The following is a 95,248-nucleotide window of genomic DNA, read 5'->3' as shown; positions in this document are numbered from 1 at the left end:
GTTAGTTCAACAGGCGCCTTCTCTTTCCATGTACATTATGCTCGAACTGTTCATCACTTTTTTCTTATCATGTAAATCCATCATCCCATCACTCTGTGTTGAGGCACAAAAGATACAATTATTATCCAATGTTTTAGGTACATTCCTCTGGAAATATATTTTCTATAATATACGACATTTTTCCGCTAATTTAAGGGTATTGGTATTGAATAAAGGTCCTCCCCCTAAAAAAAAGAGGTGATAACTATCGATTCTAAAAATTTAGAAATACTTTCTGACCATGAGCTCCATTGTATGTATGAAAGCTCGAGGAGTTTTTTGGAAGTTTATAATGAAAGAGAACATAGTAAGTTGAAAGACTTTTTATTGTTTTTGGAAGTTGAAATTCACAACCGAAATATTGATAAAGAATAATATTACATTTTGGAAGGGATTTTATCTATTCGAATTACTAATATCTTTATCAAACTCGTAAAGGTAGCAATTAATTCTCCTTCAAGTATCGGTCAAATCCACCATAAAAGTGAGTTGGTTTTTATCATTCTTGTTCCACTAAGGTGCGCATGTTCAATAAGAAGAACGGAATCCTTTGTGGAAGGATTCTCCCCGTTTCTTTAAGTACTCCTTTTCACAAGCTCATTATTCTCTATAATATAATTTTAAGATATAATGACAAAACCTTTTTTCCATTATTCTACAAGTAAATTCACATCATGTTTAGCATCCATTATAACGTGCTTATTAGCGATGTTATCAGAGTTATGACAATATTTATTGTCATGCAGTGAATACACATGTTAATTAGGTTGCTAATTAACTGTTAAATAACGTTATTTTATTGACTTAACAATAAATAGAAGACGACTAAAAGCATAGTGATTTAGTCGTCTAATTAGATTGCTATTTTCAATTTTCTTCCGAAAACCGAACCCCTTACTATGCGAATCAGGTGCTTTTCTTATTATTACTTTCTATTTGATTTTAATGGTCTTTAAGATCTTTGATGTTAGAGCTTTTTTTGAATTATATCTTCAAAAACAAAAGTCTTTAATATAAAAGTAACTGTTGAACTTTAATTTATTCCTCCACCGTCGCAGCTACCGATTCTTCATTTGAGAAACCATCACTAGTATCGGCGACTATTAAATCCGAGTATCCTATTTCCTCACCGTTTGGAAGTGAAACTGTTGTTGGTCTTTGGTAAAACACATTTGATAGCAATTGTTTAGCTGCTTCAGAATACCAACGATCAGCACTCGGTCTATTTCTTCCTATATTCATATCAATATGATATTTATTTTGATCACTTCGAATGTCGTATCCTGTCATTTCAGCTATTTCTTCAAGTATTTTAACGCCCGCACTATAATGTTTACCCCATTCTTCAGTTATGTCGGTCAAACGATATTGATAAATGGATGTAAGTGATGACGGGTTTAGGTTCTGAACACTCATTACGTTGAATAAATGATCCTCATCAGAGAAAGCATTTAATGTTGCAACATTAACTTTCAATTGGGTAGTTTTACTTCGCACAATGTTATAAACACTTCTGGAAAGGTTTCTAAGTAATTTCATATTTACTTTTTCAACAACAACGCTTTCACCTAATGTTTTGTAGAGTTTAGAATAGGAATTGACTACAATTAAATTGACACGTAGAGAGCGATTATTCCCTAGATCAATTAGTTTTTCCTTCGGAGGTTGTTTTGTTTCATCGATATCCCCTTGCCATTCCACTAGCCAAATGTTTGGTAATAGTGTGTTGACGTCATCAAGCATTTCAGCAATATCAGATAGAATACTTTTAATATTTTCATCCTGAACAGAATACCCCAAAATTACCAGGGGATGTTCAATAAAATAGGTCAGCATTTGCGCCGATAAATACTTTTTTTTCTGCTTAAACTTATCATAATCGTCCTGAGATAAAACAATGCTAGTAGGCTCCAGTGTTGTTCCGTGGATTTTTAATATTTCTCCGACATGAGTGTACATCGATCTTCTAATAATTTGCTGACCAACAATAACTTCATAATTAGGAAAAATCACTTCAAGCATCTCGTCGTAATTTGTTGTGATAATAGCGTGAGGATCTACATCACTTAATAAGGATAACTCTTCCATGTAGTCATGTTGTTCATCTGAAAATTTTCTAATAAATTCTTTATGAGAACGCTCAATAATAGAAACAGCTTTACATTTTATATAGATGTCCTTTTCTAAATCTCCAGAGTACACTTGCTCAGGAAATATGCCATCCTCCCTAGTCTTTGCTAACCAAGCAAATTTAAAATAATCATCAACTAAATGCTTTGCTACCTCGGGTAAATTTTCTTTCCCGTTTATTCGTGTATTCATAATGTAGTATTCAAGAGGGCTATCAATTAGTGGATTCTCATCAACAATTTGTTGTAACAGTCCCTTCCAAGAAGGTGCTTCCATGTATCTTCTAGATAAACCCGAACCCACAAATAAAATAGGACGACATTGCATTTTCTTTATACAGTCAAGTAACTCATCCATTGATTCTTCGAGATACACATTATAATAATCCATAACCTTCCTCCCTCTTCTTTTTATGTACTTAATAACCATTATACATTTTCCAATCTTTTCCGACTATCTTACCATAAGAAAAACGGCATATCGTCTTTTATTAAATACAGCGTCAGCTTCCGCCGCTATCTTTTAAGTAATAAGGGTGGTGTTCCCTTGATACGTGTGGCGTGAAGGTAGCTGCTAATTTTCTTTCTTATCTTTGAACATAACGTAAGGTATCCACAATTCAAAAATCTATAGTTTCCTAAACAAAAAACAGAAGCTAATTTACTTCGACTTCTTGGGAACTAGCCCTTGCAAGTGGACATTACGTTTCTGAAAACCGCAACTTACAAATCAAAAAATGCAAGTAAATCTCATATGGAAGACTTTTACTCAGAATTTGATCGTATTAAGCACCGCAAGTTTGACGGAATGATTATTACAGGGGCTCCTATTGAGCACTTCCAGTTTGAAAAAGTCGAATATTGGGAAGAGATCACTATTATTATGGATTGGGCGGAGGAAAATGTAACGTCTATCCTTCATATATGCTGGGGTGCTCAAGCAGCACTTTATCATCATTATGGTACGATAAATTTGCCCTTGAGGAAAAATGCTCTGGTATTTTTCACCATAGAATCTTTAATGGTCACGGAGACATTAAGCTCTTGCGAGGATTTGACGATGAGTTTATCGCTCCCCCCACTCACGACATACAAATGTCTCATCAGAGGAGATAAATGCAGCGGAAGGGTTAGAGCTGTTAGCTACTTCAAAAGAGGCAGGCCCATTTCTCATGATGTCCAAGGATGGTAAACACATTATGGCTACTGGACATTTGGAATACGATACGGAGACCCTTAAGGAAGAATATGAGCGCGATTTAGACAGAGGGTTAAGTGTAAAATTACCCGCGCATTATTTTCCAAATAATGACCCTCACGAACCTCATTGAATCGGTGGCGTTCTCACGCTCATTTATTATTTTCAAATTGGCTCAATTATTATGTGTATCAGGAGACGCCATATGAGTGGAAATGAGAGACACAGAAATTAGTGAAATGAGGAAGATACCATGGAGCGTAATCACACGATGATGCAATTTTTTGAATGGCACTTGGCAAACGACGGTGACCACTGGAATCGTCTAGTCCTGCTAGCAGGTGAATTAAAAGAGCATGGCATCGATGCTTTATGGATCCCCCCCGCAACAAAGGGTATAAGCCAGGAAGATAATGGCTACGGAATATATGATGGTTACGACTTAGGCGAGTTTGATCAAAAGGGTTCAGTCCGAACGAAATACGGAACGAAGCAAGAACTCTTAGAAGGCATTGTCGCTTGTAAAAATGTAGGAATTCAAGTTTACTCAGATGTTGTCATGAATCACAAAGCTGGTGCCGATGATACGGAGCGCTTTGAAGTGATCGAAGTAGATCCTAATGATCGATATAAAGTTGTCTCTGAGCCCTTTGAAATCGATGGATGGACAAAGTTTTCATTCCCTGCACGAAATGGCAAACACTCCTCCTTTAAATGGTCCTATCACCATTTTAACGGCACGGACTATGATGCCAACGAAGATAGAATTGGTATCTATCAAATATTAGGAGACAATAAACGCTGGAATAGTCATGTCGATAATGAATTTGGAAACTATGATTATCTCATGTTCGCTAACATTGATTACCATCATCCAGCCGTACAAGCAGAAATGCTTTATTGGGGTGAATGGTTCATTAACACAACTACATGCGATGGTTTACGGATAGATGCAATTAAACATATTAATTATAAATTCATCTCTGTGTTTGTTCACGCCATGCGTTTGAAATTTGGAAAAGATTTTTATTTTGTCGGTGAGTTTTGGAACCCCGACCTGGAAGCGTGTCAAAACTTTCTAAACTATGTAGATTACGAAATTGATTTATTTGATGTCGCTCTTCATTATCACTTTCACGAAGCTTCGCTGGTTGGTCGTAATTATGATTTAAGTAAGATTTTTGAAGACACCCTTGTTGGTACTCATCCAACGAACGCAGTGACATTTGTTGATAATCATGATTCTCAGCCTCAAGAAGCCTTGGAGTCCTGGGTGGAAGACTGGTTCAAACCTTTGGCATATGCCCTCATCCTCCTTCGTAAAGATGGTTATCCATGCGTGTTTTACGGAGACTATATTGGTATAAATGGTGAAAATCCGATCCAAGGTAAAAAAGATATGATTGATCCGATCTTAGATGCAAGATATCATTACGCATACGGTGACCAAAAAGACTATTTTGATCATGGAAATACGATTGGCTGGGTAAGAAAAGGCGTCTCGAACATACCAGGGTCAGGGTGTGCCGTAGTCATGACTAATGGTGATGATGGAAATAAACGCATGTATGTCGGAAAAAAACTCGCTGGACAAATCTGGATAGACCTAACAGGAAACCATCCCTCACGCGTAAAATTACAAAGGACGGCTTCGGTCAGTTCCGTGTGAAAAGTGCCACCGTCTCTATATACGTTAAAGAGAATGCATGAGAAGAACAAAAGCGCTAACGCGCCTTATCCACGTCCCAAGCATCGATTAGTCTCTTGGGGCGTCTTTCGCTATTTGCATCGTGCCATCACAAAAAGGACACACCACTTCCACTTGTTCTCCTTTTTCTTTATCATAAGCAAAATCATCGACAACAAAATCTGGAACATCATCGGTTTTATGGCAGTCAACACATTTAAACATGATCGTCTCTATTTCTTCCTTTATTCCAAAAGTATCTTCTTTGTCATCTAACCATCTTAGTGGATCTTCTTTATCCCGCCCGTCGTGGCATCCATCTCCCTCCTCCTCTTTATTTCTGTTTTATAAATTCTCATATCTTCCATATAGTGATAAAGATAACCATAGTCTGCGATTCATATCATCGTAAGCTCCATTTCTCTCTGACAATGAGAACACTGATAAGGATCACGTTCAAACTCTTCGATCATCCGTTGCCGATAGGTTTTCTTTTTCTTAGACGTTTCTAACAATTAAGAAATCTTTCTTACCCTTACAAGTATATAGCTTTAAAATTTCATTCACTTGTTTATGAAACCGACGACTATATAGACCAAAACGCCCCACTACTCGAAAATGTTTTGGTGGGATGTGCTGAAGAAGTTCAAAAATAAATTTATAAACGGGCCATACCACATCTTTTCGATGTCCTGTACGATGATCTTCATACCAAAACCTAACGGTTTGTCCGTCATAAGATGTTATTCGATATTCAGCAATAGCTGGTCTCGCTAAGTAACGCCCAATATACTTGGCAGCTCCTTTAGCATTTTTCATTTTTGTCTCTGCATTCACATAGAAACCATGCGGATACCTTTGATACAACTCATTAATGAGCTGGTCAGCCCTGTCGTTTTGAGGAAACCACTTCTTCAGGAGATCAAGCACAAGCTTCTGCCAAGACTTTCTTAAGTAATTATAAGATATGTACTCACTAGGAACCCACTCTTTGTGACGATCTAGAGCTCCCTCTGTCACCAGAACATGAATATGAGGGTTAAATTTGAGATCACGACCAAATGTATGAATTACCGTGATCACGCTTACTTCCATCCGACGCTTTTTACTTTTGTGATAGAAGTAATACTTAAACACCTCCGCCACTTCTTTACTCAATTCATTCAATTTATAACGATCCTGAAAAAAGACATCTCTTAATTCTTTAGGAATCGTAAACACCATATGGCGATGTGGAACATCGAAGATCATCTCTTCTTGTTTATCCGACCATTCATCCGCCGCACTTCATAGCTTTATCAACCGTTTCATAAATATCGTTTCGATAATCCTTAGGAAAACGATTATCGTGCATTACCCAAAAGCCAGCAAAATGATCCCATAAAATTTTCTTAATCACACCGCCATTTTTGCCCACTTACGACACCTCCAACTACCACTATCTTAACCAAAACTTATCCACAACTCAAAAATCTATAGTTTTCTAAACGACAAAAAAAGCAAATCGTTTTTCACGATTTGCCTGATAATAGAAATAAAATTATAAAATTTTATAAGTCCGATATAAAAATGTATTCTTCTATTAGTCCTCTTTCAATGATGTCGTTCATTTCTGCGGTCAAGTTATGATTTCTGATGCCCGATTTCGCTATTATCTTTGACCACGTTAATAATTCATTGTCTTCCTTCATTCTTCTTAGAACCCATTTAAGCCTTCGAACGCGAAATGCTTCTACACTTTCCAATAGAGGAGTAAGACACTCTCTTGTTTTAGGAAGGCGATCGATATTCTTTCTTAGAAAATTTTTGTTTCTCAACCTATCACTTACCGCTGTTATTGTGACTCTATTTGGTTTACCATTACGATAAGAAACGGCTTCAACAATCCCTTTCAATTGAGGATAAGTCTCTTTGTCGATCCTATTCCAATAGTTATAATCTAAGCCTTTTCGTGAATATCTAGGAACACTACGAATTAATTGTGGGGAATGTTTATTCAGCCATTGTTTATCGTTACGATATAACCACTCATAAGTCGCTCTGGCTATGTTCCTCATATCTGATACAGTTTTTCCATTATACTGAGATAAAGTACTATACCAAGCTTCCCGATGCTTCTTTCTGTCCAAATGAAAACGATCGTCTGTTGGACTCTCTTGATTAACCAATCTCTTATATTGTTTTGTTATCGTTTTTCGACAACTCCTCAATTCTTTTGCAGTTTGTCTCAATGATTTGGAATCAACTACTTTTTGTTCCCAAACAGAACCATAAGAAACAATATAGCTATGATTGTATTTATCTGTTGGTGATCTATCTGGTCCGATTCGTTTATAAACAAATCCGCAAGAACACTTAAACGTAGCATACGGTTTCCCAGTAGTATCTTGACGTTGGATAAAACACTCTTCAATGACTGGTTCATGAAAATGAGACGCTGCCCTATTAAGACACGGCCAAGGTCCTTCTCCAAATGGGGCATAGTTTTTGGGATTTAAACTAAAATAATCTGTAGGCGCCGTGTTTAAAGCTAACATAAGAACCAAATGTTTTATGGGATGAACCGCCTTCACATAATCTTTAAAAATTCCTCGTAGCCAGCTGCTTCTTTGTGTGGGAGACAAGGAACTTTGCATGTCTTGTAAAAACTCTTCCCCCAACGTATCAATGATGTTAGGAATTAAACTTTTAAAACGAATCTTCTCGCTATACGTTAGAAATGTAGAATCATGGAGCAGGAATTTGTATCTTTTTTTAAATTCCTCTAATCCTAATGTGGGAGGTGAATGACATAAAATCCAATGAACACTTTGTGCTATCGAGAAGTAAAACGGATTTTTCTGTTTCGAATGATACACATTTTTTCCTTCCTTCATGACAGCTTTGTTTAGGGGATTTAAGTTTTCTGACGAATGGAGAACCATACTTTCAATCAGCCATACGTTGTGGATAGGGCACACTTTCACGCCAAACACTTGATGTGTCCGATGCCAATATGCTTCACCTAAACGGAGCACCTCTTCTTGAAAACAGGCAGGACAATAAAACAAATACTTATTTTTTTTATCTAAATGTCCGATCATCATTTGAATATGTGTATTATTATTTGCTTCACCACGCATAAAGGCCGTGATGCGATTTACGCGTTCTTCCTCGATGAATGGACGGTAAAATGGAAATAGGGTGGTGTTATCAATAAAATACTGGCATGTTAATTTTTCATGATCTAATTGTTCAACTAATACAGAAAGCCTTGAAGGGAAACTAGCTACGGGAGAAATACTCGAATCCCTAAACAAATCCTTCATCGTTTCTTCTTTTGTTTGATTTCGACTCCATAGATGATACCTAACAAGAACACTGTAAAACAATTCATCAGGATATGGTGTTGGAAAACTTGGAATCACTGCTCTCACATCCCTTATTGATTATTTAGATAATCTTCACTTTTCTCTTTATCTTCATTCAACAACTGTTTAATCTCTTCATTACGAATCTTTTCTTTTTTAGGGAAAGTCTTTTCTTCTCGACTTTTCTCCTCTACTTGAATTTTTGTTTGATAGATTTCCTCCATCTTTTTCGCTTCCTCAGACGCAAAGTGCAAGGCTTCTATGAAATCGTGTTTACTGTTCATTTTCGACGCGGCGTGTTCCGCACATTCTTTTGCTATTTCAACATTTTCTATGCCACTTTCTAGTAGCATGTTGATAATTTTAATTGCTGAAGACATTTCCACATCTTCTTTTTGAGACGCTACAGTTTCCTCACTTCTTAATGCCGTTTTCTGAACAGACTGTTGAAAGGCTTTTTTAATGTCAGGAGTAGGTATATCTCTAACATTTCTAAGTTTTTCCAACTGATTATTTTTAATGGCCGTTAATATTGGTTTCGATAATCTAAAATTCTCATTAAAAACCTCTCGAATGAGCCCTGCCGTGATTTTTTCACTATCTTCACCAATAAGCCGCCATTGGGTTAACATGTATAGTTTTACAGCAAAATCAGGTATTCCCTGTGTACAGTCGTAAATAGCTTTTTCAATAGCTGGGGTTAACTTAGAGGTAACATTCGTCCATTGGTATTTCCAAAGAGCCTCAATAAAATTATCCCAAACGTCATCTTTAGAATAATTCAACCAAAGCTCGGAGCCAAATCCCTCATTTCGTCGAGTGGTTGCCAAATCATCAAATATAAACTGCACTTTAGGTGTTCCTACTAAAATGACGGGAAGCCCAATGTTATTGATCAATTTAACAAAAAAATTCATCATCATTTTTGCACCACCTGCTTTTGCTTCACTTAACCTTTGAATCTCATCAATGACAAGGATACCTATTCCATAAATAGCAGCTATATGACCCATCTCTGTCACTAAAACATCATTGTTTATGTTCCTTTTATTAAACTGTTTGTAAAGTGTCGTCGTACCTAAAATGCAATCGATTTTATAGAAATAATTTAGACATAGCCCTTTAATCGAACCGTTAAAAGGACATTCTATTTTCAGCCAAACAAGTTGAGATCGTTTTAATATTGTGCCGTTATACTCTTTATGTTCAATGACCTGTGGGTATAATCCTAGGACACTTTCAATCGCAGTCGATTTACCAATACCACTTAATCCTATAAGCGCAAATCCAGTTGCGGTTGATCGAATCAAAGGTTCATACTCTTCATTTGTCCAATCAATATTCTCAAATGATTCTCTCATTTGACGTATCCATTCTGCTTTTATCGGGTTTCGGGCTTTATATCCTTGGCGAATGGCAATTGAAATACTTTGTTCCAATGTAATATGCTTTGGTATAGTCTTGATAAAATCTGACATACTCCAAATGGAATGAATACGATAGGGATCTGGTAAGAGACGTTCCTTTGAATCATAAGTTGGCTTTCTGCTGATACGTGAAGCGGCTCCTTTCACATCATATATTTCAGGTAACGCTTCGATATAAGGATTGTGTTTATACGATGCAATGTCTTGTTCTTTGTATCGTGCTTGTATTATTTGACCTGTTAGCACCAGTTGTCCTGACAATGTCATCCCACCCTTTATAAATCTTCTTTTAATTGATGAAAAAGAGATTTTTCTTTTGATAAAAATTTCTTTGGTTCCTCTTCGATCCATGGTTGTTGTTCATTTTTTTCTGCTTCTAGAACATGATCCCCGCGGATGATTTTTTGAACGAATTTTGCTTCTTCTTTGTTTTCTTGTGCTCTTTCTACTTTGCTGTTTTCTTCGATATCTTTCGTACGTAATTTATTAGGTACACCATTTGACTCATTTAACTTGTTCCTATTTGAAACGAAATCATTCATTACCGAAACAGGTTTTTCTTTTGATTGTAACAATTGTAATTCATCATCATGCTTTTCTTGTTTTTCTTTTAAAGATAAATCATGTATTTCATCAAATGTATAATTGGCATAAAGTTGCCTATTTCTCTCTAAAAGCATCGCTACTTCTATTTGTTTACCGTTCTCTAAGATGATATAAATTTGACTCGCATTTCTCGGATCATAGGCAATCGGTACTTTCCAACTATTATTTGCTCTAGCTTTTTCATACCATTGCTCCTCATCCACCACGTCACAAGAATAACTCATATCTTTAAAATCAATCCCGCTTTTTTTAACTTGAGCCTCTCCTCTAGGCAACAAATTGATCATCGCATTTCTTTTAGATATCTCCTTTAAATCCCCCCCTCTATTTTGAATTCCCCACTTCCAAAGTTCCATTGGGTTTCGCTTAACCCCATCCTTTGTCATATCTTCAGCTAGTTGATACTCGTCCATCCGTTTATCAAAATTATGTTGTTTAATAACGCTATTGAGGATAACTCTAAATTCATCAATATCTAACAAGGCACTTTGTCTGTGATCAACTTCTCCTCGTTCTTTGTACCCTTTTTTCACACCACCTGGTAAATTTCTTATTGCATGCTTTACTAACCCAATAGTACTTTCAACAATTCCTTTCAAATCCGCTCGATAAGGAGGTGCATTTCTATGAATAATATCTAAACTCGATCCAGACAAAGCATCTGATGTGATACTAATGAATTCAGAACCATTATCGGCTACTAGGATTTTTGGCGTTAGACAAGTATCTGCACCCTCCTCAAAACCTTCGAGAACGCTATAGAGTTTACTATTAGTAAAAGCATCAAATAGTGCTAATTGTGTCCCCTGCCAACTCGGTGGATTGATTCCTACATGAACACCCACAATTACTCGTGACATGACATCTTGAACAATATATATCGTTGGTTTTTTTAGCAACCTTTCACGATCGTACCGATTAACTATATAAACGTTTGATACAGCGGCATCAATTTGGAAGACGGATCCTGGACCCATTTGGTCATTAAGGGAACTTTTCAACACAGTCCTACTCTCCAAATTAAAACGCTTTTCACCTTTTCGTTTAATAATTGTTTGTCTTAGATCCTGATCTTTATAGAGATGGTATTTAAATGCTTCCAAAGTTGGAAAACGGCCTTTCGGATCAATTTGAGGTGTTCTGACACCATCTATCATTTTTTCACCAACAGAAAAGTAATTTCTCAGCATATATTGATAAGTTTCTCGTAATGTAGTCTTTTGTGTTGTTGCATAACATTTTGCGACGGATTTCCTTATGATTTCTAATATATCTTCATCTATATTCACACCAACTTTTCTAGAGCTCTTTACTCCCCTCTTAGGAATCTCTCTCCCTTCTTCTTTGGCCTTCGCTTTCATCTCTGCCGTAATAATTCGTCGTTTTCCTTTTCCTCCACAATTATCATATAAGGGAAGAAGAGCATTGATGGTTTGCCCTCCTTTCCAAAACTGTTTTAAGTCGTTATAATACGTACGTGTCGAAACCTTTGTTTCTGTCGAGAGTGCTTGAATAGATGCATTTCTTAGTCTAGGATTATAAATATCTGGCTTATCATTTACCAAATCTTTAATTCGTTCCCATCTCTTATCTCTTTTCTTTACATGCTTTTCAAAAAATACGGATTTTGGATCAATAATTCGATCGAACGGATCCACTGTTCGTTTAACGACGCCACCCTCGAGTGACTCTTCGAATTCGGAAAGTGTCCTATATTCTGGTAGATATAACTTCTTTTTTTCTTCCGTCATACGCACAACAATCACTGTGTTTTGAGGACGATCGAACCATAACACTCTTTCATAAATTGTTTCATCTTTGAATTCATTCTGATAAACAGAATTTACAGTCACATTCATCCAATCAACCCTTTTTTAGATAAAGCTATAGTTTTGTTCTTCGTTGAAATTGCAGTGGCTGCCCTGTCGTCAATATCACTTTTAAATCAACCTCCCAGTAACGGTGGAAGATAAAATGCTTGACAAACTGTATTGATGTGCCAGGTTTTATTTCAAGTTTTTTATCTCCTAACAGACATGCTTTTGCTAAAGGGAGCAAAGAATCTTTTAAAATATCACTCAAAACCTCTTCTACAACCAATAATTCTTTCAAGTCACGAATCGGTAAATACTCAATATCCTTTGCTCTCCAAAGCCAATCTATGTTATTTGCCAACTTCTTGGGGATATCACTTTCTGTTATTACTGAAAATGCAATCCCTTGATTTTGCCAAAACATCCTTTCAACCATCGTCTTCCTTAAGACACTCGTACCTGATAATCCATTATCTGTCATCACGGAATACGCCTTAAAGAAGGTTTCATTCTGAAATTCATGTTCAACTAAGAAATCCGTACACATCACAATATGTTCCTGCTTTTTCCGATCAAAAGGATGCTTCACCCCTAATTCATCAGCTATTTGAATCGTTTCTTCAACAGGTAATAATGGATATCGCTCCCTTATATCAAGAACATTTGGCATCGACTCCAGCCAAAATAAAAATGATAATTCTAAATTGGAAAATAGGTGATGGGTTCTGTTTGTCTTCCATCCATTGATCCTGTTTTTAAATCCTCTCGATTTAACATTACGAATTGTTAACCACGGTTTGTAATCCTCACCAAATCCTTGACCGCGGCCTTGCTTCTTGATTTTTTCAATTTTTGAAACAGTTATTGAATTATGTCTAGACACAGCTATGCCCCTCCTGTAATCTTAAATTATGCTTCATCTCATTAATTACCAGTTTCTTCTTTCTTTATTCCCCGTTTCGGTAAAATAATCTGAAAATTTATTTACCATGTCCTATACAAGAGGAGGAAATTTATGTCTTTTGGTAGCAATGTTCGGTACTATCGAGTAAAAAGCGGCTACACATTAAAAGACCTTTCTAACGAATTACAAGTTTCTGTTAATTACCTCAGCACACTCGAACAAAACAACGCAAAAATAAAACCAGAATTTTTACCAGCACTCTGTACTGCATTGAGTATAACTCTCTCAGACCTCTATGAAGAAAACGCTGATAACGTATTTAATGAGTAAAAGGAAACCTGCTGATTAACTCGTCTCGTTCGCTTGCAAGTCTTACTCTAAAGCAATGCAAGTAGATATTCGATACGCAAATAATTCCTAGTATTATTTCGAGAAATTAGCTTTTTAGGTTTTTTATTTTAAAAAAACAGCCCTAAATTATTTATTTTGAGAAGAATTTATTTCCATCATATATTTTTACGGGGGTGCTTACGACACCCATAAAACGAAAAAAAGGTGGCCTAGTGGCCACCTTTTTTTTCGTTCTCTAATTTAATTTGTAAAAACTGATTAAACAAATTCAAATTCTTCACAAATTCATCTTTTTTTGCATGATGACAGAAATTTGTTGTATTCTTAAATGTTTTGATGGTCTCATCTACAACTAATTTATCATCAAAATGGTTTTCGATTTCTTCAGGCCACCTATAAGCTCTTATAAAGGTACACCATTTATCTTTCCAACTTATTTGATTAGTAGCCCCTTTCCCCTTCAAGACCGTTAGTGCTCCTTCACTAGAAAAATTATCTAAAGCCAGAAGCAAAGATTCTAACGATTCGGCAACAATATTCTTTCTAGCTATGAAACGATCTAACATCTTCTCTGCTTCCTTATATTTAACTGTATCCTTTCGTTTTAATCGCATGATTTTTTGCAATTCTTTTATATATATACGTTTATTATTCTCATCAAAACTTTTTAACACTTTTCTTACTCTATCAAGATACATTTCTCTCTCTCCATTCCGTTACTATTACAGTGTTTTCCATAATAATCCATTATTAAAAATGGCAAAAAATTGAATATATATTACCGAAACAGGTAATGATGCATTTACGCAACTCTTCTATGAAAGATAACTATAAAAAGGAGATGAAGTGATTGAAAGTGAGCCTTTCACAGTTGATGGAACTAGATCCGTACAGGAACAATGGGATCTTATTACTGAAAAAGGAATTACAAGGATATAAGAAAAAGGGCGTGGTTTTTTTTCAGGATTCCATCCTAACCTTATCCCCGACACAATCTTTTCAGTTGTATTACTCTATACACGCTAATGAAACGTCCATCAGGGGTCCTTTTCCCATTCCAACAAGCGAATGGTCAATCCTTTGCCAATGGAAGAAACAAGAGAAGGGGCTGGGGCATCTAAAGAACTACTTTTATGATTATTATGGGACATACGTTGCCACCTCTGTTCTAAGGGATTATTTACGGAACACACCATACGTAGGCGAGGAATTTACGTGGTATTACACAAATAAGGAGTACCAATAGATGAGAGAATGGAAAAAAACGACGATTCAAACGATACAAGACGAGCATTTGATCCATTATCTTGCCAGGCAATTTAATATCGATCCCATAGTGATGAAGGTGCTTTGCGCAAAAGGGTTAAAAAATGAAGAGGTGATCAGTGAGTTTTTTTATCCTTCGATTGAAAATTTACACGACCCCTTTTTATTAAACGACATGAGAAAAGCTGTCTGTCGGATCATTCAAGGTATGAAGCGGAAGGAAAAAATTATGATATTTGGAGATTATGATGCGGATGGTATTACATCATCTGTGGTCCTCTACAGAGGATTACGTTTTTTCGGGGCGAACGTGAATGTCCAATTACCTTTAAGATCAGAGGGATATGGTTTGTCGGCTGAAGCGGTGAAACGTCTTTCGCATGACGGTGTAACGCTATTAATTACAGTGGATAACGGAACAAGTGCTCATGAGGCCATGGAACAAGCAAAACAAGAAGGGATAGAAGTGATTGTCACCGATCATCATGAAGTGTTAGGAAAACACCCTACATGTCATGCCTTTATCAATCCTAAAAGAAGTGATAATACCTATCCCTTTCCTCATTTAGCTGGTGTTGGTGTGGCTTTTAAAGTGGTCCATGCCCTCTTCTTAGCGGCAAAACTGAATTGGGAAAAACACCTTTGGAAATTTATCGAACTGACAGCCTTAGGAACGGTTGCTGATATGATGCCCCTCATTGGAGAAAATCGAATCATGGCCAAGTCTGGGATTTATAAAATGGATACGGGACCAGAGCCAATGTTGAAGAAACTGTTTCACTGTTTAAAGCTATCCCGTATCGACAGTACAACCCTTTCTTTTCAAATTGCACCGATTTTGAATTCTTGCGGCCGCATTGATAATCCCAATGTTGCCGCTCAGCTTTTTATACAGGAAAACACCAAAACAGTAGAAATTTACGCTTTAATTGAGTTAAACAAAAAGCGCAAGGCGATGGTAGAAGAACAGTTTATGAAGGCGGATTCCATGGTGAAAGATCACTATCTTTTTTTAGATGAACTTATTGTTGTATGGGGTGATTTTCATGAGGGATTAATCGGTATCCTTGCAGCAAGAATTACGGAAAACTATCATAAACCCGCTATTGTTATATCACTTAACGGGAAAGGATCGGCTAGAAGCGTGCAAAACTCCGAATTTTCTATTGTGAATACGATCCAACGATGTTCAACTTATTTGAAAAGTTATGGTGGCCACCAAGCGGCTGCTGGATTAAATATCGACATGGATAAAGTAAGAAAATTTTCAATAGCCATTCAATTATCAGCAGTTAAGGAGACACTCATTAAATCAATTATTAATTATGAACATCAGTTTTCCATTGCGAGGTTTCCGAAGAATCTATTTGATGACCTAGCTATACTAGAACCATTTGGAATGGGGAACCCCATGCCCATCTTTCATAGTGGGGAAATTTCCATCAAAGACTATCGAACCTTCGGCCGCTATCATGACCACGTCTCCTTTACTATTGGTAAAAAAGAAGCCATTGCTTTTCGCCAAGCATCACAATTTCAATCATTTCACGGGAACTTGGAGTTTCTTTACACGCCAAATTTAAATGAAACGTCGAAGTTTTTAGTCTGTGATTTACGATCAGTATAGAAGCAACTCCGAACAAATACTTTTTATTCACTTTCACTCTTCTGTTGACTATTAAGAATGACCCCGCTCTCCTTTTTCACCCCATAGCAAATATCCTTGAACAAAATATTGAATTATCCAATAACCTACCAAGGGGATGTTATGCAGTTCGACTTTTAGCTTTCAAGCATCGTACTTCCATTTATCCAGATTAATCTACAATTAAGATTATGTTTATCTATCTACATTTAATTATATAAAGACATTCAGGAGTGTAAAAATGGCAAATTGCTTTTATAAACAAAATTTTCATTTGTGGCTACTATAAGGTGTTAGTTTTTTGGAACTTGCTCACTATTCGTTTGTTAGCAAGATATTCATATAACGTGTGAGACGCCCAAAGAAAAGTGGTACCAAAGAATTTTTTCGACTTTCTCAACTAATTCTATTGGACATTCTATGACTAAAAATATTTCTAATTCCCTACTTTTTAATGCTTTCTTCTGCTTAAGGATTACTTTATAATAAATGAAATTAACGATAAAAACCAAGAGAAATCCAGTTTATTGCCCTAATAAGCCCCGAAAAATAGGACCCCAATATAAGCAAAACCTATACTAGCTCCAATGACAGAAAAGCATGTTCCTAATACTGCACCCGTATCAATTAAACTCACACCGTCAGACCCATGAAGAGACAAACTGAATCATAATATGTTCACACTAGAAATCACAATTAATTCACAAAAGAAACGAGCTTGGGATTCCAAGCTCGTTTTATCTTTTATTGTTTTAGGCTTCTTCAACTAACGCTGTCCCGTTTGTTTATGTACATATTTTCACAAACTATGTAACAGCGAGATTGCATAACCAGCTTTAAGGATTTTGTGATTGACATTCTTATCGATAACGTTTTTTAATCAATACCCCACAACAGAAGCGAGAGCTTGTTGAGCTATCGAATGCTCAGTTGAACAAGAATATGATTTTATAATATCTTATCTCCTTTGATAGACACCGCTACTCTAAAAGATATTCAGAGAAGATAAATTATCCTCTCTGAACATTAAGTACGACGATTCGTATCAAAAAGCCAACCAGTAATCCAGGAGCCATGGCGAGTATCGGAAGCCATAGAGCTCCGAGTAACACACCAAATATCGTTACTTTTGAAGAATAAATCAAGCCAACCGTGACAAAATAAACCGCAAACACAAACGGAAGAAAAGAATATTCCTCTTTTTCTCCTCCTGCATCTTTAAACGCATCCCACATGGCAAAAAAATAGAGACATGGATAAAACAATAACCATTGATAATTGGTTCTCTCTATCGCTGTTTGAATATCCCCTAGAAAACTTAACACAATCACTTCGTTAAAATTAGCTTGGACATTCACAAGAAACTCTAAAAAAATAAACAGAAATCCTTTCACATAGTTTTTATTGAGCAATTGAGCAAACCCTGGAAGAGCAATACTCCATAACAAGGCTTCTGATTTTTTCTCCAAATGAATCCCTACTTCTTTGTCAATTGATCACGGTCTGGTGCTTGTGGAGGTTCTTCCATCCAGGCATTTTTGATCATCAAATTTGCTCCATCCTCGGCATAAAACGAGATTTCCATCAGTAATCGACCATATTTTAATCCAATATCTTTTCTTGGACTTCCTGCCATCGCAACTCCGTAATTTCCAATTCCAGCAGCAATCATAGATATTACATGAAACAACATCAGTTTATCTGAGAAAGGAGCAACCGTTGAATCTGTAACCGCCGTATCCCAGGGACTTGGTACGGGAATGTCGTTAGATTGGAGAATTTTACCGAAAATTGAAATATGTTTCTCGGCTATTGCTTTTCCTCTCAGAATATATTGTCTTACCTCAGCCAAATCACACGTTTGTGCAAAAGCGGTCATTAAACTCTTTCCAATGGCGTTCGTTTGAACGTTAATAAAAACATGGGTCATTTCTATGGTGTTAATCGTTCTTTGTTTTCCAAACATATTGCCTAAATAATCTTGATCTGTCACAAATGACACTTCTTTTGGCATTGGAATATACGGAGGACGATTATGGATTCCTTTTTCTAACGTCAATTTTTTAATGAAACAATGTAAGTTCATCGCATCCATGAGTATTTTTTGAAAAAACTCAACAATATCTGTTCGACTATTTGTACTAATGGCAAGCGAACCCGCTCCCATCCCCAGGATCGACATATGGTTAAGGTAGAACAAGTAATAAGTATCAGTGAACAACCGTGGTGCTCCTACATTCACATCCTTATCCGTAAAACCAACAGGTATCGGAAACCCCTCATTCTCAAATAAACCCACAAGAAAATCAAGATGATTCTCAGCAGCTTCTAAAGCCTTTTTTAAAACCAAACGAACATCTTCATCCTCAACATGACTTAAAAAATAAGTCAATATCTGCTTAGAAGCCGTATCATTTGTGTATTGGGTCCAAAGACTTGTCATCTCAGCAGATGTTAACCTCGTATCATGTGTATTATTCATTATAAAAACCTCCATTCTTCATATATTATCCCCAAAAATAAAAGATAAATTATAAAAGTTGGAGGTTTGAAATAGTTCAATAACCTTACTATACTCCCCCATAGCGCCTTAACAGGAATGATGGTTCTTGCGCTAACGCACCAGTTAGATGAAGAAGAAAAAGAGACGCTCATTAAACAATCGCGCCCGATTACGGGAACGAAATAATTTTTTTTGCCTAGAGACGTCTTACAATAACAAATTAAATATAAAAGGGACTCTATATCCCAGTAATATTAGATAAGAAAAACCTAGCATGGGAAAACCGCCCGAGCTAGGTTTTTCTTATCTAATAAATTTTATATCCTGCCCAAAAGAGCAGGTAAATCCTCATTATTCATCATCCACTTTGCTGTGGTGTAATGGTGGTGGAATTAACCAACCTTTTTCTTTGTTTAACTTCAAAAATTTGGAGCCTAGTGCTGCTTTATCTGTATGAAACTGACCAAACATCATCGCAATATCTTCTCTGATGGATTGCCCCATAATTTGGCTACAAATAACTAGACCTAGAGCTATTTCAGCTGATGTTGCGGCAGAGACAGCCGCATCTTGAAATCGAGCACCTGCTGGAATATCATTGAGATCAGCTTTGGGAGGTACTGGAGTCGCAGGAGGTAACGCCACCCCATTTTCTTTAGGAGGAAGTCATGGCAACTCAAGAGAAACCTATGGATAAGTTAGAATATAAAATCAAGTTACCGTAGCCGCATGATAAATACTGGTCATTTAAGGGGTCTCACTCACCCACTATTAAATGTAGCCAAGAACTTGATATTTACTTGAATAAATACGATAAAATAAAATCACTTAGCTAGTTAATTCTACTTTTTTCAACTCCACATTATGAACCAAATGCAACACAAAATTTTAATGGATTTCCATCTCTCTTTTTTTCAAATAAGAGCAGCAACAGCTTACATCTTTAAACCTCTCCCTTATTGCAAGAGGAAGATAGAAAGACTATTTGGAGAAACGGATATTAAATGTCGTTCCTTCAGGACTCGATGTATAATCGATTTTGGCATTATTTCTCTTGGCAATGGAAAAACAAATGGGTATTCCTAAACCTGTTCCTTTATCTTTAGTAGTAACAAAAGGGGTTGCAATATCCTCTATGATGTCAGAGGGTATTCCTTTTCCTTCATCCATAATGGATAAAACCATCTTATTATTCTCTTCATACGTCATAATTCGAACTTTTTTTCCTGCATTCATGGCATCTAAGGAGTTATTAATCAAGTTCAAAAGAAGCTGTCGAATTTCGTTTTTGTCAATAAGTAAGTCTGCGATATTACTCAAATGTAAGTCAACCAATTTACCTTCTTTTAGAGCTCTTGTTTCTAGCAATGGAAGGACGGATTTTATTAATTCATTTAAATTACACTCCTCCAATTTTTCAGGTTTATCCTTCGCTATATCAAGAAATTCAGTAAGGATATCGTTCACACGGTTGACCTCATCAATCATCAAATCAAATATAGGTTTTTGTTTTTCAAGTTCTTCGTTTTCAGCCATCAACTGCAAAAAACCTTTAACACTAGTCATTGGATTCCTTACTTCATGGGCAACACCTGCTGCCATTACTCCGATAAGATTTAATTTTTCATAGCGTTGCTTTTGCTTTTCACGTTCTTTCCTATCTGTGATGTCACTAAAAGTGACAAATATCCCGTTTATATTAGGAAACAGTTTTACTTCGAACCAACGTTTTGAAAATTCAGATATTATCTCAAATACTTGGGGTTTTTGTTCTTCATATGCTTTATGGTAAATGGTGTACATTTCTGTATCTATGTATTTAGATGAAACATCCCAAACACTTGTCCCAATAAGTTCTTCTTTTGTCCTTTCAAAAAATAGTTCTTCTACCTTTAAATACGGTTCAGCTGCCTTATTAATAAATTCAAATTCCCAATCGGAATTTAAAAAATAACAAGCTTCAGACATATTTTCTAATATTTGGATCATATCTAATTTATTTTCAAGCGACTTTGACGGCATTTACGTACCTCCCATTTGTAGCTTCGTGGATCTCATCACCTCTATAGCATCATCGAATGTTTTTAAAATAAATTCTCTTATCTATACATTTCTACAAAAAATATCATTTCTCTTCATAATCAATCAATTCTTGAAGAAGGTAGCCATAAAATTGAGTACATAACCTGCCTCCGCTTCCCTTTCATTGTGAAAGTCTGTTACAGATAATAGGACTTAGTTCAAATTGTAAGGGAGAGTTACAGGAAGACATCAGCTTTTAGTTCCTATCGAGCTTTTATTCATTGTTTATTGGAAATAAAAAACGGAAGGCTGAATTACTTCACTAAACCTTCGTCTCGCTATTGTAATTTTCATATAAGAAACAGCAACTATTTTATAATTACAATTACAATTTCATTAAATTTAACCTTTCCAAGTCTTCTGCCAAGACGATTATACCCCTCTATACTTTTCTTATAAAGTAATCTGTAGTTGTTTCATTATTTACAACTTCATCAATTACCATTGATTCAAGGCAATCTTCAATACCAATATCACTTATTAATGCCCTTATTTTTTGTGACAGCACAACTATTCTTGAAATTACTTCAATTTGGTTCCTACTTACTTTTTCTATAAGTTTAATATTTTTAGCCACGAGATCCCCCCACTGTCTATTGTTTTACTTTATAGGACTTTGTTTATTGTTGAAAGTCACTTTAAAACCAGAATAAATTACTTTAGTCCTTTTTCCTCATACTTTTCTTATTACCTTTTACCCATATTTAAATAACATTAAACGCTTATATCTCAAAATCTCATTCTTTTTATAAAAAAAACCGAGAAGACATACCAATGGCACGTTCCCGATTCTAATTCTAGCATTACATAAACCCTACATATATTATTCTCCGCCTGTCTTTACTGAATTCTATTTTTAACGGTGCAAAAAATTTCTACACAGTGAAAAGAAGAATGTCAGAAAGAAATCTATTCGCCAGTTTTATTGAAATAAGAATAGCGATTATTCCCATTATTTTTCGAGTAATACATAGCATGGTCCGCCTGTTCTACCAATTGTTCAATATTCCTGTTTTTACTTGCTTCTATACTAATACCAATACTTACGGATAATGCTATTTCGTCACCTTTAACTATGAAAGGTTTGCCAAACTGATTAATAATCGATTCTGAAAGAGATTGAGAATATTGGGTATTATCATCGCCTTGTGATAATATGACGAATTCATCTCCACCGTATCGACAGAGTATATCTTGTGATCTAACACACTCATTTATCCGCTCGGCAATCTGAATCAAAACACTATCGCCGTCTTTATGTCCATAGGTATCATTAACTGATTTAAAACCATCTACATCTATAAATAGAATGGTAACTTCGGTTTCCATTGGTAATGTATTTATATATTGCGTTATAAATTCCCTATTATTTAAACCTGTTAATTGATCTTGATGTGCAATGATATCTAATTCAATTGTATAAACCAAAAATATAGCCATCGTTTTTAAAAATCTTGTTTCCTTTTCTGTAAATGTATAGGGTTCAGTATCCATAGCACATAAATTCCCAAATACTGTTCCATTACTTAGAACAATTGGAACGCCTAAAAAGCTCTTAATACCCAAGCTTTGTGTAGGAATGAGATTACATGCTATCGGGTGATAACTTGTATCATTTATGATAAGTGGATCACGTCCACTTTGAAGGATAATATTTCAGTAAGCATCTTCGAGAAATAAAGTGGTTCCTGCATCGAATAAAACTTTATTTCGATTGAATACATGGGTCAGAATAGAATGATGCTTGTCGGTTATTTGTGTTACACAAAAGGTATTTGTGCCAATATACTCACTAACTAATTCAAGCATACTTTTAGAAGCCTCATTTAACCTTTCATAACTTTGTCCCATTAAAGAATTCATTTGCTCACCTCCACCTTAACGTTCTCTATTGATTTAAAAAACGACCTAAAGAGGTTGGGATATATTAAATCATATCCGTCTTCCTTCTGCGGTAACTCGGCTACCATAGCTTATTTGCCTTTAGGCCCATAGTTTTGCGTCCCTACCTTTCGATAGTTTTGCTATTATCCGAAGTTATACTTTATGGGAATATTTACCCGTTTATCATTATAGCCATTCCAATATAAGAAGACAACTTATTTATTTTAAACACTAAACCCCCATGTCTTTTAGTTGTTTCAACTTACGAATGGCGACATCGGTTTTTTCCATAATTTTCAAGGATTAAATAATGTGGATCCAACTCTGTTTCCCTTAATATTTGGGTAACCTTGGATACTAAATTACCTTGATAAAATTGCTGAACAAACAGATTCACGGAAACTGTTTTTAGTGGATATCCTTCACTTAACCATTGTTTTTGTTGTTTACAAGCCTCCCTTAACACCCATTGGTAAATTGGAATGATTAAGCCTGTTTCTTCAGCAATGGGAATAAAGTCGGCTGGAGAAACTATTCCTAAATCTCCCCTATTCCAGCGGGCTGGCATGACCTTATGGTTTTAGCTCCTCTAGTTTTGCGTCCACCCATTTCTGAATGTTTGCCTTTTTCATTTTACATTTTTTAATCACCTTACTAAAGACCTGATACAAAAGTTTTTAATAATATTTATTTTATTATAATATGACAAATTTCGGAATTTAATGATTTACCAATAAATTAAAATAATTCCTTTTACGTAAAATCCCCCGCGAGCAAAAAGAAATTTCAGATTATAGGGACTGTGGTTATCCTTTTTTAGTGAAAGAAAACGCAATAAAAAACAGGAAACCAATCAGATGGAATACTTATCGATATCGGACAAGCTATTCGTTCCTAGGATCGTATTGTCAAAAATTATATAGATCAAGAATTACCCAAGATATTCTTTTTAACTTGAAACAGGATTTACGTAGATGAGGAGTTACATCATTTTCCTACAAACCAGTTGACAGGCTGTAGCTGCTAGCCCTTCACCTAAAAGCATTTCTTTTATCGTTTCGTTTCATCACCAAGATAAACATAAGCCAGCATTCTGTCATAGTTGTCTCTTTCTTCAGTACCTGCAGCGAGCAAGGTGTCATCCTATTTGCTATTCCTTTGATGAGCGGCAGACCAAGTATATTTCATCTCTTTTTCAGGCGTTACAGCACCCTATTGCACTTTCTTTCGTTGACGTATAAAAGAGACCCTCACTTAATTTGGATTAAAACCTTGTTTAGTAAATAGTAATAGAAAGTATCATTCCTAATCTGACCATTAATAGGTAAGTCACATACCTCTTTTATAGCTTGAGCTAGCCGAGGAAAATTTTTAGAGTATAATCTCTAAGTTTACGGTCTCGAGATTTAAGAATCTGTCTCGCTCGTTCTGGTGTTACTCCTATTATTTCACCTAGTACTTTTAAAGTCACTTTTCTTTCATCAAATTTTACACTATAAAGTTTAATATATCTTGGGTCTAACTTGCATGGTTCTAGATGAGAGTTCGTGGAGAGCCATTTATCAAAAACAACAATCTCATTATCTGGTGATCCATGGTCATAATAGATTTGCTCTCTTAAGTACTTATCAAGTTTCACCATTCGCTCAAAGAGGTATCGTAAAGTCCATCTCGTTGCCCCATGATTTTTTTCTAACTCAGTTAAATCGCGGGGTAAAACACCATAGGTTTTAATTCCCCGAGTAAATAACCTAGTTATTCCTGAATTATTGATACTTCCTAGTTAAACCATAATTTTAACCGAAGTTATACATTTTTCCAGTTCCATTGAGAATAACCATGTTGATTCCGCTATTTTGACGTGCTTAAAACAGATCTTTAAAAATAGGTGAGTTTTTGGACAGACTACTCCCTTGGTCTGAGACTGAATTTTTAAATACTGGTATCAAGATGTTTCACTCTAGATTTAGGTCTTGGATTCGCCGAAGTACTTTCCAAAAGAAATCTTGATAAACGAAACTCGAAGATAATTTAAAGTAAAGCGATCGTCCAGACTTCACTAATTTGCTGGCCACTTTAATGAGCCTTGTTCGGATGGCATCAACTTGCATGGTCTTTTGTTCTTCTGGAAAACAAAGCGTACGTAGCCAATTCGTTAGGTTATACGCTAACAGGCTTAACATCATCTTCGCCTCATTGACTTGGAAAGAATGGCTATTCATTTTATCTAAACCAAAGCCGTTCTTAGCTTCCTTGATGTAGTTCACCATCGTCCCTCTTTTTTGGTAAGTAAGGACAATATCCTTGGGAGAAAAGGCATCTAAATTAGTCACTAGGAACGCATGGTTAAACAACAATTCGCCTGCGAGACGTACGGATTTTATAATCACTTTTCTAGGCTTAGACCATGATTTTGCTTGATAAACCGTTTCTTCAAAATAGCACTCCGTCTTCGTCACGTCGGAAGGGAGAGATGAAGGATGTAGTAAGGAAATTTTTGTGGCGTGGTACAAAAATTTATACTAAACACATTGAGGTTTTTGAATCCATTTTATCTTTAGAAGACCTTATCCAAAATCAGATGATGCTGAAATTAGTAATTCAACCGTTGCACCGTTTTCTGACCGACTAATGATGTACCATAAATCACTTTTTGGCTCAACGTCTATCGGTTTTTATGGGGTTGCAATTGGTACTTCACAACGGGCAGAATTGGTCATGCATTTCTCTCGACTATCTGTTGAACTGCGGAAATATATGGAAGATGGTACAAATATAATGATTAAAAATAAATGGATGGAGCAACCACCTGGAACTATGGATAAAGTAAAGTTAACACAACAAAAGAAGCAAAATTAAGGTATGTTTAGTAATCTAAACAAAAGGAAAGGCCTGTAAAATATCCCATTATGTTTGTATTCTCTTAAGTGATGAGTTTCTTCCTTCTGAAAGTTTATGGAATACTTTACCCACCGCATCCACATCCCCTACTTTTTCCGATAAATTGATGATGTTCTATCTTCTAACATTAAATGGTATAGGAATTGGAAATTATGGTAGGAATTTTAGTGCCAGTCCAAGACGTGATATAGGGCTATATTACACTAGGCTTATGTCAGAAGCGAGTCTCTTAGCAGAAGATGGTGCCAATATAATGATTGAGAACGGATGGTTAGAACAACGCCGCAGACACCTGACAGGGATCAATTAGCAAATGAAAAAAAGTAAGATTAAAGTATTCAAACAGCAAACAATGTAAAGAAGAGTTGATACTATTCAACTCTCTCCTTCATATTTCCCACTGAAAACGAGAGCGCTACAATTATTCACTCTTCTATTAAACAATAATTGCTTATTAATTAGTAATCTCCGACTATAAACATAAACCTTATACGATGGTATAAATTCAAGACAAAAAGCACCACAAAAATGCAGTACTTTTAACTATGACTAATTAGACTATTATTGAAATACGACTCTCTATTTGCTTCTTAAGAGTTAATAATTCATCCAACTAATTCACATTTAGTGTTTAAAACAGAACATAATTCACTGATATCGTTGCGAATTGCTCCTTTTAATGAGTAATCAGTGGCTTTTTCCAGTTCAACGTTCATTTTGTCGATTTCATTTAGAATTATTTGTTTCTCGACACTTGAAAGCAAGAAAACACCCCTTTCCATTTTTATACAAGTCTATTTAAATGTAATATACCACAATTCCATGAAATTAAAACTTAATATATATTTAATCTATTTAAACAAATTGTTACAATTTGCTTTGCAACGTTCTTCATTTGCACTAGATGTTTAAATGATTGAAGTATTACATCTAGTTTATCACCCAATAACCTTTTATCTATCTGTTCAAATTTGTCTTTCATCTGAAAAATAATAGTGAAAGTTAATTCCTGCTTCTTTTAATATACATCCCTGTCTCTTAAACAAATTTTCGAGTTGATTGAGTTTCATTCACAAAAAAAGCGCTACAATAGCTCGGTGTTCATCATGTTTGTTATTTCTATTATCAATCTATTAGAAGATTGTATTGGAACAGTAGAATACGAAAAATGAACTTATACAAGAGATATAAATGCCGAGTAACAAGGAACAGGAAAGGTTAATATGGATGTGAAGGCATTTATGCCTTCACATCCATTCGTTTGATACTTCAACATTTTAAGACTGTTTAATCGGTAAAATCACCTCAACAGTTGTTCCTTTATCGACGGTACTTTCAATATTGAATGTTCCCCCATGTTCTTGGATGATCTTGTGACTAATCATTAACCCCAGTCCCGTTCCTTTTTCTTTTGTACTATAGAATGGTTCACCAATATTTTTAATTCGATCATCAGAGATGCCACACCCTTGATCAATAAACCTAAAGATAATTTTATCTGAACCGTACCAATTCGTTTGTATTTTGATTACCCCTCCGCTGGACATAGCTTCTAATCCATTTTGAAGAATGTTGATAAATACTTGTTTGATCTGATGGTTATCACAAGTGAGAAAAGGCAGTTCAGCATCAGTCTCTTGTATAATTTCAATATTGTTCATTATGGCTTGTGTACTAATTAATGTAACTATATGTTCTAACAGATCATATATATCCGTCAGTGTCATTTTACTTGCTTGTGGCTTAGCAAGGGACAGGAACTCACTTACAATCTCTTCTAACTGATCGATCTCGGATAACATAATAGTCGTATAGTTAGGTTGATCTAACTCCTTCTGCATGATTTGAAGAAATCCCTTTATCGAAGTCAAAGGGTTCCTAATTTCGTGTGCAACGCCTGCTGCCAATTGTCCTACGGCGGATAACTTTTCCGTTTTTCGTATATATTCATCTATTTTCTTTCTCTCTGTTATATCACGACCTACAAATACAAAATCTTCTATTTCATCCCCACCATCAAATACAGGGGTTCCCTGAACTTCTAATTGAACCCATTCGCCATTAACATGCTCACATCGAAACTCAGTTTGAATGGGTCTTTTAGTTGAAATCATTTGGTAAAAACTTTCTTTCATATATAAACAATCTTCAGGGTGAACCAAATCAAAAATTGATTTCCCTTCATACTCTTTTGGTGACTTTCCTAATAGGACCTCATGAGAAGGCGAAGCATATTTAACTGTTCCGTCTAAAGTGCATACACCTACTAAATCCAACATATTATCGGTAATAAGACGGTACTTGGACTCACTCAATTTAAGCGCCTCTTCTACCTCTTTCCTTTCTGTAATATCAGCACATGAACCAATGACCTCGACAACCTTCCCACCTCTCCTAATAGGGCGTAAAATGCAAATGTAATGGATTCCATTCACTTCACCTTCGTAAGTGACATTATCTTCACCATTCCATGCTCTCCGATAATGTTGATTTACCTTTTCGGAAAAGTGGGCGGACAGAAAATCACTTGATTCCCTTCCAATTATCTGTTCAGGAATAAGATCCATTCGATAAAGTAACTCGCCATCACATAAAGTATGAATAAATATACCATTTTGTTCAATAAACTTAAAGATCATCCCTTGTTGCTGTCTAACGGTGTCCGACAATTCTTGACGGGCTATTTTTACGGCCTCTTCTAACCATTTTTGTTTAGATAACTCTTGTGGAATTCCATGTTGATCTATAATTTGCTCGATTTCCACAAAGTTTTGTACAAGATCCTTTGGAGGTAAAGGTTTACTAAATAAAAACCCTTGAGCCTCATCACAAAGATTCCGTTGAAGAATAACCAATTGATCTTTTAATTCGACTCCCTCAGCAACAACGTCAAGTTTTAACTCATGAGCCATTGCAATGATTGTTTTGACAATGGTGGCATCATTCGAATCTTTCGTACAATTACGAACAAATGATTGATCAATTTTAAGTTTAGTAATTGGTAGTTCCTTCAAGTAAAGAAGAGAACTATATCCTGTTCCGAAGTCGTCTAAACTTATTTGTACACCTATACTTTTTAATTCATTTAAGACTTTGAAACCTTGCTTAATATCCATCAACATACTTTCCGTAATTTCAATTTCGAGGCATTCAGGCTCTGCAAGGGGAATAAATTCTCCAGGAGGAATTAAACCCTTCTCCGAGTGTTGCCAACGAATTAATGCCTCAACTCCTACTATTTTGCCTGTAGTTAGATTGATTTTAGGCTGATAATAAAGACAAAACTCATTTTTTTTCAGTGCTTTTCGAAGGTCTGTCTCTATTTCAAATTTTTCAAAGTTATGTTCCATTTGATTAGAACGATATAATTGAAAATTGTTTTTCCCTCTATGTTTTACCAGATTCATAGCTGCATTTGCCTTTTTAATTAACGTCTCGGCATCTTCTCTATCGTATGGATAAAAGCTAATACCAATACTGGCTGTAGTATATATTTCATACTGATCTATATGGAAAGGCTCTGAAAAACTATCAAGAATACGTTCCGCAACAACATATACTTCCTGTATATTCTTATTTAATTGAGAAACAAGAAATTCATCTCCACCATGTCTTGCTAAGATCTCCTTGTCATGAAAGCAATGCTTTAATCTCTTTGAAACTTCTTGTAATAGACGATCTCCAACTCCTTGCCCTAACGATTCATTAATTAAATTAAAGCGGTCTAAATTAAAGAAGAGAACTGCCAAACTCTTAGTCGTTTCTTCAGATAAAATCGTTTGGAGATAGTTATGGAAATGACATCGATTGAATAACCCTGTTAAAGGATCATGGTAAGCCAAATATTCAATCGTTTCCTCCGCCTTTTTCCGAGCAGTTATATCAATTAGCGTTTCATTTATCGCAGGTTCATTTTGAAAAAAAGTTTTAGAACTATGTGCTTCCATATGAATAATTGTCTGATCTTTTTTTATAAGCCTATATTGATAAGGTTCGCTCGAAAGGCTGCCTTGAAGACGTTTATTTATCTTTTTGGCTACCAGTAACCGATCTTCAGGATAAACTATATCTAAGACATTCATACCTATGATTTCTTCTACTCTATAACCTATCATTTCAACTGCTTTACGATTTACATATGTGATCATTTTGTCTTGAATAGTATAAATGCCCACCAAAGAATCTTCTGCCAAATGACGGTATTTCGATTCAGCTTCTGTTAACGCCTCTTGTGTATTTTTAAGTTCAGTGATATCTTTGAGAATTCCATACACCCCAACGATTTGTTTATTTATAATAATGGGTACGCTAGTCATATTAAGTTCTATACGTTCCCCTTTTTTACTATAAATAGCCGTTTCAAAGATTTTTGGTTCGCCTTTTTTTGTTAAATCAAAGTGTTGATTTGTCTTTTCTAATTGATCTCGAACGATATAAGAAACGAAAGATTGATGCAGTAATTCTTCTTCTGAATAACCATAAAGGTTTACTGTTTTATTCACACTTAAAAGTTTTCCTTCTAGATCAAAAGTTAATACTATATCAGGGTTGTGGTAGTATAGGGACTGATAATACTGTTCATTGGTTTGTAACTTTAATGATTGAGCGGTCATCTTCTCTACAATGCGAGACCCAAATAATACTAAAAGTAGTATTATCAATGTTGCAATTCCAACACCAATTGCCAACATCGTACTATCTATCATAAAAGTATGTGTATTATCGTTGATATTGTGTTCTGAAATTGGCATAGCAGAAGCTGGCATAGCCAAATAATGAATCACAGATACCGCAAAGCCCATTAGAACCCCACACATTAATTTTTTATGAAAAGGAATGATGTTTTTTTGTTTTATTGAACTTATCTTACGCAATGAGATGTAAATTCCAATCACCCCAACTGAAATAGCGCCCCAATTGTAGCTCAATGCCACATTTTCATGCAGAGCTCCCATCCCTATATAGTGCATGGTACTAAGACTCATACTTAACAATATACTGCTAGGTATGACATTATTTTTTATAATGAAAATTTTTAATGAAATATAGGACCCTAAAATAGCAATAACTAAGGACGCCCACACATACAATGAGTCTAAATTATGTTGATTAATAGGTTCATGGGCAAGCATTCCTGTAAAATGCATACACCAAACTCCTATCCCTAAAGACAAGGCACTCATAAGTAACCATTTATCAAGGAAATGTCCAGTGTCGTGAACCCTTCGTAAACAAAGATCAAATGCCGAATAAGATGCAATAATAGCAATCATGATTGAAAAAATCACAAGAATTACATTATATTGACCTATCATGAGTTCCATATTCCCGACCTCCAGTAGAATAAATTTGCAAATTGCAACCTTGTGGGCTTGGTTCCGAACAAGATTTTTAAATGAATATGGGCTTAGCTCACTTTGGATTGAAGAATGCTTCGAATCACCGTGTTTCAGTTGGACAAATAGTCATAAGCTTCATATCTCACTTTTCTTGGTACAAATAAAGAACACACCCGAATAGGTGTGTCCTCCTCAAACGGCACCTGGCTGGCATGACCTTATGGTTTTAGCCCCTCTAGTTTTGCGTGCCCCCATTTCTAAATGTTTGCCTTTAATATTTTTCATAAAACTAAAGACTTGATACAAAAGGCCTCATAATAATATTAATTATATCATAATATGACAATTTTTAGAATACAATAAAGATATATGGATCTTATTTAAAAGAGTATGACCTATATAGTCCTATGACATTAGATTCAGAAGTGACAAATTCTACCACATACACATTTTCTGACAGACGTGATACTCGTGTTCGTAGCCAACCGATGCCAGAGCTCGATACGAATGATAGACATCACTGCTTATGATAGAGCCTGGTAAGATACGTTTCTCTGCAAAATCTATCAGGGTTTTCCCTTTGATATTCGGTACAACTTCCATTTTTACATAAAGAGGATGTCCTTGTGCCTACTAGCACTTTGGTCTTTTCTGTGCTCGACCACGTTCCCCCTTCAGAAAGGATACCAAAGAAAGCGTCGTCCAGTTCTACAATACCAGCTAGTGTATAATCTGCATCTCGTTTTCTCATCGCTTGCCGAATTTTGTGAAGCATGTGACTTAAATTTCTTCAGAGAGCTTATGTGCCGATATGCCATTCTTGTCATGAGCCATCAAATAGTTGGTCAGAAACCACTTGGTTAAGTCCGTTCGAGTCTTCTCCATGACGGTTCCTACCGTCACCGTCGATTGATAGCGGCATGACTTGCATTCAAAAAGACGATGCTTACGGGTCTTGGTCTCAAAATAATCATCATAACCACATTTTTCACAACAAAATCCATCCGACCACTTCTAATGAGAAGAGGTGGTTATGACAAGCTTCTTCCGTAGAAAACTGTTTATGAAATGAAATTAAACATATTTTTGATATTAATGTTATGGTTAAATGGTAGGAATTTTAAAAGGAGAGGATAATTTTGAACAGAAACAATACTGTACGTTTAGAAATATTGACCAATAATGACAAGCTTTTTCAAAGATTTGAACATGCATTTCTTTCGATTGCAAAAAAATATATAGAATGTACTCCTATTGATGTATCTAATATAAACTTCGAAAAGACAAAAAATCATATTATCGTATTGTACGATTATAATAGTTTGGAATTAAAATATGCTTTTGAATGTGAAGAAGGCTCTGTACAACAAAAAGCTTCGCTTCCTAACGGTGAAATAGTAGATTCTTACATGGAGTTCTGGATAAAATGGGTAGTGGAAGGCTTTTTTTTAGACGAATTAGAAGTTGAATCAAAACACACTGAAATAACCTTTAGTAACAAGGATGTCATGAAAACGATTTAAAGATTAAAATGATTATGTCATTAGCTCAGAATAATTAAATATAGTGTTAATAGGGATAAATACTCGCAAAGTTAGTTTAATAATAAAATATACCTCCCTTATTAAAGGAAACTTTCCATTAACGTCATAACAGAAACTACACCTTTACTACAATAAAAGTTTTTCATATTCAGTAGGTTTTAGTCTTCATCTTTTTTAAAAACCTTCTTTATTCCTGAAGCACTAAGTACGCCTATAAGACCGCATATTAGTCCTCCTGTCTTTCTCCTAGCCCTTGGTGCTGATGAAATCCAGTGCCCCACTGCAACATTTTAATATGTTCTATCAGACGAATTCCTTTTCTTCGGTAATGTATGCTGGGGAATCTTTCGTATTAGCAATTGGATTCCTTTCTCTAAAAGCATAATCGTCTCGTTTAATTCTTCACGGTTATTTTGATCAGCAAGATATATTTCTTTGATACATAAAGATATAAGATCCCTTCGTTGTTGTAGGTACTTTTCCCTATTCTTCATTTTTCCTCCTTAATCAATTAAGTTATAAAAAGTAAGCTTATAAAATGTAAGCTTCAGTTGTAAAAAAAATATACAGAATATTTTGAATAATTAATAATGTACAGGGTTGTATATTATGTTTTTGCTTGGGTATTTTATATAGGCTCTCGTAGTAATGTATCTTCTGTTATTCAAATAAGCAATCATCATGGGATGTTTAATCCGTAATCTCTTAAATAATTCAAAGTTCAGTTGCACTGATGGCGCAGGTGGTCTTATTTTGACTTCGCCTACTTTCACATTCGCCGCACTTATTTTTTACATGACACTAATTTTAGAATTCAATTCCTAAAATGATAAAGGTTCATCCCCTTCATTTCTAAGAAAGAAATTATAAATTTTCTAAAGTAGCCAGCCACCAGGTTACATACTTAAGAAAAATACGGGTAATGATAAATATGTGAGGTGATATTGGTGAATAAAATTACATTGAATGAACTTTGCTATGCAGGTGAATACAAAAATCTATTAAGTTTGAAGTCTAATTTAATCAATTATAAAAGGAAAGGGCACCTATTTTTTAGAGAAAGGGTCTTTAACCTTAATCCATTTGAAAAGTTTGAACTTTATTATTACATGACTAAGGGAAACATTGATTATAGGAACGCCTTTCCTATACCAAAAAGTAGTTATGATTGTTTTCGTTTACGAAAAGATTCCCTAGATTCACTAAAAGACTTCTACTGCTCATATTACAGAGTTGAAGATATTTCCGATGATTATTTTATGGGCCTACATAGATTTGTAGGAGAAGATTATGTGTGGTTTTACAATAAAACGTAATATCTATATGGCTTAAAATCTATTTAATATCAGTTTCTACCCCCGAAACCATATAGAACCTTTAAAATTTCTATAGGAAGTATCTTATGATTTATTTTTATACCACCTTCATATTTGTAACAAACTTAGTAATAAAAGGAGTACGTATGAATGAAAGAATGGCAAAAAGCAACAATTCAAACATCTCAAGACCAACATTTGATCCATTATCTATCCAGGAAATTTAATATCGATCCCATAGTGATGAAGGTCCTATGCAGGAAGAGATTAAAAAATGAAGATGTGATCAGTGAGTTTTTTTATCCTTCGATTGAAGATTTACATGACCCCTTTTTATTAAACGACATGAGAAAAGCTGTCGGTCGGATCATTCAAGGAATGAAGCGGAAGGAAAAAATTATGATATTTGGAGATTATGATGCGGATGGAATTACGTCATCTGTGGTGCTCTATAGAGGATTACGTTTTTTTGGAGCAAACGTGGATATCCAACTACCTTCAAGGGCAGAGGGATATGGTTTGTCGGCTGAAGCGGTGAAGCGTCTTTCTTATGAGGGTGTAACGCTATTAATTACGGTGGATAACGGAACAAGTGCACATGATGCCATGAAACAAGCAAAACAAGAAGGGATCGAAGTGATTGTCACCGATCATCATGAAGTGTTGGGAAAACACCCAACGTGTCATGCCTTTATCAATCCTAAAAGAAGTGATAATACCTACCCCTTCCCTCATTTAGCTGGGGTTGGCGTAGCTTTTAAAGTGGTACATGCCCTCTTTTTAGCGGCAAAATGGAACTTTGGAAAACATCTTTGGAGATTTATTGAAATGACTGCTTTAGGGACGGTTGCTGATATGATGCCTCTCATTGGGGAAAATCGAATCATCGTTAAATCTGGGATCTATAAAATGGATACGGGTCCAGAGCCTACATTGAAGAAACTGTTTAACTGTTTAAAGCTATCCCGTATCGACAGTACAACCCTTTCTTTTCAAGTTGCACCGATTTTGAATTCTTGCGGCCGCATTGATAATCCCAATGTTGCCGCTCAGCTTTTTATGAAGGAAAACACCAAAACAGTAGAAATTTACGCTTTAATTGAGTTAAACAAAAAGCGCAAGGCTATGGTAGAAGAACAGTTTATGATTGCGGATTCTCTGGTGAAAGATCACTATCTTTTTTTAGATGAGCTTATTGTTGTATGGGGTGATTTTCATGAAGGTTTAATCGGTATTCTTGCAGCAAGAATAACGGAAAATTATCATAAACCCGCTATTGTTATATCACTTAACGGGAAAGGGTCGGCTAGAAGCGTGCAAAACTCCAAATTTTCTATTGTGAAAACGATCCAACGATGTTCAACTTATTTGAAAAGTTATGGTGGCCATCAAGCGGCTGCTGGATTAAATATTAATATGGATAAAGTAAAAGAATTTTCAATAGCCATTCAATTATCAGCAGTTAAGGAGACACTCATAAAATCAATCATTCATTATGAACATCAGTTTGCCATTACGAAGTTTCCAAAGAATTTATTTGATGATCTTGCTATGCTCGAACCATTTGGAATGGGGAACCCCATGCCCATCTTTCATAGTGGAGAAATTTCTATCAAAGACTACCGAACCTTTGGTCGTTATCACGATCACGTTTCCTTTACTTTTGGTAAAAATGAAGCTATTGCCTTTCGTCAAGTACAACAATTAAAATCATTTCGGAGGAATATGGAGTTTCTCTATACGCCAAATTTAAATGAAAAATCGAAGTTTTTAGTCCGTGATATACGTAACGTGTAACGAATTATATTTGATACTTAATAAAAAGAAAAGCACCTGTATGTGAAGGTACTTTTGAACAAAAAGGGTAATAATCCTTTAATTTTTAGATTGAAATGTCTAGTCCGCCATTTGTTTCCATGGAGTATGTGCACCATCAAAACTTCTAAAGTTCGATTAAAATGGAGTAACAATAAAAATACTTAACAGTTCCTTGATCAATAGTTCTGTTGAAGTCAATTAAAGAGAGAAAGTGGTCATAACGGCTATATTATTCTTGTACAATTAGCATTTGACAAAAGGAACATTTGTTCTTATCCTTGATATAAGGTGGGCTGATTGTGATCGATATTGAAAGGAAGATTTACCGAATCGTTTGGAATATTAATCTAACACAAAAGCGTTATACGAAATATCAGGAATTACTAAGAAAAACGGGGCGAGATGAGAAGGGGCTGAATGAAGCATTGCAAAGTCTCGTTGATCAGGAGGTTATCTGGTGGGATCAGACTAAATCAAAAGATGTGGCATTTAGGAAAGAGCCTTACTATTCTTTACTCGGCCATTGAAGTGGAATGAATAAATCATGTCTTCAATATGAGATTGGCTCAACTTTATCTTGTATGAATTTTGATTTTGAAACTTATCTGTCCAACTAACAGATCTTCAAAAGGTAAAGGGCAACCACTATATATAGATAATTTCATTTCTCTTACTTCACCAGTTCGAAATGCTGTTGCAATTTCTTCAAAAAAACTAATATTGCTTTACCATTCATTAGTCGTTTCAATGTTATTTACGTTCAAATTTAAGTGCCTATAATATACACAAGTGAAGAAATATCAAGAAAAAAATGACTACAAATTGCTGGACAATTTAGTAGCCATTTTACGGTTATATTTTATGTTGCAATTGCTCACGGAACCCGTACAGTTATTGTATATCTATTGCAAAGAATCACAAGCTATTCCGTCTGTATCTCTATTTAGGTCATGAGGGTCATTTTCAGGACCTCCTGCAGCCTCAAAGAAAGCTTGAGCTGCAGCATGATCACCGTTAAAGTCACCACAGTTTCTATCTGGTCCATTGGGGTCAAACATTAAATTTGAATTATTTTGTTCAGGCTCAGATTCAGGCTCAGGCTCAGACACAGGTTCTTCTTCCTCTTCATAGTGATAGCCATGGTCATGATCCACGTGAGCATAACCAGGTATCGACCATACACCGATTCCAGCATCTATGGCGGGTTGTTGTGCCGCATGAAATTCTTCAAGCATAGTTAGGTCGTTGTAAAGATAGGCTGTAGTTGCTAGCCCTTCACCTAAAAGCATTTCTTGTATAGTTTCATCACCAAGATAAACATAAGCCAGCATTCGGTCATAGTTGTCTCTTTCTTCAGAACCAACTTTAACACGAACTTTTTCCCCTTCCAATTTATCCTTTACAAACTGAGAAGCTTCAGGGCCATATGGTTCAACACCTTTTTGAGGATGTACTGTTTCTGGTGTGTCAATTAGTAGTAAACGGATATCTTCAGTCTTTCCATTCATTGAAACTTCAATAGTGTCACCGTCAATGACACGTGTAACTGTAGCATTCGTTTCATTTTTCTTTTTCTCGGCCTCTGCTATAGCTTTGGCTTCAATTTCTTTCTCAGCTTCCTTTTGTTTTGCTTCTTCTTCAGCTTTTTTAGCTTCTTCTTCTTCTTCCTCTTGTGCCTTTTCATTTGCTAGTGACTTTTCTAGTATTTCTTCTTTCTCTTTCTCGATCTCTGCTTTAGCTTTGGCTTCCATTTCTTCCTCAGCTTCTTTTTGTTTTGCTTTTTCTTCAGCTTTTTCAGCTTCTTCCTCTTGTGCTTTTTCATTTGTTAGTGACTTATGATCATTAGATTCTTCAGAAGATACTTGTTCTTCATTAACTACTTCTGTAATTTCAGATGTAGTTGGTGCGTCATCACCAGCCCCTTGGGCTCCAAAACCGACTATAATTATGAATAACCCTGTCAATGCAATACTCAATGGTTTTTTGGACTTAGCACCTAGTTCTTTGTTTATGGATAATTCTGTGAAGCCCCATATTGCTATACCTATACCAATTACTAATCCAAGGGTTGCCAGAGGAAAATTAATAAGAAAAACAATAAAAATAATTATACCTATTAATGCGAAGCAACCTGCCATTATTCCACCTCCTCAACAAACTTAAATCCTTTGGTTTTTAAGAACTTCATATTATGGTGGAATGATTCAATCGTATCTGAGCAGTCAATATTATCGAAATTGGTAGCTTTAATATCATCTCTCGACATCTTTACAGATAAAATACAGCCGTAATCTTCTGAATTATCAACAAATGAGTCATCATAAACATTTACTTGAACAAGTTGAATAGGTAGTAATGCAAAAAATTCACGTGCAATTCTTAAGACGCAACTACAAACATAATCCTGATACAACTGAAAATATTTACCTTTTGGAATAGCCCTTTTCGAAAGTTTCCCTGTTTTAGTGAGAGACAAGGTTGTCTCGGGAATTGCCTCTTTATTTTGAACTTGTAATTTGATAACAGCCTTATCACCAGTTTTATGAATTCCGAAATTTATAGAACTACCTAGTTGAAATATTTCTTCAAACGGATTAATATTTTCTAGGGCTTCTTCCATTGCTATTACATCACCAAGTACTATTTTTTTTGCAATAAGGATGTCTTTATCCCAGTCATCAATTAATTCTTGGTCCTTTTCTTGCGCTTGAGGAATACTTTCCTTCCATTTCCTAATTCGAGCCTCCGCTCGGTTAAAAAAGTTATCCCGCCAAGTTGCCTTGTATTCCTCTATGAATCGATTAATTTCAGTGACATGTGGGCCGTGTTCCTTTACATCGAAGGGACGAGGTGAATGAACAATTTCATTCCAATTTAAATCATCACTAACCTCTTTATGAACACTTATTAGCATTTCTATGTGAGCCTCATGCTTTTCTACTTCAAACTTTGCCTGTTCATGTTTATTTTCCTTAGTCATCTGTTTATCTTCTTGTTGTTTAATAAGATCGTAATTAATCCGTTGGGGGCGCTTGTTTCTAGATCCAGCTATTCTCTGATTATATGAGAGTCCTGCCTCGGAAATTGATGATCCCACAGATCGTTCTCTGGAGCTAGCTTTCGTTGTATCTTCTTTTCCTCCAATGGGTGGGTTTACCCCATTTCCCTTAAAATTAAGACTCAAAAAGTCCACCCCTCATTTTTATCCATAGAATAATAAATCGATAATATATAAGTTTTGTTAATAATTTGCATATGTTCTGTCATCTATGACCTATTTTCTCTTTAAGTTATATCATTAGACAAAGTAGGCAGGAATTCCTTTCTTTTGTCGTAATTAGTTCTTTTTGTACTCACAATAAATATGTGCTGCAATTAGATATAAAGAACTCACATGTTACGGACTTCTCTTTTATCACGTACCAATACCAAATGGAATAGTATGGTAATTAGCTGTAAATTTCCCTTTGCTAGTTACCAAAATTTATCTCGAACTAATTATCAAGTTATTACTTTAATCGACACTTGATTATATAACGGCATTTAGCAAGTATATCAAACTCTATTTCGCTGATATAAATCATATGGGCCACTTTATTTCTAATTTTAGTTAAATGGGATAAGGTTTCAATTTCTGCGGGAGTAAAACATGAAGTTAAAGGCGGATACTTCTCGAAGTAACTAATTAGCTCATTAAAATTTGATCTTACTAACGGTTTTTTTTCACCAAATTTGTATTGCCATTGTAGGCCGTAATCTTTCATTAGTGTCCAGTTAATATAGTTCCTCAATTTTATTTCAATTTCGAACAACAGGCTATATGCTTCTGTCATGGTGTCGGATTGTGGTTTTATTGGTTCTCTTATCATTGTGATGATGCTCCTTTCGGGGAATTAGTTGGGGTTTTAATTTATATTACTATAAATCTAATAGAAATTGTAGAATTTTCTGAAAAAAACAGAAAAATATTGATCAAATCATTGTTTCGATTCTCACTATAAATTGCAGTTCACTTCACCTTAAAGCCCTAGAAAGTATTTATCTAATCGTAATTCTGTTTAATACGAACTCATCTACTTCAATACTAGTTGTCTTTCTTGCTAAAGTGTAAATTATCTTGTGAAGACAACCTTATGTTTATTTATGCATCAAACCTGATTTAAAATTCAAATATTGTAAGACTTTATTCATCATAGTACAATTTTATTTAACATGTAGTTCTTTAATTACCATGGAAACACTATTTTTATCAAATACATTTGGTAAAACGATCAATAGTAATATTGAAATAATTACTAACACAATCATCATTTCAATAAGAGTAAAAGCACTTTCTGATTTTAAAGTTCGGATAATTTTTTTCATCTTATGCACATCCTTTATATTGTTTGTAAAGATATCGAAAATAATATCGAAATTTTCTATTAATTATTTTACAGTTCGGGTATAATTCGTAGATAGGATTCATATACGTGAGTTAATTGATATAGGGAGGTATTTTTTTGTCAGCACTGTCTAAACACATAGCCGAGGCTCACACAAAAACAATAACGTTAGAATTAGGAAGATTGTTAACACAAAAGGAAAAGGATTTCATAAACTGGTTCAGTAAAAAACAGTCTTTAGAGGATTTTCAAAAAGCGAACAGAGAAACATGAGGCCTTGCATTTGCAGGGTTTTTTTTGCTGTACTTTAGATAATTTTACGTGGATTGTAAATAGAACTTTATATTTTCTCACCAACCTTCAAGAATTGAAAAAATAGGTAACATCATAGACAGGAATAAGAATAGGATCATAACCCCGATCACACATAAGAATATTGGTTGAAAATAACCTATATAACGGAACATTTTCTCATGCATGTGTTGAAATAAAAATGTGGAAAAGCGCTCTAATTCGTCTCCTAATCGTCCTTTCGATTCTCCAAGCGCAATAACGGAGGATAATTGATCTAGATAGACATTCTTTTTCTGTATCAACTCTGGGAATGATTCACCAGCTTGAAGACCAAAAGAGATTGCTTGAGCATCAAATCTAAAAAAATCTAAATAAGAATCTTTTTCTATCATTCTCAAAGCATCGTGTAATGAAAGACCATTCTTTAACATCGGCGCTAATTGGGAAGTTAAATAATATGTTAAGAGGTGTCTCAAGTAATTATTAAGCAAGGGGACTTTAAGAAGAGTTTGAACTTGTTCTAGTAGAGGTTTACGTCGTAGCCAATAGATTAATAAAAATATACCCAGAGCTATTACCAGAATCAGCGGTATTTTTACCCATTCGGAAAAAATTAATAATACTTTAGTCATTAATGGTAGCTCTTGATCCATTGTTTCAAAAAAAGTTTGAAATCTGGGCAGCACACCTTCTATCATCAAGGATCCTAACATAACAAAACCCATAAATAGAAAACAAGGATAATGTAAGATTTTTTTCGTCTTTTGTTTTAAATCATGGCGTTTCTTTAAAATAACAGATGCTTGCAATAATCCTTTTTGGAAATCCCCAAAACGTTCAATAAACAACAAATAACTGACTAGTTCTTTTGAAAATGATGCATCTAAAAGTTGGTCAGAAAAACTTTCTCCGACTATCAACTGGCCATATAGTCCTTCCAGCCATTCTTTTTTACTTCCTGCTGTAAAAGCAGTATATAATTGAATTGTTTCAGAGAGTGCATAACCTTCCTTTAACAAAGCTGATAGTTGAAATAAAAAGTCTCCACGCTCACCATCATGACGAAATGCTTTTTTCACGTTTCATATCCACCTTTCCCTCGCCGCGTCCATTCGGCAGCAGGAAGATATCCCAGAGATATTCCTTTTCTTAGCCAACTATTTAATTTTAATCGCGGTACAGTCAATTCCCCTTCAGTGCCTAATATTCTCATCGCTGTTTTCAGTTCATCTTCAATAAGTAATTCATAAATCGCCCCCCTTCGTCGTTTTCGTCTTATACGGCAATAAATTTGACATTCCTCTCCACAATATGGACACATCAAATCCACTAGTCGTTGTGCCACAATTCCATGGAGTGTTTCCTCTAAATCTGTAAGACTGACTCCTAAATCCAATAGCCTCTTTAAAGCCCCCGTCGTCGAACTGCTATGTAATGTTGTTACCACTAAATGTCTAGTAAGAATAATAGGCACATACAAAATTAACCTAAAAAATAATACCGAGTATCAGCATGAAAACAAAAACGACCGCGGTATCAATTACTGCATTCGACCACACTTCTCTTCTTTCCAAAGTAGTCGGTTTATCTCGCTGTGGAAGATACTTGATTTCCGTTAACTCTGACTCCAATTCCTTTTGGATTTCCGTAGTTTTGGGTAAAGGTTTTCGGTGGCTCAGGAACCTCCCGTTCTCGTCTCTCACTACTGGCTGCATTTCGGACGTCCGACTCTCTTTCGGGTTCTCCTGGCTCCACGTTTCTAACACTTTCAATAACAATTTCTGTTCCTTCTTGCTCAGATTCTGCATAGACGTCTACCCCTTTCTCTTCTCGTTTCCACTCTTTCCACCGCCACGGACCACCGTCTGAAAGTCTATCCCACGGCGGGGGAGACAACGAGACGTCTGTTTCAGACGCCTTTTGTAACTGTGCTGTAAACACTGCCGAAAAGGGTGCGCTGAATATTGCAAGCCTAATCAACTGATTTACATTAAATCCTGTTTCTTTTGCAACTTGCTCTAACCATTCTTTAAAAGCATCATCCATTCTGATCGTTGGTCGGTACATAAATCCTCCTTTAAAATTGTTGGGACGTCCATAAAATATACGGGAGTTTCATCTGTAATATGCTATAAAATTCTGAATATTAACTTTCCACCGTTGTAAATTAATGGTACCTTTAGGACAGGAATTATTATATCTAAGGAGGAATACATAAAATGGGATTATGGGATAAGATGAAAGAAGGGGCTAAAAACTCCATTAAAGAGGAACAAGAAAAACAAGCAGCTGCTAAAGCAAGAATAGAGAAAATGGATGCAGAAGGAATTCCTTATTGTCCGAAATGTAAATCCGAATCACTTTCCACGGAGAAACGTGGTTTTAAATTAGGGAGAGCTTTAATATTTGCTCCGGCCGGATTCATTGGAAGAAAGAAAATTGAGTTGCATTGTTTAAAGTGTGGGAATAAATTTAAGGCAGCACTGAAATAAAAAGGATGATAACATGAGTTTAAAAAGTAGAATATATAAGTTTTTACGTATCTGGAATGACGCTTCAGCCGTTAGGAAGGGTAAGGTAGGTAAGAGGATCGGAAGGCGCGTGACTGGAAGGATTACTGGTAAGGGCATAGGAAAATTTTTTAAGTAGGAGAATGAAGGGTGAATTTCAAAGATTTTAAAAGCGTTAATGGGATGCCGAAGAATGATTTCAAATTAGATGCAAGAGAGCCTAATTATGAAGACTGGATTTCTGAGTCTGTTAATCACATGAGAAACCAAACGGAAAAAATGATAAGTGATCTTATACAACATCTGAATATTTCTTTTGAAGATTTAGGTGATAGAGTGGAGATTCAAGAAGAAAAAGGGGTAAAAAATTATTATGCAGACGGTAAACTTGTCATAACTGAATACCCTGTCCATATAGAAGGGACGAAAGATGGTGTTACTAAAGCGACAAAACGAATAAGAGAATGGTATAAACAATAGCCCCCACTCGCAATGAGTGAGGGTCTTTTTGTGACTAAAATCAGGAGTGTATTTATAGCATGTCCAATAATTAATTAAATATCACATAAAACACTTTATGGTACCAAAGCGTTTTCCTATTTAAATAACATCTGAAATGTTTGTGGGCCAGCAATACCATCTTTAGCAAGGTTCTTTGTACTTTGGAAATTACGTACTGCATTACGAGTTCGAGTGCCGAATACTCCGTCAATCTTGCCTAGTTTAAATCCTCTGCAATGAAGAATAGCTTGGAGAATCCACGTGATGTTACCTCTTGCACCTTCTTTTAAGTTGATACAAGCCTTACGAGTGTTGGGTCCAAACTTACCATCAACGACTAAACGTGCTGACGTCTGTCTATTCAATTCTGTTTGTAATCCACGGACGAGAGCACCTTTTGTTTCGTCACCATAGATATTATCTACAGAAATCTTTAATCTGTAGCGACTGTTTAGAGTTGATTGGATGGTTGCCGTTGTACCAGTAACTGTCTTTGGTTTGCTTTGTTTGACTGGTGTAGGTTTTGAAACTTTAACTTTCCCCAGGCTGATAACTTGTCCAATCTTTAACTTACTAGGATCCACACCTTTATTATATTCGATCACTTCATCAACACTTATACCCTCGATTTCATTCGCGATTGACCAGAAGGTATCTCCTTCTTGGATTGTGTACGTGTCCGGTAGATCCGTAGCTTTTACAGCTGCAATCTCTTTATTATTAGCAATGATCGACCGATAGTCAATTTCAGGGCAAGCCTTCCATGCATAATCAGGAAATTCATTGTGCCCCCGTGTTCTCTTGTAATTAGGCATATCAACTTTTAATGCACGAACTAGAGCAGCCAATGATTCTTTTTGCTCTTTAGTCGGTTCCTCTGTTCGGAAGTCACCAGATAAACATATCCCGATTGCAAAGCGATTACTATTACCTACGTGATATGTTCTCAATCCTATATCATGACACCACTTGATTGTTCCATCTGTTTCGATTACAAAAGGATAAGCGACCCCTGGCCAAAATAAATTGAATACATGATATTTTGCGTAACCCTCAGCATTAGAGCCGGATTGACCTTGTTTAGTGAGTGAATGGTGAACGGCAATGTCTGTTTTAACTCGGATACCATCATCTTTATATCTTAAGCTACTATGCCTTGCGAGCGAATTACGGACGTCTTTGAGTTTTGCTAGTTTTTTAAATTCCATTATTCTTCATCCCCTTTTTGATCTTGCTTATCTTGGTAATAACTTTTTGACTGGAACACTTCTATTGCTTTTTCGAGAGGAGTGGGAACCTTCATCCCCATTTTCCCTAGATTTTCTGTGATACTAATAAACTCGTTTACTAGATAATAAAGGATTGTTGCCCCCATCACGGATACATTTAAATCTCCAATTGCAATTGATGATCCCATGAGCTCTAGGTAAACCATATCGATCTGATAAGATATTGCTACTAAACCGAAAATCATAATCTTTTTTGGGATACCCCAGAACCCAACTTGAGCATTGAGCTTCCCTTTATAAGCAGCTGCTGTAACTCCACTTACATAATCAAAACTGACGAAAAAAATAAGCGTTCCTAGTAGGACGCTCCATTCACCAAATAAGTATGAGAGCACAAACGCCCCTCCTGCTGTTATTACCTTTGCATAGTTGATTAAATCCATATTTAGCCTCCTTTATCATAATAAAAAGCACCCCGGGTGGAGGTGCTTAATAAATCATTCTATTCCCATGTGTTTCCTTGCTTGCATTTTTAAATATTCTTTCAGAACATCTATTGGAACACTTCCTATCTGCATTCCTTTTTCCTTTAGTGTTTCTTTTGATTTTTCCCAAATAGTACTATTTTCGGCAACTTCTAAAAAATCATGTCCAGAAGAAGTGATTCTTAATTTAAAATAGATTGGCGGCTCTCCACCTAGAAAAGCTTTCCTATCTGATTCAATAAGACCTTTTTCCGTTAATAAGTACATGTGGTAATCTTCTTTTTCAGAGCTAGGAGATATTTGGGCTCCCGGGTTATACTTGTCTTTAAATTGAATTAACAAATCCCTTATCATTTCATTGTCTCTTTCCATACTCATTTGCCATCCCCCCCTATCTACACATTACGACAGTTAGGGCATAAATTTCTAGTTTTTTCGCTCGCCAATTACCGACAAATTATCATAAGCCAGTGGGTTAAACATACATTAATACTTCTATTGATCTCTTCCTTTTACCTTTCTGTTGGTTGCTGCCTCCCTTCTTTTGTTATTTTTTTCTCTATCGTTAGGCGTCTTTATAACACGCCTTTTCACACCTTTCTCGACTACTTCGGTTTCAACTCGTTTCTTTCTGGTATACCAAACGTTTTCCATTATACAACCTCTCCCTCTAAGTTTTCGTAATCGTTCATATCAGCGTAAAACGCACCTTCGTGACCTATTCTTTCACCGACAAATCTAATATCAGCCACACCTTCACCTTCTATAATGATAAAGTTTGCACCCTTTTCGACTACTTTTCCGTTGTTAGGAAAGGCTGCGAATTTAACGACTGTCTTTAAATACGTTGCATCCAGGTAAATCTTAGTTCCAGCAACATCTATCGGCATGTCAAACTCGATATATTCCAGTAAAACTTGCGGACTATCAATCGGAGACATACCTAGATTTTCACCGTCAATTTCAATAGAACCGCCGGACTTCGTACCATTCGGATAGAAAGAGTGTCTGAAAGCGCCATTCTGATAAAAACTAACTTCGTCAGTTGCCGGATTGATAATCATACTACCGTTATGATTCCCTTTTTTACTTCGTACTCTTATCCGATCATCAAAAGTTATTTCTCCGGATGCCGTACTACCACCGCTAAACTCCATCGAATAGTTTGTTTTAATAGGAGCGCTGAGATCGATTAAGCTAGTGTTTATAAGTCCTAAGAATAAAGTACCTGAACTAGCACTAATCCCAACATTTCCATTACCGTAATCTCTTAGCATTAAATTACCGGATGCACTAGTGACACCTGTCGTTTGAATCCATTTATTTATTACTAGAACATCGCTTGAATTTAACCTAATCGTTCCGTGATCGTGTCCTAGTCGTGTAATTTCAATCGAATCACCGTATACTGCATCTGCAATTACAGCTTGTGAATCTAAAATACCTCCAGGGATCGCTAAAATAGCGCTACCACCAGTTTCAGTCGTAAAATTTAGCTGATTATCAATCCCGGACTCTTGTTTAAATCGAAAGTAACCTGCATGAACAAGAGGATTAAAACCTAACCGCATAATATCTAGTGCTACTAGATTAGAACTTGAAATAGTAGGACTTTCTATCTTTACCGATTGAGACAATAATTTACCACTAAACGTACCACTTGCACCACTTAAATTGCCTGCAAAACTTACATTTCCATTTGCATCAACTTTAAATTGTCCGTTACCTATATCTAATCCATTCAAAGATTTAATATGTTCAGTTGAAATAGAAGCAGCAATTATATGTGTTGCAGTAACTGTATTTGCTCTTAAATTAGCTCCGTCAATTTCTAAGGTATCAGCATGCCTCCAAAGATCTTGAATGTTTTTAGATTTGTTAGCTTCTAATACACTTATGTCAACCTCTTTGACAACAGGTAAAGCATTCCAAACAGTTTTAGGAGCAGTTGAACTATTCGACCAGTTTAAGAATCGAATTAAAAGTTGTTTAGTATTGCCTGTAAATTGAAAGTTGTAATTATTATTCTCACCTAAATTTCTAGTAAGGTTAGTATCACTAATATCCATACCAGCCGGAAGAATATAGAAAGTATGTTTCCTCCATGTTGTTGTTGGTCCATAACCAGATACACCATAGGGGTTTGAGTTTTCTGCACCTTTAGCACCTGATCCTTTAGGAATTGAATATGAACCTATCGTAGAACCGCTACTATTATAAGCATAGTGTCCTAAATAAACTAAACCTGTCGTAACATCTGCTTGTAACCACATTGTAACTTCGTACATCTTACTTGTGTCAACATCAAACCTGCTGGAAAAATGTTGAGCATTTCCTGATGAATAAGATTGAACTTGTTTTATTGTTTTTCCGTCTCCAAATAGACGTGACACTAAAGATGTACCTGACCAATCCAAAGTATCTGTTGCATTGGGATTATTTACTAGATTTAATTCTCCAGCAGGCCCTTGTGGTCCGGTTTCTCCGGTACTTCCTGTATCTCCTTTATCCCCTTTTGATCCTTTAATTAATGTCCATTTATAAGAAGCCGGATCTGTTGAATCTGCACTTATGAAATCAGTATATTGCCCTATATACGTTTTATTAGTTGAATCTGTTGTAGAAAATCCTGAAGTACCTGTAGAATTAGTTGCATAAGCTAAGTGAAAATATGAAGTTTCTCCGTTTTCTCCGGTATCTCCCGGAATTCCCTGATCTCCTTTTGATCCCTTAATTAAACTCCAATTATACATAGCCGGATCTGTAGAATCGGTAGAAATAGAATCTACATACATTCCTACATAAGTTTTATTAGTTGAATCACTTGTAGAAAAACCAGTAGATCCATCAGAACTAGTTGCATAAGCAATATGAGTATATGAAGGTGAGCCGTCTTCTCCCGGATCTCCCGGAAAACCTTGATCCCCTTTTTCACCTTTTACTAACGTCCAAGAATAATCAGAATACATCGTGCTTTCAACAGTTGTGAATTTATTGTACGCTACACCCATGTAATCCTTCCCCGTCGGAGAATCGGACATCCCGCTAGTCGGTGTGTCGGCATACTTTATCCATGAGTAGGTTATTGGACCAACCCAAGAAGCCCCAATGATATTACCGTTGTTTGTTCCTACTGAATCTTTTACAACATCGCCCGCTCCGTCATCTAGTTTCCAATACCCAACAAGTCCTGTCTCAGTCCCTACCAATTCCGTATTCATATTACTTTGTATTTCTTCCTGTGTTCTAGCAACATCCCAAACACGAACATCCGAAATGCCACCATCCCAACACCTTGTGGAAGAAAGACCTTCTATATTCCCTACTTTTAACGTCCCTATGTCCGTGTAATCGATAGACAAAATTGAGGTAGAAATGTCACCTCTAAATTCCCCGTTTATATACACCCTTTGCGTCGTCCCGTCCCAAGCCCCAGCAACATGAATCCATTCACCCAGGTTGATGGTAATGTTAGAGCTAAGTTGATGTTGCAAAGCAAATGTTACTGTCCCGTCACTTTTTACTCCTAACCAATACCCTTTACCGCTTGTGTTTCCTCTTCCTCCGATAAATCTAACTGCATTTGAAGAGTGTAAATCTAGCCTCACCCATGCCTCCATAGTAATACTAGTAGAGGGAGAGGTTGACGACGGATAATCAACATAATCACCAACCTCTTCAAACTCAAGGTGTGTGAATATCTCACCAGATTCACCTTTATCTCCTTTAATCAAAGACCATACATAATCGCCATAAGTTGTTGACTCTGTAGAAGTTGTTTTATTATAAGCAACACCCATATATTCCTTGCCTGTCGGATCATCGCTCATTCCTGATGTTGGTGTATCAGCATATTTTAACCAAGTATAATATGTGATACCATCATCACCTACGGTTCCTTGCGGACCTTCAATCTTAGACCAAGTATAATCACTAGCAATGTCGCTTTCTATGTCTGTAGTTTTATTGTAAGCAAAACCAATATGAGATTTGCCATCAGGTAACTGAGTCATTCCATTACCACTTGAATCATCGGCATATTTAACCCATGTAAATAAACTTTGCCCTTCCGGTCCTTGCGGTCCTTCTATTCCTTGTGGACCAGACGGACCAGATACCCATTCTAAACCATTCCAAGTCTTCCAAATAATATTATCACTATCGGTAGTATCGATCCATATAACGCTAGTATCATCAGGAGGTAAATTACTTTCAATGCGTTTCTTCTCGGCATATTGTTCTGTAAATATTGTACTGTCATCAAATACGGAAGTATCCTTAGAATCGATTTCTACTTTATCATAAGTACGATCTAATAACTGCTGCTCAGTTATTTTTAGTGCAAGAGCCTTTCGAAGAGAGTTGAAAAGTTCTCGTAGATCTTCCTCTTCAAATTCGATATAGTCTCCTAAAACAAATGTTTTCTGTGACGTGTCACTGATTGAACGTTGGATTTTCTTCACTCGCGCCTCAAGATATAGAGCCGGAGAATAGGAAGTATCCTTAATTCGAACAGTGTCACCGAAACGTACCTTCTCATGTTCCAATCCAAACACGTCTTCAATGCTCACCTGGTCAGCTTCGTACTCTACTACTGTATTAACTCGTTTAGCTAGTTCGGCTTGTCCGAGTGATTCTAAACGTGAAGCCGTCATATCCTCGTCTTCTGAAGTTGGTTCGTAGACATCCCACAAATGATTATTATTCCGACTCCAACGCTGTCTTGCATCCTCATCCTTAACATCGACTATTAAACGTAAGCCGTCATCCTGTTCAGGTCCTATACAACGAAGCGCTGTGACGATCTCGTCAGATGTTTCTGAACGCTTTACTCCGATTAAATCTTTACCAACTGTGATTTCTTTCCCATTAAACACACGTCTAATAGGGATAAGGTCAACAAAACGACCAATAATTTTATTCCCGTCCGTCTCTACACGAAAGCGCAACTCTAATCCAAACTCGCGAGCAATTTTCTTTAAAGCTGAAAATGGATTCGTATAGTTTTCAAAGGTGATAGAGCGTATTCCTGCGTACTCCATATACCCTCTTTGCCATTCGGTACCGATTAAAACATTGTCTGTAGCAGTGTTAACGGTAGCTCCTTCTAATGTTTTAGGATTGATGACTTTCGATTTTTTTAAATCAAGATAGGAGGCTTTAGCATAAACCTCTTTGTCATCTTTATATTTGATCGTGTTATTAATGATAAGTTCGCGGTAGAAACCGTCTTCGTCTTTTATAAGCACTCTGTTTCGACTTTTTAAATGCTCACTTTGATCGTAAGTTGTTGTGAAATCGAACGTCTCTAGATATGATTCTAAATCAAGTACATGAACATCATCCCAAAATAACTTCGATTTATTGCTATAGTAATCAACGATCGTATCTGTTTGATGATCTAAAATGTGTATGTTTGGCAAAATAAACCTCCTATCTCTTCCCAAAAAATAGTAGAATAGGTTTTGGAAAGGGGGTAAGTGTAATGGATAATTCACAAGACTTGGTAAGAAGAGCATTTCAAAAACACGGTGTTGATAATCTAGAATTAGAGAAAGCAATTTCCGATATTTTGAATCAAGCTCTTGATTCTAGAAGTCTCTCTAAAAGGATTTGGAAAGATGTTATTGAGCATTATGAAAGAGATAAACGAATAAAAGACAATTTTAGGTAATGGTAAATTCTTGTCCGTAAATAGAATCTTCTAAAAGCGAACATTTTAAAACTAGCAATTCAAGGCGTTCTTCTGTTGTTTTGGCGCTTTGAATTGCTTCATTTACAACAGTTAACGTAGCACCTCTACTAAATCCTTCTGTAAAATCAATAATTTCTTTCGCGGTTTTTCCCATTACTCTTCGCCTCCTATTTATATTTCGATATCCAACTAATCTGCGTATCAAAAGCACCTTCGGGGTACGTGAATAAGTAATTATCCCCTTTATCTAATGCAAAATAAGTACCACCAAAATCTTTTAAATCAGTTCTTGCCTCTCCGTTTATTGTCATCAGTTCTTGTTTCATATCGAAAACAATTTCGTCTCCTTGATTGACAATATACGGAACTCCATCAGCTTGTTCATTAATACGCCAAACCTTACAATCGTAAATACCCATTGCACCTGCCGTAAACGCTCCGTACTCTCCTGTGTGAACAACAATCTGGCTAACATTACGTGTAAATACTTGATCGTTATCTGTCCAGGAGACGCTACGAATTGTATGATGTTTTCCTGTTGCTTGGTCAATCTTGGCAATATAGGCATACCAAACCTTGCCACGCCTTTGTAATCGGAGCATTCCATAGAAATTATTCCAGTTGCCTTTTTTATCCCCGTACTCATTTATCATGTGATAATTAACTGTACCGTCTCCTAGCCTTGCTTCACCGACTGCAAGTGCTTCGCCATTCCGAGTGTCTTTCATCGCCATCTTACCAACAACTTGATTTAGGTCATCTAGTAAGTAGATTTCTACGCGTCCTACGTTATTGTTTTGATTCCACATACCGACTATAGCTTCCATACGAAAATCCAACAAAGGAGCTTCTGGAATACTCGTCTTTGGTGCTGGACCATGCCACCCTGAGCCAGTGCCGTAACTTGATGCTTCAAATCTCGTACCGTTTGAAACCATCGTTCCAGCAACCTCTCCATCGATACCGCTTGCAGTTGTCCATCCGGTTGTACTACTCATATTGTTCGTGAGTAGGCGTTCAAATTCTTGGAATGAACTGTTTTCTGCAACGTCAACAGGTCTTCCCATCATTAAATAGTCCTTGTCTCCTTTTGCGACCAAAAATGAGGTAACACTTTCTTTAGCGGTTGCGGTAATCAATGGATAAGCTTCAGCAGTGCCTTCATTTGCAATGGATATTGCATCGTCTAGGAATTGATACGGTCCTTGTTCTTGACCATATTTATGCGGATCTGGGCAGACAAAATGAAGTGTACCTTCTCCTATATCAATAATTTCTTTAAAATCATCGATTGCTCCATCAAACACCGCATAATAGGTTTTATTCGGCCTATCAGAATAGATAAGTGGCGAAGGTTCCTCTGTTACTAGCCAATTAGCCAACTCTTCTTCAATTTCTTCCATATTCCGATCATTAGCTATGATTGTTATAGGGATGGATAAAGGAAGTTCATCTACTTCAGATCTATTAAGGTGTGCCCCTTTCATTCCGGGAACTTTTAACATGTTTCTATTAATTGGTGCGAAAGGAGGGCGTTGCTTCCCTTGACTAATGATTAACCAAGGTTTTTGAATACCATTAAATGTGATTGTTTTAGGCAAAACTATCCCTCCTTCCTTTTTTTCTATTCTGTTGTTCTGTTATAGTCTTTTCAAGTATCTTCCCTACTTCTCGGTCATTCATAATAATATTTTTACCTTCTCTTACTGCTTGGATTAATTCAATTAGCAGCCTATCTATACTCCCATTCCCTAACTCTCCTGCTCTATCTAGGGGAGTTACCCTGGCACCTTTAACGCCAGAAAGAATTTCTGGACCCGCATCCCCAACAATTACAGAATTATTGTCCCGAATATTTCCACCTTTTGCTAACATTGGTATGTTTGGTGTACTTAGACTCACTGAGGGGATGTTTAATTCAGGTCCAAAAGGAATTTTAATTGAACTTCCACCTATTTTTAACTGCAAATTATTCCATTTTCTAATAATCCAGTTAACAGCACCTTTAAAAGCGTCTTTTAAGCCATCAAACATTCCAGAAGCAGCGCTTGAAAATTTTCCTTTTAATCCACCAAAGAAAGTTACTAGATCACTAACTTTACCCTTTATCCATTCAACCGTTGTCTTCCATATTTCTTTCAATTTATCGCCTAAAAATCTCGTAGCAGCGACAATTTTATCCCAGTTTGCAATGATGATAACGACTAGACCTATTATTGTAGCAATAACCCATCCAACAGGACCCATTGCAATTAACCAAGCCGCTGCCATTCTTGCCGCTTGCGCCATAGCTTGCGCTCCCATGAATACCCATCGTGCAACCATTGTTATGGCAGTAGCTATATGTGTTGCAACTGCTGATAGAGCTGCTACCTTTGTAGCTAACCATGCTCTAACCTGTTTGGCTGCTGATATAGTAGCTTGTACTCCTGCTAAAATCCATTGAACAATTAATCTAGTAGCAATCAATGCAGCATAAGCAATAATAATTGGCTGTACAATAGCCCAATGCTCTTCTATTTTTTCCGCTAGCCATCCGACTGTATCAATGACTCCATTTATTAATTCTTCAATTTTTTCAAAAGTTAGGGTGAAAGCTTCTTTAATTAATGGCAGATTTGGTTCTATCCATTCCCATAATTCTATTAGTGCTGGTAATGCATGTTCTCTTAAAACATCAATTAAATTATTAAGAATCTCATGAGCTGATCCAAAGGCATCCACAAAAAACTCTTTAATTTTAGGGATATTCGGCTCTATCCATTCCCACAAACTCATTAATACTGGTAATGCCTCAACTGTGATAAATTCACTTATTTTTCTTATTGCAGATTCCATTAGACCAAAAGCATTTTCAGTTAAATATTGAATTTTTGGCATCTGTGCTTCAAACCAACCGAACATTCCCTGTAGCATTGGTAAAAGATTAATGGCTATTTCCGTAACAAAGAAGCTGACTTTCTCCTTCATATTTTCTACGGTTATTCGAAAGTCATTTGCCTTTTTTAAATCTTCTTCAGAGATAATATTCGCTTTTCCTTTAGCATTGTCCATCGCCTCTGCACCTAGATCAACGACAGGAGCCAGTTCTTTCCATGATCCACCGAATAAATCAGTACCTATCTTCGCCCGGTCTGTTTTGTCCCCTACCCCTGACAAGGCTTTAGTAAGTACGTCCATTCGTTCATCTGCACTCATATTTTCAATTTCAGCTAATGATAACCCTAACTTTCCTAGTGCTTCTTGTCCTTTATGTCCTTCCACACTCATTGTGTCTAAGTTTTTTGTTAATTTTAACGAAGCGTTTGCAACTGCATCAGTAGCAACGCCAGCTTCTTCAGTGACTTTTCTCCACTCTTGTATAGCTTCCGTTGTCATACCAGTTGTAGAGTTTAAATCAAGTATTTCGTCAGCGGTGTTACCTACTTTAATTCCTAACCCAATCATTGCACCAACTGCTACTGTGGCTCCTGCTGCCAAGGCGGCACCAAATTTAGCAGCTGTCTTAATACCGCCTTTTAACCTATCCCCCATCGACTTGGTCTTTTTATCTGTTCTTGAAATACTTGCATTCGCTTCTTTATCATCGATGAGTATGCGACCAAACATTTTAAACAGTTCCATAATATCACCCTCTTCCTGGGCATAAAAAAAGAACCCCTATTGAGGTTTCTTCACTTTACTTTTTAACTTGTTAAAAGTTTCTTCCACCGTTTCATAGGTTTTTTGTTGTTGAGGTGCTTTCATTTTCTTTAAATATTCGCTGAACGGCACAAAGGTGGTTTCGTCATCCATTTTATTATAATCAACAAGCCACCTCTCCCAAGCTTGTTTCTCAAATGCTTTTTCTGAAGCTTTAGCTAGAAGTCTAGTGATATTAGCAACAGGTAATCTCAAAACATAGTTGAAATCATAGAAGCTATGCAATAAAGAGAGTGATTCTTCGTATCCACCTATTACATAGCTTGTTTGAAAAAATCAACTAGCTCGGGATCTGTAAAAATCTTCTTAATTGTTCCTATCGTTTTAGAAAGAGCCTGTTTTCTGACTTCACTTGGAGTCTTATTCTTTTGCGCGATGGAAACAATGTGGAAAAACTCCTCTTTCACTTTTCCAGAGTTTTTTAAGATGTGTTTGGCTGCGTCAATTGCAACTGACAAATAATCGTCTGTATCAATTTCCTTTTTTACTAAATTCTTTCTATATCCATCAAAATCAACTTTGTCATAAATAGCTGCCACGTAAGGAAGCATATCAAAGGCTTGTTCGCTGTCAATCGGTTTATCTTTCACTTCTTCTGTCATAGTTACCTCCTAATAAATAAGGGGCTAAGCCCCTGTTTTATACTATAATTTCAGGTTCATATTGGACAATATAAGTTGGTACAATCACTTCTCCGTCGTCGTCTACTTTGTCGTAATCAAAATGAGCAGTAAAAGTCGTTTCCGCAACAACTTCATCCTTATCTTGAAATGCAGCTGATAAAGCACCATCACCCAAGACATTTTCGATAACGTATGCGACAACATCACCATTTTTATTGGTTGTGACATATGCCAGGTTATCCTGATAGTCTACTTCGTCGTAGTCAATTTTCGGACGATATTTATTATACTCAGGTAGATCCAGACCAGCTGGCGTATTAGTCACTTTACCTGGCATGTATTTTTGTAATTTTGCATGATCCAACTCAAGCGCCGTTACTGTAATCTGGATTTTTTGCTCTATCTTTCTCTTTAAATCTTTACTATCTTCTCCACGATCACCATCAAACCTTATTGCCTTATTGGTTGGCTCTACGTTATAGTTACCTCCACCACGAACTGCACCAAAAGCTACAGAATTGAGATCGTCCCAATCATCCGGGTTAAAATTAAAAATTAAAACACCTGCACCTAACTGGATGTTCTTTGGTTTCGGTACAGCTGGTCTCGTAATCGGCATTACTCAACACTCCCTTTTTTCATTGTTAATATTTTCCATCTTAGCTGTAATGCGACATACTCAGCACCCAACAATTCAAGTTCACTCCAATTGATGTCCTTTAACATATCTATTTCTTCATCTAACATCATTTCTTTAACGATATCCTCAAATTTTTCTGAAAGTTCATCATCTTCAAGGGGTTCTTTAGGTTGAGAGCATTTTTCACAAATTGTGTTATTTGAAACCCCTCTTGCATACCAAGAATTGTTACATTGCACACAAGTCAACGTTCCCATCTATTCACGCCCCATGTACTCTAACTTGATAAACATATTGTCTACGTCTTAATCTTTTGTCGGAGTCCTTCAACTGACGTCTGCCCTCAAGATGAAAGGTGACACCTAGTGTTTCAGTAATCAATAACGTTCTCCCATCCAGACCGTTTTCCCCCTCGTTTACGAGAGCACACAAAGTTTCTAATTCTGTGGTATCTGTGTTTTTATCCCAAAAATCTAATTCAAAAACAAAATTTTCCATATCACTTGACTTAACAGAATTAGGTAAGTCATACACGATGTATGGGTAAATAGCATCGTCTGGCGCTTCTTCCGCGTGTACCCTTGCCTTATCTAAAAGGTCAGGGTGCTTAGATTTAAGAAAAGTTGAGATGTCTGTACGTATATTAATCATTTTCATTGTTATCACCTTCGTTATCCGTATCTATAGCAGCCCTTGCACGGTTATCATCTTCAATAGCACTAATGAACTGTCCTTGTATCTTACGAATATTTTCAGTTTCAGCCATGACAGTTGATCGGATGATACCTCGCTTAGGTTGACTTGAGGTACCAAGCTCCTGATCAGCACCATACCAAGTATTATGTTTGGATCCAATAACAAGGTCTGTCTCTCTTCGTCTAGCCCAATATTGAAACGCTTTTCCTAATCTCCTGTTTCTTCTCATACCTGGCATCTTTCGAGCTTCTTTAAGCATTTTCCGTCTTAAATGGGCTCCAGTTGCACGGTTAGCAGCACGGATTAATTCGTGCAAAGTAAATTGGGCTTTATCTACACTAGAAACAATCTCAACACCATCTTTTCTTGTCCTTACAGGATTAGGTATTCTAGCCATTTGGAAGCCCCTCACAAACAAGCTCAATCGTCTCATCTTTTTTAACATGTGTTCGTATGATCTGATAAGTTTTATTTTCATGCTTCAACTTTTTTTCGCCATGATATTGGTTCTTCCAGGTAACAAACATGAGCTCTGGTTTTAGTCCTGTCGCCATAGCTTGATATACTTCAGACTGCCTAACAGATTTGTTTTCAGCTAATACCTCACGCAAGGTAGGAACTTCTACAATATCATTCATGTTATTCTGAGTATTTTTCACGGATATAAAGTAGATTACACTGTCAAATCTCATACCATCACCCCATCGCTAACTGACTTAACATCGTATGAAAAGCAGAAGAAAATTTCACTTCACCAGATTTGAGTTCCCATAGATCCGCTACGCCCATCACAATAATCCCAACAGCTAAATCACTATATATTTTTTCTTCAGGAACTCCAGCTCCTAACATATATCCTTTAACCGCCATTAACTTCTGTTTTATGACTCCATCAATTGCTGTTGTTTTAACTGAATAACCTAAACCCTTTTTACACTCTCCTACCAAAATTTCATCGTTCATGACTACTCATCCTCGGTATCTACGTCGACCATGTATGGGACCAAGACAATATTTAGTCCTGTTTCCTCCATCTCATGCCGAATTCTTGATGACAGGGCTTTGTGTTCAGATAAAGTAAGTTTCTTTGTCGCTTTGAAGTAGATAACCCCATCTTTTTCTTTCACTTCTTTAGCGTTGTTACTTGGATACGTTTTACGTTTTATCTTTTGCGGATCCTGTTCCTTTATTTCTTCCGTTTGTTCATTCTGCTCTTTTGCCAATTTAAAAAACCTCCTATAATTTAAATTAAGCCCCTCAAAAACAAGGGGCCAGATCTTTTAATCTACTTTAATTTATTAAACGGGTGTTACTTTTTTCAGCAATAGAGTACCATTTTTATCGGCAAGTTTACCATCGCAAATCATCGTTGATTTACTAATCCATTCGTCTGTATCTTCGTTAAAGTAGCGTTTGAACATCATTTGCATATTGCTATTAACCATGTAATCAGTTAACTTACAAACAATGCCGAACACATCTCCATCGATAGCATCATCGATAGATGGAAGTAAATCTTCAACAGGTATTGTTTCTTTTCCTAGCAGCCTTTCTTCCTGAGTCCCGTCAATTCCGTAGGTAACACGAGCAATTGGCTGACCATTAGTATCCGTCATGCCTAAAATATATTTGTTCCAATCGGCGTCTGCTAGAATTAACACAGCACCATTACGGTAACTGCGGGGGAGTTTACCGAAAATTTCAGTCCATTTTTCATATTTATTAACATCAGCAACTGCAACCTCAATGATTTGTGTAGCAGGAATAGCAGTATCTTTTGTTATCCCTAGCGGCTGACCTGTCCCGCTTCCGTTAATAATTCCTTCTTCAATCGCTACAATCATAGCTTCATAGATATTGTCAGTGACGGTTTGTTCAAAGACAGGCATTGCTACAGTATCAGCAACTAATTCTACAGCTACACGGCATTGTAATTTGTGATAAGAGAAAGAAATTTTCCCGGAAGTTGATTTTTTCTGTTTATCAGACATAGCCCCTGCCCCAACCCAAGTTGCAGTTGGTTTTGCATTCGCAAGTGGAATTTCTACTCCACCCTTCATGCTAGTCTTTGTCACACGTGCCCAAATACGACCATGATCTTTTAACTTTTCTACAATTTTATTAAGAATCGTTGTTGGAAGAACTGCTCCGATATCACCAGTTCCCGTTGTAGCATCAGCACGGAATTCTAGATTGTCTGATTTAGTCCCTTTTTGGACATAATCCATAAATGCGGAACGGTATTCAGGAGTATCGTATTTATCAGAAGAGCGTTGCTCGTTTGTATTGCCCGCTCCAGATCCTAAACCATACGCTCCCATAATATTAACTTGTCCACTTGGATTATTACGTTTTTCTGGCTCTTCAATACTTCGTTTCTCCTCGCCTTCTTCCTCTTCTGGAAGTGAATCGATTTGTGTTCGGAATTCAATAATCTCGGTATCTAAGGCTTCAATTTGTGACGTGATAGAACGAACTTCTTCGATATTATCGCTCTTTTTCCCCTTTAATTTCAAAGCAGAACGCGCTTCCTCTTTTGCTTTTAGTTGCTTCTTTAACCAATCTTTCATATACAGCACTACCCTTCTTTTTTAAATTATAGTTCGAGTTTTAACTTTGCTAATTCCAACTGCTCACCTTCTGAGTTATCCAACTCAGATGACCGGGCATTCTCCAATGCCTTTTCTGCGTTATCCAACACAGTTTGGTCTCGAGCATTTATGTCAGTTCCCACATAAGCTGGGAAATTGACCGCACTAACTTCAATAACTTTCTTGATTTTTTGGATACGACGAGTGGGTTTTTCACTTTCAAGCTCTTCCCATTTCTCTTCGTCTACGAAAAAAATAAAAGACATCCCATCGATGTCTTGTCTTTTTACAGCACTATGAAGCGATTTTGCTTCGCTATTATTGTCTACATCTAGACTTGCACGAACATATAATCCTTGGCCGTTAGTCTCTAGTTTCATTGTTGAATTACCATTATTTCGACGACTTCGAGCAAGTGGTATTTTCCTTAAATCGTGATTAACACTGAATAATACATCGTCAAAATCACATCCATCAAATGCCCCGCGCTCAATAACCTCATTAAACCAACCGCCGATGCTTGTCATTTGATCGTAAACCGCAGGATGTCCTTCAATAAAATTCCCATCGTCTACAGCCCTCAAATCAACAAGCCCAAAATTACGCTTAACCGGTTCTTCTTTTCCTGGTAATCTAATTTTACTCAACTTGGTTACCTCCTTTTTTTCCCATTTGGTATGCATTAACAAGGTCAACATCAATGTAATTAAGTGACATCGTTCTCTTATCTCCATCTGGGATAGGTGGATATCCTAGAATGGCTAATTTTTGATTATCCGTTAATATCCCTTGCTCTCCAGCTGTTTTTAATAAATTTAACTTCGCAGTTGTGCTTAGATACATCATGTCCTTTTGATAAAAGACAATTTCATTACCGACTTCTAATTCACGAGGAGAGAATACTGTTTTTGAGAAAGCCTGTCCAAAACTTATAACTAAAGGTTCTAACGTTTTTTCATAAAAAGCCTGGTATTGTTCGTCTGAGAAGTCACCAGATAAGATTGGAACAGAAACACCATAATTGTGTATCACTTTGTTCTGCAAAAATTCCAACGTTTCTCTATCAATTAGTTTAGGATTTGGTTTTAGATCAACATAATCACCTTTCAAATCCATAGGAATAATCCCAGATGATCCACTATTAATGGCTTCTTCAAATTTTGCTCTTTCTGCTTTTTGAGAATCATCATCAAGCATTGTATTTATTTTTAATATTCCTCGAACAGAAAGGCTTGTTTTTATAGCTTTATCTAACCCTTGAAGCACCGTATCATTAATTTGGAGGGCTTTAAGTAATGCGGCGTTATCGGGCTGTCCATCAACACCGCCACCCATAATGTCATTCGATGAAAATCTTTTCCTCAAATGGATGACATCAGAATAAGCTAAGGTAAATTTTGTTCCATTTGCAAATTGCATTTCAATAAACAACTTGTTAGTTTCATCTTGCACAAAGGTTACAACAGTCGGATCCAAAGGATAAAATCCTATATACTCTTTTGTTTTTTTACCATTAGAGTCTGATTTAATCTCATACATGGGATATATAAATGCGTTATAGTTTGTATATAGTTGCCAAATGATTTTTTCGATAAAATCTCTCGTTGTCATCAGCTCATTTGGTGCAAATTTAAAAAGACGATTTATCCCACTCTTTACAGTTGCTTGCATTCCATTCGGATCGGTTCTGATATGTTTAGGCTTTAACTTACTGCATTCCGTAGCTATTACATCGATGCACATTTGGACAACATCCGAAGCATATACATTTTGTCCGAATTGAGAAAATATTGGGCTATATCCATCCAAGAATTTTGCTTGTTGCATTTGTCTGCTTGACTCTTTTCCATTTATTAGGTTTTGTAAGAGCACTGTTTATCACCTTCTTTTCGCATAAAAATAAGCACATGCTATAAAGCAAATGCCTGATGTGATATAACCCGCAGGTACGTATATTTGAAATACTCCGATCGAAACAAGCACGATCCCGCAAGAAAATAAAATATCATCAATAAAATTAATAATCCTTCCCATGCACTCTTACCTCCCGACCATTGAAAGGAACTCTGTGCGATTATCTGTATACACTTTATAGGCAATAATCATCGTTACAGAACCGTCAATTTTTTTGTCTTCTTTTCCTTGAACCTTCACAGGCATAATTTCCATTTTAGAATTAATATTTAATGCGGTATTCTCTAAGCAATATTTATCAATAGGATTATTATTATAATTAATTAACTCACTTTTAAGGTCTGCTTCTACTAATTTCATAGGATCTGACATGCTTCCCCAATCTTGTGTAACCCTCACACAATCAAACCCTAATCCGTCCATTTCTTTAGCCCAATAAATAGCAGACCATTTGTCATATCCTATTTTAAATGGTCTTATACCATAATCTTTATACAAAGATACAAACCAATTCGTTACTAGACTGAAATCATTTTCATTTCCATCCGAAACTTCAATTAATCCTTGTCTAATCCAATCTTGGTACTTATCTTTATCTTCTCTTGGTAAGTCCCCAATTTTCAACGCTGGTATGAAATACTTTTGAAGGGTGTACTTCTTTTTACTACCTGGTTTCATCAAAATGATTCTTGCACTTGCCAAGTCACCCGACTTAGATAAGTCAACCGCCCCAATCCCAAAACAATTCCTGAATTCTTCAATGTCAATTACATTTTCATTCACGATATCCTCATGATTAAGCCACGCTGTAGCATTATTTTGTTTGATGTTAAAATCCTTCGACATAACAAACACACGCATGGACTTGCTTGTCTTAGCTTCATCGATCATTTTTCTAAGAAAGCTACGTTTTTTAATTACTCCAGCTCCTGGATTAGATTTATCCCAAGATTTTTCATTTTGCCATATTTCTTGTTCGTTATCCTGTGTATAAAGCCATATTAACCAACGAGGTCGCTCTATTTCTTTATTTAGTACTTGTCTAGCTTCTTTTAATCGATCATCTAAATACCCATCATTAATAACGCCTTCAGTCGTAAGCTCTATATATAAAGGCTCGTCTTGTGTGGATACTGCTTGTCTAATAGGCATGATAGAAGTGTTATCTTTGAGCTCATGTGCTTCATCAACAGCACCAACTTTAATATTCTTACCTTCTTTGGCTCCAGTTTTTGCCGAAATCTTTTTGATCTGTCCTTTATTTTTATAACTAAACTTTCCTTTATTGCTTCTGTTTCTTGGGTTACCAAAGAAAATTCCTTTAATATTGCTTCTGGTCACTTTAGACAATGATTTACTTTCTTCTCGCATCGAGTTGATCGCTTGGAACATTAGATCGGCTTGTTCATAATCGTTGCTGGAACATAAAATTCGTGTACCAATTTCTCCACAAAAATACTCAGCTAGACACATAGCTGAGACAAGGGGAGTTTTTCCGTTTTTTCTTGCAACTAAAAATGTGACATCTTGATAAAGTCTTACCCATCGGCCGATTTCATCATCATATATTTTAAACATATAAATAGCTTCGACAAATGCTTTTTGGAACAAATCAAGAATAAATGCTTTTCCGGCAAATGGTGCCTCAAAATGTTTGCATTTTGTTTCGATGAATTTTATTCTTTTATGTCCATCATCAAAATCAATCTTAATTTCTGTATCATCGAAATGTTCTATTAACATATCTAGCTGCATCATTAGCTCATTGCCAATAATTATTTCACCTTTTTTACATTTATCTACATACTCAAGTAAATAGGAATGAGTGCCTTGATACTCATAAGGTTGTGCCCACACTTTTTGTCCTTTTATCATTCGAACTCACTTAAATCGTCATCGTCCTCAATGATATTTTTATTTAATACACCATTAAGTGTCTTTATCACGACTGAATAACTGTTAATGTTTTTCAGATATTGTTTAGCCGATTCAACTGTTCTTTGTTTAACTGGATCATCAGGGTGAATTTTAACCATGCCCGTATCAGCCATTGATTCTCTAAGAATATGATTTTCAGCTTTTAAAAAGGCTGCATCCTCTATAAGTCCTTCAACAAGCTTTCGTTTTGAATCTTCAACCTCACTAAATATTTCGTTCAACTTCGCAAGTTCTTTTTGGTAAATGACCCTTTTAGGCATAGTTCAAATCCCCTCCATTCATTTTCAAAATTTAAGGTGTGTGTCAAAGTTGTGTTCCCCCTTCGGTCCCTGAGAGTTTAAAAATCACTCAGTATCCGGGGGGGTGTTTAGGTTGAAGCATCAACATAAAATTATTGTACTGTTCTGCACTGGATGAATTCTCCACCAATTCTTTTGGTATACCATAAATACTGCATATAGCATCAACAGTTACATCACTAGATTGTTCTCCCATATCAACACCTTGAATCGGTATAATTTTATCTAGCACTAGAAACACTCCTCAATTAGTGTAGGATTCAAACCACTTATCAATGTATCCTTTCCACTCGTCTTTCCTGTACTGTCTTACTTCATCGTGTTCCAACCTCCTAATACATTCCTCTCTATCAACCTCACAGTATATAAGTTCAGCCCCTAGATCATTAGCTAATCTTTCCCGCTTATACTTATCAGCATATCCTCCAATGATCCAAGCATTATGCCACTTACCATACCGAGTCTTAATGTTGTCCAGTAGTTGACTGTGAATCCCTATGACATTGTTATATAGATTGTCTGGCTTATCATAGTCAGGTAACATCGACACTGCACTATACAATGAATCTATATCAACAACGATATCCCCACGCTCTACTTGATGCTTAACGAATGTAGTCTTCCCGCTCATTGGTGGACCATAGACAAGGTAGACTTCTTTCGCACCTTTATATCCAAAACGTTTATGTTCTTTGTTATGACAGTCGAAACAAACAATCTCAATCTTATCTGGATTAAGACTAATGTTATGATCATGTACATTCTCAGGTGTAAGCTCCACCGTATGGTGACCTATCAAATCCTTAGACTTTGAGATGATCTCTTTACAATGTTCACACTTATTTCCACGCTCAATAATAAGCAGCAGTCGAAGTGCAATCCATTCTTTAGAAGCATAGAAAGATTTAATTACAGCATGTTTAGCCATGTCACCACGCCTTTGATTCCACTGATTTAATATCAGCTTTTAGTTTGTTCGCTCTTAATCGATGCTCTTCTTTTACTTCATCAGGTGGCAAAGCACGAATCATTTCTTCATACTGTTTTATTTTGCTATTCAATGCACGCATTGCAGCTGCTTGTGATGTAAGAGCCTTGGCTTGTTTATCCCAAGCAAATTGAATCTCGTACTCTCTTTCACCACTTGTCTCTACATACTCTTCTACAATCTCACCATCATCTTTTGTAACTTCTGCTTTTTCTTTAAAGTATTTTTCTTTCTTTAATTCCTTTGTCATATCGTTGGGATCTTTAACGTACATAATCTTTTGAGCACGTATAAAATTAGTGAATCCTACTATTATTTCTTCATATAGAATATCAAGCATGCTCATTCCATCTCTGGTTGCATCGTAAATTTCTTTTAACTCATCATCATCTGGTAGCCATTTACGAAACAATCCATGCTTAATGGCATTTTCATTTTCAAGTGGTGCACCTCCACCCTTATTTCCTATTGCGTTTCTATTTCGGTAAGGTGCGCCTCGTTTCGGTTCTGTAACAGGAATATCATCCCATCGATCCACGCTTTTCCATTTACGAATTTGCTCGGAACTTGTATTTAATTCCTCTGCAATTTCCTTTGGTTTCTTTTCTCTTCCACTGTTAAGCCATATTTTTAATGCTTTAAGTCGATTAGGACTCATAGGTCTAGCCAAGGAACACACCCCACCTCCAAGCTTAATTGAGTTTGTTTTCACGTTTTTAAAAAACGACTCATGAGCGACTCGCTAGACACCTTATAATCGATGTTAATTTCAATTAATTACATTGAAAATAACTATACGAAAATAACCCTTATTTCTCCTAATATCTGTATCTAGGGTGAACCACAATGTATATTCTGTTGAACTGAATAAAATTAGTTAAACCATTGGTAATTCTGTATTTTTTAAAGTCGTTTAAAATGGGTGCCAAATTCACGTATTTCTGAAGCACTCATTCAGCCGTTACAACATGACGATCTGTGCATCCATCATCGTTTGGGTGATGCCTATATAACGTAAAGTTATTGTTTGATCGCTATGTCCAAACATCTCCATTAGTAACGCTAAATTGTGAGGGTTTTGTAAATACAGGTGATATCCCCAAGTCTTACGCATCGTGTGGCATCCAATTTCTCGTAAATTAAATTGACTAGCTGCTTCATTCAACATTTTGTAAGCTGTACTTCGATCAATAGGCAGACCTCTCAACTGGCTTTTAGTCTTGACCTGTCTGCTAGCAAATAAAAATTCATCATCTCTTTTCCCAGAAATAAATTTATCTAAGTCGTCTCTGATCTTAGGATGAATGATGAACCTTTTTTGATGCCTATTTTTCTGCTCTTCTATATTGATGTGTGTTCCTTTGACCATCCATACCCGAAGCTTCCGAAGATCACTAACTCTTAATCCACTATAGATACCGAAACAAAAAAAGAGATAATTCCTCATACTTCTTATTTTTAAATACGATTTGATACCTTCAATAACATAAGGGTCTCTAATTGGCTGTACAACATTCACATGATATCACCTCCAATAAATTATTCTCTTATTAATTAAGGGCAGTTGGGTGACAAAAAATCCTCATCCCACAAATGAGAAGAGACTTATAGAAATATGAGCAGCTATTTTTTTATTAGCTCGTTCAATCGTTGTTTTCACTGTGTTCCTAGAGATACCACAATACTCAGCAATTTGATATTGAGTTAAGCAGTTTCCTTTTGCCATTAAGTACATTTCTTTCTCTTTTGCAGAGAGAACGGAAAGAGCATCATCAATTCTTTCAATATCAAACGGTGTCACTAGACTTTCTTCTCCGTTTTTCTCTGTCCAGGAGTAGTCATTTTCAACGGTTCTAAAGTATTTTTGCATTAATAATGGATCAAAGGCTTTTTCTCTTTCATAAACAGCTCTTCTTTCAATACCTCTAACGACTCCTGGAGCATGGCCGACCTTCATCCATTCAATACTAAATTCTAAATTTGACTTCATTTGCTTAAGGTACATTTGATCTTCATCATCCGCTGATTCCAAAGCTTTCTTTATCCAATCTAGTGACTGTTTGTACTCCTTGATTAGCTCTTTCACGTAGATCCCCTCCAAATTATTTGATCAAATACAAATAAAAAAGAGGACACCACTCCCCAAATTTGGAGAATGATGCCCTCGGTTTTTCCGATAGGCTTATTCAATATGTTGTTTTCTCGGACTGTTCATCAGCCAATGTCTTCCTCATTTGTCCATGATTAATTCGATTGTTTTTTCTATCTATCCGCAATTAACTACATCGTTTTTACCTTATTACATAAGATGTACTATCCCTTACGAAAGGTGGTTTTACTAATGAGTGATTATGGATATGTCTCTCCTGTAGCGGGAAAAAAAGACTCTAGTTTTGCGTTAATTGTAGTCTTATTCATTTTGTTAATTATTGTCGGTGCAACTTTCGTTAAACATTACTAGAATTTTTTGATGCGAGCGATTCTAAATAAGCGCTCGCTTTTTATTAATTTTCATGATTCAATTTTCACTTTTTTTTGTACCATGTAAATACATCATCATCCTCCTATCACACTGTGTTGAGGCACAAAAGTTACAATTCTTATCCAATATTTTAGGTACATTCCTCTGAAAATATTTCCTCTACAAAATACGACATTTTTCCTTAATTAAAGGGTAATAGTATTTAAAGGTCCTCCCATAAAAAAAGAGGTGACAACTATGGATTCTAAAAATTTAGATATACTTTTTGACCATGAGCTTCACTGCATATATGAAAGCTCTAAGAATTTCTTGGAAATTCATAATGAAAGAGAACATAGTAATTTGAAAGACCTTTTATTGTTTTTGGAAGTTGAAATTTGCAACCGAAATATAGATAAAGAATAATATTACATTTTGGGAGGACGTTTATCTATTCGAATTACTAATATCTTTATCAAACTCGTAAAAGTAGCAATCAATTCCCCTTCACAGTATCGGTCGACTATCTACTTACTGCTTTATGGAGTCATATTGATAAGTTACATGAAATTCGAGCTAGTTTCATAGAATGCAATTGTCTTAGTCATCTATATTAGTGTTTAAAGCTTCTTTGAATAAGATATATCAGTGTGAACTGGCTTTCCATTTTGCCAACTAATGATCTGCTTCCCAAAACCCTGGGGAAGAGCATCGACAACTTCAATTCTTCCTTCTTTTACAATGTAAGTATTATTCTCCATCAAATTTATTTCTGCGGTCATTTTCTCTTGATTAACTTTCACATTGACCCCTCCCGAATGGTATAATAAATGTGTCTAGTATTTATTGAACCGATCCTAGAGGATTGGTTTTTTATTTGAATATTTTCATGAAGCTATTCTTCGCTTTTCTAGATGCCACTCTTTTTGTTAATCCTCCATTTTTCGCTGCCTTTGCATCACCTGCCAATTCACCAAATTTTTCTGCCTTCTTTATTGCACTCATAAATTTACTTGCCATTATATATCTCTCCTTAGGTTATAAATTTTATTTTTCTAGAAATCCTACTTCCTCCGGTTATATTCTCGATTCCCTCTAATATGAGATTCATTTGTCATTGTGTATCTTCTACCACTTAACTCAATAACGGTAGGAACACCCTTTTTCTGTTTCATTACTCTAACAAGAGGACGGTATTGATCTCCCTTCTCTCGTTTAATCATTGAAATCCTCCTTCAACTCTTTTTCTTCAGGTAATCTATAACGTTCTGTTTCTAATTCCTGAAGAGATAATTGGGTTAACAACCTTCCATCACGAGATACATAGAATTTTAATAGTCTAAGCTCCTGGAGCAGAGTTTGTCTTCGAAGTTCCATTGATTGTCAGTCCTTTCCTTTTAGCGATATAGGGTGATGCTTCTGACCATATGTTTTTAGTGGGATGATTCATCAAATACTCTATGTTTCTAGCATCCCTATCCATTGTCAGAAACCTTTTTTCATGTATAAGCCATTCAATTAAGTGAACTAAGCTAGGATAATTCCCTATAATCGCTTGATTATACAACTCTCGAACTGTCATGCTGAAAATCGCCTATGTAAGTTTGTGAATAAATTATATTCTTTGATGAAGGCAAGTTCAGCAGTCCCGATCGGACCTTCTCGCTGTTTAGCAACAATAATTTCAATGATGTCTTTATTCTCAGATTCTGCATTATAGTAGTCGTCTCGATAAAGAAAGGCAACAATATCAGCATCTTGTTCTATACTTCCAGATTCTCGTAAATCTGATAGCATCGGACGTTTATCTTGTCGTGACTCCACGCCTCTAGAAAGTTGAGACAATACGATAATAGGAATGTTCAAATCTCTAGCCATGATTTTCAAAGATCGAGACATTTCGCTCACTTCTTCTTGTCGATTGTTTTTCTTCACAACTGGTTGAAGCAGCTGCAAGTAATCGATTATCACAAAATGATCTTTATCTGGATGTTTTCTCATGAGCTTTCGTGTTCTTGCATATATTTCTGATATTTTTATTGATGATTTATCCACGATGTTCATATTTTGTTTTCCTATTTCGCCAATTGCATAAGAGAAACGGTTCCAATCCTCATCATCAAAACGTTCTTTTGGGTCCATCATTTTGTGAGAATCAACTCTTCCTGTGGCAGATATCATCCGATTAACAAATGATTCTTCTCCCATTTCAAGTGAATATAAGTGACCGAATCCGTTATGTTCTAAGTGCCCAGAAGCCATGTTCAAAGCAAATGCGGTTTTACCGACGGAAGGTCTTGCGCCAACAATAATTAACTCACCTTTTTTGTGTCCTGAAGTGATATTGTCGTACTCAGTAAATCCAGTTGGAAGTCCCATTTTGGATTCACCTGATTCGGCTTTTTCGAAAATATTAAATAGAAGGTTTTTTAAGTCAAATTCTTCTTCCTCAACAACATCTGCATTGACTGTATTTAATTTATCGATAAATTGTTCCGTTTGTTCATCATTCATAATCTCTCTGGTTTCATCCAAAAATCCTTGTGATAAATCTCTGACTTTCTGCCTTTTCCACGCCCTTAGAATAGTAGACTCATAGGTCTTGTATGCCTCCGGAGATGGGACAGCTTGTACCATTTCATTTAGATCAATTTGAGTCATGAAACTCATACCAAGTGTTTCGTAAAGCGTGCCTGGATCAACCTGATCGCCATTTTTCGTAATAGTTTGTATCGCTTCAAAGATTGGTTTGTGAATCACCGACACTTGCTCTGGTTTAAGACTAATTTCTTTTGCTATAGCGCTATCAGTTAAGATACATCCTAGTAACATTTTTTCTGCTTCAGGATTAAACTGGCTCATTCTCAATCCCCCTTTTTAAAATCCAGAAATTCGTATATTTTTTTTCTTTGCTCATCCGTTGGTCCAGTAGTCTTTTTCTTTTGCCAATCATTGATACGTGTTACTACTCCTTTATCGTGTTCCGGTCGAATCTGCTCTTTTAAGTCATGAATTGTTGGAGGGAATGGGGAACGAGAAATATGGTTATCCAATCGCCATACCACACGATCAACATCTTGATTTTTCATGTGACGGAACCAAACCTTTACTGTGTCTTGAGATTTTTTAATCTTCCCTGGATAAGCAGCATCTATCTGCTCTATTAGTTGAACTACTTCACGACTCGTCATCTTCTCCCTCCTCTAATTTTTCTGCGAATGCATAAAGATCATCGTTATCAGTTTCTGATGCTTTTTCATTCAAGTAAGACTCAAACTTTGTACCGAACAATGTCTCTGGACGTAGGTAAGCGTTCATCCTTGAATCATTTTTCCAAACCGAAACTTTGATATTAATGACTTGCTTAAAATCTTCTAAAACAAAACTCTCGTTTAACCTAGCTTGTATTAACTTTTTTGTTTTTTGATTTGTTGCCTTGAAATTCTTTCCTGCTTTATCGTTAAGATAGACAATAATATCTTTAGTAATCTCTGTAGTAATTAATGTATTTGTCTTACGTTTTAATGTAGGAGACTCCCCCTTTCCATCGTAATAGGGTGGTACATCTGAACGTAGGAGGGTAAAAGTTATTTCTGATATTTTTTCTGGACAAGGTTCAATGAACATGACATTGTTATTAACCTGACCTTTAGCAATTACACTCCTAAACTCCCTCCGTATCAATCCTTCTTCAGACAGATAGTCGCAAGCCTCTTTTACCTGACGTTTAGAAATACCAAATTGCTCAGCGAAAGCCTTATAATTACGATGCATCATATCTTTTGCAAACTTCTTTTTCACTTTTACTACAGATCCTGTGTCTTCATCACGTTCAACAGTAGGTCTGTACCAGTAAAGAACATCAGCAAGTATTAGTATTGCTGGTATATGTGGCTTCCCGCTTGAAAATGTGAGTTGTTGAAACCACGGAAAGGGAATGACTGTCCCTGATATATGCATTCTCCCAATAGAATCAACGATTGAATTACCTGTATTCATATATCGTCCTCCTCCTTTTTTTGGGGACTCCCCAAAATTGGGGAGTCATAATAATCGATTGATTTATCCGATAATATATACTTTCTCTGACTTTATTAATTCTAGCAGCTGCTCCTGTAAATACTCCTTAATATTGTTCATCGCTTCCAACTTCCATGTGCCGCCATCTGCTTCAAATAGTGCACACGTTGGACCACTTTGCATACGGAAGACAAAAGCACTCTCTGGCTGTGATACTTCGACAAACGTTCGATACGGTGCTAATTTAACAGGATTAGGAACTTTGGCTTTCCCGACACTAGCTACACCCGTTTTAGCAATGACAGATTGACTTGTCCCATCGTCTCCTATGGTTTGGACAGCTTCTTCTTGAATACTTCCAACGACTTGCAGCATAATATCCCGATCTTCGTTTTTCACAAATGTAGACTGTAATTTGATATTTATTGTTTCCGTATCATAAAATCGATCAAAGCGAAACTCAGGTACCCATGCTTCAGCTGTAATCCAATGATTACGTCTCATATCGTCATTCACCATTGAAAAACACGAAACCTCTACCGGACTATTAACGTGAATCATTACTTTTTCGTTAGTATCAAAATTTGATTCAATGTAGTCAACGAGTCCAGAAAGGCTACTAACGCTCAATTTATTTGGTACAGGTTGTTTTAATAGGTGTAACTCCTTGTCCGAGTATGCTTGTCCATTTTCATTATGAATCTCCGCTTTACCCATACCAACGATGTACTCTAGTGCTTGTTTAATCATTATTTATTCCCCTTTCGCTATCTCTTTTTTGGATTTAAAATCATAAATCTTATCACCAGTATCGTTATAAACGCCATCTTCTTCTAAGTACGTTTGACCAGGTACTCCACTCTTTAACTCAGCACCCGTAAGTTGGCCATTCTTGTCATAATCAATAAGAACTTTTGCTGGTACTTCTCTGGCAGAAACTAACTTAGAACTAGCTTCAATAAGAGCATTAGCGAGGTTACGTTCGTCATCTGCTGAAAATTTCACTTTTACCGTGAGTGTCCTCACCTTGCCTGGATCTGTGTTGGGATCTGCAATGTTTTGCAATATCTTTATTAATTCTTCATTAAACCTTTCCGCTAAAGCACCACTTGCAAATGTATTTAATTCAACTATCTTTGTTGACATGTTAAATCCTCCTCTTAATAAAATATGTTACTTAAAATTCACCTCCTACAAGGAATCATTTAATTTCAAAGGTTTCCATGAGTGGATAAAAACCTTAGCAGATTCATAATCTTTTAAACGAATGTCTCGATATGACTGTATGCTGAATTTCACTTTCAAATCTTGATACAATTTCGAATAGTACTTTCTTCTAGCAGCATCTTTTACTTCTGGAAACAACGAATGAATTTGGTTTTGAACAATAGATTGAATGTATCTTTGTTGAGCTGAGCGAATTGTAATTTGATTCTCATAAGACTCGATCAAGTGACTCACATTATCCGAACCAACCATCTTATCTCGACTCTCCATATTTGAGCGAGTCCCTTTAAAATCATTGATAAATCGCTCTTTAAATTCAATTGCCTTCTCCCCTGTATATCCCATTGCCACCATTGAAAAGCCTTCATATGTCAAGATAAACATTGGCATTGTTCTTCCTTGTTTATTCTGATATTTGGACTCTCCAAAATTGGTGAGTCCAAACTTTTCAGAACATCTTATATTACGAATGTCTCTCAAAACCTTGTCATGACGTTTTTCAAAAGCAGCTGCAAGTGTAATTGAGTCCGTTACAACCTGGTCGCCTTTTGTGTATACAAGCTCTTTTACGGTCATTACTTATACCTCCCTTCGCATATCATGAACCTATCTTGAAATCTGACGAACCGGACTTCTGGATAGCTTCTATTTAGGTATGCAGATATTTTTTCTTTATCTGGAACATCATTTGTATAACACCATTCAGGGATTAATATTTTCCTAGGCTGTTTAAGGTTATCCATTTTGTTTTCCTCTCTATTTTCCTACTTCCTTCCGGGTGCCAGCTGCACCGATGAATCCACTCCACGATAATGAAGGGGAGAAACATATTTATCGTGGTATAAACTCATCGGCAAAGCCGAGAAAATGCTCGCTATTGCCTTTTAATTTAAAGGAATGTATAATTAAATATAGGTTATAAATTTTGTTTTTCTTTCTAACTGCTCGCTCTGCTAAGCGGTCAGTTTTTTCTTTTTTAATGGATGATGTTTCATTTGGTGATTGATTCTCTCAAAATCGATCACATGAGCAAGATTAATTAATGTCTGCCTCGTTTTTCTCATTCCGTTTTTCCCATACTTCTCAAATAATTCGATACTAATTTTCTTTAAAGCCTTCGAGATCATCATCATTTCCATAGAATCCAACTCAGTGTATTTTCTAGAATGAACTACTTTTGAAAATCCGATATCAAACATATCTTTTTCCTGACTCTCTAAATTCTCTCTGAATGTAATACTCGTATTAATAATGAAATGTACTTCTTGATCTGACATCTTAAGTAATGGCGTTGCTTTCATTTAAATGCCTCCTAATGGCGCGAAATTAATAAAATATATTGCTAGAGATATTAAGAAAAAAGCTCCTGTTACACTACCAATTGCGTCTTTAATGTCATCTGTCATTGTCATCCCCCCCTAACTTCCAAACAGTCTAGCAATAGCTTCTAGAGACTGTGTAATCGTAATGGGATCAACGCCACAAAGGGTTGCTATCATGATATCCTTCGCATTCGTAATGTTTGCCCATTGTATAAAGGTTGGAATGTCTATCTTCTGGTGATTGTTTTCTAGTTTACTGATACAGCTGTTAGTCATGTGAAGTTCGTATGCTAGTTCCTCTTGAGTGAATCCTCCACGTTTCCGAGCCGCTCTTAATACAGCTCCAACGTTCACATAGTTCACCACCTTTCTAATATGGAAAGTTTTCTAATTTAGAAAAGACTTGCCAAGTCAATTTATTTACACTAAAGGTAGTTGTTAAGCTAAATTCAACTTTCAATACTGTCCTTTGAAAAATATATATCTATAAATCTATGTGGCGAATGAATTAAAAACTATCGAAATATGTTGTTCACTTACAGAATTACTACGAATATTACATATAACTCCAACATATTCTGCAATTTTGGGTAAAAAGAGAAACAAGCGATTAAGCTTGCTGTTCAAGTGGTGATTCAAATTTAGCAAGGATTCCTTCTGCTATTTTTTTACCATTCATATGATCCAACTCAGCGTAGTTAACTCTAATATTTAAAATAAGTAGGGCAATCTCTATGCCGTGAAGTTCGCTGTTGAAACCATCCGCTAATTCTTTAGCTGATGTGCTGTATTTAAACCTCCTGGTAAGATGCTTTAAATTCCAATAAACGGCTTTGTCTAAAGCTTCGTACAATCTTGATATAAAGCGTTTTTGCTCATGCTCTGTTAACCGATCGACATCACCTGTTAATTTAAAATCGCTTATCCTAAGCATTTTTGAGGTCCTCCTCTCTTTCTCGCGCTATGTTTTTTAACGACTCGCAGGTACTCAAGAAAACAACAAGCCTGCGCTTCACTTCTTCTGAAGGTTCTTTTTTCTGATCAACCATGCTTATATCTCCTTTCATTAAATTTGATAAGTTGTGTAACCTGTGAAAGTTAAGCTAATTTACTTCTTTGCTATTTTAGCAAAGTTTTGTTCAAAAAAAGTTCGTTAATCTCACACTTCAAAATTTTTGCAATTGATGGCAATTGATTTGCTTTAAACAAATATTCACCTTTTTCATATTTCATATATGTTGAAGCGTTTTTAAACCCTAATAAAACAGCCATTTCCTGAAGATTAATGTTTAGATCTTTACGACGCTGTTTAATATACTCAAGATTAATTTTTTCCATTTGGCTCTCCTTCCTTTGCTGTATTAGCAATTATCTTACCCTTATAATACTTTTCTATTTCAGCAAAGTCAATGATAAATTTGCTATTTCAACAAATGTATTTTTCTGTAATGGAAAAAGTGATAAAATTAATTCAGTTAATACAGAAAGCGGTGAGGTTATGTCCTTTACTGGTCAAAGAATTAAATCACTTAGAGATAAGAAAGATTGGTCTCAATTATTTCTAGCGGAGAAAGTAGGTATTAACAATAGTGTCCTTTCCAGGATCGAATCAGGGAAAAGGCCAGTAGAAGATCATGAGATAAATAAATTTGCTGACGTTTTTGAGGTAACTACCGATTATCTTATGGGAAGAACTGATAAACCTACATATGAACCAGAGCGTCAATTAGATGAGAATCTGTTCTTTTATGATAAGGGGAACATTACTGAAGAAGAAATGGAAGAGTTGAAGAAGCACTTGGAGTTTTTAAGATATAAGGCAGCTCAAGAAAATAAAAAAAAGTAATATAAATAACCACCAGATATAACGCCTTTATATTCTAATTTATTTTTAAACAACCAGACACGCACAAGCTTATTTGTGTGTTTTTATTTTAATAGGAGAAAGGGATCAATATGTTTCATCTTGACATTAAAAATACAAGTAATAATACCACAAAAATCTAGTTACTAAAGGAGAAATATATATGGATCAAGAATTAGTAGATAAATTGAACCAAAACCTTATTTCATTAGATAAAGAGATTACTGGGCATAATGAATACAAACATTATATTGAAAAAGCGGTTAACAATTTCATTGAGGATAATTCAAATGAATTTGATATTTCTTTTTTAGGGAATGATATATATACCCAAGCAATAGAAGCTTTTCTTATAATCAATCCTGAAGATAACAGTCTGCCTTTTTATGAATTACAGTTAGAAAATAAATTATTTTTCCGAGCAATTAAGTCATTGTACAGTGAAGGTTTTTCAAATAGTTATTTTAGAAATTCTTTCTCTCCTTTCATGTTAGTAGGAACCGATGCTAATCTGAAAGGGAACAGCCTATATATAAATTTATTAAGAGCAGACGATCATTCATTCGTTGCACAATACGACTATACAAGCCTGGAAGTTTTTATGAAAGCCGGTTTAAAGGGGTACGAATTGATTACCAAAGAGAATTCAGATGAAGATGAGAAAGAAAACATTAAAGAATCTCTTCGTGAATTCCAGGTTAAAATTGATGAAATATTAAAAGATAATATAGAAAGTACTGAAACAAATGAGTGAGGTAAAAAAATATAATTATGATACTAGAAATATAATCGACTTATCTGATAAAATTAAGCAAAAGGCCCATAAGCCTAGGCATAGTTCTTATACTCGTGATTTTCAAATTAAAGATATTAGATTCAAAAATGTTTCTTTTAAATATGCTAATGATAGTATACCCTTATACATTCCAAATATTGATATACCTAGATTAAATATAAAAGAAGAAATTCTTAAAGAGTTCCAGATTTCCAAATCCGTCACATCTGCTAGTAATGAAGATGGCAAATATGACAATAGAAATAAAAGAAGGAATGAGGAGTCAGAGATGACTAGTAATGACGATATCAAACCAAGAATGGACTATTTAGAAAAACGTCAAGATGAACACAGAGATGATCAAAGACGTTCTGAAGACCGAATTGAAAAAAAACTAGACGATGTAATTCTGCGAGTTGATAAGGCAGTTGATACCATGATTGCTACTACACAAGCTAGTGAAAAACGAGTTAATGAAGCTATAACTAAGGCTCTTGATTCTAATAAACAAATTGAAGATAGAATTGATAAAAAAGTTGATAACATGGAAAATAAAGTTGAGTCAACTTTTAAGTGGACAGTTGGTTTAGTTATTACTGCTATAATTGGTATCTCTGCAATGGTTCTTGCAACTTTGCTAAATTAATTTACATTTGGCCTAATTTATTAGGCTATTTTTTATAAAGACATATAGAACAAACGTTCCTATAGAATGAGAGGTGATCTGATGAAGTACCATCCAACTCCGTTAGAGAAATGGATAACTAATTTTTATAGAAATATTGGTTTTGTTTCACCCGATGATATTGATGAAGAGATTATCACGTTTCATTTAAATATTTTCCTTTTCATAAAGCCTTTAAAGTCCAATTCTTATGAAAGTGGAAATTTTAAATCTATAACGTTAGACGGTCGATTAAATTCCGAGTTGCAAAGAGAAGTGTTCTTTCACGAGCTCGCTCACATACTTCGTCACTCTGGATGGCAATTAGGAATAATGCCAGAGGCTTTTAGACAACTTCAAGAATGGGATGCTAATCGGTTTATTGGGTATGCTGCTATTCCTTTCCACATGCTTCGTCACATCGATTTAAGACAGGAGTATATCATTCCTTATTTAGCAGAAACTTTTAAAGTAACTCCCCAGATTTGTGAACTTAGGTTAATGAAAATTTATGAACAAGCGAAAGCGGGGTCTTACAAATGAGAGTAGCAATCTATATTCGAGTATCTACGAACGAACAAGTGCAAGAGGGTTATTCCATCAAGGCTCAGAGGATGAAGCTAGAAGCCTATGCAGTGTCACAGGGATGGGACATTGTACAGTATTATGTGGATGAAGGATTAAGTGCGAAGGATATGAACCGAGTAGAATTAAAAAGGATGCTAGGATCATTAGATAAAGACGTCTTTGATTGTGTCCTGGTCTATCGATTAGATCGACTTACCCGATCTGTCCTTGATCTATATGAGATGATTAAGTTGTTTGAAAAGCATGACGTCAAGTTTAAATCCGCTACAGAGGTCTACGATACAACCACTGCTACCGGACGTCTATTCGTCACATTAATTGCTAGCCTTGCTCAGTGGGAAAGGGAAAACACCGGGGAAAGGATTAGTTTCGGGATGGAACAAAAAGCAAGAGAGGGTAAATGGGTAAGTAATACACCCCCTTATGGTTATAATAAATCAGGTCTGGACAGGCTAGAGATAAACCCTATTGAAGCAAAGATTATTAAAGAAATGTATACTTTGTACACTTCTGGTCAAAGTATCTTCGGAATCGCCAAAAATTTAAACCAAAGAAAAGTAAAGTCAAAGCGTGACTATAGTTGGAGGCAGGGGCCCGTTAGATACATTTTAAATAATCCCGTTTATACAGGGACTATTAGATATAACTATAGAAAGAATAAAGAGAACTATTTTGAAATTGAAAATGCGGTTCCCGCTATTATTGAAAAAGATACTTTTAACCTGGTGCAAGAAATCATGAAAAAAAGAAGTGGATTTCACCCCCGGTCAGCTACCAGCTCCTATCCATTTAGTAAAATTGCAAAGTGCGCGCGTTGCGGTAAAAGTTTATCGGGAAGACAATCAAAGATTACAAGAAATGAAAAGTCTTACACTTCTTATTCTTACTATTGTCAGAATCGTCTTCTTGGTTTATGTGATCTCCCTAATGTCTCTGAAAACTATTTAGATTATCAGTTTCAAAAACATCTTAGTGGTTGGGATCTAACTGAACATGGTGACGCGATCGTAAATGAATCCCTAATCGAATCTGAAAAATTAAAAGATGAATACGAGAAAGAATTAAGTGAAATTGAAAAGAGACGATCCAAATGGCAATATGCTTGGGCGAATGAAAAAATCTCTGACGAAGATTTCCATCAAAGGTCTAGAGAGGAATTAGATCGCGAGAAAAAAATTAAGTTGGAATTAGAAGCTCTTTACTTAGACTCTGATAAATCTACTTCCATTTCCTCCGAGGAGTTAAAAGATATTTCTTCTTCGTGGGGACGCCTTACTCAGGCAGAAAAGAAACAGTTCATACAGTTGTCCGTTAAAGAAATAATTATAAATAAAACGAACCAAAAAAGATCCAAGGATTCCATTATCATTGAGGATATTACCTTTAATTAGGGATGTATGTGCCTATTACATTGACTGGATGACCAGAAAGTGACGCCCGTATCGCCATTTTTGCCGTTTCGGGATCTCTAATCTCACCTAACATAATTAAATCGGGGTCATGTCTTAACAGGCTTTTTAATCCACTGGCATATGTTATTCCTGCCTTTTCATTAATCTCCATTTGCAAAAAATTAGTTTGTTTCTGCTCTACCGGATCTTCAAGCGTAATAATATTTTCATGGGATTCTTTGACTCTTTTTGTGAGCAATGAATATAGAGTGGTTGTTTTTCCAGCCCCGGTAGGACCACAAAGGATAATTAATCCTTGTTTTACTTTTATTAATTCTAGTAGCTCTTTCGTTTGAGTTGGAAATAAGGATAATTGAAGTATTTCTTTTTCACTTTCAAGGGGGAACAAGCGGATAACCAAACTTTCCATAGCGGAGGATGGAAATGTTGAGAGTCTCATAAATACCTTTTGATTGTTAACGATTAACTCTAATCCTTGATTTTGGGGTCGACGTCTCTCACCAATATCCATCCCGGATACAAATTTCAAATGTGAGATCATTCTTTTCATAAATATTTCTGGCATTATTTCCATATCCACTAATCGCCCATCTACTCGAAATCGTAACATTCCTCCTAGTTTATCGGGGACTACATGAATGTCTGAAGCACCATATTGAAGCGCTCGCTCGACAATCTTTCTTGTTTTCTGTTCAATATCCATCAGTTCTTACCACATCCTTTTTAAGTTTTCTGAGAAAAACGGCATAGCCGTCTTTTGTTAAATACAGCGTCAGCTTCCGCCGCCATCTTTTAAGTATCAGGGGTGGGTTTCCCTTGATACGCGCGGCGTGAAGGTAGCTGCTAATTTTATAAATTCTTAACCCTGTAAAACATACATTCGACACAAAATGATTAATTCCTTCTTTATTATTAAATAAATTTTTTAAGATAAACTAATCTTTATATTTAATTAGTTACTTTGTTATCCTCGTAGGTTGTTTAGAAGAATTCCTCTACCATACGGCAGATTTTCCAAACAAACAACAATCTCTAAAAACCGAAAAATTATAAATTCTAGTATAAAAAAAAGATGTACCAATTTGGTCATAAGTGACCATTTGGTACATCTTTTTAATTATTATAGATCTTTATTTTCATTTTCTTTAAGTTCATTAACATCATTTTGAATTCGCTCTTTTGTATCTTCAATTTCTTTTACAACTTGATCTGCTAATTTTTTACCTTCAGTTTTTTCTGTTTCCATAATCTCTCTTACATCCGATGCTAAATCGTCACCCATATCACTAGCTTTCTCTGTAACACTAGTTGTTTTGTCAGCAACTCTTTCCCAAGAATCTTTTGCTAACTTAGAAATATTATCTGACTTTTCTTTAGCAAGTTGTGTCCACTCATCGGATTTCTCTTTAGCAAATTGACTATATTCGGTACCTTTTTCCTTAGCTGCAGTTGAAAACTCTACTGTTAAATCCTTAGCAACTGTTGCTTTATCATTAATATCCGACCGTAATTCACTTCCGGATTTGGGAGCTAAAAGCATTGCAGCTGAAGCCCCAACAATACCTCCAATAATAGCACCTATTGCAAAATCTTTTGTATCCATCTTACTCATAATCATCTTCCTCCCTTAGTTTATATTATGTAATGATTCTAGGCTATATATCTTATTCCTTCTTTTAGAAGGAAATAAACCTCTAATTTCATACCACTAAATTCCTATGCTCTTCCTTAATCAAAAAAAGACAGTCAAAAAACTTTACTAAATTAGTCACATCTTTATCTATAATGACCATTATAATATACTCCTCTGTATTATAATATACTTAGACGAAAGTTTAAATGAAGTGAGGAGTGAATTTGTAATGGTTGAGCAAACTCTCAAAATTACTGGCGTCCTTTCAGATCCAACTAGATTTTCAATTTATCAGTTTATCGCTCGTCAGCATCGTGAAGTCACTGTCCAGGAAATTGCTGAAAGTTTTCATATCCATCCAAATGTTGCCCGTCTTCACTTAACCAAACTAGAAGACGTTAACATGCTAGTATCTTGCACGAAAAAAACTGGCGAAAGTGGTCGTCCAAGCCGTTCTTATCAACTTTCTGATGAACTAGTCAGTCTACAATTTCCTTACAGAGATTATCAACGCTTAGTGAAATTGCTATCAATTCTTTGTCTTCTCTAGGTGAAGCAGGAGAGAAGGCATTGGTAGACACAGGTCACCGTTTTGGATTTGAAGTTGCACGTGACTTTGTTTTGAGTTTCGATGAAAATATAGATCTAATGAATACCACAAAAAAAATTAATTTCATTGAAAACATTGCCCTAAATCAAGGCTTGAATCCAGAAATTCATTTTAATGAAGACACGAGTGAACTGGTTTTCCGGATTTTTAATTGTACTTTTAAGGAGCTAGCGCCTAAAAATAATGCAGTATGCCAAATGCACCATGCACTTATCTATGGTATATTCAGTTATTTTTTCGCAGATATTCACATTACTGAAAAATCAACTATGCTTGAGAAAAACCAAAAGGCATGTGCGTATACAACTATCATTTTAGACAAACAATAAGATTATTATAACGTAAATGTAACTATATATTAAAAGGTTCCCTAAAATTGATTCCTATAGATTGTTTACAAAAAACGATGTTCGATTTATAATAGGGTGAACCTACATACGTTCATAATAGTTCTATTTGACATAAGGAGGGATAAGTCTTGGATCGCATGTTTAGAGTTTTAGGTTTTTGGACTGGTATTTTCGCTGTGCTTTTCATGGTTGGAGATATGCATTCAGCCGCCATTTTATTTTTTGCACAGACAGGCATATTTGTTGCAGTTAGTTATTTAAAGTTAACAGAAAGAGTTTATGTTTACATCTTCGGTGCGTACTTAACAGTATTTTTTGTCGGTTTTACTTATTACACAACGTTCATTATGCAACCTTCATTTGGACATTAAGACTTCCTGAACCTCGTCGGATGACCCGAACGGGGTTTTATTTTATAAGAATCTTGTTTTATTCAAAGCATAATCGAGCTGTTTCTCCAATCCTTTCTCTTGAATATTTACCTGAAAAGCTGCACTAATCCCTCCAGGGTGGACAAATGCTTGAATAGCTTGATTTCTTTTAAATTGATCTGAAAATGGATTTAATGTTCCATCAGCTGAGGTTTCTAGCAAAGAAAAAAGGCCTGCTTTAACTAGAAACTTATCTTGTCTCACATGCATCACTTCGGTTAATCCCACCTCCTTAGTAATCAGTCGGAAAGCATCCCACTGAACATGAGAAGTGATATCCATTTCACCCGGATTTTCCAAAGGGTTCCGGACCATCTTATGTTGTTTATACCCCCTGATAGAACCATCCTTTCTTTCGGGAAACAGTAATTCCCTGTTCTCATATCCATAATCCACTGTAAAAATTACTCCTTTGTGGAGCCAACTAGCTATTTTTTCTATCCACGTTTTCATCTCCAGATTTATTTCCGTCCGGTAGTATTCAGGCAGTTTTGGGCCGTATCTATCTATCCAATGAAGTATTTGTGGATTTTCACAAATTATTTCCTTCTCTACAAGCGCTCTATCTTCATTTAATTCAACTTGAATCTCATACAAGGATTGTCTTGTTTGCTTAATCAAATGAATAGGCATGGCATCAAGAAACTCATTAGAGAAAATAATCCCTTGGAAACTAGTAAACTCACTCAGCATCTGTTCCATCGAGGCGAATATTTTCACGCTATCCGGGAATTGTGCTAATTGTTGTCTTAAAATTTCACGATGATAACTACTAGATTCAACGATTAGATAAGTAACATCTTCTAGGGAGTTATCCTTAATATAAGTTAATGTACTGCGAGCAAAGGAACCGTCTCCGGCTCCGAACTCACAAATGGCTAAAGGCAGTTTTTCTTTTTCCACTATGTCCAGAAATGTCATTGCAAATGATTGAGAAAAAACTGGATGCACATGATTACTTGTATAAAAGTCTCCATATTTCCCTAGTTTAATTCTATTATTCGAATAATATCCCACGTCTTGATCGTAAAGTGCTACGCTCATAAATTTAGCATAGGTCCATGGAGGCGACGAAAAACTTTCTAACTTCTGTATGAATTTAGTCATTTAAAAGCCCCCTACTACATTATTTAGCCTTGATATGGTATTGAAGCTTTAAATGAAAAACAAGTTTTTTAAGTCTTATGATCAGTCGGTTCCGCTTTTCTACCTACCAACCGAATCCATTAATAAAAGGGTTTGTTTCTTTTTCTTCAGTAATTGTTGTTTCGGGACCATGCCCGTTTGCTACGATTGTATCGTCAGGTAGTGTTAGCATTTTGTCGTGAATAGTTTCCATCAACACATCATGACTCCCTCCTGGAAGATCGGTTCTGCCAACACCTCCACGGAACAATACGTCCCCTGAAAAAATTATCTTTTCCTTTGGAAAGTAAAAAGAAACACTTCCAGGAGAGTGACCTGGAGTTTCCAAAAGTTCACACTTAAAACTGCCAACCTCTAATATACCTTGTTTCATAAATGTTTTTTCAGCTTTATTGGCGACTACTGACTCTATTCCCTGAAACAATCCCGATCCATTAAGTTCAGGTTGTGAAAGCCACTCTTTTTCTTTCTCATGAACGTATACAGGGCATTTATATTTCTTACGTACTGCTTCTACTCCTCCAATATGATCAAAATGAGCATGAGTTAACAATATCGCTAGGATAGTTAAGTCTTCCTCTGCCAGCAATGTGAATAACTTGTCCTCATCCCCACCTGGATCAATCATTAAAGCTTCCTTAGATTCATTGTAAATGACAAAGCCATTTGTTTGTAAAGGTCCTAATGAGATACGTTTCCAGTTCATGTATTATTTCCCCTTCCAATATTATATCTCTTATTGTACTACGTTATTATATCCGTTTAAAAGCAGTCTTCCGAAAGGGTAGAACTAAAGAATTAAAAGTAGTCGTCTTACTTTTACGATCCCCTCAATTTTATCAATGTATTTCTTTCATATACTCGACAAATTCATAAAAAAAAAGTAAAATATAAGTGAACTTATGTTTGTGAAGCGAAGAATAGGTAACAGGATAAAATGGATCAATTCTACATAAGATATTCCATATTTATTACGTTAAAGGAGGAAAAAAAGATGGTATTAGGAATTATCACTCTTTTAGTTGCGATATTTTCTTTATTGGGATTAATAAGCCAATTAAAAGTTAAAAACTTTTTCGGTGTCGGATTTGCAGCAATTTCATTCGCTGTTTTTGGTTGGTTCTCTGTTCGAACACTCATTTCAGTGATTATCGGTAGTGGCGGAACAGTTTAATCCGAAACATATACTCAAAAACCGAGCATTCGGGCATTTGCCAGAAGCTCGGTTTTTATTTATTGCCTCGCGGAAAGCGTCCTTCTCGAGCAGATTCGAGTTTAAAACAAAGCAATCTATTTTTAAAAAGAATTTCTACGTTCTAAATACTCCTTTATTCCTCTCTTTTTTCATTAACCGAAGCTATTTTACCTTGCATAGAGGAAGGTTTATCTCGTCTTTCGTCTATCCTTATATTCACCGCAACTCGTTGATGCCCCATGCTAAAAGGAACCTCTTGAATTTCTTGCAAAATCTGAAATATATCCTTCGTCTCCCCTTCAATAATTGTACTCATCGAAGTTAATTCATATTTAATAGGTAAAGACGTCTCTTCTAACAGTTGCTGAATCTTAGCAACAACATCTGACATACTTGTTGATTTTGAGCCCAAAGGCATAATCGTCACATCTGCAATAGCCATTTTCTTATCTCCTTTCTTCATTTTCCTTAGTCGTAATTTTCCAGGGAATTCTTTCATAGCTAATCTTCGATAAGAGCGTATCGCGGTTTTTACGTGCTTTTCTTCTGGTTGTTCCGTTGTAATATTTCTTTGAAGCCAATAGGACATTTTTAGAAAGAATCGATGTACTTTCGTTTCCCTTGTCCTATTAAGCCAGTATGTTGCGAACGGAAACACGAAAAGAGCCAAGACCGTTCCCCATTGCAAAACGTCAGGAACGCTAATAAGCCTTAATCCTACGGTTAAACAAGGGACTAGAAGGAAGAAAAGTAAAATACCATTAGTAGAGCAAAATCTATTCGTAATTGTTTCCTCAGTAATTTCTTTTCGTTTTCTTACCGAAATAACACCATTATAGCTAAACACTTTGTGTTCAGCTCCATGATATTTTTTCAATTCTTTAGGAAACCAAAAATGTGTTCCTAATAAAAAATAGATTAAACTATAGACTGGTAAACCATATACTCTCTCCATTTCAAATGCATTCATTACATAAGGTAGAATAATTAAAAGTCCCCACAAAAAGAAACATATATGATACCAAACTGGCATTGCTTTAAAGACCAACCAACTAATGTACAACATATTTTTAGGCGAAGCCGGTTTTATCCATGTTACTATTTTTTCTTTATGATCATACGAACAAGCAATATATTTATTTCCAATAAATATTATTCCTTTTTGAAACGACAGTCCCTTAACCATTTAAAAATGAGACTCCCTTCGTAAAGCCACATTTTATAAATTACCTATTACCGACCAGTAGCTTTGTATTTGCTCATCTATAAAACGATCTTCCATGTTTTTGCCATTATCTTCGTTAATCGTATGTTCCTCCCATGTATGGTAGTACCTCCACCGTAACTCAGTTGCTACACTTACATATTCAGGGAAGTGTAAAGTAACTTGCCCGGACGGACCTAAAATTTGTTCGTCTTGCATTTCATTTGGAATGGGTATAACAATTCCTTTATCAGATAAAAAAAACTCGGTACTTTCGTAAACAATTTGATTACCTTGCCATAAACTAACTTCAATTCTTTCTATGACAGAGTTCAAGTTTTTTTCTCCTTCACTTAAAAACAATTCAATATAATCGTTTCCTTGAATTCCTTCTTCAGGAAAGTCTCCCCATTGCCAGTTAACCTCAACTGTATTTTCATTCATTTCAGTTGCTGTTATAGTGATTAATTGTTGTAAATCTTCATTTGTAATACTTTCCTTTTGAGAAATGCTCATATAACCAAACAAAAAAAGACCAATCATCACGACAACAGGCAGGATAATTACAATTGCATTCCCTTTCATGTTTAAACTTCCTTTCTTGATCTCCTAAAATGATAAGTTACGTAAGAGTTATTTAACACTTAAGAATAACGCATAGCGTTTTTATTGTACGTAAATCTATTATAAATCCCCTCATCTGTCTAAGCAACTTCACGAAGTAGAGTATTCATTTAATTTTGATCTCACTTGCATATAATACTTTAAAATTCTTAACTCTCAAGTTAAAAAAGGTTGTGATACAAAGTGATTTTTAACTTTGTATCACAACCTCTTAATCAACCATTAACGAACTAATAGTTAGATGTTCTAAAGTTATTAATAATAAGATTTATATACTAATTTCGTGAGCACTTTTTTGTTTCGCAAGCCATGCCGCTCCAATTACTCCTGCATCATTTCCGAGCGTTGCAATCTTTATTGTGGTAGATTTTGCGATAAGTGGAATCGCATATTTATCAAAGGACTGCCTTATGTAATTAACTAATAGTGTACCGGCTCTCGATACACCTCCACCAATCACAATTATTTCCGGATTAAGAGCATTTGCTAAATTAGCCATTGCAAACCCTAAATGTTCTGTCGAATCCCTCACGATACTTAGTGACAGCTCATCACCTTGATTTGCTCCATCAAACACATCTTTTGCAGAGACGTTTCTATGTTCATCTAAGATACGTTTTAAATATCCTTGAGGGTTTGTATGCACTGATTCCATTGCCAGCCTCGCAATACCTGTCGCAGAAGCGACCGTTTCCAGACAACCTGTTTTTCCACAATTGCAAGAAGCCCCGCCACTTTTTACTGAAGTGATATGACCAATCTCTCCAGCCATTCCTATTTCTCCATGAACAATCTCTCCGCCAGCAATAACGCCGCCTCCTACTCCTGTCCCGAGTGTAATTGCTAACAGATTATCTGCTCCGTTTCCAGCACCTTTCCACTTTTCCCCGGCGGCTGCGACATTCGCATCATTATCTATCACTGCTGGTAGTTGCAAACGATCTTCTAATTCCTTTTGAATAGGATAATTCTTCCATCCCAAGTTGACCGCCTCAATGATAACTCCATTTTCTACATCTATATAACCTGGCGCACCAACGCCAACAGCAAGAAGTTGACTTTTCTTAAATCCAAATTCCTTGGCCTGAGTTAAAATTGATTCAGAGACATCACGTAAAATATATTTCCCTGCCTCTTCACGAGCTGTTTTTATCTCCCACTTATGTTGAATTGTCCCTATTTCATCAATAAATGCCAACTTAACTGTTGTTCCACCAATGTCTACTCCCACGAATACATTTTTATTCATTTCAATCATCCTTTTTAACATTTTTACAAAGATAGTTCTTATTTATCGGACTATAAAAAAAGAAGTTGGCCAGGAGACCTTAATGTCTTTCTTTTCGAATAACTAATAAAGCCTTTATAAAGAAATCTTTCTCTATCATCCCAAGTCTGTTTAATTCTTTTATTTCTTCTTCCATTAAATCTAAATCTGCTTGGCGGTCTCCTGTGTAAATAAACGTCTGATACGTCTTCAAAAACTGCAGTAACTCAAAGTAGGTCATTACAAGATCTCCTTTTACCATGTCCAAACGTTATTTTCACTTTTCTTATTATACCAGTTTTAGAAATGCAAGGACGATAAAAAGAAAAATAGGAACGAAATGAATCAGTTTTAGAAAACGAAAATGAATGAGTAATTTATTCATAAGGATAAATCCAGCAAACATGCCTCCTGCAGCCCATGGAATAACCAATAACAAAAACCATGCTGAAAAGCCATATGCAGCAAATTCAATCCCTAAAAGAAGATAAAAAAGAGAAATGATAATCCAGTGTTGGTGTCCTTGGTAAGGAAAATAACCAAAGGATGGGTGATACGCCTTAAAGAAATAGACAATAACCAATAATACAAATAAAAACAAACTGATTTTCATAAAGAAAATTGGTAACCAGTAAAAAAACGCTGCTCCAATAATAATTCCAATTATTAAAGGTAAAATAGTAATAGTCAAAAGAAAAATATAAATAAAAGGAAAGGAAAGTCTTGCGTTTAAAGCAGGCATCGTCCCGATTGATAGCCCTGCAAGAAAAATACCTGTCATTACAATTAAAAAATTCATCATTCTGTAACACCTCCTCTGGAAAGGATATGAAAAGAAGATGAATTTAAGGACAAACAATTGAGTTGTTGAACAACCTTTCCGTTGGTATACTTACAACGACAGTAAATTAATTTTTTGTGATGATTTCTGACAGAAAGAGGGAAATAGAATGGCTAATGATAAATTAGATGAAATTTTAAAACAAGGTATTTACGGGAAACCTGAAATTCGACCCGAGGAACGCAAACTATTTCTAACTACAATTGCAGAAAGAATTTATCTTTATTTAACACATTCACAAGTGAGACATCAGGGATTCTATCCAGAAGCTGAAAAGATAATGAAAGAGAAAAAGAATGCTCATTTATATTTAAATGGTCGGTTGAGTTACCAGTTTTACAGTAATTATATTCAATTGGCAAATAAACACTCTATTCCTTTCACCATTATCAATGACGGTCACGATACACCAGTAGGAATTGTTCTAGCAGCTGATCATGCGATAAATCAAGAAAGTAATATGTTTATTGACGACGAGTTGTATCAAGATGATATGAAATAAGATCGGGCATTCGCCCGATCTTATTTTTTCTTTCTATTCTATCTATCAGGATCTGCTGGATGAATGGCTCTAGGTCGTCTATTCTTAAGTGGCATTGGTGCACGAAGTATAACGTCTCTGGCTCCCTTCCACTGAAAGGGAATAAATGGCCAAAAATAAGGCGTCTCAAATACACGCATTGATGTTAACAAGATCAAAAGCATGGCAATCCCAAATACAAATCCAGGAACATTAAAGACAGACACAATAATCAATAGCAATACTCGTACTAAGCGATTCGCCAATCCCATTTCATAACTTGGCGTTGCAAAAGATCCTATAACGGCTACCGCTAAATATAAGACTACTTCATATGAAAACAGCCCAACCTCTATAGCAACCTCTCCAATTAGTATTGCTGCAACTAGTCCAAGCGCTGTTGCCAGGGCTGAAGGGGTGTGTATGGCAGCCATTCTTAACATTTCAATTCCCGCTTCTGCTATCAAAAACTGGATGATTAAAGGTAACCTTCCAGCATCCTCTATTCCGATGTAGTCCAGTTGTGCAGGAAGAAGGTCGGGATTTTTAGCTAATAAAAACCATAACGGCAGCAGGAAAATAGAAACCCACACCGCCAGAAACCTTACTAGCCTTAACGCACTTCCTATTACCGGCTTTTGTCGGTACTCTTCAGCATGCTGCAGGTGATGCCAGTATGTGGTTGGCGTTATAATCACACTAGGTGAGCCATCTACAACGATAAGTACATGGCCTTCAAACAGATGACTCGCTGCAACATCCGGCCTTTCCGTATAACGTACAAGGGGATATGGATTCATGTGCTGCCCAAAGATAAACTCCTCTAACGTTTTGTCCCCCATTGGTAAGCCATCGGTCTCTATTTTTTCCAAGGCAGTGCGTATGTATTTAACAAGTTTCGCATCCGCCAGGTCTTCCATATAAGTGATACACATATCTGTATGCGATCTGACACCTACACGTATATATTCATTGCGTAAGGATTTATCTCTAACTCTTCTTCTAATAAGACCCGTATTAAAAACAACCGTTTCAACGAATCCATCTCGCGCCCCTCGAATCACTTGCTCCGTGTCAGGCTCTTCTGGTCCTCTAATAGGATATTCCCTTGTATCTATTAAGATTACTTCACTAAACCCGTCTACAACCAAAGCTGCTGGACCTGCAAGTACTTGAATGACAATTTCATTCAAATCTGTTTCTGTGTCCAATTCAATATAGGGAATTTTCGCCTTCACCAAAGTTTTTACGACATCGCCTGTAAGATCTTCCGCTTTTAATCTACTCAATTCACGCTGAATTTGAGTTAATGACATATCCTTAGCAAAAGCATCTACTACAAAAATCGCCATACGTAATCCATGAAATTCAAGTTCCAGAAGAATTAAATCAAAACTTTTATCAACCGCAAGCTGTTCTTTTAAATAAGCAACGTTCTTATCATAACTGCGAAAAGCTAGTTTTTTATCTAACGTCATGACTATCTTCACCTCCTAAACAATAGCTTCACCTACTTTATTCCACATCATGCAAGAACTATCGCAACAATTATCTAATCTTTGAAGCATAATTATTGCTATGTTTTCATAATAAAAAGTAGGTGGACTTGTCTTAGAGGAGGGATAGAATGATAAAAAAAATAAATAGGCATTTTTATAAGATTGTATTTATTTCATTTGGAATCGCACTGCTTCTCATTTCCCTTCCTGCCTTTTCAAGTTGGACACAAAACAAAGAAGCATTTATTTTCTTTCCGGAAGACGAAACTGTCTTTTTTAAACATGCAAAGTCATCTATTGAGTTGTTGAATAAGAAGGATGATGATGAATATGTACTGAACATCGCATTTGCATCGGAAACGAATAAACCCGCATTCCTGCGAAAAGATATGTCCCTTTTGTTTGAAAATGGAACATTTGTTCATGCCATGAAACAATCGTTAAAGGATCAGTTGTTTATCGAAGAGGTAGGGACATATGATGGGGAAGACAGTGGAAGATTTGACTCAATCACTTTTCATCATGCAGAGACTCATTATTCAAACGAACAAATAAACAGTAAGTACACGTGGAGTTCAGATCGATTATATGTCGAGGATTCCCCTTTCTCATTGCTTCATTCCTTTCATGAACCGGCTGACAAAAATGATGAGAAGGACAAAGAAATATTGGATAGTATTTTAACACAACAGCTTACTTATGAATTAGAAGGATTATTAGAAGAGTTTCAAATTAATGGTGATTATTATCGTGCTTTTACACTTCTTGACTTGCCTCAATATAAGGAGGTTGCTTTGCCAGGTCTTACGGAAAAAGAAACATACGCAACGCTGGGACAAATATGGGAAAATTTATACCGCTACTATGTATTAGGAATAAACACGTTCACAGAAGAGACTTACTCTCCTATAGGAAATAGTATTCCTCATATTTTACTTCATAAAGACGGAACTCACCTTCTGCTGCTTTATGAAACTAATGATGGGACGAAACAGCAATTGCTGCAATTGATTCAAAAATTAGACAGCTAAGAAAAACAGCATAGCCGTCTTTTGTTAAATACAGCGTCAGCTTCCACCGCCCCGAGTAGCACCTACGTAGTGCGTGTAGGTGCTACTCGAACGGAGGGTGGGTTTCCCTTGATACTTGCGGTGAGAAGGTAGCTTCTAATTTTATAAATTCTTATCTTGTGAAAAACGCAGGATGAATTAAAGTAATTGCTTTAATTCATCCTGCAGGTTCTGGTAATCTTCATTGTCTGGATTTAACTCCACTGCTTTCTCAACCATTTCTATTGCCTCATTTATTTGCTCGTTTTCAGAATAGACTAGTGCTAAATTATAGTAGGCTTCATGGAAAGTCGGTATGAGTTCAATTGCAAGAAGAAGTTGTTTCTCAGCGTTTTCATAATCGTCCAATTTAATCATAACGTATGATAATAAGAAATGCCCGTTCGCCTCTGATTCCTTATCCGCTTGATTCTCATTTGACACCCCCATCTCCAAGTATGGAAGTGCCTTTTCGTAATTTTCTGCTTCAATATATTCCTGTCCCACCTGGTAATATATCATAGATATTTGTTCAGAATCCGTCTCCTGTTGGTATCCAATCAATAGAAGTATTGTTGCAGTTATTACTGTCCCCACTAATGATATCGCTTGAAAAATACTTTTCTTATGCTTGGGAAGTCCTACAATTGCAGAAGCTAAAAATCCGCCAATCAGACCTCCAATATGAGCACCATTATCTACCATCGGAACAAGAAATCCGAATCCTAAATTTATGATCAATATAACAATCACATTCATACCCATTGTTCGAAAAAACAATCGTTTATGATTTACACCGAAATACAGCAACGCCCCAAAACAACCAAAAATTGCACCACTGGCTCCTGCTGACACATTATCGTTAAACATAAAACTTGACGCAGAACCTATAAACCCTGCTATAAAATAAATAATCACAAACCGTCCCGTACCAAAAATTCGTTCTACAGCGCTCCCGAGATAAAAAAGTGCAAGTGAATTCATAAATAAGTGCAAAAAACCGATATGTAAAAACATGGCACTAAATAAACGCCACCATTCTCCTTCAAGAATCAAAGGATCAAATTTCGCACCAAACTCAATAAGTGTTACTGTACTGGTTGTGGATCCCTGCATTTCGACAAAGGCAAAAATAGCTAAAATGATTCCTAAAAGCAAAAACGTAAAAAGCGGTTTCCCATGAAGAAATAAATTCCTTTCTTCTTCCTCTCTGTTTTTTAAAGACTGCTTTACTGATTGCTTGAGTGATACTAATAACTCATCTTGTCTGTCTTCATCTATATAATCCAAATTTATGTAACGAGGCATCTCACTTAGCTCCCATTCGGTTGCGAGAGGGACCATTTTATCCTGTAATTCATTGATCGGAACAAGGATCGTTCGAAATTGATTTTTGCCCCCTGGTGTTAAAGGCAATGCCTTTTTTACAATGCCCTCATAATCATCCACAGGAGTATGAATCGACAGAATAACATTTACCACATTTGCTTGCCGAAGATTAAGTTTTTTGCTTATCTCTTTGGAGTACTCAAATGTTCTGGCAATACTTCGCCTTAAATGATTACTCCAGTCAAAATCTCTTTGGGTTAATTTAATAATCCGATAAGGCTTTTTACGCTCATCTTCCAACCATACTTCTTCGTTATTGTTACTTATGTAGACAACCCTCATCCCTTCTCGATTAACAAGATGATGAATGGTTTCCCAAAATCGAATAGAGAGTTCATTTCTGTCCATTTCAAGCCCTCCTCTCTTAAAACATGTTCATGATTTCTCGCTTGCATTCTTCCATTGTTTTAACTTCCGCATACGGATGGACATCCTTACACGAAACTTCCTCCCTGGAATTTAGATAGATGACTTCCCAGCCAGCCTTTTTTGCGCCTATCACATCATGATCCCAGGAATCACCAATAAACAGCATTTCTTCTGCTGTTAATCCTAGCTTTTTTTCTGCTATTCGAAAGATTTCTCTAGCTGGTTTAGAATATCCTACTTCTTCTGAAACAATGATATTGTCAGAGGGGATCCATTTACTCGCTCCGATTTTCTCCACTTTTTTATATTGTGTATCTGTAGTGCCATTAGTGATAATGGCCATTGGTATTCCTTTCTTATCAATATACGACAATAATTCATGCAGCCCCGTAAATGGTTCACTGTATTCATCTACAATATTATAGTAATATGCATGAAATTCATCCGCTAACTCATCACCATATGGCAACTTTAAAAATTTCATCGATTCATTAAACCTTAAACGTCGATATTCATCCCCACTAACTTCTTTTTTTTCGAATTTCCCCCAAAAACTATCGCTGTTTTGTTTGAAGACAGGAAAAAATTGTTGATAAGGAACATGCTCTTTTTTTAGGACATGTTTACCCAAGTATGTTAAATAGCACTCTTCTATTGCTTGTTTAAATGCTTTTTCATGACTAAATAATGTATTATCTAAATCAAACGCGATTCCTTTCCATTTCATGCAAACTTCACCTCTGACTATATGATATCAAAATGCTGTGCGAACCTATATTATCTTATATTTCCCTCTCCATATTTATGCAAACAAAAAACCCCAGTTGCCTGGGATTCAATGTAAGGTCTGAAACATCATTTTTTCTCGAACAAATGGAATACGCATCATCCAAGAGACGGCTAATACTCGTAACCAACGCCTTTTCAGAAACATATTTAAAACTCTATACCTTTTCTTCCATAATACATATACTAACAGTGCTACTATCATGCTTCCAACAAACCTCATGCTGCAATCACACTCCTTTAACACATAGCGTGATTCAAAAGCACTTATTTTATCCGAAGAACCACCTGAATAAAAAATTAATTTACTGTCATCGTAAACTTTTTATGGATTACGTATTACTTTTATGGCATCTTGTAAAACCTTCGCAGAATGCTGCAACTGTTTCTGTTCTTCCTCGTTCAAGTCTATCTCCACGATACGTTCGATTCCTTGGTTACTTACAATAGCAGGAACGCCAATATAAAGATCATTTAACCCATATTCTCCTTGCATTAAGGTTGAAATCGTCAAAATAGAACGCTCATTACGAAGAATAGCTTTTGTTAATCGCGCTAAACCCATCGCAATAGCATAATGTGTAGCACCCTTCCGCTCGATTATATGATAAGCAGCATCGCGGACATTTATAAATATTTCATCTAAGTCTTGTTGTGTTCCCGCTTGTTTGTATTTTGACATATATCTCTCAATCGGCTCTGAACCGATTCTAGTTTGACTCCAGACTGGTAATTCCGTGTCTCCGTGCTCACCGATGATATAGCCATGAATATTTCTAAAATCTAATTGAAAATATTCGCTTAACAGAAATCGAAATCGTGCAGTGTCTAAAATTGTTCCAGACCCGATTACCCGTTCCATTGGCAGCCCTGAAAATTTCCAGGTTGCATACGCCAACACATCAACAGGGTTAGTGGCTACAATAAAAATACCATTAAAACCACTGCTCATCACCGATGCAACGATTGTTTTGAATATAGCAACGTTCTTCTCAATTAAATCTAATCTCGTTTCACCGGGTTTTTGGTTTGCTCCAGCTGTAATAACTACAATATCAGCATCCTTACAGTCACTGTAATCTCCTGCCCAAATAGTTGTTGGTGCACCAAAGGGAATTCCATGATTTAAATCCATTGCGTCGCCCTCTGTTTTATTCTTATTTAAATCAATTAAAACCATTTCATCGGTAATATTTTGATTGATAAGGGAAAATGCATAGCTAGATCCTACCAATCCTGTCCCAATAACAACTACTTTTGACGTCTTACTTGCTGAAATCATCTTTAACCTCCATTACAGTCTTAGTCTCTTATAAAAAACGTACACTACTTCTAATCAATTCGCAAGATGGTTTTATCACATTCCAATGTATTTAGTAAAAAGGGAAATGGCTCTGGTAGTGTCTTCTGTCCCTTGAACAAGCGTTCTTCCGTCTGGAAATAACACTAAAGTTTCGCCTTCATAAAGTTCGGCTCTTAGTAAAAACGGCGTCTTTTTAAGTTTCTTCGAGGATCCTCTCAGTATTCCTTCCCACTCGTTCAAATCAAATCCAGGGGAATGATTAATTTGTACGGTTTCACGACCACATAAAGTCGTTATATTATCCTCATTTCTAACATCTAGACTAGGAAATGTCTTTAACTGGCAAGTTGGACAATTTACTTTAGCTTTGCCCATTTTCATCGTGAATTCGTTATTTTTCCATATA

106 protein-coding genes, 6 pseudogenes and 3 riboswitches (1 of these 115 running past the window's edge) are annotated in these 95,248 nt (G+C 36.0%); of the genes and pseudogenes, 27 read left to right on the top strand and 85 right to left on the bottom strand.

From position 1 onward, the window contains the following. Positions 1-1,077: 1,077 nt before the first annotated feature. Entirely contained in the window at positions 1,078-2,559 is a 1,482-nt protein-coding gene (locus tag ACHABW_RS02935; RefSeq protein ID WP_435753968.1) for an SIR2 family protein, read from the bottom strand. A gap of 303 nt (positions 2,560-2,862) precedes the next feature. Between ACHABW_RS02935 and ACHABW_RS02930 the strand changes: the two genes are divergently transcribed. The 3 genes and pseudogenes from ACHABW_RS02930 to ACHABW_RS02920 all read left to right on the top strand — a co-directional run bounded on the left by ACHABW_RS02930 (position 2,863) and on the right by ACHABW_RS02920 (position 5,076). Continuing rightward, the gene (locus ACHABW_RS02930; protein ID WP_435753976.1) at positions 2,863-3,360 is read left to right on the top strand and encodes a homoserine O-acetyltransferase/O-succinyltransferase family protein; all 498 of its coding nucleotides are present in this window, start codon (positions 2,863-2,865) and stop codon (positions 3,358-3,360) included. Further along, positions 3,281-3,585, top strand: a pseudogene (locus ACHABW_RS02925) (homoserine O-acetyltransferase/O-succinyltransferase family protein). The gene ACHABW_RS02930 and the pseudogene ACHABW_RS02925 overlap by 80 nt, the downstream one beginning before the upstream one ends. Positions 3,586-3,619: 34 nt before the next feature. Further along, positions 3,620-5,076: pseudogene (locus tag ACHABW_RS02920) on the top strand (alpha-amylase). Between the two features lie 46 nt (positions 5,077-5,122). Here the strand turns inward: ACHABW_RS02920 and ACHABW_RS02915 are convergent. The 7 genes from ACHABW_RS02915 to ACHABW_RS02885 all read right to left on the bottom strand — a co-directional run bounded on the left by ACHABW_RS02915 (position 5,123) and on the right by ACHABW_RS02885 (position 13,133). Further along, positions 5,123-5,278 carry a hypothetical protein gene (locus ACHABW_RS02915; protein WP_435753967.1) on the bottom strand — a complete coding sequence of 52 codons (156 nt, stop codon included), beginning with the start codon at positions 5,276-5,278 and terminating at the stop codon, positions 5,123-5,125. A 273-nt stretch (positions 5,279-5,551) separates the two neighbouring features. Continuing rightward, positions 5,552-6,304, bottom strand: a complete 753-nt coding sequence (locus ACHABW_RS02910) for an IS91 family transposase (protein ID WP_435753966.1) — start codon at positions 6,302-6,304, stop codon at positions 5,552-5,554. A gap of 22 nt (positions 6,305-6,326) precedes the next feature. Continuing rightward, the gene (locus ACHABW_RS02905) at positions 6,327-6,470 is read right to left on the bottom strand and encodes a hypothetical protein (RefSeq protein ID WP_435753965.1); all 144 of its coding nucleotides are present in this window, start codon (positions 6,468-6,470) and stop codon (positions 6,327-6,329) included. A 133-nt stretch (positions 6,471-6,603) separates the two neighbouring features. Further along, positions 6,604-8,460: a TnsD family Tn7-like transposition protein gene (locus tag ACHABW_RS02900; protein WP_435753964.1), complete on the bottom strand. Its 1,857-nt coding sequence runs from the start codon at positions 8,458-8,460 to the stop codon at positions 6,604-6,606. A 14-nt stretch (positions 8,461-8,474) separates the two neighbouring features. After that, positions 8,475-10,091 carry an AAA family ATPase gene (locus ACHABW_RS02895; RefSeq protein WP_435753963.1) on the bottom strand — a complete coding sequence of 539 codons (1,617 nt, stop codon included), beginning with the start codon at positions 10,089-10,091 and terminating at the stop codon, positions 8,475-8,477. Between the two features lie 14 nt (positions 10,092-10,105). Continuing rightward, positions 10,106-12,295 (bottom strand): Mu transposase C-terminal domain-containing protein, encoded by a 2,190-nt coding sequence (locus tag ACHABW_RS02890; RefSeq protein ID WP_435753962.1) that lies wholly within the window; start codon positions 12,293-12,295, stop codon positions 10,106-10,108. A 25-nt stretch (positions 12,296-12,320) separates the two neighbouring features. Then, a complete protein-coding gene (locus ACHABW_RS02885) occupies positions 12,321-13,133 on the bottom strand; it encodes a TnsA endonuclease N-terminal domain-containing protein (protein ID WP_435753961.1) in 813 nt (270 codons plus the stop codon). A 132-nt stretch (positions 13,134-13,265) separates the two neighbouring features. On the opposite strand from ACHABW_RS02885, the gene ACHABW_RS02880 reads away from it, so the two are divergent. Continuing rightward, positions 13,266-13,484 carry a helix-turn-helix domain-containing protein gene (locus ACHABW_RS02880; RefSeq protein ID WP_435753960.1) on the top strand — a complete coding sequence of 73 codons (219 nt, stop codon included), beginning with the start codon at positions 13,266-13,268 and terminating at the stop codon, positions 13,482-13,484. 230 nt (positions 13,485-13,714) lie between these two features. Here ACHABW_RS02880 and ACHABW_RS02875 read toward each other — a convergent pair whose 3' ends face one another. Next, positions 13,715-14,203 (bottom strand): hypothetical protein, encoded by a 489-nt coding sequence (locus ACHABW_RS02875; protein WP_435753959.1) that lies wholly within the window; start codon positions 14,201-14,203, stop codon positions 13,715-13,717. 548 nt (positions 14,204-14,751) lie between these two features. Between ACHABW_RS02875 and recJ (ACHABW_RS02870) the strand changes: the two genes are divergently transcribed. Beyond that, positions 14,752-16,398: a single-stranded-DNA-specific exonuclease RecJ gene (recJ, locus tag ACHABW_RS02870; RefSeq protein WP_435753958.1), complete on the top strand. Its 1,647-nt coding sequence runs from the start codon at positions 14,752-14,754 to the stop codon at positions 16,396-16,398. Positions 16,399-17,426: 1,028 nt separating this feature from the next. Here the strand turns inward: recJ (ACHABW_RS02870) and ACHABW_RS02865 are convergent. The 3 genes and pseudogenes from ACHABW_RS02865 to ACHABW_RS02855 form a co-directional block, all read right to left on the bottom strand. Continuing rightward, positions 17,427-17,885, bottom strand: a complete 459-nt coding sequence (locus tag ACHABW_RS02865) for a hypothetical protein (RefSeq protein WP_435753957.1) — start codon at positions 17,883-17,885, stop codon at positions 17,427-17,429. A gap of 8 nt (positions 17,886-17,893) precedes the next feature. Next, entirely contained in the window at positions 17,894-18,898 is a 1,005-nt protein-coding gene (locus ACHABW_RS02860; RefSeq protein WP_435753956.1) for a DUF3231 family protein, read from the bottom strand. Between the two features lie 372 nt (positions 18,899-19,270). After that, positions 19,271-19,576 (bottom strand): annotated as a pseudogene (locus ACHABW_RS02855) (DUF3231 family protein); the annotation flags it as partial. A 101-nt stretch (positions 19,577-19,677) separates the two neighbouring features. Here ACHABW_RS02855 and ACHABW_RS02850 point away from each other — a divergent pair. Beyond that, positions 19,678-19,755: pseudogene (locus ACHABW_RS02850) on the top strand (Spo0E family sporulation regulatory protein-aspartic acid phosphatase); the annotation flags it as partial. 145 nt (positions 19,756-19,900) lie between these two features. Here the strand turns inward: ACHABW_RS02850 and ACHABW_RS02845 are convergent. The 6 genes and pseudogenes from ACHABW_RS02845 to ACHABW_RS02820 form a co-directional block, all read right to left on the bottom strand. Next, a complete protein-coding gene (locus ACHABW_RS02845; RefSeq protein WP_435753955.1) occupies positions 19,901-20,941 on the bottom strand; it encodes an ATP-binding protein in 1,041 nt (346 codons plus the stop codon). Between the two features lie 442 nt (positions 20,942-21,383). Next, positions 21,384-21,578 (bottom strand): hypothetical protein, encoded by a 195-nt coding sequence (locus ACHABW_RS02840; protein ID WP_435753954.1) that lies wholly within the window; start codon positions 21,576-21,578, stop codon positions 21,384-21,386. A gap of 332 nt (positions 21,579-21,910) precedes the next feature. Next, entirely contained in the window at positions 21,911-22,651 is a 741-nt protein-coding gene (locus ACHABW_RS02835) for a sensor domain-containing diguanylate cyclase (RefSeq protein WP_435753975.1), read from the bottom strand. 6 nt (positions 22,652-22,657) lie between these two features. After that, the gene (locus tag ACHABW_RS02830) at positions 22,658-22,864 is read right to left on the bottom strand and encodes a hypothetical protein (protein ID WP_435753953.1); all 207 of its coding nucleotides are present in this window, start codon (positions 22,862-22,864) and stop codon (positions 22,658-22,660) included. 87 nt (positions 22,865-22,951) lie between these two features. After that, a riboswitch (cyclic di-GMP riboswitch) is annotated at positions 22,952-23,037 on the bottom strand. Positions 23,038-23,147: 110 nt separating this feature from the next. Beyond that, complete coding sequence (locus tag ACHABW_RS02825; RefSeq protein ID WP_435753952.1) at positions 23,148-23,453, bottom strand: EAL domain-containing protein; 306 nt, start codon at positions 23,451-23,453, stop codon at positions 23,148-23,150. Then, positions 23,435-23,519: riboswitch (cyclic di-GMP riboswitch) on the bottom strand. (Overlaps the previous gene by 19 nt.) Positions 23,520-24,840: 1,321 nt before the next feature. Next, positions 24,841-25,368, bottom strand: a pseudogene (locus tag ACHABW_RS02820) (transposase); the annotation flags it as partial. A 61-nt stretch (positions 25,369-25,429) separates the two neighbouring features. Between ACHABW_RS02820 and ACHABW_RS02815 the strand changes: the two are divergent. Both ACHABW_RS02815 and ACHABW_RS02810 read left to right on the top strand, forming a co-directional pair. Then, positions 25,430-25,744, top strand: a complete 315-nt coding sequence (locus ACHABW_RS02815) for a DUF3231 family protein (RefSeq protein ID WP_435753974.1) — start codon at positions 25,430-25,432, stop codon at positions 25,742-25,744. A 40-nt stretch (positions 25,745-25,784) separates the two neighbouring features. Next, positions 25,785-26,096, top strand: a complete 312-nt coding sequence (locus tag ACHABW_RS02810) for a DUF3231 family protein (RefSeq protein WP_435753973.1) — start codon at positions 25,785-25,787, stop codon at positions 26,094-26,096. A 295-nt stretch (positions 26,097-26,391) separates the two neighbouring features. Here the strand turns inward: ACHABW_RS02810 and ACHABW_RS02805 are convergent, their stop codons facing one another. From ACHABW_RS02805 to ACHABW_RS02795, 3 genes are all read right to left on the bottom strand, one after another. Beyond that, complete coding sequence (locus ACHABW_RS02805) at positions 26,392-26,550, bottom strand: hypothetical protein (protein WP_435753951.1); 159 nt, start codon at positions 26,548-26,550, stop codon at positions 26,392-26,394. Between the two features lie 513 nt (positions 26,551-27,063). After that, positions 27,064-31,110: a PAS domain S-box protein gene (locus ACHABW_RS02800; RefSeq protein WP_435753950.1), complete on the bottom strand. Its 4,047-nt coding sequence runs from the start codon at positions 31,108-31,110 to the stop codon at positions 27,064-27,066. Between the two features lie 210 nt (positions 31,111-31,320). Continuing rightward, positions 31,321-31,405, bottom strand: a riboswitch (cyclic di-GMP riboswitch). 155 nt (positions 31,406-31,560) lie between these two features. Continuing rightward, entirely contained in the window at positions 31,561-31,728 is a 168-nt protein-coding gene (locus ACHABW_RS02795) for a transposase (RefSeq protein WP_435753949.1), read from the bottom strand. A 536-nt stretch (positions 31,729-32,264) separates the two neighbouring features. On the opposite strand from ACHABW_RS02795, the gene ACHABW_RS02790 reads away from it, so the two are divergent. Continuing rightward, the gene (locus ACHABW_RS02790) at positions 32,265-32,648 is read left to right on the top strand and encodes a hypothetical protein (RefSeq protein WP_435753948.1); all 384 of its coding nucleotides are present in this window, start codon (positions 32,265-32,267) and stop codon (positions 32,646-32,648) included. Between the two features lie 311 nt (positions 32,649-32,959). Here ACHABW_RS02790 and ACHABW_RS02785 read toward each other — a convergent pair whose 3' ends face one another. Next, positions 32,960-33,163 carry a hypothetical protein gene (locus ACHABW_RS02785; RefSeq protein WP_435753947.1) on the bottom strand — a complete coding sequence of 68 codons (204 nt, stop codon included), beginning with the start codon at positions 33,161-33,163 and terminating at the stop codon, positions 32,960-32,962. A 972-nt stretch (positions 33,164-34,135) separates the two neighbouring features. Between ACHABW_RS02785 and recJ (ACHABW_RS02780) the strand changes: the two genes are divergently transcribed. After that, positions 34,136-35,782 (top strand): single-stranded-DNA-specific exonuclease RecJ, encoded by a 1,647-nt coding sequence (gene recJ, locus ACHABW_RS02780; protein WP_435753946.1) that lies wholly within the window; start codon positions 34,136-34,138, stop codon positions 35,780-35,782. A gap of 320 nt (positions 35,783-36,102) precedes the next feature. Next, positions 36,103-36,330 (top strand): hypothetical protein, encoded by a 228-nt coding sequence (locus ACHABW_RS02775; protein ID WP_435753945.1) that lies wholly within the window; start codon positions 36,103-36,105, stop codon positions 36,328-36,330. A 375-nt stretch (positions 36,331-36,705) separates the two neighbouring features. Here the strand turns inward: ACHABW_RS02775 and ACHABW_RS02770 are convergent, their stop codons facing one another. The 4 genes from ACHABW_RS02770 to ACHABW_RS02755 all read right to left on the bottom strand — a co-directional run bounded on the left by ACHABW_RS02770 (position 36,706) and on the right by ACHABW_RS02755 (position 40,168). After that, the gene (locus ACHABW_RS02770; RefSeq protein WP_435753944.1) at positions 36,706-37,941 is read right to left on the bottom strand and encodes a thermonuclease family protein; all 1,236 of its coding nucleotides are present in this window, start codon (positions 37,939-37,941) and stop codon (positions 36,706-36,708) included. Beyond that, positions 37,941-38,987 carry a hypothetical protein gene (locus ACHABW_RS02765; RefSeq protein ID WP_435753943.1) on the bottom strand — a complete coding sequence of 349 codons (1,047 nt, stop codon included), beginning with the start codon at positions 38,985-38,987 and terminating at the stop codon, positions 37,941-37,943. Before ACHABW_RS02765 ends, ACHABW_RS02770 begins: the two co-directional genes overlap by 1 nt. A gap of 325 nt (positions 38,988-39,312) precedes the next feature. Continuing rightward, positions 39,313-39,672: a hypothetical protein gene (locus ACHABW_RS02760; protein WP_435753942.1), complete on the bottom strand. Its 360-nt coding sequence runs from the start codon at positions 39,670-39,672 to the stop codon at positions 39,313-39,315. Between the two features lie 334 nt (positions 39,673-40,006). Beyond that, positions 40,007-40,168, bottom strand: a complete 162-nt coding sequence (locus ACHABW_RS02755; protein WP_435753941.1) for a prepilin-type N-terminal cleavage/methylation domain-containing protein — start codon at positions 40,166-40,168, stop codon at positions 40,007-40,009. A gap of 137 nt (positions 40,169-40,305) precedes the next feature. On the opposite strand from ACHABW_RS02755, the gene ACHABW_RS02750 reads away from it, so the two are divergent. After that, positions 40,306-40,461, top strand: a complete 156-nt coding sequence (locus tag ACHABW_RS02750) for a hypothetical protein (protein ID WP_435753940.1) — start codon at positions 40,306-40,308, stop codon at positions 40,459-40,461. Between the two features lie 77 nt (positions 40,462-40,538). Here the strand turns inward: ACHABW_RS02750 and comGB are convergent, their stop codons facing one another. The 3 genes from comGB to ACHABW_RS02735 all read right to left on the bottom strand — a co-directional run bounded on the left by comGB (position 40,539) and on the right by ACHABW_RS02735 (position 42,549). Next, positions 40,539-41,561, bottom strand: a complete 1,023-nt coding sequence (comGB, locus tag ACHABW_RS02745) for a competence type IV pilus assembly protein ComGB (protein WP_435753939.1) — start codon at positions 41,559-41,561, stop codon at positions 40,539-40,541. Then, entirely contained in the window at positions 41,558-41,956 is a 399-nt protein-coding gene (locus tag ACHABW_RS02740) for an ATPase, T2SS/T4P/T4SS family (RefSeq protein ID WP_435753938.1), read from the bottom strand. The genes comGB and ACHABW_RS02740 overlap by 4 nt, the downstream gene beginning before the upstream one ends. 110 nt (positions 41,957-42,066) lie before the next feature. Further along, positions 42,067-42,549 (bottom strand): hypothetical protein, encoded by a 483-nt coding sequence (locus tag ACHABW_RS02735; RefSeq protein WP_435753937.1) that lies wholly within the window; start codon positions 42,547-42,549, stop codon positions 42,067-42,069. Between the two features lie 152 nt (positions 42,550-42,701). Here ACHABW_RS02735 and ACHABW_RS02730 point away from each other — a divergent pair, with 152 nt between their 5' ends. Next, the gene (locus ACHABW_RS02730; protein ID WP_435753936.1) at positions 42,702-42,974 is read left to right on the top strand and encodes a hypothetical protein; all 273 of its coding nucleotides are present in this window, start codon (positions 42,702-42,704) and stop codon (positions 42,972-42,974) included. Positions 42,975-43,142: 168 nt separating this feature from the next. After that, complete coding sequence (locus ACHABW_RS02725; RefSeq protein WP_435753935.1) at positions 43,143-43,472, top strand: hypothetical protein; 330 nt, start codon at positions 43,143-43,145, stop codon at positions 43,470-43,472. A 116-nt stretch (positions 43,473-43,588) separates the two neighbouring features. On the opposite strand, the gene ACHABW_RS02720 is transcribed toward ACHABW_RS02725, so the two are convergent. The 5 genes from ACHABW_RS02720 to ACHABW_RS02700 form a co-directional block, all read right to left on the bottom strand. After that, positions 43,589-44,701 carry a peptidoglycan-binding protein gene (locus ACHABW_RS02720; protein ID WP_435753934.1) on the bottom strand — a complete coding sequence of 371 codons (1,113 nt, stop codon included), beginning with the start codon at positions 44,699-44,701 and terminating at the stop codon, positions 43,589-43,591. Beyond that, a complete protein-coding gene (locus ACHABW_RS02715) occupies positions 44,701-45,165 on the bottom strand; it encodes a phage holin family protein (protein ID WP_435753933.1) in 465 nt (154 codons plus the stop codon). The genes ACHABW_RS02720 and ACHABW_RS02715 overlap by 1 nt, the downstream gene beginning before the upstream one ends. Before the next feature lie 54 nt (positions 45,166-45,219). Next, positions 45,220-45,585, bottom strand: coding sequence for a DUF2513 domain-containing protein (locus ACHABW_RS02710; protein ID WP_435753932.1), 366 nt, complete (start codon positions 45,583-45,585; stop codon positions 45,220-45,222). A gap of 117 nt (positions 45,586-45,702) precedes the next feature. After that, positions 45,703-45,861: a hypothetical protein gene (locus ACHABW_RS02705; RefSeq protein ID WP_435753931.1), complete on the bottom strand. Its 159-nt coding sequence runs from the start codon at positions 45,859-45,861 to the stop codon at positions 45,703-45,705. Further along, the gene (locus ACHABW_RS02700; protein ID WP_435753930.1) at positions 45,861-50,630 is read right to left on the bottom strand and encodes a phage tail spike protein; all 4,770 of its coding nucleotides are present in this window, start codon (positions 50,628-50,630) and stop codon (positions 45,861-45,863) included. The genes ACHABW_RS02705 and ACHABW_RS02700 overlap by 1 nt, the downstream gene beginning before the upstream one ends. 62 nt (positions 50,631-50,692) lie before the next feature. Between ACHABW_RS02700 and ACHABW_RS02695 the strand changes: the two genes are divergently transcribed. Continuing rightward, positions 50,693-50,881: a hypothetical protein gene (locus ACHABW_RS02695; protein WP_435753929.1), complete on the top strand. Its 189-nt coding sequence runs from the start codon at positions 50,693-50,695 to the stop codon at positions 50,879-50,881. Here ACHABW_RS02695 and ACHABW_RS02690 read toward each other — a convergent pair. From ACHABW_RS02690 to ACHABW_RS02585, 22 genes are all read right to left on the bottom strand, one after another. Then, positions 50,874-51,056, bottom strand: a complete 183-nt coding sequence (locus ACHABW_RS02690; protein ID WP_435753928.1) for a hypothetical protein — start codon at positions 51,054-51,056, stop codon at positions 50,874-50,876. The two genes, ACHABW_RS02695 and ACHABW_RS02690, sit on opposite strands and share 8 nt — an antisense overlap. Before the next feature lie 13 nt (positions 51,057-51,069). Continuing rightward, the gene (locus ACHABW_RS02685; RefSeq protein WP_435753927.1) at positions 51,070-52,503 is read right to left on the bottom strand and encodes a distal tail protein Dit; all 1,434 of its coding nucleotides are present in this window, start codon (positions 52,501-52,503) and stop codon (positions 51,070-51,072) included. Beyond that, a complete protein-coding gene (locus tag ACHABW_RS02680; protein ID WP_435753926.1) occupies positions 52,496-54,526 on the bottom strand; it encodes a hypothetical protein in 2,031 nt (676 codons plus the stop codon). Before ACHABW_RS02680 ends, ACHABW_RS02685 begins: the two co-directional genes overlap by 8 nt. A 36-nt stretch (positions 54,527-54,562) precedes the next feature. After that, entirely contained in the window at positions 54,563-54,799 is a 237-nt protein-coding gene (locus tag ACHABW_RS02675) for a hypothetical protein (RefSeq protein ID WP_435753925.1), read from the bottom strand. A gap of 59 nt (positions 54,800-54,858) precedes the next feature. Continuing rightward, on the bottom strand, positions 54,859-55,206 hold the full coding sequence (locus tag ACHABW_RS02670; RefSeq protein WP_435753924.1) for a hypothetical protein: 348 nt from the start codon (positions 55,204-55,206) through the stop codon (positions 54,859-54,861). A 37-nt stretch (positions 55,207-55,243) separates the two neighbouring features. Next, positions 55,244-55,846, bottom strand: coding sequence for a hypothetical protein (locus ACHABW_RS02665; RefSeq protein WP_435753923.1), 603 nt, complete (start codon positions 55,844-55,846; stop codon positions 55,244-55,246). Beyond that, positions 55,846-56,124: a hypothetical protein gene (locus ACHABW_RS02660; protein WP_435753922.1), complete on the bottom strand. Its 279-nt coding sequence runs from the start codon at positions 56,122-56,124 to the stop codon at positions 55,846-55,848. The genes ACHABW_RS02665 and ACHABW_RS02660 overlap by 1 nt, the downstream gene beginning before the upstream one ends. Before the next feature lie 4 nt (positions 56,125-56,128). Beyond that, a complete protein-coding gene (gp17, locus tag ACHABW_RS02655; RefSeq protein WP_435753921.1) occupies positions 56,129-56,524 on the bottom strand; it encodes a tail completion protein gp17 in 396 nt (131 codons plus the stop codon). After that, positions 56,511-56,960 (bottom strand): hypothetical protein, encoded by a 450-nt coding sequence (locus ACHABW_RS02650; protein ID WP_435753920.1) that lies wholly within the window; start codon positions 56,958-56,960, stop codon positions 56,511-56,513. Before ACHABW_RS02650 ends, gp17 begins: the two co-directional genes overlap by 14 nt. After that, positions 56,953-57,255, bottom strand: a complete 303-nt coding sequence (locus tag ACHABW_RS02645; RefSeq protein WP_435753919.1) for a phage head closure protein — start codon at positions 57,253-57,255, stop codon at positions 56,953-56,955. Before ACHABW_RS02645 ends, ACHABW_RS02650 begins: the two co-directional genes overlap by 8 nt. A gap of 4 nt (positions 57,256-57,259) precedes the next feature. Then, positions 57,260-57,526, bottom strand: coding sequence for a hypothetical protein (locus ACHABW_RS02640; RefSeq protein WP_435753918.1), 267 nt, complete (start codon positions 57,524-57,526; stop codon positions 57,260-57,262). 2 nt (positions 57,527-57,528) lie between these two features. Beyond that, the gene (locus tag ACHABW_RS02635) at positions 57,529-57,786 is read right to left on the bottom strand and encodes a hypothetical protein (RefSeq protein WP_435753917.1); all 258 of its coding nucleotides are present in this window, start codon (positions 57,784-57,786) and stop codon (positions 57,529-57,531) included. A 75-nt stretch (positions 57,787-57,861) separates the two neighbouring features. Further along, complete coding sequence (locus tag ACHABW_RS02630) at positions 57,862-59,133, bottom strand: phage major capsid protein (protein WP_435753916.1); 1,272 nt, start codon at positions 59,131-59,133, stop codon at positions 57,862-57,864. Between the two features lie 26 nt (positions 59,134-59,159). Continuing rightward, on the bottom strand, positions 59,160-59,801 hold the full coding sequence (locus ACHABW_RS02625) for an HK97 family phage prohead protease (protein WP_435753915.1): 642 nt from the start codon (positions 59,799-59,801) through the stop codon (positions 59,160-59,162). Beyond that, positions 59,794-61,026 (bottom strand): phage portal protein, encoded by a 1,233-nt coding sequence (locus ACHABW_RS02620; protein ID WP_435753914.1) that lies wholly within the window; start codon positions 61,024-61,026, stop codon positions 59,794-59,796. The genes ACHABW_RS02625 and ACHABW_RS02620 overlap by 8 nt, the downstream gene beginning before the upstream one ends. A gap of 168 nt (positions 61,027-61,194) precedes the next feature. Further along, entirely contained in the window at positions 61,195-62,943 is a 1,749-nt protein-coding gene (locus ACHABW_RS02615) for a terminase large subunit (protein ID WP_435753913.1), read from the bottom strand. After that, complete coding sequence (locus tag ACHABW_RS02610; protein WP_435753912.1) at positions 62,940-63,266, bottom strand: hypothetical protein; 327 nt, start codon at positions 63,264-63,266, stop codon at positions 62,940-62,942. Before ACHABW_RS02610 ends, ACHABW_RS02615 begins: the two co-directional genes overlap by 4 nt. 88 nt (positions 63,267-63,354) lie before the next feature. After that, entirely contained in the window at positions 63,355-63,537 is a 183-nt protein-coding gene (locus ACHABW_RS02605; RefSeq protein WP_435753911.1) for a hypothetical protein, read from the bottom strand. Positions 63,538-63,549: 12 nt separating this feature from the next. Further along, the gene (locus ACHABW_RS02600; RefSeq protein WP_435753910.1) at positions 63,550-64,233 is read right to left on the bottom strand and encodes a hypothetical protein; all 684 of its coding nucleotides are present in this window, start codon (positions 64,231-64,233) and stop codon (positions 63,550-63,552) included. Position 64,234: 1 nt separating this feature from the next. Next, positions 64,235-64,963, bottom strand: a complete 729-nt coding sequence (terS, locus tag ACHABW_RS02595; RefSeq protein WP_435753909.1) for a phage terminase small subunit — start codon at positions 64,961-64,963, stop codon at positions 64,235-64,237. Positions 64,964-65,254: 291 nt separating this feature from the next. After that, positions 65,255-65,812, bottom strand: a complete 558-nt coding sequence (locus ACHABW_RS02590) for a tyrosine-type recombinase/integrase (protein ID WP_435753908.1) — start codon at positions 65,810-65,812, stop codon at positions 65,255-65,257. A gap of 63 nt (positions 65,813-65,875) precedes the next feature. Then, positions 65,876-66,379: a sigma factor-like helix-turn-helix DNA-binding protein gene (locus ACHABW_RS02585; RefSeq protein ID WP_435753907.1), complete on the bottom strand. Its 504-nt coding sequence runs from the start codon at positions 66,377-66,379 to the stop codon at positions 65,876-65,878. Positions 66,380-66,634: 255 nt separating this feature from the next. Here ACHABW_RS02585 and ACHABW_RS02580 point away from each other — a divergent pair, with 255 nt between their 5' ends. Together ACHABW_RS02580 and ACHABW_RS02575 are read left to right on the top strand one after the other, a co-directional pair. Beyond that, positions 66,635-66,754, top strand: coding sequence for a YjcZ family sporulation protein (locus ACHABW_RS02580; protein ID WP_435753906.1), 120 nt, complete (start codon positions 66,635-66,637; stop codon positions 66,752-66,754). A 258-nt stretch (positions 66,755-67,012) separates the two neighbouring features. Continuing rightward, a complete protein-coding gene (locus ACHABW_RS02575; protein WP_435753905.1) occupies positions 67,013-67,180 on the top strand; it encodes a hypothetical protein in 168 nt (55 codons plus the stop codon). 194 nt (positions 67,181-67,374) lie between these two features. Here ACHABW_RS02575 and ACHABW_RS02570 read toward each other — a convergent pair whose 3' ends face one another. The 15 genes from ACHABW_RS02570 to ACHABW_RS02500 all read right to left on the bottom strand — a co-directional run bounded on the left by ACHABW_RS02570 (position 67,375) and on the right by ACHABW_RS02500 (position 74,661). After that, positions 67,375-67,557, bottom strand: a complete 183-nt coding sequence (locus ACHABW_RS02570) for a DUF3954 domain-containing protein (RefSeq protein ID WP_435753904.1) — start codon at positions 67,555-67,557, stop codon at positions 67,375-67,377. 70 nt (positions 67,558-67,627) lie between these two features. Next, positions 67,628-67,774, bottom strand: coding sequence for a hypothetical protein (locus tag ACHABW_RS02565; protein ID WP_435753903.1), 147 nt, complete (start codon positions 67,772-67,774; stop codon positions 67,628-67,630). A 44-nt stretch (positions 67,775-67,818) separates the two neighbouring features. After that, on the bottom strand, positions 67,819-67,977 hold the full coding sequence (locus ACHABW_RS02560; protein WP_435753902.1) for a hypothetical protein: 159 nt from the start codon (positions 67,975-67,977) through the stop codon (positions 67,819-67,821). A 116-nt stretch (positions 67,978-68,093) separates the two neighbouring features. Further along, a complete protein-coding gene (locus tag ACHABW_RS02555) occupies positions 68,094-68,336 on the bottom strand; it encodes a hypothetical protein (protein WP_435753901.1) in 243 nt (80 codons plus the stop codon). Next, on the bottom strand, positions 68,333-69,616 hold the full coding sequence (locus ACHABW_RS02550) for a replicative DNA helicase (protein WP_435753900.1): 1,284 nt from the start codon (positions 69,614-69,616) through the stop codon (positions 68,333-68,335). The genes ACHABW_RS02555 and ACHABW_RS02550 overlap by 4 nt, the downstream gene beginning before the upstream one ends. Positions 69,617-69,618: 2 nt before the next feature. After that, a complete protein-coding gene (locus tag ACHABW_RS02545) occupies positions 69,619-69,945 on the bottom strand; it encodes a hypothetical protein (protein ID WP_435753899.1) in 327 nt (108 codons plus the stop codon). Further along, positions 69,932-70,753, bottom strand: a complete 822-nt coding sequence (locus tag ACHABW_RS02540) for a conserved phage C-terminal domain-containing protein (RefSeq protein ID WP_435753898.1) — start codon at positions 70,751-70,753, stop codon at positions 69,932-69,934. Before ACHABW_RS02540 ends, ACHABW_RS02545 begins: the two co-directional genes overlap by 14 nt. Positions 70,754-70,816: 63 nt before the next feature. Then, entirely contained in the window at positions 70,817-71,524 is a 708-nt protein-coding gene (locus ACHABW_RS02535; RefSeq protein WP_435753897.1) for a hypothetical protein, read from the bottom strand. Positions 71,525-71,527: 3 nt separating this feature from the next. Then, positions 71,528-71,920, bottom strand: coding sequence for a replication terminator protein (locus ACHABW_RS02530; RefSeq protein ID WP_435753896.1), 393 nt, complete (start codon positions 71,918-71,920; stop codon positions 71,528-71,530). 45 nt (positions 71,921-71,965) lie between these two features. Beyond that, a complete protein-coding gene (locus tag ACHABW_RS02525) occupies positions 71,966-72,577 on the bottom strand; it encodes a Rha family transcriptional regulator (RefSeq protein ID WP_435753895.1) in 612 nt (203 codons plus the stop codon). A 377-nt stretch (positions 72,578-72,954) separates the two neighbouring features. Further along, complete coding sequence (locus ACHABW_RS02520; RefSeq protein ID WP_435753894.1) at positions 72,955-73,302, bottom strand: hypothetical protein; 348 nt, start codon at positions 73,300-73,302, stop codon at positions 72,955-72,957. A gap of 117 nt (positions 73,303-73,419) precedes the next feature. Next, on the bottom strand, positions 73,420-73,677 hold the full coding sequence (locus ACHABW_RS02515; protein ID WP_435753893.1) for a helix-turn-helix domain-containing protein: 258 nt from the start codon (positions 73,675-73,677) through the stop codon (positions 73,420-73,422). Between the two features lie 256 nt (positions 73,678-73,933). Next, on the bottom strand, positions 73,934-74,257 hold the full coding sequence (locus ACHABW_RS02510) for a hypothetical protein (RefSeq protein ID WP_435753892.1): 324 nt from the start codon (positions 74,255-74,257) through the stop codon (positions 73,934-73,936). Beyond that, a complete protein-coding gene (locus ACHABW_RS02505; RefSeq protein ID WP_435753891.1) occupies positions 74,250-74,372 on the bottom strand; it encodes a hypothetical protein in 123 nt (40 codons plus the stop codon). The genes ACHABW_RS02510 and ACHABW_RS02505 overlap by 8 nt, the downstream gene beginning before the upstream one ends. Positions 74,373-74,442: 70 nt before the next feature. Then, on the bottom strand, positions 74,443-74,661 hold the full coding sequence (locus tag ACHABW_RS02500; RefSeq protein ID WP_435753890.1) for a helix-turn-helix domain-containing protein: 219 nt from the start codon (positions 74,659-74,661) through the stop codon (positions 74,443-74,445). A 160-nt stretch (positions 74,662-74,821) separates the two neighbouring features. Here ACHABW_RS02500 and ACHABW_RS02495 point away from each other — a divergent pair, with 160 nt between their 5' ends. The 5 genes from ACHABW_RS02495 to ACHABW_RS02475 all read left to right on the top strand — a co-directional run bounded on the left by ACHABW_RS02495 (position 74,822) and on the right by ACHABW_RS02475 (position 78,605). Further along, positions 74,822-75,169, top strand: a complete 348-nt coding sequence (locus tag ACHABW_RS02495) for a helix-turn-helix domain-containing protein (protein WP_435753889.1) — start codon at positions 74,822-74,824, stop codon at positions 75,167-75,169. Between the two features lie 181 nt (positions 75,170-75,350). Then, positions 75,351-75,941 carry a hypothetical protein gene (locus ACHABW_RS02490; RefSeq protein WP_435753888.1) on the top strand — a complete coding sequence of 197 codons (591 nt, stop codon included), beginning with the start codon at positions 75,351-75,353 and terminating at the stop codon, positions 75,939-75,941. After that, positions 75,934-76,608, top strand: coding sequence for a hypothetical protein (locus tag ACHABW_RS02485; RefSeq protein WP_435753887.1), 675 nt, complete (start codon positions 75,934-75,936; stop codon positions 76,606-76,608). The genes ACHABW_RS02490 and ACHABW_RS02485 overlap by 8 nt, the downstream gene beginning before the upstream one ends. A gap of 81 nt (positions 76,609-76,689) precedes the next feature. Then, positions 76,690-77,169, top strand: a complete 480-nt coding sequence (locus ACHABW_RS02480; RefSeq protein ID WP_435753886.1) for an ImmA/IrrE family metallo-endopeptidase — start codon at positions 76,690-76,692, stop codon at positions 77,167-77,169. Continuing rightward, entirely contained in the window at positions 77,166-78,605 is a 1,440-nt protein-coding gene (locus tag ACHABW_RS02475) for a recombinase family protein (RefSeq protein WP_435753885.1), read from the top strand. Before ACHABW_RS02480 ends, ACHABW_RS02475 begins: the two co-directional genes overlap by 4 nt. Here the strand turns inward: ACHABW_RS02475 and ACHABW_RS02470 are convergent. Both ACHABW_RS02470 and ACHABW_RS02465 read right to left on the bottom strand, forming a co-directional pair. Beyond that, positions 78,598-79,329 (bottom strand): ATPase, T2SS/T4P/T4SS family, encoded by a 732-nt coding sequence (locus ACHABW_RS02470; RefSeq protein ID WP_435753884.1) that lies wholly within the window; start codon positions 79,327-79,329, stop codon positions 78,598-78,600. The two genes, ACHABW_RS02475 and ACHABW_RS02470, sit on opposite strands and share 8 nt — an antisense overlap. A gap of 417 nt (positions 79,330-79,746) precedes the next feature. Next, positions 79,747-80,238, bottom strand: a complete 492-nt coding sequence (locus ACHABW_RS02465) for a YtxH domain-containing protein (RefSeq protein ID WP_435753883.1) — start codon at positions 80,236-80,238, stop codon at positions 79,747-79,749. 250 nt (positions 80,239-80,488) lie between these two features. On the opposite strand from ACHABW_RS02465, the pseudogene ACHABW_RS02460 reads away from it, so the two are divergent. Next, positions 80,489-81,198 (top strand): annotated as a pseudogene (locus ACHABW_RS02460) (helix-turn-helix transcriptional regulator). Between the two features lie 149 nt (positions 81,199-81,347). Then, positions 81,348-81,590, top strand: coding sequence for a DUF2626 domain-containing protein (locus tag ACHABW_RS02455; protein ID WP_435753882.1), 243 nt, complete (start codon positions 81,348-81,350; stop codon positions 81,588-81,590). 42 nt (positions 81,591-81,632) lie between these two features. Here the strand turns inward: ACHABW_RS02455 and ACHABW_RS02450 are convergent, their stop codons facing one another. Continuing rightward, the gene (locus tag ACHABW_RS02450; RefSeq protein ID WP_435753881.1) at positions 81,633-82,757 is read right to left on the bottom strand and encodes a class I SAM-dependent methyltransferase; all 1,125 of its coding nucleotides are present in this window, start codon (positions 82,755-82,757) and stop codon (positions 81,633-81,635) included. Positions 82,758-82,860: 103 nt separating this feature from the next. Further along, on the bottom strand, positions 82,861-83,502 hold the full coding sequence (locus ACHABW_RS02445) for an MBL fold metallo-hydrolase (RefSeq protein WP_435753880.1): 642 nt from the start codon (positions 83,500-83,502) through the stop codon (positions 82,861-82,863). A 288-nt stretch (positions 83,503-83,790) separates the two neighbouring features. On the opposite strand from ACHABW_RS02445, the gene ACHABW_RS02440 reads away from it, so the two are divergent. Next, the gene (locus ACHABW_RS02440; protein ID WP_435753879.1) at positions 83,791-83,970 is read left to right on the top strand and encodes a DUF2759 domain-containing protein; all 180 of its coding nucleotides are present in this window, start codon (positions 83,791-83,793) and stop codon (positions 83,968-83,970) included. Positions 83,971-84,124: 154 nt separating this feature from the next. Here ACHABW_RS02440 and ACHABW_RS02435 read toward each other — a convergent pair whose 3' ends face one another. The 5 genes from ACHABW_RS02435 to ACHABW_RS02415 form a co-directional block, all read right to left on the bottom strand. Continuing rightward, positions 84,125-85,177, bottom strand: a complete 1,053-nt coding sequence (locus tag ACHABW_RS02435) for an MTH1187 family thiamine-binding protein (RefSeq protein WP_435753878.1) — start codon at positions 85,175-85,177, stop codon at positions 84,125-84,127. Positions 85,178-85,210: 33 nt separating this feature from the next. After that, on the bottom strand, positions 85,211-85,780 hold the full coding sequence (locus tag ACHABW_RS02430) for a hypothetical protein (protein ID WP_435753877.1): 570 nt from the start codon (positions 85,778-85,780) through the stop codon (positions 85,211-85,213). 307 nt (positions 85,781-86,087) lie between these two features. Beyond that, the gene (locus ACHABW_RS02425; protein ID WP_435753876.1) at positions 86,088-87,068 is read right to left on the bottom strand and encodes an ROK family glucokinase; all 981 of its coding nucleotides are present in this window, start codon (positions 87,066-87,068) and stop codon (positions 86,088-86,090) included. Positions 87,069-87,147: 79 nt separating this feature from the next. Continuing rightward, positions 87,148-87,327: a YqgQ family protein gene (locus ACHABW_RS02420; RefSeq protein ID WP_110936626.1), complete on the bottom strand. Its 180-nt coding sequence runs from the start codon at positions 87,325-87,327 to the stop codon at positions 87,148-87,150. A 48-nt stretch (positions 87,328-87,375) separates the two neighbouring features. Further along, entirely contained in the window at positions 87,376-87,888 is a 513-nt protein-coding gene (locus ACHABW_RS02415) for a hypothetical protein (RefSeq protein ID WP_435753875.1), read from the bottom strand. A 148-nt stretch (positions 87,889-88,036) separates the two neighbouring features. Here ACHABW_RS02415 and ACHABW_RS02410 point away from each other — a divergent pair, with 148 nt between their 5' ends. Further along, positions 88,037-88,429 (top strand): YueI family protein, encoded by a 393-nt coding sequence (locus tag ACHABW_RS02410; RefSeq protein WP_110936628.1) that lies wholly within the window; start codon positions 88,037-88,039, stop codon positions 88,427-88,429. Between the two features lie 38 nt (positions 88,430-88,467). Here the strand turns inward: ACHABW_RS02410 and ACHABW_RS02405 are convergent, their stop codons facing one another. Beyond that, positions 88,468-89,925: a spore germination protein gene (locus ACHABW_RS02405; protein ID WP_435753874.1), complete on the bottom strand. Its 1,458-nt coding sequence runs from the start codon at positions 89,923-89,925 to the stop codon at positions 88,468-88,470. 149 nt (positions 89,926-90,074) lie between these two features. Here ACHABW_RS02405 and ACHABW_RS02400 point away from each other — a divergent pair, with 149 nt between their 5' ends. Further along, entirely contained in the window at positions 90,075-90,977 is a 903-nt protein-coding gene (locus ACHABW_RS02400; RefSeq protein WP_435753873.1) for a hypothetical protein, read from the top strand. A 177-nt stretch (positions 90,978-91,154) separates the two neighbouring features. On the opposite strand, the gene ACHABW_RS02395 is transcribed toward ACHABW_RS02400, so the two are convergent. The 4 genes from ACHABW_RS02395 to ACHABW_RS02380 form a co-directional block, all read right to left on the bottom strand. Continuing rightward, the gene (locus ACHABW_RS02395; RefSeq protein ID WP_435753872.1) at positions 91,155-92,732 is read right to left on the bottom strand and encodes a rhomboid family intramembrane serine protease; all 1,578 of its coding nucleotides are present in this window, start codon (positions 92,730-92,732) and stop codon (positions 91,155-91,157) included. Positions 92,733-92,748: 16 nt separating this feature from the next. Continuing rightward, positions 92,749-93,480 carry an HAD family hydrolase gene (locus tag ACHABW_RS02390; protein WP_435753871.1) on the bottom strand — a complete coding sequence of 244 codons (732 nt, stop codon included), beginning with the start codon at positions 93,478-93,480 and terminating at the stop codon, positions 92,749-92,751. 384 nt (positions 93,481-93,864) lie between these two features. After that, positions 93,865-94,821 (bottom strand): L-lactate dehydrogenase, encoded by a 957-nt coding sequence (locus ACHABW_RS02385; RefSeq protein WP_435753870.1) that lies wholly within the window; start codon positions 94,819-94,821, stop codon positions 93,865-93,867. A 75-nt stretch (positions 94,822-94,896) separates the two neighbouring features. Next, positions 94,897-95,248, bottom strand: the 3' end of a protein-coding gene (locus tag ACHABW_RS02380; protein ID WP_435753869.1) for a ThiF family adenylyltransferase. It continues 671 nt past the right edge of the window; the window shows 352 of its 1,023 coding nt (coding positions 672-1,023); its start codon lies beyond the right edge, outside the window — the gene reads right to left on this strand; it ends in the stop codon at positions 94,897-94,899.

The sequence above is a fragment of the Salipaludibacillus sp. CF4.18 genome, from assembly GCF_051262595.1.
GTDB classification, from domain to species: Bacteria; Bacillota; Bacilli; order Bacillales; family Salisediminibacteriaceae; genus Salipaludibacillus; species Salipaludibacillus neizhouensis.
Note: the sequence above shows the minus strand (reverse complement) of the source record. Positions and strands in the feature narration are given on the sequence as shown.

Coding starts and splice junctions, on each gene's coding strand:
- ACHABW_RS02520 (WP_435753894.1), bottom strand. CDS start 73,302: ATGAAAGCAACGCCATTACTTAAGATGTCAGATCAAGAAGTACATTTC.
- ACHABW_RS02405 (WP_435753874.1), bottom strand. CDS start 89,925: ATGACGTTAGATAAAAAACTAGCTTTTCGCAGTTATGATAAGAACGTT.
- ACHABW_RS02400 (WP_435753873.1), top strand. CDS start 90,075: ATGATAAAAAAAATAAATAGGCATTTTTATAAGATTGTATTTATTTCA.
- ACHABW_RS02660 (WP_435753922.1), bottom strand. CDS start 56,124: ATGGGAACGTTGACTTGTGTGCAATGTAACAATTCTTGGTATGCAAGA.
- ACHABW_RS02395 (WP_435753872.1), bottom strand. CDS start 92,732: ATGGACAGAAATGAACTCTCTATTCGATTTTGGGAAACCATTCATCAT.
- ACHABW_RS02435 (WP_435753878.1), bottom strand. CDS start 85,177: ATGGTTAAGGGACTGTCGTTTCAAAAAGGAATAATATTTATTGGAAAT.
- ACHABW_RS02545 (WP_435753899.1), bottom strand. CDS start 69,945: ATGACGAGTCGTGAAGTAGTTCAACTAATAGAGCAGATAGATGCTGCT.
- ACHABW_RS02785 (WP_435753947.1), bottom strand. CDS start 33,163: ATGAAGAATAGGGAAAAGTACCTACAACAACGAAGGGATCTTATATCT.
- ACHABW_RS02390 (WP_435753871.1), bottom strand. CDS start 93,480: ATGAAATGGAAAGGAATCGCGTTTGATTTAGATAATACATTATTTAGT.
- ACHABW_RS02560 (WP_435753902.1), bottom strand. CDS start 67,977: ATGATTAAACGAGAGAAGGGAGATCAATACCGTCCTCTTGTTAGAGTA.
- ACHABW_RS02415 (WP_435753875.1), bottom strand. CDS start 87,888: ATGATGAATTTTTTAATTGTAATGACAGGTATTTTTCTTGCAGGGCTA.
- ACHABW_RS02720 (WP_435753934.1), bottom strand. CDS start 44,701: ATGGAATTTAAAAAACTAGCAAAACTCAAAGACGTCCGTAATTCGCTC.
- ACHABW_RS02525 (WP_435753895.1), bottom strand. CDS start 72,577: ATGACCGTAAAAGAGCTTGTATACACAAAAGGCGACCAGGTTGTAACG.
- ACHABW_RS02665 (WP_435753923.1), bottom strand. CDS start 55,846: ATGCCGATTACGAGACCAGCTGTACCGAAACCAAAGAACATCCAGTTA.
- ACHABW_RS02640 (WP_435753918.1), bottom strand. CDS start 57,526: ATGAACGATGAAATTTTGGTAGGAGAGTGTAAAAAGGGTTTAGGTTAT.
- ACHABW_RS02475 (WP_435753885.1), top strand. CDS start 77,166: ATGAGAGTAGCAATCTATATTCGAGTATCTACGAACGAACAAGTGCAA.
- ACHABW_RS02845 (WP_435753955.1), bottom strand. CDS start 20,941: ATGCCGTCAAAGTCGCTTGAAAATAAATTAGATATGATCCAAATATTA.
- ACHABW_RS02755 (WP_435753941.1), bottom strand. CDS start 40,168: ATGAAAAAAATTATCCGAACTTTAAAATCAGAAAGTGCTTTTACTCTT.
- ACHABW_RS02610 (WP_435753912.1), bottom strand. CDS start 63,266: ATGCCTAAAAGGGTCATTTACCAAAAAGAACTTGCGAAGTTGAACGAA.
- ACHABW_RS02440 (WP_435753879.1), top strand. CDS start 83,791: ATGGTATTAGGAATTATCACTCTTTTAGTTGCGATATTTTCTTTATTG.
- ACHABW_RS02825 (WP_435753952.1), bottom strand. CDS start 23,453: ATGCCAGCCCGCTGGAATAGGGGAGATTTAGGAATAGTTTCTCCAGCC.
- ACHABW_RS02495 (WP_435753889.1), top strand. CDS start 74,822: ATGTCCTTTACTGGTCAAAGAATTAAATCACTTAGAGATAAGAAAGAT.
- ACHABW_RS02890 (WP_435753962.1), bottom strand. CDS start 12,295: ATGAATGTGACTGTAAATTCTGTTTATCAGAATGAATTCAAAGATGAA.
- ACHABW_RS02510 (WP_435753892.1), bottom strand. CDS start 74,257: ATGCTTAGGATAAGCGATTTTAAATTAACAGGTGATGTCGATCGGTTA.
- ACHABW_RS02630 (WP_435753916.1), bottom strand. CDS start 59,133: ATGAAAGATTGGTTAAAGAAGCAACTAAAAGCAAAAGAGGAAGCGCGT.
- ACHABW_RS02555 (WP_435753901.1), bottom strand. CDS start 68,336: ATGACAGTTCGAGAGTTGTATAATCAAGCGATTATAGGGAATTATCCT.
- ACHABW_RS02680 (WP_435753926.1), bottom strand. CDS start 54,526: ATGGAACTGTTTAAAATGTTTGGTCGCATACTCATCGATGATAAAGAA.
- ACHABW_RS02935 (WP_435753968.1), bottom strand. CDS start 2,559: ATGGATTATTATAATGTGTATCTCGAAGAATCAATGGATGAGTTACTT.
- ACHABW_RS02670 (WP_435753924.1), bottom strand. CDS start 55,206: ATGACAGAAGAAGTGAAAGATAAACCGATTGACAGCGAACAAGCCTTT.
- ACHABW_RS02730 (WP_435753936.1), top strand. CDS start 42,702: ATGGGATTATGGGATAAGATGAAAGAAGGGGCTAAAAACTCCATTAAA.
- ACHABW_RS02650 (WP_435753920.1), bottom strand. CDS start 56,960: ATGGCTAGAATACCTAATCCTGTAAGGACAAGAAAAGATGGTGTTGAG.
- ACHABW_RS02535 (WP_435753897.1), bottom strand. CDS start 71,524: ATGATTAAACAAGCACTAGAGTACATCGTTGGTATGGGTAAAGCGGAG.
- ACHABW_RS02420 (WP_110936626.1), bottom strand. CDS start 87,327: ATGACCTACTTTGAGTTACTGCAGTTTTTGAAGACGTATCAGACGTTT.
- ACHABW_RS02860 (WP_435753956.1), bottom strand. CDS start 18,898: ATGAATAATACACATGATACGAGGTTAACATCTGCTGAGATGACAAGT.
- ACHABW_RS02505 (WP_435753891.1), bottom strand. CDS start 74,372: ATGGTTGATCAGAAAAAAGAACCTTCAGAAGAAGTGAAGCGCAGGCTT.
- ACHABW_RS02445 (WP_435753880.1), bottom strand. CDS start 83,502: ATGAACTGGAAACGTATCTCATTAGGACCTTTACAAACAAATGGCTTT.
- ACHABW_RS02450 (WP_435753881.1), bottom strand. CDS start 82,757: ATGACTAAATTCATACAGAAGTTAGAAAGTTTTTCGTCGCCTCCATGG.
- ACHABW_RS02575 (WP_435753905.1), top strand. CDS start 67,013: ATGGATTCTAAAAATTTAGATATACTTTTTGACCATGAGCTTCACTGC.
- ACHABW_RS02715 (WP_435753933.1), bottom strand. CDS start 45,165: ATGGATTTAATCAACTATGCAAAGGTAATAACAGCAGGAGGGGCGTTT.
- ACHABW_RS02425 (WP_435753876.1), bottom strand. CDS start 87,068: ATGAATAAAAATGTATTCGTGGGAGTAGACATTGGTGGAACAACAGTT.
- ACHABW_RS02830 (WP_435753953.1), bottom strand. CDS start 22,864: ATGAATTCTTTAATGGGACAAAGTTATGAAAGGTTAAATGAGGCTTCT.
- ACHABW_RS02760 (WP_435753942.1), bottom strand. CDS start 39,672: ATGATAAGAGAACCAATAAAACCACAATCCGACACCATGACAGAAGCA.
- ACHABW_RS02485 (WP_435753887.1), top strand. CDS start 75,934: ATGAGTGAGGTAAAAAAATATAATTATGATACTAGAAATATAATCGAC.
- recJ (WP_435753946.1), top strand. CDS start 34,136: ATGAAAGAATGGCAAAAAGCAACAATTCAAACATCTCAAGACCAACAT.
- ACHABW_RS02880 (WP_435753960.1), top strand. CDS start 13,266: ATGTCTTTTGGTAGCAATGTTCGGTACTATCGAGTAAAAAGCGGCTAC.
- recJ (WP_435753958.1), top strand. CDS start 14,752: ATGAGAGAATGGAAAAAAACGACGATTCAAACGATACAAGACGAGCAT.
- ACHABW_RS02690 (WP_435753928.1), bottom strand. CDS start 51,056: ATGGGAAAAACCGCGAAAGAAATTATTGATTTTACAGAAGGATTTAGT.
- ACHABW_RS02800 (WP_435753950.1), bottom strand. CDS start 31,110: ATGGAACTCATGATAGGTCAATATAATGTAATTCTTGTGATTTTTTCA.
- gp17 (WP_435753921.1), bottom strand. CDS start 56,524: ATGAAAATGATTAATATACGTACAGACATCTCAACTTTTCTTAAATCT.
- ACHABW_RS02910 (WP_435753966.1), bottom strand. CDS start 6,304: ATGATCTTCGATGTTCCACATCGCCATATGGTGTTTACGATTCCTAAA.
- ACHABW_RS02550 (WP_435753900.1), bottom strand. CDS start 69,616: ATGAGCCAGTTTAATCCTGAAGCAGAAAAAATGTTACTAGGATGTATC.
- ACHABW_RS02470 (WP_435753884.1), bottom strand. CDS start 79,329: ATGGATATTGAACAGAAAACAAGAAAGATTGTCGAGCGAGCGCTTCAA.
- ACHABW_RS02385 (WP_435753870.1), bottom strand. CDS start 94,821: ATGATTTCAGCAAGTAAGACGTCAAAAGTAGTTGTTATTGGGACAGGA.
- ACHABW_RS02600 (WP_435753910.1), bottom strand. CDS start 64,233: ATGGCTAAACATGCTGTAATTAAATCTTTCTATGCTTCTAAAGAATGG.
- ACHABW_RS02645 (WP_435753919.1), bottom strand. CDS start 57,255: ATGAGATTTGACAGTGTAATCTACTTTATATCCGTGAAAAATACTCAG.
- ACHABW_RS02735 (WP_435753937.1), bottom strand. CDS start 42,549: ATGTACCGACCAACGATCAGAATGGATGATGCTTTTAAAGAATGGTTA.
- ACHABW_RS02710 (WP_435753932.1), bottom strand. CDS start 45,585: ATGAGTATGGAAAGAGACAATGAAATGATAAGGGATTTGTTAATTCAA.
- ACHABW_RS02695 (WP_435753929.1), top strand. CDS start 50,693: ATGGATAATTCACAAGACTTGGTAAGAAGAGCATTTCAAAAACACGGT.
- ACHABW_RS02580 (WP_435753906.1), top strand. CDS start 66,635: ATGAGTGATTATGGATATGTCTCTCCTGTAGCGGGAAAAAAAGACTCT.
- ACHABW_RS02795 (WP_435753949.1), bottom strand. CDS start 31,728: ATGGAAGTTGTACCGAATATCAAAGGGAAAACCCTGATAGATTTTGCA.
- ACHABW_RS02500 (WP_435753890.1), bottom strand. CDS start 74,661: ATGGAAAAAATTAATCTTGAGTATATTAAACAGCGTCGTAAAGATCTA.
- ACHABW_RS02430 (WP_435753877.1), bottom strand. CDS start 85,780: ATGAAAGGGAATGCAATTGTAATTATCCTGCCTGTTGTCGTGATGATT.
- ACHABW_RS02490 (WP_435753888.1), top strand. CDS start 75,351: ATGGATCAAGAATTAGTAGATAAATTGAACCAAAACCTTATTTCATTA.
- ACHABW_RS02410 (WP_110936628.1), top strand. CDS start 88,037: ATGGCTAATGATAAATTAGATGAAATTTTAAAACAAGGTATTTACGGG.
- ACHABW_RS02540 (WP_435753898.1), bottom strand. CDS start 70,753: ATGAATACAGGTAATTCAATCGTTGATTCTATTGGGAGAATGCATATA.
- ACHABW_RS02770 (WP_435753944.1), bottom strand. CDS start 37,941: ATGGCAGGTTGCTTCGCATTAATAGGTATAATTATTTTTATTGTTTTT.
- ACHABW_RS02705 (WP_435753931.1), bottom strand. CDS start 45,861: ATGGAAAACGTTTGGTATACCAGAAAGAAACGAGTTGAAACCGAAGTA.
- ACHABW_RS02565 (WP_435753903.1), bottom strand. CDS start 67,774: ATGGCAAGTAAATTTATGAGTGCAATAAAGAAGGCAGAAAAATTTGGT.
- ACHABW_RS02875 (WP_435753959.1), bottom strand. CDS start 14,203: ATGTATCTTGATAGAGTAAGAAAAGTGTTAAAAAGTTTTGATGAGAAT.
- ACHABW_RS02480 (WP_435753886.1), top strand. CDS start 76,690: ATGAAGTACCATCCAACTCCGTTAGAGAAATGGATAACTAATTTTTAT.
- ACHABW_RS02465 (WP_435753883.1), bottom strand. CDS start 80,238: ATGAGTAAGATGGATACAAAAGATTTTGCAATAGGTGCTATTATTGGA.
- ACHABW_RS02915 (WP_435753967.1), bottom strand. CDS start 5,278: ATGTTTAAATGTGTTGACTGCCATAAAACCGATGATGTTCCAGATTTT.
- ACHABW_RS02615 (WP_435753913.1), bottom strand. CDS start 62,943: ATGATAAAAGGACAAAAAGTGTGGGCACAACCTTATGAGTATCAAGGC.
- ACHABW_RS02530 (WP_435753896.1), bottom strand. CDS start 71,920: ATGTCAACAAAGATAGTTGAATTAAATACATTTGCAAGTGGTGCTTTA.